Origin of the sequence: Acidisphaera sp. L21 (assembly GCF_009765685.1) — a bacterium.
Taxonomy (GTDB): Bacteria; Pseudomonadota; Alphaproteobacteria; order Acetobacterales; family Acetobacteraceae; genus LMUY01.
The window spans coordinates 1-84,938 of the sequence record NZ_LMUY01000007.1 but is presented as its reverse complement, the minus strand read 5'-3'; the positions used below and the strand labels follow the sequence as shown (position 1 = coordinate 84,938).

Below are 84,938 nucleotides of genomic sequence, written 5' to 3'. Positions count from 1 at the left end.
GATCTACACCGATGCGGAGCTGCTGTTTCAGGCGGTCCGGGCCACCGGCTCACGCGCCCGCTTCGTCGGCATCACCGGGACGAACGGCAAATCCACCACCACGGCGTTGATCGCACACATCCTCACTTTGGCTGGCCGCCCGGTGCAGGCTGGCGCCAATCTGGGACCGGCCGCGCTCGCACTGTGCCCGCTAGACCACAATGGGTTGTACGTTCTGGAAATGTCATCCTACATGTTGGAGCGAATCGCATCGTTGCGGTTCGATGCAGCCGTGATGCTGAACCTCAGCCCTGATCATTTGGAGCGCCACGGCGACATGGCCGGGTATGCCGACGCAAAACGGGCGATCTTCGATCGCCAGGCGTTTGGCGACCTGGCCGTGGTCGGCACGGACGATCCTGCCAGCCAGGCGATGGCGGCAGATCGTGGGGCCATTACCGTGTCTGGCGCGCATTCGGCCGATGTCTGGTGCGACAACGGCATCCTGCGCGACGCAGATGGACCAATCCTTAATATGGCTGAGGCAGTCGCGTTGCCTGGCAAGCACAACGGCCAGAACGCCGCCGCGGCGGCTGCCGTCGCCCTGTATCTGGGCGTGGACCGCGCGACATTGGCGCAGGGCATTCGCACCTTCCCCGGCCTGCCGCACCGGCAGGAACTGGTCGCCACAGTGGACGGCGTGCCGTACGTCAACGACAGCAAGGGCACCAATGCGGACGCGACCGCCTGCGCGCTGGCCTGCTACGACCGCATCGTCTGGATCGCCGGCGGCGTCAGCAAGTCCGGCGGAATCGCGGCCCTGGCCGAGTATTTCCCCCGCATCGCCCACACGCTGCTGATCGGGCGCGATGCCCCGATGCTCGCCGAGCAATTGGGCGACACCCCGCACGAGATCGTCGGGACGCTGGAGCAGGCGGTGCCTGCCGCCCGCGCCGCCGCCGCCCGAACCGGCGCCCAGGTGGTGCTGCTCTCGCCAGCCTGCGCCTCGTTCGACCAGTTCAGCGGCTTCCCCGCCCGCGGCGAACGCTTCGCCGAACTCGCCCGGGGGCTTGCCTGATGCCCGCATTGTCCCGCGCCGATACCTCCACGCTCGGCCGCTGGTGGTGGACGATCGACCGGCTGACGCTGCTGGCGATCGCGATCCTCATCGGCTTCGGCTACGTCATGATGCTGGCCGCCAGCCCGGCGGTGGCCGAGCGGATCCACGTCAGCCGCGACAGCTTCATCTTCAAGCAGGTGTTCTTCCTGATGGCCGCCGCAGGGGTGGTCATCGGCACGTCGCTCCTGTCGCCCAAGGGCGTGCGCCGCCTTGCCCTGGCCGGCTGCGTCATCGCCCTGGTGCTCACCGCGATGACGCTGGTGACCGGGGTCGAGATCAAGGGCGCCCGGCGCTGGATCGCGCTGCCCGGCCTGTCGCTGCAGCCGAGCGAATTCCTGAAGCCATGCTTCGCCGTGGTCGCCGCCTGGCTGCTGGCGGAGGGCAAGCGCACCCGCGGCTTCCCCGGCATGGCCATCGCCTTCGGCGTCTACGGCGTGATCCTGATGCTGCTGAAAAGCCAGCCCGATATCGGCATGTTGGCCGTGGTGACGGCGGTGTTCTTCGCCCAGCTCTTCGTGGGCGGGCTGAACCTGTTCTTCGTCGGTGTCGGCGTGGCGATGCTCGGCGCGTCCGGCGTGGGCGCCTACGCCTTCTTCCCGCACGTGCGTAGCCGCGTTAGCCGGTTCCTCGACCCCGCGGTCGGCGACTCCTACCAGGTCAACACCGCGCTTGAGGCCTTCGGAAACGGTGGCCTGCTCGGCCGCGGCCCCGGTGAGGGCCGTGTAAAGGACATCCTGCCCGACGCCCATGCCGACTTCGTCTTCGCCGTGATGGGGGAGGAGTTCGGCCTGGTAGTCTGCCTGCTCGTGCTGTGCATCTTCGCCTTCATCGTGATGCGCGGCCTGCTCCGCCTGCTGGCCGAGCATGATGAGTTCGTGATCCTCGCCTCCGCCGGGCTGGTGACCAGCTTCGGCCTGCAGGCCTTCGTGAACATGGCGAGCACGCTGCATCTGATCCCGACCAAGGGCATGACGCTGCCCTTCGTCAGCTACGGCGGATCGTCGGTGATCGCGATCGCGCTCGGCATGGGCATGCTGCTGGCGCTGACCCGGCGTCGCCACCACGGCGACGTGTCGTGAGGGGACCGGCAGTGAAGCCGATCGTCATCGCGGCGGGCGGCACTGGCGGCCATTTCTTCCCGGCCGAGGCGCTGGCAAGCGAGTTGGTCGACCGCGGCCATCGCGTGGCGCTGATGACCGACGCCCGCGCCGCCGCCAAGCTGCCCGAGAGCTGGCAGGGTCGTGAAGTCTACGTGTTGCGTGGCGCCGGCATTGCCGGTCGGGGCCTGCGCGGCGTGGTGGCCGTGGGTCGCCTGGCCGCCGGTGCGCTGCAGGCCCGATCCATCCTAAGCCGCATCGACGCCGCGGCGATCGTGGGCTTCGGCGGCTATCCCACCGTGGCGCCGGTGCTGGCGACGCGGCTGATGCGCAATGCCCCGCCGATCGTCCTGCACGAGCAGAATGCGGTGTTGGGCCGCGCCAACCGTATGCTGTCTCGCCGCGCCACGGTGCTGGCGCTGTCCGTCGCCAACACCGCCGGTATCCCGCAGGGTGTCGCCACGGTGGTGACCGGCAATCCGGTCCGTCCGGACTTCACCCGCGCCGTCGCCCAGCGCGCTGCCGATGGCGCGCTGCACATCCTCGTGCTGGGGGGATCGCTCGGCGCCCGCGTGTTCAGCGACGCCGTGCCATCCGCCCTTGCGTCGCTGTCCGCCGATCTGCGCGCCCGCTTGCGCGTGGTGCAGCAATGCCGTCCCGAAGACATCACGCGTGTAGGCAATTCCTACGCCGAATCAGGTATTTCCGCAGAGTTGTCCACTTTCTTCACCGACATACCCACACGCTTGTCCCAGGCCGATCTCGTCATCGCCCGCTCCGGCGCATCCACCGTGGCCGAGCTTGCAGTCGCCGGTCGCCCCGCGATCCTGGTGCCGCTGCCGGGTGCGATCGACGACCACCAGACCGCGAACGCCCAGGCATTGGCCCAGGCCGGCGCCGCGTGGGTCATCCCGCAATCCGGCATCGCCGCGCTGGGCGACCGCATCGCCACCCTGCTGGCCGATCCGGCCGCGCTGGCCGCTGCCGGGCAGGCGGCACGCAGCGTTGCCCAGCCGGATGCCGCATCCCGCCTGGCCGATCTCGTGCTCTCCCATGCGAGGGTCGCAGCATGAGGGCGCTCCCGCTCGGCATCGGCACGATCCATTTTGTGGGCATCGGCGGCATCGGCATGTCCGGCATCGCGGAGGTGCTGCATAACCTCGGCTACTCCGTGCAGGGCAGCGACATCGCCGACAGCGCCAACGTGAAGCGCCTGCGCGAGAGCGGCATTCCCGTCGCCGTCGGCCATGACGCGGCCAACGTGGGCGACGCTCAGGTCATCGTCACCTCCACCGCCGTCAAGCGCGACAACCCCGAAGTCGTGGCCGCTCGCGCCCGCCTCATCCCGGTCGTCCGCCGCGCCGAGATGCTTGCCGAACTGATGCGCCTGCGCTGGGCGATCGCCATCGGCGGCACCCACGGCAAGACCACCACCACCTCCATGGTCGCCTCGGTGCTGGAGGCCGCGCATCTGGACCCGACCGTCATCAACGGCGGCATCATCAACGCCTACGGCTCCAACACCCGCCTCGGTGCCGGCGACTGGATGGTGGTCGAGGCGGACGAGAGCGACGGCTCTTTCCTGCGCCTGCCCGCCACCATCGCCGTGGTCACCAACATGGACGCCGAACACCTGGACCATTGGGGCAGTGCCGAGGCGATGACCGCCGGCTACGACCAGTTCGTCGGCAACATTCCGTTTTACGGCTTCGCCGTGCTGTGCATCGACCACCCGGCGGTGCAGCAGATGATCCCCCGCCTGTCGGACCGCCGGGTCATCACCTACGGCTTCAGCCCCCAGGCCGACGTGCGGGCCGAGCGCGTGATTTCCGACCGGATGGGCGCCACGTTCGAGGTGATGGTCAATGACCGCGCCCATAACCGCTCCCGCCGCATGGGTCCGTTCCGCCTGCCCATGCTGGGGCAGCACAACGTCTCCAACTCGCTGGCCGCGATCGCCATCGGCGTCGAGATGGAGATCGACGAGGCGACGCTGAAGAGCGCCATCCTCGGCTTCAAGGGCGTCAAGCGCCGCTTCACCAAGACCGGCGAGTCCGGCGGCATCACCGTCATCGACGATTACGGCCACCACCCGGTGGAAATCATGGCCGTGCTGAAGGCCGCCCGCCAGGCCGGCGCCCGTGACGTGATCGCCATCGTCCAGCCCCACCGCTACACCCGCCTGCAATCCCTGTTCGCCGAGTTCTGCACCTGCATGAACGACGCCGGCACCGTCATCGTGGCCGACGTCTATGCGGCCGGCGAGGCGCCGATCCCCGGTGTCACCCGCGACGCCCTGGTGGACGGCCTGCGCGCCAATGGCCACCGCAGCGTCGTCCCACTACCGGGCCCGGAACACCTGGCCGAAATGATCCACGCCATCGCGAAATCCGGCGACATGGTCATCTGTCTCGGCGCCGGCAACATCACCGCCTGGGCGGCCGCCCTGCCGGACCAGTTGACCAAGCTGCAGGGTGGGACGCGGCGGTCGGCATGATGGCGCTTCCTACCACCCCGCATTTGCTGCAACGCCTGCCGTCCCTCGTGGGGCGCGTGCAGGCCAATGCGGCATTGGCGGCGTTCACCTGGTTCCGCGTCGGCGGTGCTGCGGAGGTGCTGGTGCGCCCCGCCGATGCCGACGATCTGGCGACCCTGCTGCAAGACCTGCCAATGGACGCGCCGCTGACGGTGATCGGCGCAGCCTCCAACCTGATCGTGCGTGACGGCGGCATCACCGGCGTCGTCGTGCGCCTGGCCCGCGGCTTTGGCGACGTGGTGACCGAACGCGACGGCGTGGTCGCCGGTGCCGCCGCGCTGGACGCAAACGTCGCCGAGCATGCGGCCGCCGCCGGATTGGCCGGGCTGGAATTTCTGTCTGGCATACCCGGCTCGGTCGGTGGTGCGGTGGCGATGAACGCAGGCGCCTACGGTGGCGATGTCGCCGGGTGCCTGGACTGGGTGGAAATCGTCACCTCCGCCGGCATCGCGCGCCTGGCCGCCCCGGCACTGCATTTCGCCTACCGCCATGCCAGCCTGCCGCCCGGCGCCGTCGTGGTGCGGGCGCGCTTCCACGCGCAACCCGGCGACCCCCGGATGATCGCGTCCCGCATGGCCGACATCCGCATCAGCCGCGAAGCGACGCAGCCCGTCCGCGCCCGCACCGGCGGTTCCACCTTCCGCAACCCGCCGGACATGAAGGCGTGGGAGCTGATCGACGCCTCCGGCTGCCGTGGCCTGCGTCGCGGTGGTGCGCAGGTGAGTGAGAAGCACTGCAACTTCCTGCTCAACACCGGCGGCGCCACCTCCGCCGACTTGGAGGGGCTGGGCGAAGAAGTCCGCCGTCGGGTCCACGCCGCCAGCGGTGTGACGCTGGAATGGGAGATCAAGCGCATCGGCATCCCGGCCGGCCGGCCGGAGGTCGTCGCATGAAGGAAGTCGCAGTCCTGTACGGCGGCATCTCCGCCGAACGCGAAGTCAGCCTCGCCACCGGCGGCCAGGTGATCGAAGCCTTGCGCGACGCCGGGTTCGACGTGCGCCCGATCGAGGTCGGGCCGGATTTGACCACGCTGATCACCGCGCTGACTCCGGCGCCGGACGTCGTGTTCAACGCGCTGCACGGCCGGTTCGGCGAAGATGGCTCGATCCAGGGCGTGCTGGACTGGTTAGGCATTCCCTATACGCACTCCGGCGTCCGCGCCTCTGCCATCGCGATGGACAAGCAGGCGGCCAAGGCGCTGTTCGTTGCCGCCGGGCTGCCGGTGGCGAAGGGCCGGGTGATGCCGGTCGCCGAACTGCTCGACGCCGACCCGATGCCGCTGCCCTACGTCATCAAGCCGGTGAACGAAGGCTCCTCGGTCGGGGTGGAGATCATGCGTCACGGCGGCAACCGCCGGGCCGAGATCGCGGCCGGCTGGCGCTTCGGCACCGAGGCATTGGTCGAGGAATACGTGCCCGGCCGTGAACTGACCGTGGGTGTGCTGGGCGACCGCGCATTGACCGTCACCGATATCACCCCGGCCGACGGATTCTACGATTACGAGGCGAAATACGCCGATGGCGGCAGCGTCCACGCACTGCCCGCCAAGGTGCATCCGACGATCTTCGCCCAGGCGATGGAAATTGCCCTGCGCGCGCATCAAGCACTGGGTTGCCGCGGCGCGACGCGGGCGGATATGCGTTACGACGACACGGCCGGGGAGCCTGGGCGTCTAGTGCTGTTGGAAGTGAACACGCAGCCCGGGCTGACCCAAACGTCTCTGTTGCCGGAGCAGGCGGCGTATCTCGGCATGTCCTTCCCCGCGCTATGCGCGTGGATGGTTGCGAACGCGGCGTGCCGGGTATGACCATCGCCACTCGCCCCACGCAGTGCCCAGCAACCATCGTGATGGTGGAGCACGCTGCATGCCGCGTGTAACCCGTCCGCGCCCCACGCCGGCACTGCCGCAACCGCGCGACGTCTCGCGCCGCCCATCCGGGCTGAAGCTGCTGCTGCGTCGTCAACGGCGGTATCTGCGCCCGGCGATATGGGGCATGGGCGGGTTCGCCCTGGTGATGTGCGCCCTGCTGCTGGTGCACTCCGCCCAACCCGGCGGCACTGTCGCCCGCTTGCGCGATGGCATGGCGTCCGCCGCCAACATGCGCGTGCAGAAGATCGTCATCGAAGGCCGCAGCAACACGCCGGAGGTGCTGTTGAACGCGGCATTGGGCGTGCACCTCGGCGACTCCATGCTCGGCTTCTCCATCAATGGCGCGCGCGAGCGGATCGAGACGCTGTCCTGGGTGGAAAGCGCCGCCGTGGAGCGCCGTCTGCCCGGCACGCTGGTGGTCAACCTGGTCGAGCGGCGGCCCTTCGCTATCTGGCAGAACCAGGGCAAGTTCGTGCTGATCGATCGCGACGGCCAGGTTGTCGCCAATGAGGACGTCGCCGCCTTCGGTGAACTGCCATTGGTCGTCGGCGCCGGCGCCCCGCAAGCCGCCACGACATTGTTGGAAGCGTTGGCCGCCCAGCCGGCATTGAAATCCCGCGTCGTGGCCGCCGTGCGCGTGGGTGAGCGCCGCTGGAACCTGCGGATGAAGAACGGCACCGACGTGCTGCTGCCCGAAGGCGCTGCCCCGCAGGCCCTGGCCAAATTGGCGGAACTGCAATCCAGCGAATCCCTGCTGGATCGGCCGCTCGCGGTCGTGGACATGCGCCTGCCAGACCGGCTGGTCGTCCGCCCGCAGCCCTCGGCGTCTGCCCCGAACCAGGGCCCCGCGACGGGCAAAAAGGCGTGAACGAGATGTCCCGCCGCCCGGTGTTGCCCCCTCCGATGCCGGCCGATCCGCCGCCCCGGGCCCGCGCCATGCGCGCCGGGCCGTTCGGCGTTCTGGACATCGGCACCAACAAGGTCGTCTGCCTCATCGGCCGGACGGAGGGTGATGGCTCCCTTCGCGTGCTCGGCATGGGCTGGCAGCGCGGCCGCGGCGTGCGCGGCGGCGGCATCACCGACCTCGAGGAAGCCGAGCGCGCCATCCGCGGCGCCGTGGCCCAGGCCGAGGATATGAGCGACCACCGCCTGCGCTCGGTCACCGTGAACCTCACCTGCGGCCAGCCGGAAAGCCGCCTGTTCAACGTGCAATGGCCCGTCGGCGGCCGCGCCGTGACCGAGGCCGATATCCGCCGCGTCGTGCAGGAAGGCCGCGCCCGCGCCATCACCGAGGGACGGGAGACGATCCACGCCCTCCCGCTCACCTTCAGCGTGGACGAGACGCCCGGCGTCGCCGACCCGCGCGGCCACCATTGCGAAACCTTGACCGCCCGCTTGCACGTCATCGACGCGCTCTCCATGGCGCTGCGCAACCTGGGCGCCACCGCCGCCCGCGCCGAACTCGACATCGCCGAACTCGTCTCCGCCCCGATGGCCGCCGGCATGTCCACCCTGGTGGAGGACGAGCGCGAACTGGGCGCCACCGTCATCGACATGGGCGCCGGCACCACCGGGATGGCGGTGTTTTCCGAGGGCCAGTTGTTGCACACCGCGCAGCTTCCTGTCGGCGGCCAGCACGTCACCAACGATATCGCCCGGTTGCTGTCGACCACCGTCACCGCAGCCGAGCGGATCAAGACGCTGAACGGATCCGCCCAAGGCAGCCCGGATGACGAGCGCGAGATGCTGACCGTGCCCATGGTAGGGGAGGACGACCATGCCCATGCGCGCTACCCCCGCTCGATGGTGGTGTCGATCATCAAGCCGCGTCTCGAAGAGACGTTCGAACTGGTTCGCGACCGACTGGAAGGGGCCGGGCTCGGCAATGCCGCCGGCACCCGCGTCGTGCTGACCGGCGGCGCCAGCCAATTGGTCGGCGCGCGGGAGATGGCGGCACGCATCTTGGGTCGCCAGGTCCGGCTCGGCCGCCCCGATATCCGCATCCTGCGCGGCCTGCCGGATTCGGCGACCGGGCCGGGTTTCGCCGTGTCTGCCGGGTTGCTGCTGTGGGCCTCCGGCGAGGGCCGCAGCCTCAGCGACCTCGACCTCGGCGCCGAAGAACGTCCGGCGGGCCTCGTCCGCCGCATCGTCAGCTTTTTGCGGGACCGGGTCTGATGATCCCCGGCCTGTTCCCTCACACCCCCATTAACGGAGGAAATTCATGACCCTCAATCTGACCGTCCCGCAGCAGTTGCACACCGATTTCACGCCCCGGATTACCGTGATCGGCGTTGGCGGCGGTGGCACCAACGCCGTCGACAACATGATCGCGCTCAACCTGCAGGGCGTGGATTTCGTCGTCGCCAACACCGACGCGCAGCAGTTGATGCACAGCCGGGCCGACCGTCGCATCCAGCTTGGGCCACATCTGACCCAGGGCCTGGGCGCCGGCGCCAAGCCGGAGATCGGCCGCGCCGCCGCCGAGGAAGCCAGCGAGGAGTTGGCCCGTCACCTCGAGGGCACCCACATGGTGTTCATCACCGCCGGCATGGGCGGCGGCACCGGCACCGGTGCAGCCCCCGTCATCGCCCGCATGGCGCGTGAGCGCGGCGTGCTGACTGTGGGCGTGGTGACCAAGCCCTTCACCTTCGAAGGCGGCCGCCGGGCCAAGTCGGCCGATGCCGGCATCGCCGAACTGCAGAGCTACGTCGACACGTTGATCGTGATCCCGAACCAGAACCTCTTCCGCCTGGCCAACGAGCGCACCGGCTGGAAGGAAGCGTTCAAGATGGCCGACCACGTCCTGTATATGGGCGTTCGCGGCGTGACCGACCTGATGATGGCGCCCGGCCTGGTGAACCTGGACTTCGCCGACATCCGCACCGTGATGGCGGAGATGGGCAAGGCCATGATGGGCACCGGCGAGGCCGAGGGCGAGAACCGCGCTATCCGCGCCGCCGAGGCCGCCATCAGCAACCCGCTGCTGGAAGACACCTCCATGTCCGGCGCCCGCGGCCTGCTGATCAACATCACCGGCGGCGAGGACATGACCCTGTTCGAGGTCGACCAGGCCGCCAACCGCATCCGCGAGGAAGTGGCCGACGACGCCAACATCATCTTCGGCTCCGCCGTGGACGAGAATCTGTCGGGCCGCGTGCGTGTGTCCGTGGTCGCCACCGGCATCGACACGGTGCAGGCGGTCGAGGCGCAGCGGCCCCGCCTGGTTGCAGTCGGCGGTGGTGGCGCCGCCGTCGCGGTCGCGCAGCCGATGCCGGCGGCGTCGACGGGTGGCATGCAGCCGGCCCACGCCATGCCGATCCCGTCCATGCAGCCGCAGGTCGCCATGCCGATGGCGCAGCCCAACACCGTCAGCCTGATGGGCGCACCCGCCGTGCCGCAACAGCAGCAGTACAGTCAGCCGGCCGCCGAGCCGGAAGTGATGCATGCCGCCCCGCAGGAGCAGCCTCGCCAACGGCCGGTCGCCGCCCCAGCGCCGGTTGCAGCTGCCGCGCCCGTGCAGGCCCAGCGTCCGTTCGTGCCGCCACGTGCCGGGTTGTTCACCGATGCGCCAACGGTGGTGGCCCAGCAGGCCCCGGTGCAAGCCGCGCCGCCCGCCCGCAACAGCCTGTTCGGGATCGTCACCGGTGCCATCCGCGGTCGCTCCGCCGCCCCGGCCCCTGCGCCGGAGCCGCAGCAGCGTTCGGAGCCATCACTGGCTAACCAGCCGGATGCCTCGGCCACGGTACGCCCGACACATACCGAGGAGATGGGTTTGGACATCCCCGCCTTCCTGCGTCGCCAATCGTCGTAACGCACTGCGAAAATTCGTTTGAAAACAGCGCGTTCCGTCGAAATACTCGGCAACAATGATTGACTTTGATATCCCGGGGGCAGGCCATAGTTTGCCCCCGGGCCGCTGACAAAAGCGCGCCCGCAGCGACCGATTTCGGCCATGATGGCCCCTGTGAGGCGATGCGTATGGATGGACTTCCCCCCGATTTCACGACGATCGCCCGCACCCGGCAGCGCACGCTTGCCGCAGCGATCGGTTGTGTTGGGGTGGGCCTGCATTCCGGCAAACGCGTGAAGCTGGAACTGCTACCGGCCGCAGCAGGCGCCGGCATCGTCTTCCGCCGCACCGATATCGGTCCCAACGGGATGGATATTCCCGCCCGTTTCGACAACGTCACCGACACCCGGCTGTGCACCATGCTGTCCCACCCGCACGCGCCGGATGTGCGCGTCGGCACCGTCGAACACGTGATGGCCGCGCTGGCCGCCTGCGGGATCGACAACGCCGTGGTGGCCGTCGATGGCGCCGAGGTCCCGGTGCTGGACGGTTCCTCCGCACCCTTCATCTTCCTGCTGGATTGCGCCGGCACCGTCGAACAGGACGCGCCGACCCGCGTGATCGAAATCCTCCGCCCCGTCCGCGTGTCGGATGGCGAGGCGTTCGTGGAACTGCGCCCCGTCGTGTCCGATGGGTTCGAGATGGCGGTGTCGATCGATTTCGCCGCCGGTGCGATCGGCCGCCAGGCGATGACGCTGCGGCTGACCGAAGAAAGCTTCCGTCGCGACCTGGCCGAGGCACGGACTTTCGCCATGGCCGCCGATATCGCCGGGCTGCAGGCCGCCGGGCTGGCGCTGGGCGGCAGCCTGAACAATGCCGTCGTGGTGGAGGGTGACCGGGTGCTGAACCCGGGCGGTCTCCGAATGGCCGACGAATTCGTGCGCCATAAGATGCTGGACGCCGTGGGCGACCTGGCCATGGCCGGCGCGCCGCTGAAGGCCCGGCTGGTGGCGCATCGCCCCGGGCATGCCTTGAACAACAAGGTCCTGCGCGCTCTGTTCGCCGATCGCTCCGCCTGGACGTGGGCCGATGCGCCCAGTTTTGCCGGCTGGGGCGCCGTTCCCATGGCCGCCGCCGCCGCCCCGGTTTAACCTCTGCGTCGACGACTGCAACACGGCGCTTCGCTTCCTGCCATCCCGCCGTTATAAGGCGCCGCAAGTCCTGGAACCCGGTGCCATGTTGCTAGCCAAACGACTCCTGCCCTGCGTCACGCTCGCCCTGCTGCTGGGCGGCTGCGAGACGCTGAAAAGCATCACGCCGTGGAATGGCGATTCCGACACCATCAACGCTGCGGAAAAAGCCAAGCTCAGCCCGGAAAACACCCCGGTCGACCAGCTGTACAGCAATGGCATCGATGCGCTGAACCAGAAGCGCTACACCCTGGCCGCAACCCAGTTCGACAACGTGGAGCAGTACTACCCGTACTCCACCTGGGCGGTGAACGCGCAGTTGATGCACGGGTATGCGGACTACCTGCAGAACCACTATTCCGATGCGATCGCGGTGCTGGACCGGTTCATCCAGTTGCACCCGACCAACCGGGACATCGCCTACGCCTATTACCTGCGCTCGCTGTCCTATTACGAGCAGATCGCCGACATTCAGCGCGACCAGAAGGGCACGCAGCTGGCAATGACGGCGCTGCAGGAGGTGGTGAACCGCTTCCCCGACTCCGCCTACGCCCGCGACGCCCGGCTGAAGATCGACCTCTGCCGCGACCATCTCGCCGGCAAGGAGATGGAGATCGGCCGCTATTACGAGCAGCAGCACCTGTACACCGCCGCCATCGGCCGCTTCCAGCGCGTGGTGGACGATTTCCAGACCACCAACCACGTGCCCGAGGCGCTGCACCGGCTGACCGAGATCTACCTGCTGCTGGGGTTGACCGACCAGGCGAAGAAGACCGCCGCCGTCCTGGGCCATAACTATCCGGGTAACCCCTGGTATGCCGACAGCTACCGCACGCTGGTGGCCGACGGCGAAGTGACGGACGACCGCCCCGCCTCCGCACGCCCCGGTTTCTTCCGGCGGACCGTCGGGTCGATCTTCTGAGGCGCAGCCGACTCGGCCTTGTGACGCGCAGCCGACCCGGCGCCCCGCCGTGCTGACGACCCTTTCCATCCGCGACGTGGTGCTGATCGAGCGCCTGGACCTGCAATTCGGCCCGGGGCTGACGGTGCTGACGGGTGAGACCGGGGCCGGCAAGTCCATCCTGCTGGATAGCCTCGGCCTGGCGTTGGGCGCCCGGGCCGAGCAGGGGCTGGTGCGCGACAGCGCCGACCAGGCCAGCGTCGCCGCCTGCTTCACGCTGGATTCCGGGCACGCCGCGCTCGCCCTGCTGGCGGAGCAAGGGGTCGAGCTGGAGGACGAAATCGTGCTGCGCCGGGTGGTGGGCAAGGACGGCCGGTCCCGCGCCACGGTGAACGACCAGCCCGTCAGCGTGGGGCTGCTGCGCCGGATCGGTGCGCTGCTGGTGGAGGTGCAGGGCCAACACGACCAGATGGGCCTGGCCGACCCGGCGGGCCATGCAGCCCTGTTGGACAGCTACACCGCCAAACCCGCCTTGCGCCGCGCCGTGTTCGACAGCTGGACCGCCTGGCGCACCACCCGCACCGCCCTGGACACCGCCCGCACCCAGATCGCGGAGGCGGCGCGGGAGGAGGAATGGCTGCGCCACGCCACTGACGAACTCGCAACGCTGGCGCCGGAGGAGGGGGAGGAAGACCGCCTCGCCACCGAACGGCAGCGCCTGCAACAGGGTGAACGCCGGGCGGAGGCAATTGCCGCGGCCGTGGCCGAAATCGCGCCGCGCGACCGCCGCAGCCCCGGCCCGGCCGCTGCCCTGCGCGCTGCCTCCCGCGCGCTGCAACGCCTGGGTGCCGCAGACCCGAACCCGGCAGCCCCCGCCTTGGCCGCACTGGACCGCGCGGAGGAGGCGCTGGCCGAGGCCGAATCCCTGCTCGGCCGCCTGGCGGACGAGGCGGATGCCGATCCGCGCCTGCTGGAACAGGCGGAGGAGCGGCTGTTCGCCCTGCGCGCCGCCGCCCGCAAGCACAACATCCCCGTGGTGGAGTTGCCAGCCTTTCTCGCCCGCCTGCGCGCCCGACTTGCGGCCCTGGACAGCGGCACGGCCGAAATCACGGCGCTGGAGGCGAAATCCGCCGCCGCCCGCACCGCCTTCACCGATGCCGCCACCGCGCTCAGCGCCAACCGCAAGCAGGGCGCCGACCGCCTGGCCCGCGCCGTGATGCGCGAATTACCTCCGTTGAAGCTGGACCGCGCCCGCTTCGTCGCCGACGTCGCCGCGCTCGACGAGGCGAAGTGGGGCCCGTCCGGCGCCGATGCCGTGCGGTTCCTGATCGCCACCAACCCCGGCCAGGCACCCGGCGCGCTGGACCGCGTGGCATCCGGCGGCGAGTTGTCGCGGCTGATGCTGGCGCTGAAGGTCGTGCTGTCCACCGGCTCGGCCGTACCGACACTGGTCTTCGACGAGGTGGATTCCGGCGTCGGTGGCGCTACCGCCGCGGCCGTCGGCGACCGCCTGGCCCGGGTCGCAGATGGCGTGCAGGTACTGGTCGTCACCCACTCCCCCCAGGTCGCAGCCCGCGGCGCCGCCCATCTGCGCGTCGCCAAGCAGGAGGCCGCCGGACAGGTTCGCACCCAGGTGAGCCCGCTGAACGGCCCCGCCCGGCGCGAGGAAATCGCCCGCATGCTGGCCGGCGAAACCGTAACCGAGGCGGCCCGCGCCGCCGCCGACAGCCTGCTGGGCGCGGCCTAGCCGCGCACTTTGCGGATTACCGTCACCGCATCCGGTGACGACCAATCCGCCGCGCCCTCCAACCAGCCAACCTCCTCCCCCTGTGGGTTGATCAGCAGGGTGGTCGGGATGCCGCGGACCTTCAGCGAATAGGCAAGGGCGTTCTTCGGGTCCAACAGCACCGGCAAATTGGCGATCTGGTGGTCGGCGTAGAACCGTCGCACCACCGCCGCCCCGCCGCGGTCGGAGGAGACCGGCAGCACCACCACGTCATCCCGCGCCACCAGCTTGGCCAGGTCGTCCAGCGCAGGCATCTCCCGCACGCACGGCACGCACCAGGTCGCCCACAAATTCAGCACCACCGTCTTGCCCGCGTAATCCGCCAGCGAGCGGGGGGCGCCGTCCGCATCGGTGAAGTGCAGGTCCAGCTTGCGGGGCGGCGACATCAGACGCAACGCCGTGATGCCCTGGATTTCTTGCGCCCGCGGTTTGCGGAGCGGGGTCGCCAACGCTAGGGTCCCCGCCGCCGCGGCGACCAGGCCGCGACGTGTCACATCGGTCATCAGGATAGGTCCTTGCCAGCAAATAGCGACCCGGAACGTCGGAACGTCACCGCCAATGCGCAATGGGGCGGTCGCTTCGCGGCAGGTCCGGCGGTCATCATGGGTGAGATCAACGCCTCGATCGGGTTCGATCGCAAGCTCTGGCGGCAAGATATTCGCGGCTCCCTCGCGCACGCCGCCATGCTGGCGCGCGCCGGCATCATCCAGCCGGAGGACGAGGCGGCGATCCGCGCCGGGCTGGAGCAGATCGGCGCGGAGATCGAGGCCGGGCGGTTCAGCTTCGACACCGACCTCGAAGACATCCACATGAACATCGAGGCGCGGCTGACCGACCGCATCGGCGAGGCCGGCAAGCGCCTGCACACCGGCCGCAGCCGCAACGACCAGGTGGCCACGGATTTTCGCCTCTGGGTGCGCGACGCGATGGACGGGCTGGATGTCCAAATGGCCGAACTGATGCGCGCGTTGGCCGATCGCGCCGCGCAGCACGCCGCCGACCCGATGCCCGGCTTCACCCATCTGCAGACCGCGCAGCCCGTCACCTTCGGTCACCACATGCTGGCCTATGTGGAAATGCTGGCACGGGATCGCGGCCGGTTCGCCGACGCCCGCCGCCGCCTCAACGAATGCCCGCTCGGCTCCGCCGCGCTGGCCGGCACGTCATTCCCGATCGACCGCCATGCCACCGCCACCGCACTGGGGTTCGACCGGCCGACCGCCAATTCGCTGGACGCGGTGTCGGACCGGGATTTCGCGCTGGAATTCCTGGCGGCCGCCGCCATCTGTGCCATTCACGTGTCGCGCCTGGCGGAGGAGATCGTGATCTGGTGCTCCGCCCCGTTCGGCTTCGTGCGGCTATCGGACGCCTTCACCACCGGCTCGTCCATCATGCCGCAAAAGCGCAACCCGGATGCCGCCGAACTGGCGCGGGCGAAGACCGGCCGCATCATGGGCGCGCTGGTCGCCCTGCTGACGGTGATGAAGGGCCTGCCGCTCGCCTACGCCAAGGACACGCAGGAGGACAAGGAGCCAGTGTTCGACGCCGCCGATGCCCTGGCCCTGAGCCTGGCCGCGATGGCCGGCATGGTGCGCGACCTGCAGCCCGATCTGGCCCGGCTGCGCGCCACCGCCGGCAGTGGCTTCGCCACCGCGACCGATCTGGCCGACTGGCTGGTGCGCGTGCTGCACCTGCCATTCCGCACCGCCCACCACGTCACCGGGCGCCTGGTCGCCAAGGCGGAGGCGAAGGGCGTCGACCTGTCGGGGCTGACCCTGGCGGACATGCAGGCGGAGGAGGCGGGCATCACCCAGGCAATCTTCGACGTGCTCACCGTCGACGCCTCCGTGGCGTCGCGCACCAGCTACGGCGGCACCGCCCCGGCCAACGTGGCCCGGGAAGCCGCCCGCTGGCAGGCAGCCCTCGTATGAGGGCGGCGTTGGTTCTACTAGCCCTGCTGGCGCTCGCCGGCTGCGGCAAGAAGGGCAACCCGGTGGCCCCCGGCCCGGCGGACCAGATCACCTATCCCCACAGCTACCCGAGCCTCTAGAATGGCCGCGCTCGCCCCGGTCCCCGACACGGCCGAACCCAGCTTCGCCGAGTTGCTGGCCGGCCGCCCATTCCTCAGCATGCACGCGCAGGATGGCCTGCTTCTGGAAGATGTGCCGCTCTCCGCCATCGCCGACGCGGTCGGCACGCCGTGCTGGGTCGTATCGGCCGGCACGCTGCGGGCCCGCCTGGCGGCGCTGCGGGCGGCTTTCGATCCGTTGCGCGCGCATGTGCATTACGCGGTGAAGGCGAACGACCACCTCGCCATCCTGCGCCTGATGGCCGCCGGTGGCGCCGGGGCGGACGTGGTCAGCGGCGGCGAGATGCAGCGGGCGCTGCTGGCGGGCATTCCACCGGACCGTATCGTGTTCTCCGGCGTCGGCAAGCAGCCGCCGGAATTGCTGCAAGCGGCGCAGGCCGGCATCGCCCAGATCAACGTCGAAAGCGCCGAGGAGCTGGAGGTGCTGTCCGCCGTCGCCTCCGCCGCCGGGCACAGCGTGGCGGTGGCGCTGCGGATCAACCCGGACGTGGATGCCGGCACGCACGCCAAGATCACCACCGGTCGCGCCGACAACAAGTTTGGCATCGGGCTGGATACCGCCGCCGCGCTGTACGCCCACGCCGCCAGCCTCCCCGGCGTGCGTCCCGTCGGCCTGGCGCTGCACATCGGCAGCCAGATCGGCACCACCGCACCCTACCGCGCCGCCTTCGCGCGGGTTGCCGACCTGGTCCGCACCCTGCGCGCCGCCGGGCAAACCGTCAGCCGCGTGGATTGCGGCGGCGGCCTCGGCATCAGCTACCGTGACGAAGTGGAGGGCTCGCCTGCCGCCTTCGCCGGTGCCGTCGGCGCCATGCTGGGCGGCATGGGGCTGGACCTGATGATCGAGCCGGGCCGCTGGCTTGCCGGCCCCGCCGGGCTTCTGCTGGCCAGCGTCGTGCTCACCAAAACCACCGCCGGCCGTCGCTTCACCGTGCTGGACGCGGCCATGAACGACCTGGTGCGCCCGGCCATGTACGACGCCTGGCACGGCATCGTCCCACTTGGCGCGGCCGACGCCGTCGCGGCCGTGTCCGACACCGACATCGTCGGCCCCGTGTGCGAGACCGGGGACACCTTTGCGCGAAGTCGGCTGCTCCCGCCGCTCGCCCCGCACGCAAGAGTGGCGATCCTCGATGCGGGTGCTTATGGTTCGGTCATGAGCTCCACCTACAACGCCCGCCCGCTGGCGGCCCAGGTGATGGTCGACGGTGATCGCTGGGCGGTGATTCGCCCCCGGCAGCCTCTCGAATCGCTATGGGCCAACGAAACGATCCCTGACTGGCTGGCCGCACGGTGAGGCGGCGCGACCTGCGTGCCCGGTTGGCCGGGCGGCGGGCGAGCGCGCGGCGTGTGCTGTGGTTTGAGCGTGTGTGGCCCGCATTGTGGCCAGCCTTTGGCGTGGTGGGCCTCTGGATCGCCATCTCGCTGTTCGATCTGCCGGCAATGCTGCCGATCTGGTGGCATCTCGGGCTGATCGCGATCGTCGTGCTGGCGCTGGCGGCCTTGGTATGGCGCGGTCTGCGCCCCTTGCACGCGCCGACGGAAACGGAGATCGACCGGCGGTTGGAGCGGTCGTCCGGCCTGCGCCATCGGCCATTGGTCGTCATCGACGACACCCCCGCCTTCGCCGACGAGGCAGGTGCCGCGTTGTGGCAGGCCCATATCGACCGTGCGACGGCGCAGGTCACCCGGCTGCGGGCCGGCTGGCCGCATCCCGGTATTCCCCAGGCCGACGTCCGCGCCACGCGCGCCGCGCTGGCGGTGGTGCTGGTGGCCGGGTTGGTGGTCGCCGGGCCAGAAATCCCGGGCCGGCTGGTGCGATCCATCTGGCCCGGCCTGCCACAGGGCACTCCCGTGCCGGCCCCCCAATTGCAGGCGTGGTTGACCCCGCCCTCCTACACCGGCCTGCCGCCCGTGTTTCTCCGCGCCGACACCGGCGCCGTCAGCGTTCCCGCCGGGTCCCACCTGACCGTGAGCCTGACCGGTGGTTCGGGCGAGCCGAGCATGAGCTTCGGCGACGAGGCCACCCCCTTCACCGCGCTGGACGCTGCGAGCTGGCAGGCGGAGCGGGACATCGGTAACTCCGGAATGCTGACGGTGCGGCGCCGCGGTGGCGATATCGGCCATTGGGACGTCACGGCGATCCCGGATGCGCCGCCCGTCATCGCCTGGACCGAGCCGCCCGGCGCCGCCCGCGGCCAGCGCCGGTTGCAGACGCGCTTGCCCTGGACTGCGAGCGACGATTACGGCGTTGCCTCCGTCGTGGCGGAGTTGCGGTTGAAGGATCGCCCGTCCGCCGACCCGGTGACCATCAACATCCCCCTGCCCGGCGGGTCGCCGAAGCAGGCGAAGGGTGCGCCCAGCCAGGACATGACGGCCAACCCCTGGGCCGGCCTACCGGTCGTCGCAACCCTGGTGGCAAAGGATGCGCCCGGCCACCGCGCCACCAGCAGCGCTGCCGGCTTCACCCTGCCGGAACGGCCCTTCAAGAACCCGCTGGCCCGCGCCGTGATCGAAATCCGCAAGCGCCTGAGCCTGGCGCCGGACGAGCACACCCAGGCGGCCTCTGACCTGGAGGCGCTGAGCGAGGCGCCCGAGGCGTTCGACAACAACACGACGATCTTCCTGGCGCTGAGCAGCACCTCCACCCTGTTGCAGCATAGCGGCGCACCCGAGACGATTACCGAGGCGCAGGCCCGCCTATGGGCGCTGGCGTTGCAGTTGGAGGACGATGCCGTCGCCCGTACGGCACAGGCAGTGCAGGTGGCCCGCGACGCCCTGCAGCGGAGCGTGCAGAAGGGCGACAAGACCGACATGGAGCGTAAGGCCGATGCGCTTCGCCGCGAGATCCAGCGGCATCTGCAGGCGCTCGCGGAAAAGGCCCGCAAGGACGGCACGCTGATGCCGTTCGACCCATCGCAGCGCACGCTGAACCAGCAAGACTTCGACAAGCTGACGCAGGAGATGAAGGACGCTGCCAAGGCCGGCCGCATGGACGAGGCGCAGCAGAAGCTGGATCAGCTCGAGAAGATGCTGGAGCAGTTGAAGCAGGCGGAGGCGAACCCCAGCGGCGACCGCCAGCAGGCCCGGCAGCAACGCCAGCGCGGCCAGCAGCAAATGGGCGCCGCGGAGGATATGATCGACCGCGAAGGCGCTATGAAGCAGCGTGCCCAGGCCCGCGAAGCCCCCGACAGCAAGCCTGCCAACGACCAGCAGGCCGCAGGCGACAAGCCACCCAGTGACAAGCCACCCGGTGACAAACCCGCCGACGACAAGGCCACCCGCGATACCGACGGTCGCCAGCAAAAGGCGCTGCGCCGTGCGCTCGGCCAGATGATGCAGAATTTCGGTGACCTCACGGGCAAGGTTCCAGATGCCCTGAGCGAGGCGGACATCGCCATGGATCAGGCGGGCCGGGCACTCGCGGCTGGCAAGGATGGCGAGGCGGGTGCCGCCCAGCAACGCGCCGCCGACGCGCTGAAGAAGGGCGAACAGCAAATGAGCCAGCAGATGGCGCAATCGCTGGGGATATCCATCATGCCGGGTGAAGGCGAAGGCCAGGGCGACGGTCCCGGCGACCAGATGAGCCAGGGCGACGGCCAGGATGACAATGACAATGGCAACGGTCCCGGCCAGCGCGACGCCGATGGCGGCACCAACGGCCAGACCGGTGACGACCCCGATGTGCCCCGCGACCCGCTGGGCCGGCCGACCCGCGACGGTACCTCCGGCCGGGCTGATGGCGGCGACGTGCACGTGCCCGACCAGATGGAGCAGGCCCGCACCCGCGAACTACAGACCGAACTCCGTCGCCGCGAGGGCGAGCGCACCAGGCCGCAAGGCGAGTTGGACTACATCGACCGCCTTCTGAAGTCCTACTAGACCCGGCGGCCTAAACCTTTGGCGCAGGCCGCCGGGTACGAGGCGTACGGCCGGGCCAGTCGGCGATGTGTTGCTCCAGCGGGCCGGACCGCTCCTCACTGATCGCGCGGTCGCGGACCGAGATCCCGGCGGTATGCACCGTCTCCGGATCACCGGATACCAGCGGATGCCACCAGGCCAGGCCACGCCCTTCCTCGATCCGGCGATAGGCGCAAGTCGGCGGCAGCCAGTCGATCTCGTCCAGCGCCTCGGGCGTCAGCGACACGCAATCCGGCACTTGTTCCTGCCGGCGGGGATAGTTGCTGCAGGCGCAGCTATGCAGGTCCAGCAGGCGGCAGGCGACGTTGGTGAAGGACAGCGCCTCCGTCACATCATCGCGCAATTTGTGCAGACAGCACCGGCCGCAGCCGTCGCACAGTGACTCCCACTCGTCCGTGGTCATCTGGTCCAGCCGCTTCGTCTTCCAGAACGGATCGTCCATCGGGTCAGTCAGCCTGTCGTTCGATCGAAACCATACCCGCCGTGGCCAACGTCGCGGGTCACGGCAGCGCGAGGCGCGGCAGCTTCATCAACGGGATCGCCCCGGCGGACAAGAGCCCGTCGCGAAATGCAAACGGTAGGTCCGCCTGCGGCACGCCATCGCCGCTGCTGTGCGACATCAGGCTCAGCAAGGTGCCGGCGACCCGTGCGTCGTTGCGGGTGATCGCCCCGGTGCGCGCCAGCGCATCCACCGCCTCGGTAAACCCGGTCATGCGTAATGTGCCATTACCGCTGGGTTGCAATCCCTGGTCCAGCGTGAACATCGCCGTCCCGTGCAGATCCAGCGGACCCCATCCCAACGCGAACTGGTTCACCACGATTTGCCCGCCAGCGTTCCGCCAGGCTGTCGCGGCAGCCGCCGGCTCGCGCGCATCCGGTAGGGGAACGGTGCTGCTCGCATGCAAATCCAGCGACCCGATGGTCAGCCCCAGCGGCATCGCGCGACCCGGCAGCGTCAGCGCCGACAGCGCCACCCGCAGATCCTGCGGCCCCACCTTCAGCCAAACGGAGTCGACTGCAATCGTGCCGGCCGGTACCGCGAATTGCAGCCGGCGCATCGTGGCCACGAAACCGCCCGCCTGGCCCGATTGGTTCAGCGGCACGGCCAGATCCAGCGTGTCCAGCGCCAGCGTCACCGGCGGCGCGTTGCCCAATTGGACGGATTGTGGGCCATCGAGGTCGATTGCGACCTCACTCGGGCGCCAGGGCACGTAGATCAGCCGGGCTTGCCCACCTTGCCAGGCGACGGCATTGGCTGCGCCCGGCGTGCCTGTCGCCACCGCGACGTTGGGGATGCGCAACTCGGCATGGAACGGCCATCCAGCCCGCGCCGGTTCACCGGCGGTCACGCGATAGCCGGCGGCAATCCGGTCCTGTTGCCAGGCCGTCGCCTCGCTCGCCAGCCGAGCGGTCAACCACCACCACCCGGCGGTATCGGCGATTGCCAACATGACGATGACCGCGACGGCGATGAGGCACAGACGGAGGGGACGGCTCATGCGGCCTTATAGGCGGGGTGGGGATGACCCCAAAATCACGGCTCATCCACAGCACCCGCAGGCCGCCGCCCTCCAGCGGCTTGCCGACTCGATCGGTTGAGCCCATCAGGCCGCGCCACCCACCGAAGAAAATCATAAATCAAGCCATTTCAGTAAGTTAAGGTAGAAAATCTTATTGCCGATTTATGAATTCATGACATCAGTGTTAAAGGGCCTCAACAAAAAACCCGTCGTTTGAGGGAGTTGCAGCGTCATCCTCGCACGGGTTCGAAGTCGCGTCCGTCAACCGTTCACAGACTTATCCACAGGGTTTGCCCGCACGATCGCCACCGGATGCCGCATGATGTGGGAAACACCCAACCAGGCGGCGATCAGCTTCACATACTCGCCAGCCAGCAGCCGTACCTTGCTGGACCGCTGCACCACCTGGGGCTGCACCGCCAGCGGATACAGCGTCACGCCTGGCATGGCCCGCCGCATTTCCAGCATCGCGCGCGGCATGTGGTAGCCAGCGGTGACGATAATGAGGGAGTGGAAGTCGTGCGCCTTGGCCCACTCCGCCGTCTCCTCCGCATTGCCCAGCGTGGTGGTGGCCACCTTGCCCAGCGTCACCACGGGGGCCAGCAGGGACGGATCCAGATCCACCCGGCGCGCGATGTCGTGCAGGCCGGAGCCGGGGGCCACGCCCGACACCAACAGCCGCTTCGCACGCCCGTCTTCCAGCAGATGCAGGGCGGTTTCCACCCGGTCCGCCCCGCCGGTCAGCGCCACGATGCCGTCGGCGATGGGCGGCGCGGCGAAACGCTCGTGCGAAATCGCAATGAAGGCGGCGAACCCGACGCCGAGCGCCACCACGAACACCGCCAGCAGGGCCGCCAGTCCGGTGGCGAGCCGGCGCATCATCACGGCAACCGCCGCAGCCAGCGATGCACCGTCACCCGCGCGGTCAGCCAGCCGATCGCGGCGGCTGCCAGTGGCAGGATCGGCAGCGAAATCCATAGCGGCATCGGCAGGGTAGGCAGCAGCGCGTCCGAGGGCAGTGTATCCAGGAATGGGGACGCCAGCGACGCCAGCGCCAGCAGCACCGGCAGTGCCGCCACGGCGCCCAGGCAACCGCCAGCCGCCGCCAGCAAGGTCGCCCGATTGGCAAACTGCCCGGCGATGAACGAATCGGTGGCGCCCAAGCCGTGCACGATGTCGATCGCATCCCGCCGGGCCGCCAACCCGGCGCGCACCGCAACCGCCACCACCGCGGCACCCACCCCGGCCACCAGCAGCAGCGCAGCAGCGGCGCAGGCCTGCAGGCTGCGCGCCAGCGTGGTCAGCCGCTGCAGCCATAGACCATGGCTTTCCATGAACGTGCCCGGCGCGACCTCGCTCAGCCGCCCCTGCAGTGTCGGATCCGGCTCCGTCGTGCCGGGCGACAGCCGCACGTCCAGCACGGCGGGCAGGGGCAGGGCGCTCGCCTGCGTCGCATTGCCCAGCCACGGCCGCAGCAGCTCCGCCAGCTCGGTGCTGGACAGCACGCGGACAGACGCTATGCCGGGCGAGCCGCGCAGCAGGGTGGTCACCCGGTCGAGCCGCGTGCCGCCGGCGGTATCGGTGCCGGGTTGCGGCACCTGGACCGTCAGGATGGCGGCCGCGCCCGTCTGCCAATGATGCGCGACGGAGGACGCGACCATCACCCCCGCCAGCGTCAGCGCGGCCAGGAATGTCATGGCGGCGACCAAGGCCGGCAGCAGCCGGTCCGACAAAGCGCGGCGCAGGCCCAGATCGTCGAACCGCGCCGGCCGCAGGAGGGAGCGCTTAGACATCGTTGATCAACTGCCCTTCCGCCAGGCGCAACGACCGGCCTGGATAGCGCTGCACCAGGCTTTCATTATGGGTGGCGACGATGACGGTGGTGCCCAGCCGGTTCATCTCACTGATCAATTGCATCAGCCGCGTGGCCTGGCGGTCGTCCAGGTTACCGGTGGGTTCGTCTGCCAGCAGCAGGCTCGGACGCCCGATCACGGCGCGGGCGATGGCGACGCGCTGCTGTTCCCCGCCGGATAGTTCGGCCGGGCGGGCGCTGGCGCGGCGTTGTAGCCCCACCCATCGCACCATCTCCTCCACGTCGGCATGGATTTGCCCCTCCGGCCGGCCAGCCAGGCGCAGCGGCAGCGCGACGTTGTCGAAGGCGGACAGATGCGGCATCAGCCGGAAATCCTGGAACACGACGCCGATCTGCCGGCGCAGGGGCGGCAGGTCGCGCCGGGTCGCGGCATTGATGTCCTGGCCCAAGATCGACAAATGCCCGACGCTGGGGCGGTTCGCGAGATACAGCAGCCGCAACAGGCTGGATTTCCCCGCGCCGGACGGCCCCAGCAGCCAGCGAAACCCGCCGCTGGGAATGGAAAAGCTGATGTCGCGCAACACCGGCTCGGCGCTGCCATACCGCAGGCCGACGCCTTCCAACCGGATCATCGACTCCGAGTCGCGTTGCGTCATGGCGCGTTGTGCCACTCAACGGCCTGCGCCGAAAATAAAACCCGCTGGAGCCGAACGAATGCTAGCGTGAGGGCACAGATTAACAACGGCGTGTTGCCAAGCCGGGCGCCGTTCCGCAGGATCGTCCCGTGCGAATCACCTGCCCCACCTGTGCCGCCGAATATAACGTCCCCGGTGAGATCGCCGCCGGTCGCAAGGTGAAATGCGCGAAGTGCGGGACCAAATGGGCCCCCGTCGAAGATGCGCCACCGGAAGAACCGCCGCCCTCGGAACCGGAACCCGAGCCGCAGCCGGAGCCGATGGCCGCCTTCGTTCCAATGGCGCCACCGCCGATGGAGACGCCAAAGCGGCAATGGGCGCTACCCGCGGCCTGGGCAGGCAGCTTCCTGGTGGTCGCCGTGGCATTGGTAGGCGCCGTATTGCTGCGCGGCCCGATCATGCAAAAATGGCCGCCGAGCGAGCGGGTCTACGCCGCGTTGCATCTGGCACCAGATTCTCCCGCTTCACCGCCCCCTTCTTCACCGAATATCCATGGCGATGTCGTGAAATAATTTGGCCGGCAGACTGCCGCCGGTGACGCCCTTCATCGGCCGATTATCGTCATTGCCCAGCCAGACCGCGATCACGTTCGGCCCGGACGCGCCGATGAACCAAGCGTCCCGGTAATCCTGCGTCGTGCCGGTCTTGCCGGCGATCACCCGCCCCGGGATCGCCGCTGCCCGGCCGCTGCCCCGGTTCACCACCGCGGCCAGCATGCGCACCATCATCCCCGCCTGCTCCAACCCCACCACCCGCGTTTGCGCCGGGTGCGGCAGCGCGTAGGGCCGCCCGGCCGAAATGGCCGATTGCAGCGCCGTCGGCGTAACGGCGTAGCCTCCGTTGAACAGCGTGGCGTAGGCTGCCGCCATCTCCAGCACGCCCACCTCGCCCGAGCCGAGCGCCAGCGTCGCATTGTCCGGCAGTTTGTCCGTGATCCCCAGCCGCTCCGCCACCGCCGCCACCACGCGCGGCCCACCCGCCTGCAGCAATAGCCGGACCGACACGGTGTTCAGCGACTGGGCCAGCGCCTCCTCCAGCGTCACGTCCCCACGATACCCAGGCTCGAAGTTGGAGGGACTGTAGCTGCCGATGCGCAGCGGCGCGTCCGAAACCGTGTCTTCCGGCGTCAGCCCCTTTTCCAGCGCGGCCAGCCAGACGAAAATCTTGAAGGACGAGCCAGGTTGCCGCCGGGCCAACACGGCACGGTTGAACGGGCTGGTGCGGAAGTCGCGGCCGCCCACCATGGCGCGCACCTCTCCGGTGCCGGCGTCCAGCACCACCACGGCACCTTGCCCGGCATTGGCAGCGACCCCGGGGCCGTTCAGCATCGCCGTCAGCCGGGTTTCCGCCGCAGCCTGGATGCGAGGTTCCAGCGTCGTGCGAACCGTGGCGTCCTCGTTTTCCGGCAGCAGATCCTGCGCCTGGTCCGACGCCCAGTCCGCGAACCAGGGCGCCGCGGTGCCGTTGATCGGCGGGAACACGATCTGTGCCGACGCGGCCTGCGCCTGCGCCGCGGTAATCGCGCCGGTCTCCGCCATCGCGGCCAACACCTCCCGCCCACGCGCCGCCGCCGCCGCCGGGTCCGCCCGGGGGTTCAGGCGGGAGGGCGCGCGTGGAATGCCGGCCAGCACCGCGCTCTGCCACAGGTTCAGCTTGCGCGCCGACACGCCGAAATACATCCGCGCCGCCGCGTCCACGCCCCACGTGCCGCTGCCCAGATAGACGCGATTCAGCCAGATTTCCAGGATCTCGCGCTTGCTGAAGCTGTGTTCCAGCCAAACCGTCAACATCAGCTCCTGCACCTTGCGCCGCAGGGTGCGGGCGTTGGTCAGGAACAGGTTCTTGGCCACTTGCTGCGTCAGGGTCGATCCGCCCTGGCGCAGATGCCCGCTGGTGATGTTCACCACCACCGCCCGCGCAACCCCCAGCACATCCACGCCGGGGTGGCTCCAGAACCGCCGGTCCTCGATCGCCACGGCGGCCTGCGGCAACCAGGGCGGCAGGTCCGACAGGCGCAGCGGATCGCCCACCACGTCGCCGAAGGTGGCGAACGGGTGGCCGCTGCGATCCTCCAGCGTCAGCCCGGGGCGGCGGGCGGAGTCCAATGCCGAATCGGGCCGGGGCAGGTCGCGGGCGAACCAGACCAGCACCACGCCCAGCACCAGCACCGCCCAGATCCCCAGGATCAGCAGCCAGCGCGCGATCCGCCAGCGCAGCCGCCGCCGGCGTTTCACAGGCGCAACTGGCCGCTGCCGCGTCGATTCGGCAGCCAGGGAGGCGCGCGCCATCCCGTCTAGCCGTGCTGTGCGGCGAAACGCGGCATGGCTAGTGGAAGCATTGCAGAAACGCAGTCGAAGGGTTGGCGATATCGCCGACCGCCGGGGCGCCGCGATCCGGCCCGGCGGAGGTTGCGGTGCGCGGCGTCACCCCTTGTTCCCACAGGAAGTCCATCAACGGGCCACCCTTCACCGCGAAATTCACGTTCTGCGGGATGTCCCCATCGGTCATCTCGGCAACCCGCGCGGCATTCAGCTTGGCCACCACGATACCGATGACGTTGCCCTGCGCGTCGAATAGCGGCCCGCCCGAATTCCCCGGCTGCACCGGCGCGCTGATCTGGAAGTTGGTCTGGTTATCCCGCAGCCCGCTCAGCGCACTGATCGCCCCCGTCGTCAGCGTCGGCCCGGCCGACAACAGCCCCGCCAGCGGGAAGCCGAAGGTAATGACCGTCTCGCCCAACTTCACTTCCGGCATGGTGCGAAAGGTCAGCGGCGGTCCGAAGGCGGGCGTTACGCTCAGCAGCGCCAGGTCCCGCTGCGGGTCGCTGGCCAGCACGCGGGCGGTCTCCTCCGTCCCCCTGGCATTACGCGCCACCATGCGGCGGCAGCCATCCACCACGTGCCGATTCGTCAGCAGCCGCCCCTCGGCCGCCACGAAGCTGGTGCCGGTCGAGTCGGGATGCGGCGGGATGACCGCTTCACCGGGTTGCAACGGCGGCGGCTTGCCCTTCGGAACGGCGGAAACCGGGGCGCCGGCGGCAAGCGGCGGCTGCTTGGCGGCGGGCGCCAGCGCCAGCACCCCGAGCAACAGGCCCAGCCGGGCACAGACATCCACCTGGTCACGCACGCCCAGACGATGGGGGTGCGCCGGCCCGTCGTCAACGACGGACCCTTGCCTTGGCCCCATGCCAGCCCGCAGGATCGCACGACACACGAGGAGTGTTGCATGAAGGGCCTATTCCTGGACGCAAGCGACGAGCTGGCGGACGTCTTCGACCGGATGGTGCAGCCGGAAGATCCGCCGGTCACCGTCAACCAACACGACATCGTCCCGGCGGAGGCCTTGCCGAGCCTGCTGGACGGCTACGATTTCCTGATCGACGACCACACCTTCCTGCCGACCGAGGCAATGCGGCAGTGCCCGACGATCAAGCACGTGATCTTCCTCGGCACCGGCGCGCGGTCCTACATGAACCCCGACGAACTGGCCGAGTTGGGGATCACCGTCCACATCATCAAAGGCTACGGTGACGTCGCGGTCGCCGAGCACACCGTGGCGCTGATCTGGGCCGCCGCCCGCGGCGTTGCCGCGATGGACCGGGAGATGCGGCAAGGCAACTGGCTGCGCACCGAGGGCGTGCAACTGCACAAGAAGACGCTGGGCCTGCTGGGCTTCGGCGGCATCGCCGGGGAGGTCGCCCGAATCATGGGCGGCGCCGGCATGCGCGTCATCGCCTGGAACCGCAGCAAGAAGGAGGCGCCCGGCGTGGAGTTCGTCGGCCTGGACCAATTGCTGGCCGAAAGCGACGTGCTGTCGATCCACCTGCTGCTGGCCGACGAGACCCGCGGCTTCCTCGGCGCCGACCGCCTGGCGCAGCTGCGACCCTCCACCATCCTGGTCAACACCGCCCGCGGCGCCATCGTGGACGAGACGGCGCTGATCGACGCCCTGCGCGCCGGCCACTTGGCCCACGCCGCGCTGGACGTGTTCGACGAGGAACCGCTGCCCGCCAAGCACCCCTTCACCGAACTGGCGAATGTGACGCTGACCGCCCACAGCGCCTTCCGCACCCCAGAGGCGAGCGACACGTTGATCCGCCGTTCGCTGGATATCGCCAAACGGATCGCTGCGGGCTAAAACCCGCGCGGGCGCCCGCCTGGCGGAATGGTAGACGCGGCGGACTTAAAATCCGCGGCTGTAAAAGGCGTGCCGGTTCGAGTCCGGCGGCGGGCACCATCGAGAACGCTGTAGACTTCAACGAAGACAGGCCTACGTCGGAGAACCCTGGGGTCGACGGGTCGGTTGCTACTCCGCTACAATTTACGCATGAGATTCGCTAGCGCCGCCTCCGAATGGCCATAACCTTCATCCCGGCTGCCGCGACGGCCGACCCAGACGCCGCCAACGATCAGGACACCTTGCGGGCTGAACTGTCCGAGGCATTGGCGGACGCCGCCAGGTGGCGGCGAAAATATGAGATGCTGGTGCAAAGCGTGGTCGAGGTCGGCGAAGGGCTCATGGACATCCGGATGGCGATCGGCGACGGATCGCTGCCAAACTAAGCCACAGTCACCGCCACTCAACGTCCCTCGGGTCGCTGCCTCGGTCACATCCCACGGTGATGGCACCATACCCTTGCCCGCCGGATAGGTTCTCCATCCCAGTATACACTACGATTTCGGAATGATCTGAGTCTTGCGGCGAGCGCTATTCAGTTCAAACACGAAACGACAATCGACACGAGAATAAGAACAGAGGTCAAATTCGCGGCGGCAAATCTCCGCCCTGCAAAGCTGCATATTGAAAAATACGCAATCTATACTTGGAAGCAGAAAATATAACCTGCCGGTGGTCGTCTATTTTCGGCGGAATTCTGGATTTTGCACCGGTATATAAGTGACGTGCTGCGTGCTGGAAGCCGGCAGGATGGCTGCCAATACGCGCCCCGAAAGTGGTCAACGAGATTTTTTGCCCACAACTGCATTTTTAACGAGACATTGCCGGTCGAATCAAAATAATTAACGTAACGTAAACATCCGACCACGCCCTCGGTCATGGGATCGGTCCAATGCCATACCAGCAGCTTCACGCCGAGATCCTGTCAAATACTCTTCCGTCCGGTGCAATCCGAAATCGCCGCGGAGTGCGACTGCGAACCGTGGTGAGCGTTGCATTGGCAACGGCGGGACTGGGTTTGGGCCTTGGCTCGATGCTGACGATGGCCGCGTTGACGAACGTCGAAGCTGCCAATCGCACCGTTCAAACCAGCACCGCCGCGCCGGTCGACATGCCGCCACTCCCGAATTTTCCGGTCCGTGGCGTCAGCAGCGGAAGGCGCCCCCATCCGTATCCCGCCGGAGCTTTCGCACTCAGCACCGCGGTTCACCCATACGCCCGGGCGAATGAATCGTGGCGGTAGGGTTGCGTCGCAGGCTTGCGGAACGCCGATAGGCTATTGCAAACTGGAGGTAAGTGCCCGCCGGCGCCTTGGCATGGCGTAGTTCGTGTCGATCGCGGAATCGGGCGTCTACGACCTGAACGCGTTCGCCGCCCCGGCTGGGTCCATCTCCTGGCTGGGTACATCCCTAGGCTGGGTCCAGCCCCGACCGCGTCAGCGCTGTGCCGCCAGGGGACTTGACGAACCAGGGGACTTACCGAACCAGGGCGCTTAACGAAGTCGTTATAGTTTTGCGTACTAATCGCCGCGCAGCTCGCCTAATCCGAACGGACCAGGATTGCTAACGTCATGAACGATGAATGGACGGCACGTCTTCAACTTGGAATTTCGCAGATCCGGGAAACTGAGGCTCGGCGAACAGTCCTGGTCAAACGTCGCGTCGAGGTACTCTGGAAAACCTGCTTCAACGTCTTGGCCGACCTGATCACCGAAGCCAATAAAACGCTTCGTAGCTCCAACCTCACGCTGAGTCTGCGGCGCAGCGAATACTCCGCACTATCGGCGTGGGTCGACGTCGACATGTGTGTTCTCGACAAGTCCGGTGCCCCTGGTGAAGTGCTCTACTTTTTCCACCTGCAGACTTCGGCCAGCAATCATGCAGTTTGTGAGCCGGAAGGCTACAATTTCCCGTTGCTGGACTTGGACCGGCTGAGCGTCTCGGCCGTCGAGGAAATGCTGTACGAATTCACCATGTCCTGCGTGAAGGGGCGCTTCGAGAACCCGCGATATAGCTGCAGCGAGGCCAGCGAGGCGGACTTACAGTACGCAACGTCATAATCGACGGCCCACATAGCGGGGCTGGTGGCGTCGGTCCGCACCGTTGTCGACCAGCCGGTTACCGGATCTTTACCGCCCCGCCCCACACTCCGGCGCATGGCAATCTTCGCTGCGATACAATCAGTTCCAGCCGTGTTCGTCGTCGGTCTCGCGGCCTCGCTGCCGGTCGTGGCGGTCGTGGCTATCATATTCACCGTCCTCAGTGTCCTACCCAGCTGCAACGCCGGTCGCCCGTGGTGGCGCAAGCCGGATCTGGCGACCGACATCGGCTACCTCGTGGTGATGCCTGGGCTGATGTACTACGCCCGCATCGCGCTGCTCATGGTCGGAATGCTGGTTCTATACGGCGTCACCAGTCAGGATGCGGCCTGGGCCTTGTTGGAGCACGGCTGCGGCCCGCTTTCCGCCTTGCCGTTCGCGGCGCAGGTGGCGATCTATCTCGTCGCCTCCGAAATCTGGCTCTACGCCACGCATCGCTGGCTGCACGATTTACGGCTTTGGCGGTTTCACGCCGTGCACCATTCGTCCGAGCATCTGGAGTGGCTTGGCTCGTTCCGCGTTCACCCCGTGGATTTCATGCTCCATTTCCTGATGGGGGACAGCCTGCTGCTGCTGCTGGGCATTTCACCGGGCGTGCTGGTGTGGCTGGTGCCGTTCTCCATCGGTATGTCCACCCTCACGCACGCCAACCTCAACTGGGATTTCGGCCCGTTCCGCACCGTGCTGGCAAGCCCGGTGTTTCACCGTTGGCACCACACCGGCGTCGATCGTGGCGGCGAGCGTAATTTCGCCAGCACCTTCCCCATCATCGACGTGATCTTCGGCACGTACTACATGCCCAAGGGTGAATTGCCGAGCGACTACGGCGTCACCGAGCGGGATGTGCCCTACGATTTCGGCGGCCAGTTGATGCACCCGTTTCGCGCGCAGGCCTCGTCCCCCGCCGCCATCCCGGCCCACGACACCGGGGACTGATAGCGCCCCCACTGCCGCTCTGCTAAGCGAGGCGCGGCCGGCTGCAACACCGCCGGGTCGTGGCAAAGGGGGTAAAGCCGGTCGTGACACTCGGGTTGAACCCGGCGCTGCAAGACCTGCTGGCCATTGCCGCCCAGCAAAACGCCACCGGGCAACTGGATGCGGCGGCCGCCAGCTACAGCCGCGCCTTATCCATGGCACCCGGCAACGCGGAAATCGCGAATAACCTCGGCGTCGCCCTGTGGGGGTTGGACCGGCTGGACGACGCCACCGCCGCCTTCTGCCGCGCCATCCATCTGCATCCGGACTTTGCCGAGGCGCACAACAACCTGGGCACCGCGCTCCGTGATTCCGGCCTGCCGGACGAGGCGCGACGCTGCTTCGAAACCGCGGTGGAGATCCGGCCGGACTACGCCCAGGCCCATGGCAACCTCGGCATGGCCATGCTTGCGGAGGGCGATTACCCGGCCGGATGGGCCGAGTATGAGTGGCGCTGGCGCATCCCCGCCGTCGGCGACCCGGGGCTGCGGTTCGGCCGCCCGCGTTGGCGGGGCGAAGACATGCCGGGCCGGCGGCTACTGATCCATGCCGAACAGGGGCTGGGCGACACGCTGCAATTCTGTCGGCTCGGCACGGCGGCGGCGGCGCGTGGGCTGGCGGTATCCCTGGTGGTCCCGCAACCGCTGGTGCGACTGCTGCAGGGGCTAGAGGGGGTGACCGTCGCAGGCCCCGAAGACCCCCTGCCGCATTTCGACCTGATCTGCCCGATGATGAGCCTGCCGCTTGCCCTTGGTCTGACGCTCGACACGATCCCCAGCCCGGTGCCGTATCTATGGGCGGATGACGGCGTGGCCGCGACCTGGGCGGCGCGGCTGCACTCGATCGCCGGCCCGAAGCTGCGCGTTGGCGTGGCTTGGTCCGGCAATGCCCGCCTGGCCGCCGATCGCCGCCGGTCCGTCGCCCCGGCCCTGCTGGCGCGGTTGGCGGATATCGAAGACGTGCAGTTCATCAGCCTGCAAAAGGGCGGCGCGTCCGCCCCGGCGGAGATGAACGTGATCGACTGGATGCACCTGGTGGGCGATTTTGCCGACACCGCGGCGCTGGTCGCCAATCTGGATCTGGTGATCGCCGTCGACTCCGCCGTCGCGCATTTAGCCGCGTCCCTGGGCAAACCAATATGGCTGTTGGACCGGCTGGACAGTTGCTGGCGATGGCTGGCGGGCCGCCGGGACAGCCCATGGTATCCCACCCTGCGCATCTACCGCCAATCCCGCGCCGGCGTTTGGGACGACGTCTTGGATGCGGTCACCTACGATCTTTATCAGCTGGCAGTCCCCGTCATGCGGGCGCTTCGGCACCGGGCATAAGCCGTTTCGACTGTGATGTGCCGAAGTGTCACTGTGACCTTTGAGGCACAGAGAGCCAATTGACGCCGCCGCGACCCTCTATTACGTGAGAATGCGTCGCAGTAACCGCTATACGCCGCATTGGACGATGAACTTGGAGCGAGACATGGCTCAGCCCTTGCGGCGTAGCTCGATAGCGGCAGTGGTCGGGTGCTTTGCAGCCTGCCTTCCGGCGATCGCATTCGCGCAGGCCGGGCCCGCACCGCAGACCATTCCTGGCGCCTCGACGCAGCAGAACCCCACGCCGGGCCATGCCGCAAGCACGGCGGAACAGACGTCCCCGGGGGAGCCGGGATTCACGACCCAACTTTTCGCATCGTCCCGTAGCAACCTGCTCGGCGATATGTGGGGCATCCGAACCAAGCTCGGCAATATCGGCATCTCCCTTGGCCTATCGGAAACCAGCGAGTTGTTCGGTAACGCCACTGGCGGCGTGCATCGCGGTGCCGATTATGACGGGCTGACGTTCATGAGCCTGGGGCTGGACACCGGAAAGGCGTTCGGCTGGGAAGGCGGAATCTTCAATGTCAGCGCGTTCCAGATCCACGGCCGCAACCTGGCGACGGACAATCTCTACAGCCTGCAAACCAACAGCGGGATCGAGGCGCAGCGGGCCACGCGGTTGTGGGAGATGTGGTACCAGCAATCGTTCCTCGGCGGCAAAGTCGACGTGAAGATCGGCCAGCAGAGCCTGGACCAGGAGTTCATTGGCAGCTCCTATTCCGGCCTGTTCATCAACACGATGATGGGCTGGCCGCTCATCCCGTCCGTGGACCTGTATGCCGGTGGGCCGGCCTATCCGCTGGCCTCGCTGGGGGTGCGGTTTCGCGCCCAGCCGCTCTCCAACCTCACCGTCCTGGCCGGCGTGTTCGACGACAACCCGCCGGGCGGACCGTTCAATGATGATTCGCAGGTGCGGGGCGGCGCGCAGTCCGGCACCGCCTTCCACACTGGCACCGGTGCGCTCGCGATCGCGGAGGTGCAGTACGCCATCAACCAGCCGGCAGTTGGCCAAATGGATTACGGCACTGGCGGCGGTGGTTTGCCCGGCGTCTACAAGCTGGGCGCCTGGTACGATAGCGGCCGCTTCCCCGACCAGCGTTTCGGCACCGACGGCCTGTCGCTGGCCGATCCGAACAGCAACGGCGTCACCCGGATGCGCAAGAACAATTGGAGCATCTACGGCGTGTTCGACCAGATGGTCTGGCGGCCCGATCCGGACGAGGCCCAGGCGATTGGCGTGTTCGCGCGTCTGATGGGCGCGCCGGGTGACCGCAACATCGCCGAATTCAGCATCAACACCGGCGTGGTGCTGAAGGCGCCGCTCCCCGGCCGCGACGATGACAGCCTTGGCCTCGGCTACGGCCTGGCGAAGGTCAGCAGCCGCGCCATCGGCCTGGATAACGACACCGCCAACTTCAACGGCGGCCTGTACCCGATCCGCAGCAGCGAAAGCTTTATCGAGCTGACGTACCAGGCCCAGCTCGCCCCATGGCTGTCGGTTCAGCCGGACTTTCAATACGTCTGGACGCCCGGCGGCGGCATCCAGAACCCGAACAATCCCGCCAAGCGCGTCGGCAACGAAGCGATCTTCGGCGTGCGCACCAACATCGTATTTTGACCGGATCGGAGCGCCGCCTCATGCGCCACGCAATGCGTAGCCTGGCCGTCGGTTTGTCGTTGCTGGCCTTCTCCGCCACCGCGGCCGAGCCCGGGTTTCTGGAGACGGTGAAGCGCCACACTTTGCTGACCCAGACCGTGCCGGAGAACGGCGACCAGAACCCCTACGCCGTCGTCGTGGCCCCGGTCTCGGCCGGCAAGGTCCAGAAGGACGACGTGCTGGTCACCAACTTCAACAACAGCGGCAATCTGCAGGGCCTCGGCACGACGATCGTCGACTACAACCCGGCCACGAAGCGGCTGAGCCTGTTCGCCAGCATCCCGCGCCACCTGCCGGCCTGTCCGGGCGGCATCGGGCTGACCACGGCGATGACCATGCTGCAATCCGGCTGGGTGATCGTCGGCAGCCTGCCCAGCCAGGACGGCACCACGGCGACCAAGGGCAACGGCTGCCTGCTGATCCTGGATGCCCAGGGCAACGTGGCTGGCAGCTTGGCTGGCCCCTCCATCAACGGCCCCTGGGGCAACATGGCCGTGGTCGACCATGGCAGCACGGCGACATTGTTCGTCAGCAACACCGGGTTCGGCGTAGAAGCGCCCGGACAACCCGTGGTCAACAAGGCGACGGTGTTGCGGATCGAGCTGGCCATTCCGGCCGGGCAACCCCCGCGCATGACCGGGCAGACCGTGATCGCCGACGGCCTTGGCCAGCGCGCCGACAAGGACGTGTTCGTCGTCGGACCAACCGGCCTGGCGCTCGGCGCCAACGGCACGCTGTATGCCTCGGACGCCATCGGCAACCGCATCATCGCCATCGACAATGCCACGACCCGCACCAACAGCGTGGGCACCGGGCGGGAGGTGACGAGCGCGGGCTTCCTGAAGCGCCCCCTGGCCTTGGCGACCGCACCCAACGGACATCTGTTGGCGGTAAACGGGTTGAACGGCCAGGTGGTCGAGATCGATCCGGCGGACGGCCACCAGCTGTATGCCCAATGGATCGACCCCAACAAGGCGCAATCCCCACCCGGTGCGGGTGACCTATTCGGCATCGCCATGACCAGTGATGGCACGGGCTTCTATTACGTCGAGGACGAGATCAACTCGCTGGTTCTGGCGCATTAGGGGCAAGTAGATGGCTGGCTGTCCGTTCGCATCACGTCGCGGGTTTCTGGGGGCGGCCACCGGGTTTGTGGCCGCACTTGGCACCGCGCGCGCAGCGGACACGGCGCCGGCCAACGGCGTCAACCCCGCCGGCCAGGCGGTCGGGCGGCGTCTGCAGGAGCCATTTTTCGCCCCGCACCAGGGTGGCATCGTCACCGCCCGGCAGAACCACACCTATTTCGCCACCTTCGACTTGGTGACGGACAAGCCCAGTGACCTCGTGACCCTGTTGCGGAATTGGACGGCGGTGGCAGCCCGCCTGTCCCGTGGCGAGGACGCAGCGGCGCCAGCCGCGACCCAGGACGCGCCCGGCACCGACACGGGTGAAACCGCCGGGCTGGATGCGGCGCGGCTGACCATCACCTTCGGCTTTGGCCCCGGCATGTTCGAGCATGAGGGGAAAGATCGCTACGGCCTGAAGGCGAAGCGGCCGGAGGCGCTGGTCGACCTGCCAAAATTCAACGGCGACCAATTGGAAGATGCCCGCACCGGCGGTGATCTGTCGGTCCAGGCCTGCGCCGACGATCCCCAGGTGGCATTCCACGCCGTGCGCCAGATGGCGCGGCTGGCCAAGGGCGTCGCCGTTCTGCGCTGGACCCAGACCGGCTTCACCCCCAACGCCGCGGCCGAGGACACGCCCCGCAACCTGATGGGCTTTCGTGACGGCACCCAAAACCCCGTTGCCCGGCGCCCGACCGAAACGGCTGGGGGCACCACGACCACGAACCCGGCCAGCCTGGAAGATGTCGTCTGGGTCGGGGACGAAGGCCCGGCTTGGATGCGCAACGGCAGCTACATGGTCGTCCGCCGCATCCGCATGGCGTTGGAGCATTGGGACGATACCGACGTGTCGTTCCAGGAAGAAACCATCGGCCGGCACAAGGCATCCGGGGCGCCGATCGGCGGCAAGAGCGAGTTCGACCCGATCGACCTCGATGCCATGGATGCGGACGGCAACCCGCTGATCGCGCAAACCGCGCATGTGCGCCTGGCTGCCGCCGCCAGCAATGACGGCGCGCAATTACTCCGCCGGGCGTTCTCCTACAATGACGGCACCAACATCACGGCGGAGCGGTGGCCGCCCTGGCGCCAGGGGCTGGAATACGACGCCGGGCTGCTGTTCATCTGCTACCAGCGCGACCCACGCGCCAGCTTCATCAAGATGTTCGAAACGATGTCCAAGCTGGACATGCTGAACCAGTACACCACCCACACCGGCAGCGGCCTGTTCGCCATCCCACCCGGCGCCGAACCGGGCGGATTCATCGGGCAGGGGCTGTTCTAGCTCGCGGACAGGAACAGCGGCAGCGTCAACGCCGCGATCAGCGCCAGTTCCGGCGCATCCGCCTCGCTGAACCGATCGGTGCCGGCGGAGATGCTGAGGCTGGCGATGCATTTGCCGCTGACCATTACCGGCACGTTCACCATGCCACCGACGCCCAGGCTCTTGATCAGTTCGTGGTCGAAGAAGGTGCGTTCGATGTCGGCGGCGGTGTGGCAGATATACAATTCGCCCTCATCCAACGTCTTCTTGCCCCAATGCGTGTCCTTCTTCTGCTTTCGCCCACCGACCGGGTAGGCGGTGGTATTGCTGGAATAAAGCCGCTCCACCTCGGACGTTGCGGCCAGATGGTTCAACGCGGTGAATAGCTTGCGGTCGTACAACCGGTCGACCAGCGCATCGATCGCGGCCCAGGCGGCGGTGCGGTCAGGGGCGGCGGTCAGGGTCATCACGTGGATGATGTCGTCGCGGGTGATCTCGGCCATGGCGTAGGCTCCTTCAGGTTCGGCGTAGAATGGGATGGTCCGGTGGTTCGGGCACCAGCCCCCGCGTGCGGAAGCGCAGCACCACCAGCAGGGCGGCAGTGACCAGGAATTGCTGCAGGGCGGCGGCCTGCACCGCGCCCAGCCAGGGAATGTAGGGCGTGATGAAGCGTGTGCCCTCGAGGAAGATCACCACCACCAGCCCGCCCAGCACGGCCCCCCGATTATTGCCAACGCCGCCCGACAGCAGCGCCATCTTGATATACAGCGTCAGCAACGGAACGAAGATGTCCGGCACCACGAACGAGGTGTAATGCGCGTACAACGCCCCGGCCAGCCCCAGCGCCGTGCAGCCGATCGCGAAGGCCAGCACCTTGAACGCCAGCACCGGCTTGCCCGCCACCGCCGCCACCTGCTCGTCATCGCGAATGGCCCGCAGCACCCGGCCGAATGGCGAGTAGCTGAGCCGTTGCGCGAGCAGGTAGGCGATCAGCACGATCACCACCACCAGCGCCAAATAGGCCAGGTTGAACTCCGACGGGGTCAGTACGCTGCGCCACGGGCCGGGAATGCCGGAAATCCCGTCCGTCCCGTTCGTCAACCAGGTTTCGTTGCTGGCGGTGGTGCGCAACGATTCGGCAAAACCCAGCGTCACGATGGCCAGGTAGTCGCCACGCAACCGCGCCGTGATCAGCGCCACCAGCGCGCCCGCCACCCCACCGGCAACGGCCCCCGCCACCATCCCGACGCCGATGGCCACGCCTAATTTCGTGGTCAGCAACGCCGAGGTATACGCACCCACCGCGAAGAACCCGACCAGGCCCAAATTGACCAACCCGGCCATGCCCCAGATCACGTTCAGCCCGATCGCCATCAGCGCGTACAGCCCGGCGGTCACACCCAGGGCGACGAGGTAATTTTCCATCCTAGTACGCCCGCTGGCCCAGCAGGCCGGACGGCCGCAGGATCAGCACCAGCAGGATTGCCAGAAACCCGACGACGCTGCGGTAATTCGGCGTCAGCACCAGCAGGCACAATTCTTCCCCCACGCCGATCGTCAGCGCCCCCAGCACCGCGCCGGGTATGCTGCCCAGCCCACCCACCACGGCGGCGGCGAAGACCGACAGCATCACGCGAAACCCTGTCAGCGGGTCGATCGTGGTGTCCAGCCCGATCAGCATGCCGCCAACACCGGCCAGGCCCATCCCGACGAAGGAGACGATGCGTGCCACCCGCACCGCATCGACACCCTTGATGCGCGCCAGTGCCGGGTTGTCGGCCACCGCGCGCATCGCCTTGCCAGCGCGGGTGAAGGCCAGGAAGGCGAACACCGCGGCCATCACCACCAGCGAGATCGCCATGTTCTCCACCTGCTGCGGGCCGAGATGCAGCCCGGCGAAGCGCCAATCCCGTGTGATCGGCAGATCGTACCCACGCAGATCATTGCCAAAAATCATGCGCAGCAGGTTTTCCAGCGCAATGGTCAGCGCGATCGACCCGATGGCCGTGGTCGCGAACCCGGCGGCGCGGAACGGTCGCAGCACAAACTCGTCCGTCGCCACGCCCACCAACCCCGCCGCCAGAAACGCCAGCCCCAGCGACGGTATGATGGACCAGCCTAAGACCACATTGGCGATCCAGCCGGCGAACGCGCCCACCGTCGCATGGGATGCGAGCGCGAAGTTCGGGAACCGCAACACCGCGTAGATCGCCGTCAGGCCGATGGCCGGGACTGCCAGGATGGTGCCCGCCATCAGCCCATTGATCACCAACTGGGCGACATCTTTCAGCAATCAGACGACCTTCAGGAAAGTCAGCGCGCCGTTCTTCACCACCAAGTAGCGGAACTTGCAGTCCTGGATGTCGCCGATATCGGTGAAGTCGCAGGGCCCGCTGGCGCCCTCGTAATTCACCTCGCCACCCTTCGCCAAAATCGTCAACCCATCCACCGCGCTATACACTTTCGTGCCAGCACCCTGGGAAACGGAGCGCACCGTATCCCGGATCGCCGTGCCCGTTGCGGCCTTCGCCTTGGCGATCGACAGCGCCACCAGGCTCATCCAATCCACCGCCTGCGTCTCATACGAATCCGGGTCCTTGATCCCCAGCAGTTTGGCCGCGTTGGCATAGGCCGGCGAATCGATGTCCGCCGACGGTTGCACGGTATACGTTCCCTCCGTCACTTCCTTCGGCAGCGATTCCACCGCCTTGCTCGTCAGCGCGTAGGATTGCGTGAAGCGCGGGCCATCATACCCTGCGCGATACAAATCGCGCAGCAGCACGCTTACATCCGGGGTATAGCCGTTCAGATAGACCATGTCCGGCGAGCCACGCAGGATCTGATCCACCTCCGAACGGTAGCTGGTCTTGTTCGGCTCGTAGATCAGCCCGCCGGTCAACGACGAGCCATTCTTCGCCAACACGTCCTTCACCCGTTCCTGCGTCGGCTGCGCGAAGGGCGCCTGGATCGACAACAGCCCGACCTTCTTCGCCCCCGTGCTGGCGATGAACTCGGCGTGCTTGGCGCCTTGCAGATAGTTGTTCGGCTGCGTCCGGATCAGATAGCCCTGGTGCGGTAGCTTGGTGATCGTGTCCGCACCTGACGTCGTGGTCAGGAACGTCTTGCTCTCCCAGCACACCGGCGCCACTGCGGACGTCACGGCGGAGGCCCAGGTGCCCATGATCACCGGCACCTTGTCCACGTCCACCAGCTTGCGCGCCGCCCGCACCGCGGCTTCCGGGTTGGTCTGGTCGTCCTCGATCACGAAGGTGATCTTGCGGCCCAGCAAGCCGCCCGCATCGTTCACCTGCGCCGCAACCGCCTGGATCGCCTTCATCATGCGTGGCCCGTCATAACCGCCAGCGCCCGTCAGCGGCGTCAGAATCCCCAGCGTCAAAGGCACGCCCTGCGCGCGGGCAATATAGGGCGCGGCTAAGGCGGCGGCGCTCCCCGCCAGAACGCTACGCCGGGTCAGGCGAAATTGGGCTGTGCTCATCTCGTTCGGTCCCCTGTTGCGCGAACTATCCACCAAGGAAGATCCGCTTGATATCCGGGTCGGCGGCCAATTCGCTGGCGATCCCGGTGGCGCCGGTTCGCCCGTCCACCAGCACGTAGGCGCGATCGGAAATCGCCAGTGCCTCGTTCGCATTCTGCTCCACCAGGGCGATCGACAATCCGCCCTTGTTGATCGCCTGGATCTGGTCGAACAATTCCTGCGCCGCCTTGGGCGACAACCCGGCGGACGGTTCGTCCAGCAACAGCAGCACCGGCGCCACCATCAGCGCCATGCCCATCGCCAGCAACTGCCGCTCCCCACCCGACAGGGTGCGCGCCGCCTGCCGCCGCTTGCGCCCCAGCACGGGGAAGCGCTGCATCGCGTCTTCCATCCGGCGCGGGATTTGCTTCGGGTCGACATAGCCGCCCATCTCCAAATTCTCCCGCACCGTCATGGTGGGAAACACATTGTGCTCCTGCGGCACATAGGCGATGCCAAGCCGTGCCAGATCCGGTGGAGCCATCCCCGTCACCACCCGGTCCTGCAACATGATCGACCCGGCGGACGGCGTCAGCAGCCCGGCGATGGATTTCAGCAGCGTGGATTTACCCGCACCATTCGGCCCGATGATGCAAACGATCTCCCCCGGCTGCACCGCAAAATCCAAGCCCTTCAGGATCTGGTCCGCAGCGGAATACCCGGCGACGATGCCCGACACGGTCAGGAGGCCCAACGCGCACCGCCCATATACGCATCCTGCACCGTCACATCGGCCGCGACCTCGTCAAACGTGCCCTCGGTCAGCCGGCGGCCCTCCGCCATGACGATGACGTGGTCGCAGAGCCGGGCGATCATGTCCATCTGATGCTCGATCAGCAGCAGGGTGATGCCGTCGGCCACGATCTCCTGCAGCCGTTCGCCAATTTCGCGGCACAGCGTCGGGTTTACGCCAGCGAGCGGTTCGTCCAGCAGGATCAGCTTTGGCTCGGTCATCAGCGCGCGGCCGATCTCCAGCAGCTTCTTTTGGCCGCCGGACAACGCCGCCGCCGGATTGTCGATCACTGCGCCCAGCCGCAGGCGGGTCGCGATTGCCTCTGCACGCGCCATCAACTCGGATTCGCGTGCCAACATCCGCCTGGTGCGTAGCAGGGCCGTAAACACGCCCTCGCCGGGTTGCGCCGCGCCATACAGCAGCAGGTTCTCCCGCACCGTCAGCCGCGGACAGCCGCGGGCGATCTGGAATGTTCGGACAAGCCCGGCGCGGGTGATGCGGTCGGCACGCCACCCGGTGATGTCCTGCCCGTCGAACACGATGCGCCCGGTATTCGGCGGCACCACGCCGGACAGGCAGTTGAACAGGGTGGTTTTGCCCGCACCATTTGGCCCGATCAGCCCGGTAATGGCGCCGGGCGTCACGTCCAGCGTCACACCATTCAGCGCATGCACGCCGTAGAATTGGCGGGTGACGTCGCGAACTTCCAGCAATGCCATACCGCGCCTCCCGCATTCTTTCGAAAGCGGTCGGACTAAGCAGCATCCATGCCAGCCCCGTCCAGAGGGGACGAGCTAGTAACGCATCGACCCGCCGGAGCTGCTCTGCGAGTTCTGCGGTGCGTAGACGAAGCCTGGCGGCAGCCGCTGCGCCGGTTCGCCCGCCGGCTCGACCGGCGCAATCACGCCGGGGCCGCGTAGCAGGTCGCATTTCCAGCGCCACCCGGCGGAGTGCCCGGTCAGTTGCCCACCGCGGTCATACCCGCAGGCGCAGCCACCTTCACTCACCTGGCCGTCCAGCGCCTCGTTGCAGCGGGGCAGCATGGGTTGCGTGGCCGCGGCGAAGGCGGTCAGGCAAAGTGCGGCAACGATGGCTACCACGCGGGTCATGCCCGCAACTCTGCGCCGGGATGGTTAAGCGCCCGTAAACGCCTCAGCCGCCCAAAAAGCGGCGCGTCCATGCCTCGTAATCCGCCCCTCCCGTCACCTCCCGCATCAGCGCCGCCGGGGCCACGCCGCCGATCGCACTCGGCGCCGTGCCGTCCCGCAGCGCCTTCAGCGTGGCATGGATGGCCTGGACCGAGGCGGCGAACGGCTGGTGCCCCTGCAGGCTGATCCGCACCCGGGACGCGGCGAGCTTGGCCTTGTCGCCCAACGCGGGCGGGGCGCTGCCCAGGATGATCGGTAGCGTGGTGGCGGCTGCCAGCGCCTGCAATTGGCTGGTCTCTGTAATCCCGGTGAAGAACAGCGCATCCGGCCCCAGCGCGGCGTAGGCCCTGGCCCGCGCGATGGCGTCGTCCATCCCGCTGATGGCGACGGCGCTGGTGCGTGCCACGATCGCCAACGCCGGGTCATCCCGTGCCGCCAGCGCCGCGGCGATTTTGCCGGCGCCCTCCTCGATCGACAACAGGGTCGGCTTCGGAGTGGCAAATGGGGTGGGAAGGTCGGTATCCTCGATCGTCAGCGCCGCAATGCCGGCAGTCTCCAACTCCTGCACCGTGCGCATCACGTTCAGCGCGTTGCCGTAGCCGTGGTCCGCATCCACCAGCACGGGCAGCGGCGCGGCGCGGCAGATCCGGCGTGCTTGCTCCGCGAACTCGGTCAGCGTCAGCACCACGATATCCGGCGCCCCCAGCACCGCCAGCGACGCGACGGACCCGGCGAACATCGCCAACTCGAACCCCAGCGACCCAGCGATGCGGGCAGAAATCGCGTCGTGTACCGACCCCGGGTGGATGCAGACATCCCCGGCTAGAATGTCGCGAAACCGCAGGCGCATCCGGTGGGCCGTATTCGCTGACATGACGCTCATCCATCCCGTTTGGCCGCAGTATGGCTGGGGCAGGGCAGCAGCGAAAGGTTGACCCCCTGCCGTTTTGCACGGCGACGGCGCATAAGGGCCGCCGAGTATGTCGCGATGATGGAAGGTGCCCGATATGGCTGCGTTCGACCCTAAGACCACGGCGCTGGTGCTGATCGATCTGCAGAATGGCATCGTGGGGATGCCCCTGGCACCCCGCTCCGGCCCGGATGTGCTCGCAGCCGGTCAGGGCCTGGCCGAGCGGTTCCGCAAGGCCTGTGCGCCCGTGGTGCTGGTCAACGTCGCCTGGGCGTCCGATTTCGCCGACGCGCCGAAGGGTGAGGTGGACCAGGCGAACCCACGGCCCGAAGGCGGCCTGCCCGCAGAATGGAGCGCCCTGGTCGAAGGCCTGGCCCAACCCGGCGACATTCTGGTGCAGAAGCGCAATTGGGGCGCGTTCTACGGCACCGATCTGGACCTGCATCTACGCCGCCGCGGCATCCGCACGATCGTGATCGGTGGCATCGCCACCAATTTCGGCGTCGAGTCCACGGTGCGTAATGCGTGGGAGCTGGGGTACAGCGTGGTGGTGGTGGAGGATGCCTGCGCCACGACGACGGCGGAGCTGCATGGCGTCGCAATCAAGCTGATCTTTCCACGCATCGCGAAGGTTGCGGTGGCTGATGATATCGAATTCGCCAAAACCTAAGGACAAACCGCGCCGCACTCGACATCATTCAACCCGAATTCGCGACCAGGAGAATGTGCGGTGTCAGGTAAAAATTGGGACAGAGTGCCAATCGATGCACAGAGCATCGACGCGCCACTGTCACAAGCCGCTGTGTTTCTCGTCATCACCGTCGCCAACGACCCATCCACCCTGGCGCAGGTCTGTACCGTGCTGGGTGGGCTGGACGACCTCGTCAAGACGGTCGGCTGTCTTGCATCGCTGGAATCGGCCGTAATCTCTAGGATCGTCTGCAACCCGGCAGCCGGCCGAGGGAAGTCCATTCCTTCGCGACGATCAGCGGGGCGGTGCACACGGCGCCGTCGACCCCGGGCGACGTCGTCTTTCACATCCGGTCCGAACGCCCCGATCTCTGCTTCGAGTTACCTGCACGATCTCGACGCATGGGGCCGTGTTTCGACCCCCGTGCAAGAAGAAATCATCGGCCGCACGAAGATCGACAATGTCGAAATCAATGACGATGCTGCCCCACGAAAGTCGCACAAATCATTGGCCACCATCGTCGATCCCGACGGCAACGAGTACGACATCCTGCGCGACGACATGCCGTTCGGCCGGCCGGGGCATCGGGAGTTCGGCACCTATTTCATCGGCTATTCGCGCTATCTCTGGGTTATCGAGAAGATGCTGCAACGCATGTATATCGGCGAGCCGGCAGCATCATATGATCGACTGCTCGATTTCTCGAAACCGCAAACCGGCACGACATTCTTCGCCCCCGCCCGACCAGCGCTACAAAGCCTGGTTCAGGCCGCCTCGTCCGGTTGAGCCGCTTTCCCAAAACGGCTGACGGCGTGATCGATGAAGCTGCGCAAAATCTGCGTAGGCGGACGCGTCGCGGCAAACAGGATGTGCAGCGGGCGCGTAGGCGTCTCATAATCGGGCAAAACCTGAACCAATCGCCCGGCCGCAAGATCATCGGCGAGGATGATTTTAGCCTGTAGCACGATGCCTTGTCCTGCGAGCGCCGCTGCCTGCAGCACACGCGCGTCGTTCACCTGAAACCGGCTGCGCACCTGAACCTCGTGAACCTCTCCGTCCTTGACGAATCGCCAATCGGAGAGCGATTGGCCTGAGGCGAAGACAAAGCCCAGGCAGTCATGTGCGAGCAGGTCGGCAGGAACCAACGGTGTCCCGCGGGCAGCAAGATAGCCCGGCGTGGCGCAGGCGATCAGCCGGTAAGGCGTCAGCGCGCGGGCGATGAGTTGTGAATCCTTCAACGCCCCAAGGCGGATCACGGCATCATAACCCTCGCCGACGACATCGACATAGCGATCGGTCAGATCGAGCGCGACCTCCACCTGCGGATAGGCCTGCAGGTAGCAAGCCACGAGAGGCGCCAGGGCGATGCTGCCGAAGGTCACGGGCGCACTGATCCGCAAACGGCCTCGCGGTGTGGTGCTCAGTTCGCGGGCCGTGGCCTCCGCCGCGTCCGCCTCCGCCAGCACGACCCGGCAGCGCTCGTAAAACATCTGCCCGATGGCGGTCAGGCTCTGGCGCCGGGTCGAACGTTGAAGGAGCTGTGCGCCGACGCGCTCTTCAAGAAAGCTCACGTGCTTGCCGACCATTTGGGACGACAAGCCGAGTGCGGTCGCCGTGGCCGTGAAGGAGCCGAGATCAGCCGCCTTCACGAAGACGGCCATACTGCTGAGGCGATCCATCATTCCAAACCAAGGGTTTCAGATGATCCAATATCACATCCCTTAATCATCGGGCCGCATCCAATTATCGTTCGATCCCTGGCATAGGCCAGAGGGAGACCAGAATGCGCTTTTTCACCGTGACGATGTCCCACCCGGACGGGGAGGGGTGGAACCGGCACCTAACCGCCCACGTGGACTATCTGAAGCAACTGGTCGCAGCGGGCAGCTTGCGGGCATCCGGGCGCCTCGTCGGCACCCCGCTTCGCTCTGGCTTTCTAATTTTCACCGTACCCGATCGCGCCACGGTAGAGGCGCTGGTCGCAGCGGACCCGTTCGCGACCGAAGGACTTATCGAGACATTGACCATCACCGAGTGGGACCCGCTCTTTGGTGCCTTCGCGGCGGAGTCGTCCGGCAACCTGCCCGGACTCGTAGCCTCGTCCGGAGCCTGAGAGATGAGTGAATTCTACGAACTCGCGACGCTTGCCCTCCCGCTTCTCTCCGTGGCGGAGGGGGCGAAAGCCGCGCAGGACTGGGTCTCGGCGCCCCGGGCCGTTGGCACCCTGTTGGGATGCTGGCGTACGGAGATCGGCCCGCTCGGCCGCATTCTCATCCTACGCGGCTTCGATGATGCCGATGCCCTGCAGCAGGAGCGCAGGCGAGCGCTGTTGAGCGCCAATCCGTTCAACGCCGGGCAATTGGTCACGGCGCTGGAGATGGATAGCTACGTGCGCTTTCCCTTTCTGCCGCCGGCGCAGCCCGGCGCGCGTGGACCCGTCTACGAAGTCCGCACCTACAAGCTGAAGCCAGGCGGCCTGGCGCCGACGCTCGCCGGCTGGGACGCTGCCATCGCGCCGGCGGGCGACTACACGGCGCATTTGGTCATCAACATGTATGCGCTCGACGGACCGCCGCGGATCACCCACATCTGGGGCTTCGACAGCCTGGCGCAGCGCGCATCACTGCGCTCTGCCGCCTATTCTGCCGGCGTCTGGCCGCCAAAGGATGGCCCCGAAAACATCCTCGAGGCGACATCCACGATCGCGCTGCCGCAGAGCGGGTCGCCGCTACGCTAGAACTCCTCCCACCCATCCGCATCCGCCGCTGGGGCACGCTTAGCGGCGCTTCGGCCAGTCGTCTTCATCACCACTGCCTTGGCCGGGCGAGCCGGGCGCTGCATCGGCGCGACATTGGCGAGCGGCTCGGCAGTGCCAAGGTGGAAGCGTCGGGTCAGTTGCACCAACCCCTCTGTCTCCTGCGCCAACGAGTGGCTGGCGGCGGTGCTTTCTTCCACCATGGCGGCGTTCTGCTGAGTCACCTGGTCCATCTGGTTGATGGCGGTGTTCACCTGCGCCAGGCCGCTTGCCTGTTCATGCGCACTGGCAGCGATCTCCGTCACGACACCGTCGATCTCGCCCACCTGGCTCACGATCCGCGACAGGGAGCGGCCGGTTTCGCCCACCAGTTCCACGCCACGATCCACCTGCTGCGACGACGTCGAGATCAGCGCCTTGATCTCCTTCGCCGACTCCGCACTGCGCTGCGCCAGCGCGCGCACCTCGCTGGCAACCACCGCAAAGCCACGCCCGGCATCGCCCGCCCGGGCCGCTTCCACGCCGGCGTTCAGCGCCAGCAGATTGGTCTGGAACGCGATTTCGTCGATCACGCCGATGATCTGGCTGATCTGCTTGGCGGAGGTTTCGATCGCGCTCATCGCGGTCACCGCGTCCCGCACGACCTTGCCGGAATGCTCGGCATCGGCCTTGGCCGTGGACACGACGCTGCGCGCCTTCTCCGCCCCCTCGGCGGTCTTGCGCACCGTGGCGGTAATCTCGTCCAGTGCGGCGGCGGTCTCTTCCAGGCTGGCGGCCTGTTGCTCCGTCCGGCGGGATAGGTCGTCGGCAGCCTGGGTGATCTCGCTGGTGCCGGAGCGGATGGTGGTGGTGTTCTCGACGATGACGCCCATGGCCGACTGCAATTGCGTCGTCGCGGCGTTGAAGTCGGCGCGCAATTGCTCGTATTCCGCGGCGAATGCGTCCGGCAGGCGCACCGTCAGGTCACCCTCCGACAACTGGGACAGGCCGCTGGCGATGGCGTCCACGACGGACTTTTGCGACGCGGCGGCGGTCTCGCGCTCCGCTTCGTGCTGGACGCGCTGGGCCTCGGCTGCGTGGCGGTGGCTGGCGGCTTCGGCCTCGATCTGGGTCTTCTGGATCGCGGCGTCCTTGAACACCTGGACGGTGCCGGCCATGGCGCGCGTTTCGGCCAGCGAGCCGCCGGTCGGCACGGCGCACTCCATGTTGCCAGCCGCCAGTTCGCGCATGGCCGTCGATAGTGCCCGGGTTGGGCGCGTGATGGACCGGATGGCGATGGTCGCGACCCCCACCAGCAACACCAGCAGGCCCAGCGCCACGCCGCCCAACACGATGGCGGATTGGCGAAATTCGGCGGCCAAATCATCCATGTACATGCCGGTGCCGATCACCCAATTCCACGGCTGGTAGAACCGGTAGACGCCCAGCTTCAGTTGCGGCTTCGTCTCGCCAGATTTCGGAAACTGATACTCCACCATTCCGACGCCGTCGCGGATGGCGCGTGGCAGCACGTCCGGGATCCAGGCGAACCCGTTGGAATCGACGACCTTGGAGAAATCGGCGCCCACCAGCTTCGCGTTCGGATGGCCAACGATCAGGCCCTTGGAATCCAGCAGGAAGAAATAGTCGCCCTTGCCGTGGATCATCGCGACGACCTGCGCTGCGGCGCGGGTCTTCGCAGCCTCCTCCGTCATCGCGCCGGAGGCGACGAGCGCGCGATCGGTGTCGATCAGCCGGGCCAGCGCCTCGCTGGAATCCGTCAACTCGTTGATCCGCTGGCTGCGCATCGCCTGCCATTGCGACTGCAATCCGAAGCCCACCAGCACGAGCAGGCCAACCCCGAATAGCGCGGTCAGCGCGTAGAGCCGGACGGAAAGGCGAGAAAATACGGAAGCGCGCATGATACCCCGGAGTGTCATCCCGGATACAGTTTGCCGGCGAAATATGAAGAGACCGTTGAACGGTGAATCGCTGGTCGGCCACCGTTAACCTTCGCGTCGCCCTGGACACCCGGCGCCAGCGCGAGTAGGCGCTTCCGTCCATTGCTGGAGGGACCCCAATGTTCCGCTTGGACGGAAAGACCGCGCTGATCACCGGCGCATCCGGTGGCATCGGCGCTGCCATCGCCCGCAGCCTGCACGCCCAGGGCGCCCGCGTCGCCCTGTCCGGCACGCGCGCCGATGCGCTGGAGGCCCTGGCGGCCGAGTTGGGTGACAACGCCCATGTCTGCCCCGCCGATCTGCGCGACCCAGCGGCCCCCGATGCGCTGGTCGCCGCGGCCGAGCAGGCGGCCGGCCCGTTGGACATTCTGGTGAACAACGCCGGCTTCACCCGCGATATGCTGGCCCTTCGCATGAAGGACGATGATTGGCAGGCCGTGCTGGACGTGGACCTGACGGCGCCGTTCCGGCTGACCCGGGCCGCGCTGAAGGGCATGGTCCGCCGCCGCGCCGGCCGGATCATCGCCATCGCCAGCATCGTCGGCACCACGGGCAATCCCGGCCAGGCGAACTACGCCGCCGCGAAGGCCGGGCTACTGGGCATGTCGAAATCGCTGGCGCAGGAAGTCGGGTCCCGCGGGATCACTGTCAACGTCGTATCCCCCGGCTTCATCCAGACCGCGATGACCGACAAGCTGAACGACGACCAGAAGAAGCGGCTGACCGACTCGATCCCGCTGGGCCGCATGGGCCAGCCGATGGATGTGGCGGCGGCCGTCGCCTATTTGGCGTCGGAGGAGGCAGGCTGGGTCACCGGCGCCACGCTCCACGTCAATGGCGGCATGGCGATGGTGTAGGGCGCGACGAAGGCGGACGGCGCGGGGCGAACCACCTCCGCCAGGGCGGCGGCGACCTGGTCCACCACCCCGGTCCAGTCGCCGGGGCGGGCCTGGCGGAACAGCCGCATGCCAGCGTACCAGGGCGAGTCGGTGCGATCGAGCATCCACCGCCAGTCCGGCGCATAGGGCAGCATCACCCACACCGGGATGCCCAGCGCGCCCGCCATATGCGCCACCGCGGTGTCGACGGTGACGATCAGATCCATCGAGGCAATGGCGGAAGCGGTCTCCTTCCAATCGGTCAGGTGCTCGGTCACATCGGCCACGCCGGGCAGGGACGCCACCTCGGACGCGGACGCGCCGACCTGCAGGCTGATGAGCGATCCTTGCGCCGCATCCAGAATGGGGCCGAGCGCCGCAATCGGCATCGACCGGTTGGCGTCATTCGAGTGCAGCGGGTTGCCAGCCCAAACCAGCCCGACGCGCAGGCCGACGGGCAGTAGCCTGTTCCAATGCGCAGCGCGCGCCGGGTCGGCCTGCAGATAGGCGGTCGGGGCGGGCACATCGGCCAGCGTGGTGCGGAACAGGCGCGGCAGGCTCATCTGGTCGACCCACAGATCGTGGTCCGGCCGCTCGCCCCGGGTGCAGGCAATGGCCACGCCCGGCATCGCCTGCAGCAGCAGCACCAGCGAGCCGGCGCATTCGACCATCACCGTGGCGCCACGTGCGGCCAGCATCGGGAAGTAACGCGCGAATTGTATCGTGTCGCCCAGGCCCTGTTCAGCCAGCACCAGGATCGTCCGGCCATCCAGCGGACCACCATCCCATTGCAGACCCGGCGGGTTGGTGAAGCTGTCGGGGAAGCGCCGCTTACGCCACTCGTATTTCTCCCACCCGGCTGCCATGTCGCCGGATAGCAGCAGGGCGACGCCCTGGTTCCAATGGGCCGCAGCGAAATCCGGCTGCAGATCGATGGCGGCTTGGGCGCAGGCAACCGCCTCGGCCAAACGGTGGGTTTCGGCCAGCAGGTGGCCCAGGCTCGCATGCGCCTCCGCCAAATCCGGCTTGATCGCGATCGCATTGCGGATATGGCGTTCGGCCAGGTCGCGCTTGCCCAGATCGGAGTGGGCGTTGCCCAGGTTCAGGTGGGTTTCGGCATCCAGCGGGCTGCCCCGCAGGGCGATGGTGAAGGCATCCACCGCCTCCGCCGGCCGGCCCAGCGCGTTCAGCGCGGTGCCGCGCAGCGTGTGCACGGCGGCCAAGCCGTGATCCCCAACCAACGGCGCCAGAGTGTCTAGCGCATCGAACGGCTCGCCGGCCGCCATCTGCGCCCGGGCCAACGCAACCCGCCCATCGCGATGCGTCGGGCGCAGCGCCAGCCCGCGCGCCAGGAAACTGGTGGCCTCTGCCGCGCGCCCATCGGCCAGCATGCATTGGCCCAGCAGAAACAGCGCGTTCGGCTGGTCGGGCTCGGCCGCGAGCACGTCGCAAAGGATGGTTTCCGCCTCGACATAGCGCCCGGCGCGACTATGAGTGATGGCCAGCAGCAATGCTTCGATAGGGTCCGGCATGCCGGCAGTCTGCGCCCGCCCTGTTAACCAGACGTGAAGCTGCCGGCACCGCGCCAAACCGTCACCCGCCCGGCGCCGTGCGCCCGTTCGGCCAGCAATTCGCCCAGGACCACAGCCTCATCCCGCGCGCTTTCCGCGACAATCAGCGCGCCCGGCGCGATCCAGCCAGCCTTCGCCAGCGCCGCCACCGCGCGCGGCAGCAAATCCCCACCATAGGGCGGGTCCAGAAACACCAGGTCGCAGGGTTGCCCGGCCGGCGGTGTCAGCACATCGGTCGCTAGCACCCGCGCCATCGCCCCCCGGCACAAGGCGATATTGGCGCGCAACGCCTCCAGCGACGCCCGGTCCCGCTCCATGAACACGGCGGAGGCAGCGCCACGGGACAATGCCTCCAGCCCCAGCGCACCCGTGCCGGCAAAGGCGTCCAGCACCACCATCCCGTCCAGCCGCCCACCCCAGGGCGCATGCAGCAGCATGTCGAACAATGCCTGCCGCAGTCGCTCCGCCGTGGGGCGAGTGCCCTGGCCAGCCGGCGCCTGCAAAATCCGGCCGCGCCACGTGCCGGCGATAATTCTCAGACGCGTCCCCCCTCAGCCCCGATCCCGCGGTTTCGCCTTCGCGACGTCCGGCACCTGCTCCCGCAGCACCTTGCCCGTCACCTCATCCACCTCGCCCCGCGCCAGATTCCCAAGTTGGAACGGCCCGTAAGCCACCCGGATCAGCCGCGTCACCTGCAGCCCCAGATGCATCATCACCCGGCGCACCTCCCGATTGCGCCCCTCGTTCAGGCTCACGCTCAGCCACGTGTTACTGAGCGCCCGGGAATCCACCGCCGCTTCGATCGGGCCATACTTCACGCCCTCCACCGTCAACCCGTTGACCAGCCCGGCCAGCGAGCGTTCCGGCACGACCCCATGCACCCGCACCCGGTAGCGCCGAGTCCAGCCATTGGACGGTAGCTCCAACTGCCGGGCCAACCCGCCATCATTGGTCAGCAACAGCAGCCCCTCGCTGTTCAGATCCAGCCGGCCGATGCTCACCACGCGGGGCAGGTGCTCGGGCAGACGCTCGAACACGGTCGGGCGGCCTTCCGGGTCCCGGTGCGTGGTCATCAGCCCCTCGGGCTTGTGGTAGCGCCACAGCCGCACGCGATCGGGCGCGTCCACCACCCGGCTGTTCACCTGCACGATGTCGCCGGGGCTGATGAAGGTCGCCGGGTGGGTGACCGGGGCGCCGTTCAGCCTCACCCGGCCCTCGGTCAGCAGCTTCTCCGCATCGCGGCGGCTCGCGACGCCAGCGCGGGCCAGCCATTTCGCGATCCGCTCCCCCCGCTCCGGGGTTTCCGGGGCCGTTGCATCGGACCCGGCGGCGTCGTCCGGCTCGTCGCTCACGACGCGGCGGCGATGAAGGCGGTGAAGATCCGACTATCGCCCGGGTCGATCAGGAATTCCGGATGCCACTGTAGCCCCAGGCAGAAACGGTAGCGTGCATCCTCCACGCCCTCCACCACGCCATCCGGCGCCACCGCATTCACCACGGCATGCGGCCCGGGGGTGGCAACAGCCTGGTGGTGGGCGGAGTTCACCTGCATCGTGTCGCTCCCGACGATGCGGTGCAGCAGCGTGCCCGGCGTGACCGCCACGGCGTGCCCCGGCTCGTTGCGCGGGTTTGGCTGCTCGTGCGCCAGCGCGTCGGTGATGCTGTCCGGGATGTGCTGGATCAGCGTGCCACCCAGTGCCACCGCCAGAAGCTGCTGGCCGCCGCAAATGCCCAGCACCGGCATATCCCGCGCCAACGCGCCCTGCACCAGCGCCAACTCGGCAGCGGTGCGACGGTCCTTCAACGTCACGGTGGGGTGCACGTCCGTTGCCCCATACAGCGCCGGCGACACGTCGAACGCACCCCCCGTCACCACCAGCCCATCCAGCCGGTCCAGCATCGCGGCTGCCAACGCCGGGTCATGCGGCAGGGCCACTGGCAGGCCGCCAGCGGCGGCGATGGCGTCGGTGTAGTTCGCGCGCAGCGCATACCACGGAAAGCGCGACCAGCCGCCGGGCTGCTCCGCATCCAATGTCACGCCAATGAGAGGTCGATTCATGCCCGTCCCTAGACCCGGCGGCCCCATGTGGGCAAGACGAACCCGATGGATGCCATGGCGATCGCACTGCAAGAGGCCCATTCGGCCGCCGCCCGCGGCGAAGTGCCCGTTGGCGCCGCTCTGGTGGCGCCAGACGGCACTCTCATTGCCCGCGCCGGCAACCAGGTGGAGGCAACGCACGACGCCAGCGCCCACGCCGAACTGCTGGTCATGCGAGCCGCCGCCCGATACCTCGGTTCCCCCCGCCTGCTCGGCTGCACCCTGGCGGTCACGCTGGAGCCATGCCCGATGTGCGCCGCCGCTGCGGTCCATTTCCGCGTCGCCCGCGTCATCTTTGGCGCCTACGACCCAAAGGGCGGCGGGGTCGAGCACGGCCCCCGCATCTTCGACCAGCCCGGCTGCCTTCACCGCCCCGCCATCATCGGTGGCGTACACGAAACCGAGGCCGCCGCGTTGCTACGAAGCTTCTTCGCCGGCCTCCGATAGTTTCTATTCCGACTGATACTGGATCCTACGCTCCGCTTGGTGGATCGCTGCAGCTTCCTCCTCGACGGTCCGGCTGTCGCCAGTCGGCTCCATGTCATAAACCGGGTCCGGCCCCTTCTTCACGCCCGGCGTGACGCGCGGATGGTCCAGCACGACCTGCGCTGCCGCAGCATCCGCCTCGTCCACCCACACCATCACCAGATGCTCGCCCCGCTGCAGGCGGGACGCGATCGCGTGGCTGCTTGAGTTGCTGACGCCCAGCTTCGTCACCATCCCGACGACCGCCCCGATCAGGGCGCCGATCACCGCGAACACCAGGCAGGGCAGCACCCACCCCGTGGCCACCAACGGTTCGGTAAACGGAATCGTGATCGAGCCGACCCCATCCAGCGCCCCGATGCCGGCGCCGATTGCGGCGCCCAGCGTCCCACCGGTCAACGCCGGGCTCTGCGCCGTGTCGGTCGCCACGCCCTGCGGCAGGCGCGCATCCGTCTCGCTCTCGATCAGCGCGATATTACCGGACGAAATTCCTGCGGCCGTGAGGTCCGCAACCACCTCTACCGCCTCGGCGTAGGTGGGGTAGAAGTGGTTGATCGTACGCTGCACCATCGTAACGCTCGTCCCTCAGATTTGTCGGTGAGTGCCCAAGCGCTGTACGCTGGCACTCGTTCCCATATATTAAGGAGATCTCCGTGCCCGTCCACAATCGCATTGCCGATTTCGCCGCGGACATGACGGCGTGGCGGCGCGACATCCATACCCACCCCGAATTGGCCTTCGGCGAACACCGCACCAGCGACCTGGTGGCGGAGCGGCTGGCGTCCTGGGGGATCGAGGTCACGCGCGGCATCGCCGGCACCGGATTGGTCGGCACCCTGCGCAACGGTAGCTCCCCCCGCGCCATCGGCATCCGTGCCGATATGGACGCGCTGCCCATGCCGGAAGCGAACGAGTTCGAATACCGCTCCCAAAACCCGAACGTCATGCACGCCTGCGGCCATGACGGCCACACCACCATGCTGCTGGGCGCGGCACGCTATTTGGCCGAAACCAAGAACTTCGACGGCACCGTCCACTTCATCTTCCAGCCTGCCGAGGAAAACGGCGGCGGTGGCGAGGTTATGGTCAAGGAAGGCCTGTTCGACCGCTTCCCCTGCGACATGGTGTTCGGCGCCCATAACGACACTTCCATCCCGCTCGGCCAGATGACCGCCGTGCCCGGCGCAGTCTGCGCCAACACCGACGATTTCTACATCCGCGTGAAGGGCAGGGGCGGCCACGCAGCCCGCCCTCACCGCGCCATCGACCCGGTGGTGATCGGCGCGCAAATCGTGCTCGGCCTGCAAACCCTAGTCGCTGGCAAGGTCGACCCGCTGGACAGCGCCGTGCTGTCGACGTGCCAATTCCACGCCGGCACCGCCACCAACGTCATCCCCGACGAAGCCACGCTCAGCGGCACCCTGCGCACCCTGAAGGCCGAAACCCGCAACGAGATGGAGCGGCTGATGCGCGAACTCGTCATCGGCACCGCCGCCGCCAACGGCGCCGAGGCCGAGTTCACCTTCGAACGCGGCTACCCCTCCGTCATCAACGACCCGGCGGCGGTCGAACGTGCCGCCAAGGCCGGCGCCAAGCTCCTGGGCGCGGACAAGGTCATCCACGAGCGCCTGCCCGGCATGGGTGGCGAGGACTTCGCCTACATGGCCGAGAAAGTCCCCGGCTGTTTCGTCCGCATCGGCCAGGCCGACGGCGAGAAGGGCACCAAGCCGGTCCATACCGTGCATTACGACTTCAACGACGACATCCTCCCCATCGGCGCCTCCCTGTGGGCAACGCTGGTGGAACAGGAATTGGCCCGCGCATGATCCCCATCGGCACCGGCCAAACCGGGAAGCGCACCGAACGCGACTCCATGGGCGCTATCGAAGTCCCAGCCGAGCATTATTGGGGCGCCCAGACCCAGCGCAGCCTGCAGCATTTCTCGATCGGCAATGACATCATGCCGATCGGGATTCCCCACGCCTACGGCTACGTGAAAAAAGCTGCCGCCCTAGTCAACCTTGCCGCCGGCCGCATGCCAGCCGAAAAAGCCCAAGCCATCTGCGCTGCGGCGGACGAGGTGACCGAAGGCAAGCTGGATGCCGAATTCCCGCTCTTCGTCTGGCAAACCGGCAGCGGAACCCAGTCCAACATGAACGCCAACGAGGTGATGGCCAACCGCGCCACCCAACTCCTCGGCATCGAGATCGGCGGCAAGGGCCGGGTTCACCCGAACGACGACCTGAACATGGGCCAGTCCTCCAACGACACCTTCCCGACCGCCATGCACGTCGCCGCCATCCTCGAACTCGAGGGCAAACTCCTCCCCTCGCTCCGCGCCCTGCACGCCGCCATCGCCGCCAAATCCGCCGAATGGGCCGACGTGGTCAAAATCGGCCGCACCCATTTGCAGGACGCCGTCCCGCTGACGGTCGGCCAGGAATGGGGCGGCTGGGCCGCGCAACTCGAATTCGCCATCAAGGGCGTCGAACATTCCCGGAATGCCCTCTACGAACTCGCCGCCGGCGGCACGGCCGTCGGCACCGGGCTCAATGCCCCGCCGGGCTTCGCCGAGGGCATCGCTGCCGAGATCGCGAGGCTCACCGGCCACCCCTTCATCACCGCCGCCAACAAGTTCATGTCCCTCGGCGGCCTGGACGCCATGGTCGCCGCGATGGCCGCCCTGCGCGGTGTCGCCGTGGTGTTGCTCAAGGTCGCCAACGACGTTCGCTGGCTCGGGTCGGGCCCGCGCTGCGGCCTTGGCGAACTGGTGCTGCCGGAAAACGAACCCGGCTCCTCCATCATGCCCGGCAAGGTGAATCCTACCCAATGCGAGGCCATGGTCATGATCTGCACCCAGGTGATTGGGGAGGACGCGGCCGTCGCCTTCGCCGGCGCCCAGGGCCAGCTCCAGCTCAACGTCATGCGCCCGATCGTAATCAACAACTTCCTGCACAGCGCGCGCATCCTGGCCGACGGCGCCGGCACCTTCCGCCGCTACACGATCGAGGGCACGGCGCTGAACCGCGCCCGCATCGCCGAACTGCTAGACCGCTCGCTCATGCTGGTCACCGCCCTGGCCCCCACGGTCGGCTACGACAAAGCCGCCCACATCGCGCACGAGGCCCACGTCCACGGCACCACCCTGCGCGAGGCAGCCTTGGCATCCGGCGCTATCGACGCAGAAACCTTCGACCGGGTGGTGGACGCGCGCGCAATGGTATGACGCCAAACCGTGAGCAACCATAGAGATCCAAACAATACGTCCGAATCCTATGGTCGCCCCACGAGTCTATTCAAAAGCCAAACTTTTATAGATCTCTCAGCTAACAGTTAGCCAATTTTCTTGCGGCGCTGGACGGCTACCAGTCCAAACAGGCCAGAGCCAAGAATTGCAAGCGAAACGGGCTCGGGAACGAAGGTGATGGATCCCGAAACCGTGCCGCCGAGTCCGCCGCCCGCTGGGCCACCTGGAACATACTCGCCCAGTATCGACGCGCCGTCAGCCGGTGTGAAATCAACGATGTCACCAGCCGGAAACCCAGATGGATGCATCGCCCCATCGGAATACAGCATCCCCGTAATGGCGCCAGTCGTGAAATCAACTGTCAGATTTGTGACGGATACATCCTGAACAACAGCCCCGTAGCCATTGATTGTGCCAGTGGTCGATCCGTATGTCGCACTATTCGTTGCAGCACTATAGGTCGGATTCGTGCCCGACAAAGTAAAGCTGTAGTTTGCAAGATCTCCCCCAGCCAACTGGGGCAAATCAGAAGACGCAGAATAGGTTGAAAATGCACCGTTAATTGTAATAACTTGTGTTGGAACCGGAAAAGGCAAGCTTTCTGCCGCGGTTCCAGTGAAGGTCGTGTTCAGTGTGGTTGCAAGCGCGGGGCCAACCCCGACCAGGCCGCTCATCAATCCCGCGGCTACAAGCGTTTTAAATCCGTGCATGGTCACTTCCTGTGTTCAACTGGACACACCAGTGCAATTAGCGTGCCAAATTTCATCGGGAGAATAGTTTTTTGGCATCATCAGCCCAGTGTGCCGAAATCGGATAATACTTCGCGAATTTAGCCCGGAAAAAGACAGATAATCTATCTTCGGCGATGTGAGGCAGGGTCGATAAATTTCGACGTTTCGCTAGTGTAAATTCCTCCGACGCCCGCGACATCGCACAAAGCGCATATCGTTCTAAGCCGCCGCAGGATATTACGGAGTCGGAAAAGAGCCATTCGCCGTCATGCCCGATCGGGTAATCCCGCCTTCACCACCGCCCCACCGGCAGCCTCTTCCCCCCGAACCGAATATCGAATGCGACCGTCACTCTCTCCCCCGGCCCTTCGAACGGCCGAGTGCCATGCCAAAGATAACTCGGGAACAGCACCAGCCGCCCCGGCACCGCGCGCACCAGCCGCCGCTTCGGCGCCGCACGTAACGGCACCTCAAACCCAGGCCGCCCGATTTCCAAACACCCGGCATCCTCCGCCCCCGCGAACGGCGGCACCGCCACGTAGAACACCCCGCTCAAGCAGCCACCCGGGTGAATATGCGGCACGTGGTAGCCGGAGGCCCGCAGCACGATCGACCAGCTGTGATAATGCAACTGCGCCGGCATGGCGGCGAAAAATGGATGCGCATCATCCACCGGCCGCTTCGCCAAATAGCGACCGATCGCCGCATCTAGCGCGCCGCGCAATTGCCGTATGCTGTCCACCGGCTCGGCGAACAGTTCGTTGCTCGTTTGCGTTCCACCCCGGACGCTCTGGCCGCGCGGCGCATACTCCCGGTGGCGCAACCCGATCAGGTCCGCGGCCAAAACCCCCAGCGCCCCCGCATCGATGTCGAGGTCGATCACCGTTACAAGCTCATCCGGATCGCTCAGCCGCTGCGCCTCTTCCGCCAACCCCGCCATTTGCAGCGCCAGGGTGCGATACGCGATCGCACCCTGATCGAACCGGTCGTGCCGCAGCACAGCGTCGCAAGCCGCCAACGCCGCTGCCGGGTCACCCGATTTCAGCGCCACCAGCGCTAGCCCAAGCTGCGGCTCCGTCCGGTCCCGCGCCAGCACCGCCGCCGCGCGATACGACACCGCGGCCCCGGCCCAATCCCGCCGCCGATGCGCCGCATCGCCCAACGCGCAATGCGCCTCGCCCAGCCCGGGATCCCGCACCAGCGCCTGGCGCAACGCGTCCTCCGCCTGCCGCTGCTGTCCGGCGACGCCAAGCACGCGCGCCAACTCCAGCCAGCAGCCGCCATCCGCCGGATGTGTCGCACAAAGCTGCCGTCGCACCGCCACGGCCTCGTCCACCCGACCCAGATCCAGCAGCAACTTGGTCAGGTTGTCGCTCCCCTCCGGATGGCAGGGCTCGGTCTCCAAGACACGGCGGAACCACGCCTCCGCCTCGTCGTCCCGGCCAAGGCTGCGCAGGGCAGTGCCAAGATTGTTCATCGCCTGCGTCGCCTGCGGGGCCTCGCGAAGGATCGCCTGGTATTCCATCGTCGCGGCCGCCACGTCCCCGCTCTCCTGCAGCACGCAGGCCAGGTTGATGCGCGCGTTCATCAACGCCGGGCCGGCTGCCAGCGCCTGGCGATACAACGCCGCCGCCGCCGCCAAATCCCCCGCCTGCTGCGCGATGACCCCTGCATTCAACGCCGAGGCCGCATCCGACGGGTCCATCGCCAGCGCGCGCGCATAGGCCACCGCCGCCTCCGCCCCGCGCCCGGTGTCCTGCAGCACCTGGCCCAATGCCCGTTCGGCAAAGCCCTGCTGCAACAGCGGCGCAGCCGTGGAGAACGCCGCCACCGCCTCGCCGAGCCGCCCGGCCTCGCGTTCCACCACGCCCAGATTGAACCACAGGCTGCCCGACACCGGGTCCAGCGCCAGGCCCTCGCGAAAACTCGCCGCGGCCCCGGCCAGGTCGCCGCGGTGTTGCTGGATCAGCCCGTGATGCTCCAGCACCACGCCGCTGCGGTGCCCGCGCGCCAACGCCCGCCCGACCCGCTGCGCCGCGAGTTCGACCCGGCCCTGCTGAAACGCCAGCATCCCCGCCATGTGCAGCGTCGGCCCATGCGACGGCTCGCGCGCCAGCAGGCCGTCATAGGCCAATTCCGCCTCTTCAATCCGCCCCATGCGATGCAGCGCCACGGCTGCCAAGAACGAGGTATCGACCGTGGCAAGATGGGCGGAAAGATCTGTCATCATTGCTTCACACGATGTCCCGACGGCCGTCCCGTCCTATCCCAGCCTCGTTGACGCCGGGTAAATAGGATCTAAACGAGGCCCCTACGACCGCACGAGGCTTGATGACCTTCAGCTTCCTCCACGCCGCAGACCTCCACCTCGACTCCCCCCTGCGCGGGCTGGATCCGGAGGCGCCGACCGACAGAATCCGCGGCGCCACCCGTAAGGCGCTGATCAACCTCGTCGAACTGGCCAAGGCGGAGCAGGTGAGCTTCGTCCTTCTCGCCGGTGACCTGTATGACGGCGATTGGAAGGACTGGCGCACCGGCCACTTCCTCGTCTCCCGACTGGCCGAGTTGAAGCGCGCTGGAATCCCCGTCATCGCCATCAGCGGTAATCACGACGCCGAGGCGGTGCTCACGCAGAAGCTGCCATTCCCCGGCACCATGCTGCCCGCCCAGAGGCCCGGCACCACCATCCCGATCCCCGGCGTCGCCGTGCACGGCCAAAGCTTCGCCACCCGCGCCGTGCGGGACCGCCTGGCGCTCGCCTATCCGCGCCCCCTGGCGGACCATTTCAACATCGGCCTGCTGCACACCGCCTGCGGCTCGACCGAGCATGACGACTACGCCCCCTGCACCGAGGCCGAACTGCGCGAGAAAGGCTACGATTACTGGGCGCTCGGCCACGTGCACCAGCGCGCCGAGCTATCGCGTGACCCCTGGATCGTCTTCCCTGGCAATTTACAGGGCCGCCACATCCGCGAGGAGGGCAGCAAGGGCGCCAGCCTGGTCCGCGTGGCCGACAACCGGGTACAATCCGTCACCCATCACGGCCTGGACGTCCTGCGATGGCGCCAACTGCAGGTGGACATCACCGGCGCCGCCGACCTGCAGGCGGTGCTCGGCCGCGCCGCCCTGCTGCTGGACGCCGCCGTGATGGAGGCGGAGGGCCGGCTGCTGGTCGTCCGCATGACGCTGGCGGGTGCCAGCAACGCCCACGCCGAATTGGCCAGCAACCCGCAGCGAACCCTGGCAACGATCCGCGCCGCCGCCACCGACGTCGCGGCCCCGGACGCCCTGTGGATCGAGGACGTCCGCGTTCGCTCCACCCCGCCGCAGGACCAGGCCACGTTGCGCCCGCAATCCGGCGTGGTCGGCACCCTGGTCGACGCCCTGGCCGAAACCCCCACCCTCGATCCGGACCTCGCCGCGTTCATCGCCGACCTGGCCAAGCGGATGGACCTGACCCTGTTGGATAAGGACCATCCCATCCGCGCCCTGGCCGCAGGCAACATGCCGGATGCGCTCACCGCCCGCGCCCAGGCGCTGCTGCGGGCCGAATTGTTGCGAGGCTAACCATGCGCCTCCACCGCCTGCTGATCGAGAAATACGGCAACCTGGAACGCGCCGAGCTTTCGTTCGACCCGGCGCCAGGCCGCATCAACCTGCTGCTGGCCCCAAACGGCGCCGGCAAATCCGTCCTGCGCCAGGCCTTCCACGACCTGCTCTTCGGCATCCCCCTGCAATCCGACATGAAGTTCCGGTTCGACTATCCGGGCATGCATCTCTGCGCCGACGCCGTGTCGCAGGACGGGGCGGAGTTCACCTTCGGCTGGCAACGCAAGGCCGGCCGCATCTTCCCCAACGCCGGCACCGATCCGGCGGCCTCCCGCTGGCTGGCCGAACTCACCGCCGCCGTCACCCCGCGCCAGGTCGAAATGCTGTTCGCCCTGGACACCGACCGCCTGCGCGCCGGCGGGAAGGAGCTTGCCACCGGCGACGGCACCCTCGGCAGCGCCCTGCTGTCTGGCACCGGCGAACTCGCCTCCGCCCGCACGCTGCGCCGCGCCCTGGACACCCGCCGCGCCGCCATTTGGGAGCGCAGCAAAAGCTCCCGCCCGCTAAACGCCGCCCTCGCGCGACTGGCGGGCGTAGGCAAGCAACAACGCGACGCGCTGCGCACCCCGAAGATGCTGGGCACCCTGCAAGCCGAAATCCACGAAACCCAAACCCGCAAATCCGCCGCCGGGGCAGAACTAGAAGCCGCCCAGGCCCAACTCAGCCGCCTGAACCGCATCGAACTGACCCGAGGCCCCGTCGCCGAATTGCTGGCCGCGACCGCCTGGCTCACCGCCCACCCCAACGCCCCAACCCTCCCGGATGGCTTCGCCGACCAACTCGCCCGGGCTCGCCACGAGGCCAGTCTCGCCGCCACCCGCCTGGACGCCGCGCGCGAGCAACGCCGCGCCGCCGAGGCTCGTGCCGCCCAATCCCCCCGTGACCCGGCGGCCGATGCAGCCGACCCCGCCCTGTCCAAACTATCCGGCGCCTTAGGCGACGCCGACACCAAGCGCCGCGACAGTGCCGCGCTGGTCACCAAACGGGCCGAAGCCTTGGTGGACGTCGCCGCGGCCCTCCGCGACATCGGCAGCACGATCCCGCCGGACCAGGCCGGGTCTGTCATCCCCACGCTGCCAGCCATGTCGGCTGCGCGCGAGCAGATCAACCACCACACCGCCGCCGCAACGACGTTGAAGCTGGCCCAAGCCCGCCTGGAAAAGGCCGACGCCGCCCTGGCGTTGCTGGCCGCCGAAGGCGAAGCCGCCCCCGTCCTCGCCCAGGACGAACTGGACGCGCTACTCGCCGAAATTCGCCGCGACCGCGACCCGCTCGCCCACGCCGCCGAACTCGCCCAGGCCGCGCGCGAGGCCGCGGCGTCCGAACGCGCCTGCGTCGCCAAACTCCCCTTCTGGGGCGGCGATCCTGCCGGGCTCGCCGCCATGACCCCCGCGACCGAGCCCGCCTACGAACGCCTTGCCACCGCGCTGGCTGGCACGCAGGACCAACTGAACAAAGCCACCGCCGACCGCGACCGCCTGCAAGCCCAGCGCACTCAGTGGGAGGCCTCGCTTGCAAGCCTGCGCCAGCAGCCCCTCCCGGACGCCGCCGCCCTCGCCACCGCCCGCGCCGAGCGGGACCGTGGCTGGTCCCTCATCTACGCCCGTGCCTTCGCCGGTCGCCCCGACGAAGCCGCCGAGCGCCTCTACGCCGGCGACCAGGCGCTTCCCCTGATGTTCGAGCGCCACCTGCGCGCCGCCGACGCCATCGCCGACGCCCGCATCGACGAATTGGCCCGGGTGGAGCAGGCCGCCCGCCTGACCGCCGACATCACCGCATCCGAGCCCGCATGGGCCCTGGCCAACACCGCAATCGGCAGCGCCACCCAGCAGCACGCCGCAGCCGCGCAACGATGGACCGAACTCTGCGCGCCCCTGCGCCTGGCCGCCGACGCGACATTGCGCGAAGTCTTCGCCCTGCTTGCCGCCCGCGCCGAATCGATCGAGGCCCGGCGCGTGAGCGAACTCGCCACCGGCGCGCGGGATGCGGTCATCGCCCAACACGCGGCCTGGGCCGATCGCCTGTCCCATCTATGCGGCACGCCCGGCAGCCTCGCCGCCCTGCTTCCCCTGGCCGACGCCAAGGTGCAAGCCGCCCGCCTCGCGCAAAAGGCCGAACTCGCCCGCGACGCCAGGCGCACCCAGTCCGAGGCGGAGCGTCGTGCCGCCACCATCGAACTTGCCTCCGCGCAGGACCGCTTGGCCGCCTGGCAGCAAGGCTGGGACGCAACCCTCTTGCAACTCGGCCGCCCTCCCGTCGAAACGCCGGAAGTCACGGGGCGCGTGCTGGCCCGCCTCGGCGAGATGGATCAGCAGCATCGTGCCGGCGCCGGGCTCCAATTGCGCATCGACGACATGCGCGCCGACATCGCCGCCTTCGCCAACATGGTGGCCGCCCTGGCCGCCGACCTCGCGATCCCACCCGGCAGCGACCCGTTCGCCACGGCCGAACTCCTCATCACCCGGCGTGACACCGCCCGCAGCCTCGCCAGCGCCGCCAAGGAAGCCGAACGCGCCCAGACCGATGCCGCGACTCTGCTGGAAGCTGCCACCCAGAAGGACCGCGACACCGCCGCAATCCTGGCCGCCGTGCTCGCCGGCTGCGGCGCGCCCGACGTCGCCACCGCGGAGCACCGCATCGAAGCCGCCCGCGAGCGCAGCCGCCAGGACGCGATCCGCACCGCCGCCACCAGCCGGCTCGCTGCGATCGGCGGCGGCGCCTCACTCGACCAGTTGGCCGCGGAATTGGCCGCACTCCCGACCGACCAGTTCGATGCCGAGCGCCGGGTCGCCGAGGCCGCGCTCACCCGCGCCCGCACGCAGGAGCAGGAGGCCGCGATCGCCCTCTCTACCCTGGAACGCCAATACGACGCCGACGCCGCCGCCACTGGCGCCAGCGAGGCCGCCGAGAGCGAGGCCGCCATCGCCGCCGAGGCCGGTCGCCTGCTTGACGAATACCTTCTGCTGCGCGTCGCCTCCGGCATGCTCGGCCGCGCCCTGGACCGCGTGGAGGAGAGTGCCGGCCCTACCGGCGTGCAGCGCATCGCCGCCGCGTTCGAGGCCATCACCGGCGGCACCTGGACCATCCGCGCCAGCGAGAACGCCCGCGGCGAAACCACGTTGCAGGCCGTGGAGCGAGCCGCCAACGAGTTGCCAAAACAGATCGATCAGCTTTCCGAGGGCACGCGCGACCAACTCTATCTGGCGCTGCGCCTGGTCGCCATCGAATCACACGTCGCCGCTGCTCCGCCTTTGCCCTTCATCGCCGACGACATCCTGCAAACCTTCGACGACACCCGCGCCCACGCCGCCATGCAGGCCCTGGTCGGGCTCAGCCAGCACGTCCAGGTGATCGTCCTCACCCACCACCCGCATCTGCTCGAAATCGCCAAGACGCTGCCAGTCCACGCCCAAACCCTCTAATAATGTCGCACCGCTGTGACGATGACGAAGGGGGACACGGGCTATGAATGAGGAAGAGATCCGCGGGCTTCTCAATCGCCACTGGGCCGCCTCCGATGCGGATGATTTCGAGGGGGAGCACGAGATATACCTGGAGGATGCCGTGCTGGAATATCCCCAGTCGGGCGAGCGCATCCGCGGGCGGCGAAACATCCAGATGTCGCGCACCGCACAGCCCAACCGCAAACGCTTCGACGTGCGACGGATCACCGGCGCCGGCAGCCTGTGGATCACCGAATACGTCCTGACCTATGACGGGCGGCCATCTTACACGGTCAGCATCATGGAGTTCGCGGGCGACAAGGTAGCGCGCGAAACCCAATATTTCGGCGACCCGTTCAGTCCTGGCTCGTCCCGCGCCGAATGGGTCGAGCGAATGGCGTGAGATCGGACCGTCCGCTATCCCGCGCGGAACTGCCGATCGATACCGCCGCTCTCGCCCGCTTCCTCATGGGCAAGATCGTGATGCGGGCGCTGCCCGAAGGCCTCGTCAGCGGCCGGATTGTCGAGACGGAAGCCTACATCATCGGCGACGCCGCCGGGCACGCCTATCGAGGCATCACGCCACGGACCCGTTCGCTCTTTCTCGAGCCTGGGCACGCCTATGTTTATCTCGCCTATGGCATCTCATCCATGCTGAACGTGTCGAGCGAGCTGCCAGGCGTCGGAGCCGGAATCCTGATCCGCGCGCTCGAGCCGCTCGACGGCATCCCGATCATGCGGCGCAACCGTGGGATCGAGCGCTTGCGCGACCTGGCCCGCGGACCGGGTCGCCTCGCCGCAGCGTTGCGGATCGATCGTGGGCTCGACGGCCTCGATCTTTGCCGCGAGGGTCCGCTGTGGCTCGCACAGGATAGTACTGGACCAGGCGAAATCGCTGAAAGCATCCGGATCGGCTTATCGCGCGATGCGGATCGCCCATTGCGGTTTTATAGTCCCGGCAACCCCTTCGTCAGCGGCCCAACGTCGCTCAATGCGGGTTGATTGCGTCATACAGCTGACGCTACCCGAACGCCCCCACATCATGCGTAATCGCCGCCCCAATCTCTCGCACCGTGCCAAACAACCGCCGTATCGGCTCGAAAATCGCCGCATGCTCCCGCTCATACGACTGCGCCGTCCGTCGTCCCACCGGCTCGGCATAGTCGCGCGCAGCGGCCGGGTGCGGCGTGGTGGGAAAGATCTCCGCCAACAGCGCCAAACAGGCCGGGATATCCAGCCGGATCAGCCGATCCTCCATCCCCTGTCGCGTCACCCCATGCCGCGGCGAAAACTCCGGGATCTCCGTCCCAAGCAGCCAGATCCGCTGGATCGCCGCGATGCGCAGCGCGTGCAGCAGCACCGATTGCGTGCCCATCCGCGGCGCATCCGGCCAGGTGTCCAGCAGCGCCAGGTAGTCCAACTGAATCCGCCGGCTCATCGCCGTCACCGGTTGCCATAGGCCCAGCCTATCCAGCGCCCGCGCCACGCTCATCAACGCCGCCGCCTGGCCCGGCGCCCCGGCATGCGGCACCCGGTCCAGCCACGCCCCCGGGTCCACCAGCCCCACCACCGCGCGCAGCACATCCAAATCCGAATGCGCCAGCGCATGCGCCGCGAAATCCAAGGCCCGGCGGAACCGCGGACTTCCCTCCATCAGCGGCGCGAAATCCTCCCGATGCCGTGCCGCCGCCGCGCCCAAGCCCTGCAGCGTATTCGCGCACCACCCCAATTGCTGCAAAATCGCGTTGTTTGGGATCGCTCGCAGTTCCCGCGGATGCCGAATCATCGCCGGGCCGCCGCTATCGGATTGCCGGGCACTTGGCCGCGACCCGGTGGCATCCAGCAACGCCGGCCCGAACGTGCCCAGCAGCGCCGCGTATCCCGGGTCCTCCACCAGCTCCCGCATCCCGCTGCCGATGGTGGCGAAGAAATCGGCCGCAAAATCCGGCTCGGTATAGATCGGGTCCTGCCCGCCGATCATGGTGGCGTAAACATGCTCCGCACACCGCGCGATCGTGGCACTCGCCAGGGCAGGGGTGCCGAACAGCAGATACCCGTCGCCGCCCTGGAACGCACTTTCCTCCCGCGTCGCAATCCCGGCCGCCGCAAACGTCATCCGGCTGCGTGTCGGCGAAATATACTTCAGCCGGTCTGCCAACGAGCCGGGATGCGCCCCGCGCCCGATGCTCTCCCCATGGGTGTCGAACAACACCACTTCCACATCGGTCAGCCCGTGCTTCACCAGCAACTCGGCCGCCTTCAGCCGCAACCGCTCGATCAGGTACGACGCCGCCAGCTGCCCCACATACCGGCCGCTATCCGAATACCCGAACTGCAGGCACATCCGCCCAGTCGCCCGCAGATAATCGCACCAATGCGGCGAGCGTAGCGCCTCCGCGATCACCCGCGCCCCGTCTTCCAGCGCCTCCGCCGTTTCGAAAAGCGGGCTTATCTCGACATGCTTCTCCACCCCGAACAGCCGCGCCAGCCACAGCGCCGTCAGCAGCGTGTAGCCGCTCTCCGTCTCCGCGATCAGGAACCGCACCGGCGCGGTGCCGTCCACGTGCTTGGCGATCTGCGTCACCGTCATCATCAGCCGCGCGGCGGATGATTGTTCGGCCATCAACGCCCCGAAATCCACCGGCTCCGGCTGCACTTTGTCCAACGCCTCGCCCATCGCAGCCAGCAGCACCCGGCGCCGGCTCGCATCTGCCGGCGGTTCCGCCAGCCCCAGCCGCACTCGCGCCGCATTGTGCAATTGCGCCGCGTTCAGCCGCACATGCGTGTGTGCCAGCGACAGCCCATGGCTCGCCAACCCGGCGCGCGCCACCATCAGCGCCATCGGGTCCGGGGCCGCTGCAATCGCCTCGTCCAGCAACTGCAGCACAGGCGCCGCCGTCACCAATGCCGCGTCCCGGCCACGCACCAGCGCCGCGGCGAAGGCGGCGACAGCATCCGGCTCCTGCGCCGCCGGGCAGGCCGCGATCTGCGCGTCTACCGCTACCAGAGCCTCGTCCAGCCTCGTGCCCGCCGCGCCGCCGCCGACTTGCTCCCGCACGCGCGCCAATTGGTGCCGCTTCATCACCAGCCGCAGCCGCAGCGTGTCCCACCAGCCGATATCGGTGCGCCCATCCGTGTCGTAGCCAACCCACGTCGCCAGGATCACCGGCCTCGGCACCACCGCCCGCCAGCGATCCGGCCATGCCGCCTGCGCCGCCCCCAGGATCGCCCGGCTCAGCCCGTCGATCGCATCGCGTCCGTGCACGATGGCGACCAGCGCCTGGTCGAACTCCTCCACCAACGTCGGCTTGGACGGCCGATGCGACTCGAACCGCGCCGCCTCCCCACCACTGGCGGCAGCGGCCAGCGCCGCCCATTGCGGACGCGGCAGGGAGAACGTCGGGTGCGCCGTGAACACCGCCGCAAACCGCGTCCGCTCCACCGCGGCACGGAAGGTGCGAAACGGCACCGGGCTATCCGCCGGGTCCGGCCGCACCAGCCGGGCGGCAACCGCCTCCATCGCCGCCTGCGACCCCTCCAACCCGCCCAGATACCCGCGGATCCGGATCGCCCGTGCGTCGAACGCCTCGTCCCGTAACTGGCGCACCACGGCGTCCAGCATGTCCAGCGACAACGCCCCGGAATCCATCTGCCGGATGATCGCCTGCGCCACCGACAGCACCGGGCTGCCAAACGGGTCGGTGGCGCTGCGATGCCGCGCCTCCTGCACCAGCGCAAGCAGGTCACGCACGACCGGGTCCGGGCTTAGCTCGCTGCTGGCGTTGGGGTCGGTCATGCAATGAGTGTGCGGTGCAGCGCCCGGGCCTGCAAGCACGCCGCGCCTCGATGTGCTAACCACTCATGCATGACTGTCGTCGACCCCGACCGGCTTGCCCGGCGCTCCCTCGCCCGGCACCGTGCCTTCGCCACCGGGCTGCTTGTCCTCATGGCCGCACTCACCCTCGGCAGCTACGCGATGCCGCCGGGTTGGGGCACCGACCTCCTCCAGGCCGCCGCCAAGGCCGGCCTGGTGGGCGGCATTGCCGACTGGTTCGCCATCACCGCCCTGTTCCGCCACCCGCTGGGCCTGCCGATCCCCCACACCGCCATCATCCCCGCCCAGAAGGAGCGCCTGGGCCGCGCCCTCGGCCGCTTCGTCTCCACCCACGTCTTCACCGAGGCGGAGCTGCGCCGCACCCTCGGCCGCATCGACATCCCCGGCATCCTTCACCGCTTCTTCGCCGACCCGAAGGCCTCCCGCCCGGCCGCCGAGGCGCTCGCCGGCATGCTGCCCCGCCTGCTCGCCACGGTGGAGGACGGCCGCGCCCGCCGCCTCATCGCCCGCCTGGTGCCCCGCATCCTCGGTGGCCGCGGCGCCAGCGCCGTCGTGGCCCGCGCCCTGCACGGCCTGCTGGACGGCGGCCGCCACCAGGACGTGCTCACCTTCATCCTCGCCCAGTTCCGCCTGCTGCTCACCGCGAAGGAGGAGCAACTCCGCACCGTCATCGCCGAGCGGGTGCGCGAGCAGGGTGGCCGCATCGTTGGCTGGGCGCTGGGCGCGCAGGTCGCCCGCCGCGTCCTCACCACCCTCAACGGCGAACTGGACAAGATCGGCCCCGACGGCTCCGACCTCCGCGACGCCTTCGACACCTGGATGCGGGCCGAAATCGCTCGCATGGAATCCGATCCGGAGCGCGCGGCGGAGGTCGGCCGCGCCATCCGCCAGGTCGTGGCGCACGAGACGGTGCAGGCCTGGATCTGGGACATTTGGGCCCGCATGCGCCTCGCGCTGGAGGCAGACGCGGCCAAACCCGGCGGCCACACCGTCGCCTTCATCGAAAGCGCCCTGGCCAATCTCGGCACCCTGCTGGAGTCCGACCGCGGCGTGCGCACCCGCCTCCAAAGCGCCGCCGAGGTGATCGTGATGAGCGTGCTCCCCTCCGCCCAGGCCTCGCTGTCCGGCTTCATCGCCGACGCGGTGGGCAATTGGGACACCGCCACCCTGGTCGACCGGATCGAGCTTCGGGTCGGCAAGGACCTGCAATTCGTCCGCGTCAACGGCACCGTCGTCGGCTTCCTGGTCGGCGGCGCGCTGTATGCGGTGCTGAAGGCCGTCTTCGGGGTGGTCAGTTTCTAACCGGCGACTACATTATGCCTGGCGAGGAGTGCACGCATGCGGCTTTCCGTTTTGGACCAGTCCACCATCGTTTCCGGCCAAACCCCGGCCGACGCCATCCAGGAAAGCATCGCCCTGGCCCGGCATTGCGAGGCGCTGGGCTATGACCGGTATTGGTGCGCCGAACACCATGCCTCCGCCAGCCAAGCCGGCACCGCGCCCGAAATCCTCATGGCCGCCATCGCCGCCACCACTAGCCGCATCCGCGTCGGCAGCGCCGGCATCATGCTGCCCCACTACGCCACCCTCAAAGTGGCGGAGCAGTTTCGCGTCCTCGAAGCCATTGCCCCCGGCCGTATCGACATCGGCCTTGGCCGTGCCCCCGGCAGTGATGGCCGCACCGCCTACGCGCTCAACCCCAACGCCGCCCAGGCCGCCGACAAATTTCCCGCCCAGGTCCGCGACCTGCTCGCCTGGCTGGCCGGTGAGAAACTGCTGGAGGGACACCCCTTCCGCGACATCCCCGCCCAGCCGCAGGGTCCGACCACGCCAGAAATGTGGATCCTTGGCTCATCCGATTACGGCGCCCAGGTCGCAGCCCATTTCGGGCTGCCCTACTGCTTCGCTTATTTCTTCGGCGACGGGCAAGGCGCCGCCGAGGCGATGCACCTGTATCACGACACCTACCGCCCCAGCGCCCGCCACCCCGAGCCGCACGCAGCCCTCGCCGTTTGGGCCGTGGCTGCCGACACGCAGGAGCAGGCCGAGCGCCTCTTCGCCTCCCGCGCCCTATGGCGGCTCGGCCGCGACCGCGGCGTCTACGCCGCCCTGCCAACGGTGGAAGACGCCGCCGCCTACCAATACACCGACCGCGAGGCCGCCCGCATCGCGCAGATCCGCGCCCAGGCGATGGTCGGTACCGCCCCCGTCGTGTTGGCGCAGATCGAGGCGATGGCAAAGGAATACGGCGCGGCCGAAATGGCGGTCATCACCACCATCGCCGACAAGGAAGCCCGCCGCCGCTCCTACACCCTGCTGGCGGAGGCGGCGCGACTACGGCCGGCGTGCGACGTATCGCTCGCCGCCGAATGAGGCGCGGCGCCGCGCCTGCCAGATCTTGAACCGGATCGTCAGCACGGCGACCAACACCGCCACGATCACGACCGGAATCAGCGCCAGGGCGATCCACAACGCGAAGGCCGCAAAGGCCAGCGCCCCCGCCGCAACCGCGATGAGGATGGCGCCGGCGATGATACGGGGCGCGATCGGCGCGCGGGCAGGCGTGGCGAAGCGGCCATCCGGCGTCATGTCGATCTGTAGGCGAGGGTCATATGCCATGATCCAAACCTGGAGCGCATCCGCGCCGGGTTCAAGCCACGATCCAGTGGGCGGGCCCGGACGATGAGGTTAAATGTGCGACAGGAGCGGACGATGATGCGACATGTGCTGGCCCTACCGATCGCGATCGTCCTCTCGGCCCTGAGCTTCCCCACCCACGCGCAAGCCCCAACTGGCGCAGCCCCCACCGGCCAGGCCGGCCTCTCCGGCAGCGTGCCCGAAGGCGTGGTCCGCGCCACCCTGCCCAATGGCATGCAGATCGTGGTGGTGCCCGACCACTTGGCCCCCGTCGTCTCCACGGCGCTCAACTACATGGCCGGCTCCAACGACGCCCCACCCGGCTTCCCCGGCACCGCCCACGCGCTGGAGCACATGATGTTCCGCGGCGCCGACGGCCTGGACCGCGACCAACTGGCCGAACTCGGCGCCCTCCTCGGCGGCGCCTACAACGCCAACACCAGCGAGACGGTGACCCAGTACACCTACACCGTCACCGCCCGCGACCTCGGCGTCGCCCTGCGCAGCGAGGCCCTCCGCATGCGCGGCCTCACCCTGGCCAAGGACGATTGGGACCGCGAGCGCGGCGCGATCGAGCAGGAGGTCTCGCGCGATCTGTCCAGCCCGTTCTACAACTACGCCGCCCAGGCCCGCGCCATCCTGTTCGCCGGCACCCCCTACGAGAACGACGCGCTCGGCAGCCGCCCGACCTTCGACAAGACCGACACGGCCATGCTGCGGACCTTCTATGAGCGCTGGTACGCCCCCAACAACGCCATCCTGGTCATCGCCGGCGACGTCGACCCGCCCAAGGCCTTGGCTGAGGCAACTGCCATTTTCGGCGACATTCCCCGCCGCGATATTCCGGCTCATCCCGGCTTCACCCTCAACCCGGTGCAGCCGCAAACGCTGGAACTGCCGACCAACTTCCCATTCGGCCTGGTGACGCTCGCCTTCCGCATGCCCGGCCTCCGCGCACAGGACTTCGCCGCCGCCGACATCCTCGGTGACGTGCTCGGCAGCCAGCGCGCCGCGCTGTACGGCCTGGTCCCGGACGGCAAGGCCCTGCTGGCCCAGTTCAGCTTCCAGGCCAAGCCCGATGTCGGCCTCGGCCTCGCCGTCGCAGCCTTCCCCACTGGCGGTGACCCGGCGCCGCTGCTCGCCGACCTGCACCGCGTGCTCGCCGACGCTGCCGAAAACGGCGTCTCCCCCGAACTGGTGGAGGCCTCCAAGCGCCAGGAACTCGCCCAACTCGCCTTCGAGAACGACAGCATCAGCGGCCTGGCTCGCATTTGGTCCCGCGCGCTCACCTCTCAGGGCGCCAACTCACCCGAAGACATTGCGAAAGCCTACGCCGCCGTCACATTGGCCGACGTGAACCGGCTGGCGAAGGCGCTGCTCGACCCGAGCCAGATGATCACGGGGATCCTGACGCCGGATACCAAGGGCCGTCCCCCCACCTCCGGCGGCTTCGGCGGCGCTGAGTCCTTCGCCAACCCGCCCGACCACCCGGTCACACTCCCTGCCTGGGCCGCGGCCGCGATGGCCAAGTTGCCGGACCCGTATCCCGTCGCCTCCCCGGTGGTGACCATCTTGCCCAACGGCCTGCGCCTCATCGTGCAGCCAGAGCACGTCAGCCACACCATTTCCGTCTACGGCCAGGTCCGCGGCGAAGAGTCGCTGCAGCAACCCGCCGGGCAGGACGGCATCGCCCAATTGCTCGGCCGCCTGTTCAACGACGGCACCGAAACCCACGACCGCCTCGCCTTCCGTAAGGCAATCGACGATATCGGCGCGGTGGAAAGCGCCGGTGCCAGCTTCTCCCTCAAGGTCCTCACGCCGCAATTCGAACCCGGCATGAAGCTGTTGGCCGAAAACCAACTGCACCCGGCCTTCCCCGCGGACGCCTTCGCCATCAGCCGCCGCCAATTGGCACAGAACCTGACGGGCCTGCTGGGCTCGCCGAGCTATCTGTATCAGCGCGCCATCCGCAAATCCCTCGTGCCCGACGGCGACCCCTCGCTCCGCCAGCCCACCCCCGACGGCGTGGCCGCGCTCAGCCCGGCCGAGCTACGGGCCTACTACGACGCCACCATCCGCCCAGACCTCACCACCATCGTCGTCATCGGCGACGTAACGCCGGAGGACGCGCTGCGCGTCGTCACGGCGAATTTCGGCGACTGGAAATCGGCCGGCAAAACCCCTGTCGTCGATTTGCCGCCCGTGGCGCCGAACAAGCTGTCGAGCAGCCGGGTCGCAGACCCAAGCAGCCTGCAGGACCGGGTGGCGCTCTCCCAAACCCTGTTGCTGCCGGTGTTCAACCTGGATCGCTACAAGCTGGAACTGGGCAACCTGATCTTAGGCAGCGGCTTCTCGTCCCGCCTGCTGCAGGATCTGCGGGTCAAGACCGGCTACGTCTACAGCGCCAGTTCCGCCCTGCATTGGGACCGCACCCGATCCTTCTACACCATCAGCTTCGGCGCCGACGCCGCCAACGTGGAGAAGGCGAGGGTGCTGGTGCTGCGCGACCTGACGGACATGCAGACCACCGATGTGACGGACGCCGAGTTGAACCGCGCGAAGGCGCAGATCCTCCGCGAACTGCCGATGCAGCGCGCCAGCGTCGGCTCCATCGCGGCGCTGTATCTACGCCGGGTCGATTTGGGGCTGGAGCTGAACACCGACGCCATTGCCGCCCAGCACTACCGCGACATCACTGCCGACGACATCCGCCAGGTCTTCGCTGCCTGGATCCGCCCGGACGCGCTGGCCGAGGTGGTGCAGGGGCCGCCGTTGCCAAACTAGGATCCCGATATCGGGGCGGGTTACCGGGCGTCGAAGGTTCTCCGGGCCTGCTCCACCTCATCCAGGTTTTCCGACGCCCAAACCCACACACCGCAGAATGCCGCCCCAAGGGTCAAGCCCAGCCCCGTCAGCCGGTATTCGACCTTCGGCGGCACGACGGGATGCACTGTGCGCACCAGTAACCCGTCCCGTTCCATGTGGCGCAGGGTCTGCGTCAGCATCTTCTGGCTAACGCCGCTCACCATCTCGCTCAGCCGCGTAAACCGCAACTCGCCGTGTTCGGTCAGGACTTCCAGGACCAGCATCGTCCACTTGTCGGCAACTCGCCCGATCAACTCGTGCACCAGCGCACCGATCCGGGGATCGAGATCGGGCGGGGGCGTGGCGATCGCATAACGCCGCGCTTTCTTGATCTCTTCCGCCGTGAAGTGCGCAAGGCCGTTCATCCAACACTCTCCTTTTGGTAAGTATAGAACATTTTCGTGCCTACTTCCATTTCGAGAGTGTCGACAACATTATTGGGAGGCTAGCGCAATTCCCCTGCGCAAGGAGCCGCCATGAAGCTGGAACACAGAACGATCTTGATCACCGGTGGCACAAGCGGCATCGGCCGCGAACTGGCACGCGAGATGCTGAAGCGCGGCAACGTCGTCATCGTCACCGGCCGCGACCAAGGGCGACTGGACGAGGTCGGTCGGGAATTGCCGGGCATCCATACGATCCAGAGCGACGCGGCGGACCCAAGCGCCATCGAGGCATTGCACAAGGACGTGCTCGCGCGCTTCCCCGGGCTCGACACGCTCATCAACAATGCCGGGATCATGCGCAACCTGACGCTCGGCAACAGCGGCCTTCTGGATGTGACGCGCGAGATCACGATCAACTTCAGCGGTCCGGTGCAGATGGTCCAGCGCTTCCTGCCGCACCTCCTGACGCGGCCTGGCGCGTTGATCGTCAACGTGTCGTCCGGCCTGGCCTTTCTGCCGTTTCCCTCGGCCCCGATCTATTGCGCCACCAAGGCGGCCATTCACTCCTTCACGCAGTCGCTTCGCGTGCAACTGGAAGGCTCCGGCGTGACCGTGGTCGAGTTGGCGCCGCCGGGCACGGAAACACCGTTGTTCCGGGCCGAATTCGAGCGGGAGATGAAGAACGAAAAGGCGATGGACCCGAAGCTACTCGCGCAACGCGCCATTTCCGGCATCGAGGCAGGCAAGCTCGAAATCCGGCCCGGTGTCGCCAATGTGCTGAAGATCATGAGCCGGGTCGCGCCAAGCTTCATGCTCAAGCAGATGACGAAATTATCGAGGCGTACTTAGGCGGCCCATAAGCGGTCAACACTCGATCGCGTTCACCGCCAGCCCGCCCTCGGATGTCTCCTTGTACTTCGACAGCATATCCCGCCCGGTATCCCGCATCGTCCGGATCACCTGATCCAAACTCACGAAATGCGCCCCATCCCCGTGCATCGCCAACCGCGCCGCATTGATCGCCTTGACCGAGGCCAACGCATTACGCTCGATGCACGGGATCTGCACCAGCCCGCCGATCGGGTCGCAGGTCAGCCCCAGATTATGCTCCAGCGCGATCTCCGCCGCGTTCTCCACCTGGGCGTTGCTGGCGCCAAGCGCCGAGGCCAGCCCAGCCGCCGCCATCGCCGAAGCCGACCCGACTTCCCCCTGGCACCCGACTTCCGCACCGGAGATCGACGCATTGCGCTTGATCAGCGACCCAACCGCCGCGGCCGCCAGAAAGAATGTCTCGATCCCCGCATCCGAGGCACCCGGCACGAACAGATCGTAATAATGCAGCACCGCCGGAATAATGCCCACCGCCCCATTGGTCGGCGCCGTCACCACCCGGCCACCCGCCGCATTCTCCTCGTTCACCGCCAGGGCATAGAGGTTCACCCAATCCATGCCCATGAACACATCCTGCTCGTTCATGCCCTGCCGCTCCCGCAGCCGCGCGTGCAGCCCCGGTGCCCGGCGCCGCACATGCAGGCCACCCGGCAACTCCCCAGTCTGCCGCAGCCCCCGCTCCACGCAGGCCTGCATCACCGTCCAGATATGCGTTATCCCCGCCGAAATTGCCGCGTCGGAGCGGGTGGCGCGTTCGTTCTCCCGCTGCAGTTCCGCAAGACTCAGCCCCGCCCGCTCCGCCATCGCCAGCAATTCGGCCGAAGTCGTAAACGGGTGCGGCACCGGCCGCGCATCATCCGCGCCAGCATCCTCCTCCCCATCCGTCACGATGAAGCCGCCACCGACCGAGTAATACGTCCGGCTGAACACGCCCTCTGCCCCAGTGACAGTGCAGCGCAAGGCGTTCGGATGTCGGGGCAGCATCTCCCGCTTGCGGAACACGATGCCGCTGGCCGGATCGAACGCGACGCTCCGCCCGCCGGGCAAGCATAGCATCTTGCTGGCCGCGACCTCCGCCACCAGCGCTGCCACCTGGTCCGGATCTACCGTGGCCGGCCGCAATCCCAGCAGTCCCAGCACGATGGCGGTATCGGTGGCGTGTCCCTTGCCCGTCAGCGCCAGGGAGCCGAACAGATCGACGACCAAGTCCTGCACCACCATCCCCACCGGAATCTCGCCCACGAACCGGGCGGCGGCCAGCATCGGCCCGACCGTGTGCGAACTGGACGGCCCGATCCCGACGCGGAACAGATCGAACAGGCCGGTCCATGGCAGCGTGTCTTGTGGCATGGCGCCACCTCACCCGATTGGGACAGGGCTACACAAGGCGAGAATCGGAACATTCCGGCGGCGGCTGCGTAACGCCCTGTTACAATCACTGGAGGCGACGTGACATGCCGGCTAAATTCATCGTGTTGGCCGCCGCCGGGTTGGCCCTCGCCAGCCCCGCCATGGCCCAAGCCCCGAACCCATCCCAGATGCTGAAGGGGCTGCTATCCGGCAACCAAGGCCAGGACCAGGCCGTCCGCGACGCGTTCGAGCGCGGCTATCAGCGCGGCCGCCAGGACCAGGAAGTGGCCGACCGTGACCGTAACCCGCGCGGTGGTGGCGGTGGCTACGACCAGCGGCCCTATCCGCAGCAGCAGCCAGTCCCCTACGGCCGCTAACTACATCCCCAGCGCGCGGCGATACAGGTCCAGCAGCGTCTCCTGCTCCTCAACATCCGCCGGCTCCTGCTTGCGGATGCTGATGATCTGCCGGATCACCTTGACCTCGAACCCGGCGCTCTTGGCTTCGGAGTAGATGTCCTTGATATCGTTGGAGAGCGCCTTCTTCTCCTCCTCCAGCCGTTCGATCCGGTCGATCAGGCTGCGTAGCCGGTCGGCCGCGATCCCGCCCACCTCGGGGTTGGGATCGTCCTCTTGGCGCTTGCGGCTGGAAGCGGCCTCGTCGGCGGTGTCGAACGGAGTGTCGGACATGAACCCTCACGGTGTTACGGTCGCGCCAGGTCGGCGGCGGCGAAGGCGGCGGGGTAGCCGCCGAGGGCCGCCGGGTCAACGGGGCTGGAGTCACGGCCGGGGTGCTGTAACATGCACGCCACGCCCCGCGAGGAGAGTCGCCGCATGTCCGCCATCGATGAGATCCGCCGCTATCACGACGACCTGACGGCCTTCCGCCAGGACCTGCATGCCCACCCCGAATTGGGGCTGGAGGAGCATCGGACGGCGGACCTCGTGGCGGCCAAGCTCGAATCCTACGGCATCGAGGTGCACCGCAACGTCGGCAAGACCGGTGTCGTCGGCGTCCTACGCGCTGGCAACGGCCAGGCCCGAATCGGCCTGCGCGCCGACATGGACGCCCTCCCCATCATCGAGGCCACTGGCGTCCCCTACGCCAGCGGCACCCCCGGCGTGATGCACGCCTGCGGCCATGACGGCCACACCACCATGCTGCTCGGCGCCGCCCGCTACCTGGCGGAGAAGAAAGACTTCAACGGCACCGTCCACTTCATCTTCCAGCCCGGCGAGGAAGGCATCGGCGGCGCGCTGGCCATGCTCGACGACAAATTGTTCGAGCGTTTCCCCTGCGACCAGGTCTTCGGCATGCACAACCGCCCCGGCATGCCGGTCGGCGAATTCGCCATCTGCCCCGGCCCGGCGATGGCCGGCGGCGCCTTCTTCGACATCCATATCGAGGGTAAGGGCTCCCACGGGGCCCACCCCGAACAGAGCATCGACCCAGTGCTGATCGCCTGCCACATCGGCGCTGCCCTGCAATCCGTCGTCTCCCGCAACATCGCCCCGACGGAAACCGCGGTGGTCAGCGTCACCAAGATCCATAGCGGCGACGCCTTCAACGTGGTTCCGCAATCCGCCACGCTGGCCGGTACCGCCCGCGCCTTCAAGAAGGACGTGATGGCCAAGATCGAGGAGCGGATGCGTGCCCTGGTCGAGGGCATCGCCGCCGCATTCGGCGCCACGGCCACCCTGGATTTCCGCCTGATCTTCGCCCCGCTGGACAACCAGCCGCTCGAAACCCAGCTCTACGCCGATGCAGCGGCCGACCTGGTGGGTGAATCCCTGGTGGATCGCACCAAGGGCCCGACCATGGGCTCCGAAGACTTCGCCTTCATGATGGAGAAGGTCCCCGGCGCCTACATCCTGGTCGGCAATGGCGAGGGCGCGGCCCCTCACCACCCGAAATACAACTTCAACGACGAGGCCATCCCGTTCGGCGCCGGCCTCTATGCCCGCCTGGTCGAACGCGTGTTGCCCAAAGGCGTCTAGCAGGGCAGGGGGCCGCCATCATGCACCGCAGAGCCATCCTGGCCGGGCTGGCCGCAGGCGGCATTGCCGCGACCGCCCGCGCCCAACCCGCAACCGATCCCCGCGCCCTGGCGGAGCGGTTTGCGGCGACCCTGTCGGCGCATGATATGGCGGCCTTCGCCGACCTCTTTGCCGAGGACTACCGCAACCACCAGGCCAGCGCCGCCGCCCCACCCCCGCCCCCCGGCGGCAAAACCATGAAGCAGGGCTCGGTCGATTTCTTCGCCGCCCGCCTGGCCGGCCTCCCCGACCTCACCGTCACCATCGAGGCGTTGGTCGCCACCAACGACCAGGTAGCCGCCAGCTTCGTCTACACCGGCACCCACCAGGGCGTGTATTTCGGCGTCCAGCCCACCGGCCGCAAACTCCGCTTCACCTCCTGCGACATCTTCACCGTTCGCGACGGCAAACTTGCAGAGCATTGGGGCATGGGCGACATCGCCGGCGTTCTGGCACAGTTGAAGGCGTAAGTTTCAGCCTGTTATCCAGTCCCTCCTGGCAACGAGCCCCGCGAACCAGATCGAGAACCCGCCGACTGCGACAATGAACAGCGGAAACGGCAGCACCCTTCCTAGTCCTTTATGCGCGATGAGGTCGGTTGCCACAAAGGCGTAGCCAAACACCACGATGATCGCGACAAGCGAGATACAGAAGAGCACTGACGCCCGCCTGTCGCACAGCAGCAGCGCCAGGCCGCCAAGCAACCCGCCGAACGTCCCTATGGCATAGACCCAACCCCGGTGTGGATGAACGGGCAATGCCCCCCACCGCCAGATTGCAGGTCGTCACCGCCACCGCGAAGGCCCGGCTTGCCAGGTTATGCGCCACCACCGACCAGGTCATGCCAGTGCTCCGCCAAGCGTGCGTTGAAACAGGGCAATCGCCCAGGCCATGCACTGCAGGAACAATGCCGGGTCATAGCGCGGCCCCTCGTCGCGCAGGAAGGCGTGGGCCGCGTTCACCTCGTACCATTCATAGATCGCGCCCACCGCCTCCAACCGCTCCCGGATCGCCTGGCGGCCGGGGAAGGGGACGTGCGGATCCTGCCGTCCCCACACGAACAGCGTCTCCGCCTTCAACTCCCCCATCCGCGCCAGGCTGTCATCATGCTTGCCCTCGCCCAGCGAGCCGGAATGAATGTCTGTCGCATAGAAACACGCAGCTGCCGACACGCCTGGGTTCAGTGCCGCCCGATACGCCAGACACCCGCCCAAACACACGCCCATCGTCGCCAGCGTCCCGGTACACGCCGCATGACCCTGCAAAAACGCCAACCCGGCCCGCGCATCCGCATCATACGCCGCTACCGGCTTGGTGAATTTCAGCGCGTTGCCGCGGTCCGTCCCGGGCTGGTCGTATAGCAGCACCGTGCCCGGCGCCTCGTACTCGTGATAAACCTCCGGCACCGCCACCACATAGCCCTGGCCCGCCACCATCGCCGCCAACCGGCGGATCGGCGGCGTCACCTGATAGATCTCCGAAAACAGCAGCACGCCGGGAAAGCGACCCGGCACGGCAGGCCGGAACAGGTGCAGCCGCATCGTGCCATCGGCACCCGGCACGGCGATATCGGCCGTTTCGTCACTACGGATGATCATCGCCCATTCCCCGAAACCCATCCCGCCGGGCAACGCCCTGCGCACCCACGCGTTAATATGCCGTCTCGCATGCAAGGAGAAGGCGTATGCCCACGCAGCAAGCTGTCCAGCGGCGAACGGTTCGACCCACCGCCCTGATACTCGTCGCGGCTCTCGCGATCGCCAGCCCGGCGCTCGCCCAGCCCGCGAAGCCGGCGCCTGACAGCAGCGGCCCGCAAACCATCGTGCCCGCGCCACGCCCCAATGGCCAGGCCGACACACCCGGCGGCAGCGCTCGCAACGGCATCATCCAACCGCCGCCCACCACCGGCTCGATGCCGGTTGTGCAACCTCCAGCGCATGGTGCGATGCCGGTCATCCACCCGCCCGGCGCCAGCGGCAACGCCGCGAACGTCCAGGCGAAGTAACCAATGACGCTCCACGCCCAAATCCCCACCTCGCCCGACCTGCCACCGCCGATGCCGCCGCCAGGCATGCCCCCGATCGGCCCCGACCTGCCAGACGCGCCGATCTACGACCCGCCCGGCCCCGACCAGCCACCGGACAGCGACATCCCACCCGCTGGTGACCCACCGCCGGACGAGCCCCCGCCGACACGTTTCTAGCCGCCCCCGACGGCGTTCATCAGCCTGGCTGATCAATCGGTCAGCGATTTGCGCTGGACCAACTGGGGCCGGCGCGGCTCCCTGCCTGCAACCGCACGGCGAAGCCCGGGCGCAAGGCAGGCAGGGAAACCATCCAAGTGACGGCACGGATCATCAATTCCGCAGGCAGGCTCGACCGGATCCCGGTTGGCAGCTTCCATTGGCGCCTGTTCACGCTGGTCGGCGCCGGCATGTTCTTCGATGGGCTGGACTCCTACATTGCCGCCGGCGTGCTAGGCGCGATGACCAAATCCGGCTTCTCCGACCTGGCGCACAACGCGCACTTCATCTCCGCTACCTTCGTTGGCATGACCATCGGCGCCTTCGTTGCCGGCATCATGGGCGACCGCCTCGGCCGCCGCACCGCCTACCAGGTGAACCTTGCGATCTTCGGCGTCGCCTCCATCGCCGGCGCGTTTGCCCCGGATATCGACTGGCTTACCGCCGCCCGCCTCGTGATGGGCATCGGCATCGGCGCCGAAGTCGTCTGCGGCTACGTCATGATCGGGGAGTTCATGCCTCCAACCACCCGCGGCCGTTGGGCTGGCGGGCTGGCCATCATCACCAACTCCGCCCTGTTTGTCGCCAACGTGCTGGGGGTGTTTATCATCCCGGCCTTCGGCTGGCGCTGGATGTTCGGCATCGTCGGCATTGGCTCGCTCGCCATCTGGCTGCTGCGCCGCCGCTTGCCGGAATCCCCCCGGTGGCTGGAAAGCAAGGGCCGCTTCGACGAAGCCGAAGCCGCGCTGGTCGCCATCGAAACCGAGGCATCTCGCAAGGCTGCCCTGCCGGAGGCGGTCTACAGCGTCACCCCCGTCATCCCGCACCAGCCCATGGGCGCACTGTTCACCGGCCAGTTGCTGGGCCGCACCATCGTGGGCAGCATGCTCATCATCGGCGTCAGCATCGCGCTGTATGGCTTCGTGGGCTGGCTGCCGACCTTCTTCGTCAAGCAGGGCCTCGGCATCGGCTCCTCCCTGGCATTCACCGCGGCGATGTCGTTCGGCAGCCCGCTGGGCAACGCCGTCTCGATGTGGTTGGCCGAGCGGTTCGGCCGCAAGCCGAGCCTGATCGTCTGTACCCTGGCTGCCGCTATCCTGGGCATCATCTACCCCTTCGCCGAATCGGCGACCCAGGTCGTGGTGGTCGGCTTCGCGCTCACCTTCTTCATGGGCGTGATGATCGGCGCCGGCTGGGCGCTATACGTGCCGGAGCTTTTCCCGACCGAACTCCGCATGCGCGGCGCTGCCGTCTGCAACACCGCCGGCCGCATCGTCTCGATCTTCATGCCCTACGCGGTGGTGGCGCTGTTCACCGCCTACGGCGTTTCCGGCGTGGTGTTCACCCTGTCCGGCTTCCTGTTCGTGACGGCGCTACTGATCGCAGTGCTCGGCATCGAGACCCGCAACCGCACGCTGGAGCAACTGCGCCCCACCGACGGCGCCCCCGCCGGCATCCCCGTCGGCCGTCAGGCCTGATGCAGGATCGGTTCCAACAAACGCGCCTCCAGCAGCCGCGTCAGCTCGGCCGCGATGGGGGAGAGTGGGCGCCCATACTGGGTGATGATCCCCACCTCCCGCGTCAGCATCGGGCTGGTGATCGGCAGCGTGGTGATGCCGTGGCCCAGCGGGCTCGGCACGGCGATGCCGGGCACGATGGCCACGCCCAACCCGGCGCCCACCAACCCCATCACGGTCAGGATCTGCTGCGCCTCATACCGCACGGCCAGCACCACGCCGGCCTGCTGCGCGGCCGGTTCGATCATCGGGCGCAACCCGCCCATCAGGATGATCGGCTGGCTGGACAGCGCGGCGAGGCTCACCCCATCCCGCGCCTTGATGGTGCCGGTGCGAAACACCGCGCAGATCGGGTCGGTCATCACCGGGCGAAACGACAATCCGTTCAGGGCTGTGGGCGTCGGGCCGATGCCGAAATCCACGTCCTGCATCCGCACGCTTTCCACGATCCCCGTCAGCGGCAATTCCCGCAGCCTGGCACTCACGCCCGGGTAGGCAGCCTGGAACTCCGCCATCACGCCGGGCAATCGGCTGCCCGCAACGCTCGGGGCACACGCGATGGCCACCCGGCCGCGATGCGACGCCGCCAGCCCGTTCGCCTGCCGCAGACCGGCCATCAGTTCGGTCATCCCCGCTCGCACATGGCTCAGCAACTGCTCGCCCTCCAGCGTCAGCCGCACCTGGCGGGTGGTGCGGGTGAACAATTGCAGGCCCAATTGCGCCTCCAATTGCTGGATCTGCATGCTCACGGCGGATTGGGTGCGCCCGATCGTCTCCGCGGCCCGGCGGAAGCTGGCATGCTCCGCGACCTCGATGAAGGTCTGCAGCAAATTCAAATTGATGTTCACAAGGGGACTATTCTGCCCATGCGCGTCATCGGCAAGCGGGTGGTCGCATGACCGCCCGCGCCCATCGCTCCGAACTCGCCGTTCCCGGCATCCAGCAGCGCTTCCTGGCCAAGGCCACCGCCAGCCCGGCGGACGTGATCTTCCTGGATCTGGAGGACGCCGTCGCCGCCTCCGCCAAGGAAACCGCCCGTGGCATGGTAATCGAGGCGCTGAACACCCTGGACTGGGGCCGCCGCACCATGGCCGTCCGCGTCAACGCCCTCGGCACGCTCTGGGCACTCCGCGACATCGTCGACATCGCCCGCGCCTGTCCCCGGCTCGACCTCATTCTGCTGCCCAAGGCGGAAAGCGCTTTCGACGTCCAATTCGTCGCCGAACTCCTCGCCAGCGTCGAGCGTGAAACCGGCCGCGAGCGTCCCATCGGGATCGAAGTTCTCCTGGAATCCGCCAAAGGCATCTCCCGCGCCGACGAAATCGCTGCCGCCCATCCGCGGCTGGAGGCGATGGTCTTCGGCGTCGGTGACTACAGCGCCGACCTGCGCACCCCCGACACCGTGTTCGGCCGCCCCAACCCCGACTACACCGTGCTCACCGACGCGGACGCTGCCGGTCAGCGCCATCTGCACTACAACGACCAGTGGCACTACGCCCTCGCCCGCGTCGTCAACGCCTGCCGCGCCAACAACCTGCGTCCGATCGATGGCCCCTACACCGACTACAAGGACCCGGACGGCTTCCACTCCAGTGCCCTACGCGCCCGCAGCATGGGGTTCGAAGGCAAATGGGCGATCCACCCCACCCAGGTCGAACCCGCCAACGCCGTCTTCTCCCCCACGCCCGCCCAGGTCACCTGGGCCCGGGAAGTCGTAAGCGCCCTGGACGCCGCCGCCGCGTCCGGCCAGGGCGCCGTCGGTGTCGGCGGCGTGCTGGTGGACCTCGCCCACGTCCGCCGCGCCCGTGAAGTCTTGACCCGCGCCGCCCTGATCGAGGGCGTACAAGGAACCAATCCATGACCGAACCAGCCTCCAAGCCGCAGGGCGTGCAGCCGCTGACCGGCGTGCGCGTGCTCGACATCGCGACCTTCCTGGCCGGCCCGTTCTGCGGCACCATCATGGGCGATTTCGGCGCCGACGTGATCAAGGTCGAGCATCCGAAGGCCGGCGATCCCCTGCGCGGCTTCGGCACCCCCACCGACTGCGGCGATACCTTCGCCTGGCTCAGCGAGGCGCGGAACAAGCGGTGCATGACGCTGGACCTGCGCGCGCCCGACGGTGCTGCGATCTTCCGTCGCATGGTCGCCGAGGCGGACGTGCTGATCGAAAACTTCCGTCCCGGCACCATGGAGAAATGGGGCTTCAACTGGGAATCCCTGCGGGAGATCAATCCGCGCCTGGTGATGCTGCGCATCAGCGCCTACGGCCAAACCGGGCCGCTACGTGGCAAACCCGGCTTCGCCCGCATCGCCCACGGCTTCAGCGGTTTGTCGTATTTGGCCGGCGAACCCGGCCGCCCGCCCGTCGTGCCCGGCAGCACCTCGCTCGCCGACTACATGTCCGGCGTATGGGGCTGCGTCGGCGTCATGATG

At 67.9% G+C, this 84,938-nt stretch carries 82 protein-coding genes and 1 tRNA gene; 50 read left to right on the top strand and 33 right to left on the bottom strand.

From position 1 onward, the window contains the following. The 12 genes from murD to recN all read left to right on the top strand — a co-directional run. Positions 1 to 1,057 (top strand): UDP-N-acetylmuramoyl-L-alanine--D-glutamate ligase (murD, locus tag GSQ76_RS01215; RefSeq protein WP_158742087.1); only part of this gene is annotated, 1,057 nt, incomplete at its 5' end. Then, positions 1,057 to 2,178 carry an FtsW/RodA/SpoVE family cell cycle protein gene (locus GSQ76_RS01210; RefSeq protein ID WP_158742086.1) on the top strand — a complete coding sequence of 374 codons (1,122 nt, stop codon included), beginning with the start codon at positions 1,057 to 1,059 and terminating at the stop codon, positions 2,176 to 2,178. The genes murD and GSQ76_RS01210, both read left to right, overlap by 1 nt. Next, positions 2,175 to 3,269 carry an undecaprenyldiphospho-muramoylpentapeptide beta-N-acetylglucosaminyltransferase gene (murG, locus tag GSQ76_RS01205; protein WP_158742085.1) on the top strand — a complete coding sequence of 365 codons (1,095 nt, stop codon included), beginning with the start codon at positions 2,175 to 2,177 and terminating at the stop codon, positions 3,267 to 3,269. The genes GSQ76_RS01210 and murG overlap by 4 nt, the downstream gene beginning before the upstream one ends. Next, complete coding sequence (murC, locus tag GSQ76_RS01200; protein WP_158742084.1) at positions 3,266 to 4,693, top strand: UDP-N-acetylmuramate--L-alanine ligase; 1,428 nt, start codon at positions 3,266 to 3,268, stop codon at positions 4,691 to 4,693. The genes murG and murC overlap by 4 nt, the downstream gene beginning before the upstream one ends. Then, positions 4,690 to 5,625 (top strand): UDP-N-acetylmuramate dehydrogenase, encoded by a 936-nt coding sequence (murB, locus tag GSQ76_RS01195; RefSeq protein WP_158742083.1) that lies wholly within the window; start codon positions 4,690 to 4,692, stop codon positions 5,623 to 5,625. Before murC ends, murB begins: the two co-directional genes overlap by 4 nt. Further along, complete coding sequence (locus tag GSQ76_RS01190) at positions 5,622 to 6,539, top strand: D-alanine--D-alanine ligase (RefSeq protein ID WP_158742082.1); 918 nt, start codon at positions 5,622 to 5,624, stop codon at positions 6,537 to 6,539. Before murB ends, GSQ76_RS01190 begins: the two co-directional genes overlap by 4 nt. A gap of 58 nt (positions 6,540 to 6,597) precedes the next feature. Further along, complete coding sequence (locus GSQ76_RS01185) at positions 6,598 to 7,470, top strand: cell division protein FtsQ/DivIB (RefSeq protein ID WP_158742081.1); 873 nt, start codon at positions 6,598 to 6,600, stop codon at positions 7,468 to 7,470. Then, positions 7,467 to 8,777: a cell division protein FtsA gene (gene ftsA / locus GSQ76_RS01180; protein WP_408836149.1), complete on the top strand. Its 1,311-nt coding sequence runs from the start codon at positions 7,467 to 7,469 to the stop codon at positions 8,775 to 8,777. Before GSQ76_RS01185 ends, ftsA begins: the two co-directional genes overlap by 4 nt. Before the next feature lie 46 nt (positions 8,778 to 8,823). Next, complete coding sequence (ftsZ, locus tag GSQ76_RS01175; protein WP_158742079.1) at positions 8,824 to 10,413, top strand: cell division protein FtsZ; 1,590 nt, start codon at positions 8,824 to 8,826, stop codon at positions 10,411 to 10,413. A 167-nt stretch (positions 10,414 to 10,580) separates the two neighbouring features. Continuing rightward, positions 10,581 to 11,543 (top strand): UDP-3-O-acyl-N-acetylglucosamine deacetylase, encoded by a 963-nt coding sequence (lpxC, locus tag GSQ76_RS01170; protein ID WP_254070173.1) that lies wholly within the window; start codon positions 10,581 to 10,583, stop codon positions 11,541 to 11,543. Positions 11,544 to 11,628: 85 nt separating this feature from the next. Continuing rightward, positions 11,629 to 12,504, top strand: coding sequence for an outer membrane protein assembly factor BamD (locus tag GSQ76_RS01165; RefSeq protein ID WP_158742077.1), 876 nt, complete (start codon positions 11,629 to 11,631; stop codon positions 12,502 to 12,504). Positions 12,505 to 12,553: 49 nt separating this feature from the next. After that, complete coding sequence (gene recN / locus GSQ76_RS01160) at positions 12,554 to 14,230, top strand: DNA repair protein RecN (protein ID WP_158742076.1); 1,677 nt, start codon at positions 12,554 to 12,556, stop codon at positions 14,228 to 14,230. Here the strand turns inward: recN and GSQ76_RS01155 are convergent. After that, positions 14,227 to 14,772 (bottom strand): TlpA disulfide reductase family protein, encoded by a 546-nt coding sequence (locus tag GSQ76_RS01155; RefSeq protein ID WP_254070172.1) that lies wholly within the window; start codon positions 14,770 to 14,772, stop codon positions 14,227 to 14,229. The two genes, recN and GSQ76_RS01155, sit on opposite strands and share 4 nt — an antisense overlap. Positions 14,773 to 14,784: 12 nt before the next feature. On the opposite strand from GSQ76_RS01155, the gene argH reads away from it, so the two are divergent. The 4 genes from argH to GSQ76_RS01140 are packed head-to-tail and all read left to right on the top strand — an operon-like array spanning position 14,785 to position 20,240. Further along, positions 14,785 to 16,200 carry an argininosuccinate lyase gene (argH, locus tag GSQ76_RS01150; RefSeq protein ID WP_254070171.1) on the top strand — a complete coding sequence of 472 codons (1,416 nt, stop codon included), beginning with the start codon at positions 14,785 to 14,787 and terminating at the stop codon, positions 16,198 to 16,200. Next, the gene (locus GSQ76_RS32310) at positions 16,197 to 16,319 is read left to right on the top strand and encodes a hypothetical protein (protein WP_256366949.1); all 123 of its coding nucleotides are present in this window, start codon (positions 16,197 to 16,199) and stop codon (positions 16,317 to 16,319) included. The genes argH and GSQ76_RS32310 overlap by 4 nt, the downstream gene beginning before the upstream one ends. Before the next feature lies 1 nt (position 16,320). Then, positions 16,321 to 17,655: a diaminopimelate decarboxylase gene (gene lysA, locus GSQ76_RS01145; protein WP_158742075.1), complete on the top strand. Its 1,335-nt coding sequence runs from the start codon at positions 16,321 to 16,323 to the stop codon at positions 17,653 to 17,655. Then, positions 17,652 to 20,240, top strand: coding sequence for a DUF4175 domain-containing protein (locus GSQ76_RS01140; protein ID WP_158742074.1), 2,589 nt, complete (start codon positions 17,652 to 17,654; stop codon positions 20,238 to 20,240). The genes lysA and GSQ76_RS01140 overlap by 4 nt, the downstream gene beginning before the upstream one ends. A gap of 10 nt (positions 20,241 to 20,250) precedes the next feature. Here the strand turns inward: GSQ76_RS01140 and GSQ76_RS01135 are convergent, their stop codons facing one another. The 5 genes from GSQ76_RS01135 to ftsE all read right to left on the bottom strand — a co-directional run bounded on the left by GSQ76_RS01135 (position 20,251) and on the right by ftsE (position 24,244). After that, positions 20,251 to 20,721, bottom strand: coding sequence for a YcgN family cysteine cluster protein (locus GSQ76_RS01135; protein WP_158742073.1), 471 nt, complete (start codon positions 20,719 to 20,721; stop codon positions 20,251 to 20,253). Between the two features lie 58 nt (positions 20,722 to 20,779). Further along, complete coding sequence (locus tag GSQ76_RS01130) at positions 20,780 to 21,778, bottom strand: DUF2125 domain-containing protein (protein ID WP_158742072.1); 999 nt, start codon at positions 21,776 to 21,778, stop codon at positions 20,780 to 20,782. Between the two features lie 282 nt (positions 21,779 to 22,060). Further along, a complete protein-coding gene (locus GSQ76_RS01125) occupies positions 22,061 to 22,681 on the bottom strand; it encodes a YdcF family protein (protein WP_254070170.1) in 621 nt (206 codons plus the stop codon). Beyond that, complete coding sequence (locus tag GSQ76_RS01120; RefSeq protein ID WP_158742071.1) at positions 22,681 to 23,592, bottom strand: ABC transporter permease; 912 nt, start codon at positions 23,590 to 23,592, stop codon at positions 22,681 to 22,683. The genes GSQ76_RS01125 and GSQ76_RS01120 overlap by 1 nt, the downstream gene beginning before the upstream one ends. Beyond that, on the bottom strand, positions 23,585 to 24,244 hold the full coding sequence (gene ftsE / locus GSQ76_RS01115; RefSeq protein ID WP_158742142.1) for a cell division ATP-binding protein FtsE: 660 nt from the start codon (positions 24,242 to 24,244) through the stop codon (positions 23,585 to 23,587). The genes GSQ76_RS01120 and ftsE overlap by 8 nt, the downstream gene beginning before the upstream one ends. 152 nt (positions 24,245 to 24,396) lie before the next feature. Between ftsE and GSQ76_RS01110 the strand changes: the two genes are divergently transcribed. Then, a complete protein-coding gene (locus GSQ76_RS01110) occupies positions 24,397 to 24,819 on the top strand; it encodes a zinc-ribbon domain-containing protein (RefSeq protein ID WP_158742070.1) in 423 nt (140 codons plus the stop codon). Here GSQ76_RS01110 and GSQ76_RS01105 read toward each other — a convergent pair. Further along, on the bottom strand, positions 24,787 to 26,595 hold the full coding sequence (locus GSQ76_RS01105) for a transglycosylase domain-containing protein (RefSeq protein WP_158742069.1): 1,809 nt from the start codon (positions 26,593 to 26,595) through the stop codon (positions 24,787 to 24,789). The genes GSQ76_RS01110 and GSQ76_RS01105 overlap by 33 nt on opposite strands. A gap of 37 nt (positions 26,596 to 26,632) precedes the next feature. Further along, positions 26,633 to 27,433 (bottom strand): S1C family serine protease, encoded by an 801-nt coding sequence (locus GSQ76_RS01100; protein WP_158742068.1) that lies wholly within the window; start codon positions 27,431 to 27,433, stop codon positions 26,633 to 26,635. Between the two features lie 99 nt (positions 27,434 to 27,532). Between GSQ76_RS01100 and GSQ76_RS01095 the strand changes: the two genes are divergently transcribed. The 9 genes from GSQ76_RS01095 to efeB all read left to right on the top strand — a co-directional run bounded on the left by GSQ76_RS01095 (position 27,533) and on the right by efeB (position 36,992). Next, positions 27,533 to 28,444: an NAD(P)-dependent oxidoreductase gene (locus GSQ76_RS01095; protein ID WP_158742067.1), complete on the top strand. Its 912-nt coding sequence runs from the start codon at positions 27,533 to 27,535 to the stop codon at positions 28,442 to 28,444. A gap of 13 nt (positions 28,445 to 28,457) precedes the next feature. Beyond that, a tRNA-Leu gene (locus GSQ76_RS01090) sits at positions 28,458 to 28,543 on the top strand. A 116-nt stretch (positions 28,544 to 28,659) separates the two neighbouring features. Further along, the gene (locus tag GSQ76_RS01085; RefSeq protein ID WP_158742066.1) at positions 28,660 to 28,869 is read left to right on the top strand and encodes a hypothetical protein; all 210 of its coding nucleotides are present in this window, start codon (positions 28,660 to 28,662) and stop codon (positions 28,867 to 28,869) included. Positions 28,870 to 30,053: 1,184 nt separating this feature from the next. After that, a complete protein-coding gene (locus tag GSQ76_RS01080; RefSeq protein ID WP_158742065.1) occupies positions 30,054 to 30,542 on the top strand; it encodes a hypothetical protein in 489 nt (162 codons plus the stop codon). A 132-nt stretch (positions 30,543 to 30,674) separates the two neighbouring features. Next, entirely contained in the window at positions 30,675 to 31,517 is an 843-nt protein-coding gene (locus GSQ76_RS01075) for a sterol desaturase family protein (RefSeq protein ID WP_158742064.1), read from the top strand. A gap of 83 nt (positions 31,518 to 31,600) precedes the next feature. Next, on the top strand, positions 31,601 to 32,884 hold the full coding sequence (locus GSQ76_RS01070; RefSeq protein ID WP_158742063.1) for a tetratricopeptide repeat protein: 1,284 nt from the start codon (positions 31,601 to 31,603) through the stop codon (positions 32,882 to 32,884). 145 nt (positions 32,885 to 33,029) lie between these two features. Next, a complete protein-coding gene (locus GSQ76_RS01065) occupies positions 33,030 to 34,544 on the top strand; it encodes a carbohydrate porin (RefSeq protein WP_158742062.1) in 1,515 nt (504 codons plus the stop codon). A gap of 20 nt (positions 34,545 to 34,564) precedes the next feature. Then, a complete protein-coding gene (locus tag GSQ76_RS01060; protein WP_158742061.1) occupies positions 34,565 to 35,668 on the top strand; it encodes a hypothetical protein in 1,104 nt (367 codons plus the stop codon). A 10-nt stretch (positions 35,669 to 35,678) separates the two neighbouring features. Continuing rightward, positions 35,679 to 36,992, top strand: coding sequence for an iron uptake transporter deferrochelatase/peroxidase subunit (gene efeB, locus GSQ76_RS01055; protein ID WP_158742060.1), 1,314 nt, complete (start codon positions 35,679 to 35,681; stop codon positions 36,990 to 36,992). Here the strand turns inward: efeB and GSQ76_RS01050 are convergent. The 8 genes from GSQ76_RS01050 to GSQ76_RS01015 form a co-directional block, all read right to left on the bottom strand. Further along, complete coding sequence (locus GSQ76_RS01050) at positions 36,989 to 37,474, bottom strand: hypothetical protein (protein WP_158742059.1); 486 nt, start codon at positions 37,472 to 37,474, stop codon at positions 36,989 to 36,991. The genes efeB and GSQ76_RS01050 overlap by 4 nt on opposite strands. A 13-nt stretch (positions 37,475 to 37,487) precedes the next feature. Further along, a complete protein-coding gene (locus GSQ76_RS01045) occupies positions 37,488 to 38,396 on the bottom strand; it encodes a branched-chain amino acid ABC transporter permease (protein WP_158742058.1) in 909 nt (302 codons plus the stop codon). A gap of 1 nt (position 38,397) precedes the next feature. Continuing rightward, a complete protein-coding gene (locus GSQ76_RS01040) occupies positions 38,398 to 39,264 on the bottom strand; it encodes a branched-chain amino acid ABC transporter permease (RefSeq protein ID WP_254070169.1) in 867 nt (288 codons plus the stop codon). After that, positions 39,265 to 40,467, bottom strand: coding sequence for an ABC transporter substrate-binding protein (locus GSQ76_RS01035; protein WP_158742057.1), 1,203 nt, complete (start codon positions 40,465 to 40,467; stop codon positions 39,265 to 39,267). A gap of 25 nt (positions 40,468 to 40,492) precedes the next feature. After that, on the bottom strand, positions 40,493 to 41,200 hold the full coding sequence (locus tag GSQ76_RS01030; RefSeq protein WP_158742056.1) for an ABC transporter ATP-binding protein: 708 nt from the start codon (positions 41,198 to 41,200) through the stop codon (positions 40,493 to 40,495). Beyond that, positions 41,188 to 41,958 (bottom strand): ABC transporter ATP-binding protein, encoded by a 771-nt coding sequence (locus GSQ76_RS01025; RefSeq protein ID WP_158742055.1) that lies wholly within the window; start codon positions 41,956 to 41,958, stop codon positions 41,188 to 41,190. The genes GSQ76_RS01030 and GSQ76_RS01025 overlap by 13 nt, the downstream gene beginning before the upstream one ends. Before the next feature lie 75 nt (positions 41,959 to 42,033). Next, positions 42,034 to 42,348, bottom strand: coding sequence for a hypothetical protein (locus GSQ76_RS01020; protein ID WP_158742054.1), 315 nt, complete (start codon positions 42,346 to 42,348; stop codon positions 42,034 to 42,036). A 43-nt stretch (positions 42,349 to 42,391) separates the two neighbouring features. Further along, the gene (locus GSQ76_RS01015; RefSeq protein WP_216850842.1) at positions 42,392 to 43,261 is read right to left on the bottom strand and encodes an oxaloacetate decarboxylase; all 870 of its coding nucleotides are present in this window, start codon (positions 43,259 to 43,261) and stop codon (positions 42,392 to 42,394) included. Between the two features lie 133 nt (positions 43,262 to 43,394). On the opposite strand from GSQ76_RS01015, the gene GSQ76_RS01010 reads away from it, so the two are divergent. Then, positions 43,395 to 43,967, top strand: coding sequence for a hydrolase (locus GSQ76_RS01010; RefSeq protein WP_158742053.1), 573 nt, complete (start codon positions 43,395 to 43,397; stop codon positions 43,965 to 43,967). A gap of 387 nt (positions 43,968 to 44,354) precedes the next feature. Next, on the top strand, positions 44,355 to 44,774 hold the full coding sequence (locus GSQ76_RS32530) for a Dyp-type peroxidase (RefSeq protein WP_408836151.1): 420 nt from the start codon (positions 44,355 to 44,357) through the stop codon (positions 44,772 to 44,774). Here the strand turns inward: GSQ76_RS32530 and GSQ76_RS01000 are convergent. Further along, the gene (locus GSQ76_RS01000) at positions 44,753 to 45,649 is read right to left on the bottom strand and encodes a LysR family transcriptional regulator (RefSeq protein ID WP_254070168.1); all 897 of its coding nucleotides are present in this window, start codon (positions 45,647 to 45,649) and stop codon (positions 44,753 to 44,755) included. The two genes, GSQ76_RS32530 and GSQ76_RS01000, sit on opposite strands and share 22 nt — an antisense overlap. Before the next feature lie 122 nt (positions 45,650 to 45,771). Between GSQ76_RS01000 and GSQ76_RS00995 the strand changes: the two genes are divergently transcribed. Both GSQ76_RS00995 and GSQ76_RS00990 read left to right on the top strand, forming a co-directional pair. Continuing rightward, complete coding sequence (locus GSQ76_RS00995) at positions 45,772 to 46,101, top strand: YciI family protein (protein ID WP_158742052.1); 330 nt, start codon at positions 45,772 to 45,774, stop codon at positions 46,099 to 46,101. Positions 46,102 to 46,104: 3 nt separating this feature from the next. Next, positions 46,105 to 46,725, top strand: a complete 621-nt coding sequence (locus GSQ76_RS00990; RefSeq protein WP_158742051.1) for an NIPSNAP family protein — start codon at positions 46,105 to 46,107, stop codon at positions 46,723 to 46,725. On the opposite strand, the gene GSQ76_RS00985 is transcribed toward GSQ76_RS00990, so the two are convergent. Continuing rightward, positions 46,722 to 48,644: a methyl-accepting chemotaxis protein gene (locus GSQ76_RS00985; RefSeq protein WP_158742050.1), complete on the bottom strand. Its 1,923-nt coding sequence runs from the start codon at positions 48,642 to 48,644 to the stop codon at positions 46,722 to 46,724. The two genes, GSQ76_RS00990 and GSQ76_RS00985, sit on opposite strands and share 4 nt — an antisense overlap. 158 nt (positions 48,645 to 48,802) lie before the next feature. Here GSQ76_RS00985 and fabG point away from each other — a divergent pair, with 158 nt between their 5' ends. After that, the gene (gene fabG / locus GSQ76_RS00980) at positions 48,803 to 49,540 is read left to right on the top strand and encodes a 3-oxoacyl-[acyl-carrier-protein] reductase (protein WP_158742049.1); all 738 of its coding nucleotides are present in this window, start codon (positions 48,803 to 48,805) and stop codon (positions 49,538 to 49,540) included. On the opposite strand, the gene GSQ76_RS00975 is transcribed toward fabG, so the two are convergent. Genes GSQ76_RS00975 through GSQ76_RS00960 form a run of 4 tightly spaced genes read right to left on the bottom strand, consistent with a single transcriptional unit; the run spans position 49,465 to position 53,191 of the window. Further along, positions 49,465 to 51,093, bottom strand: a complete 1,629-nt coding sequence (locus GSQ76_RS00975) for a tetratricopeptide repeat protein (protein WP_158742048.1) — start codon at positions 51,091 to 51,093, stop codon at positions 49,465 to 49,467. The genes fabG and GSQ76_RS00975 overlap by 76 nt on opposite strands. A 23-nt stretch (positions 51,094 to 51,116) precedes the next feature. After that, positions 51,117 to 51,671 (bottom strand): 16S rRNA (guanine(966)-N(2))-methyltransferase RsmD, encoded by a 555-nt coding sequence (gene rsmD, locus GSQ76_RS00970; protein ID WP_158742138.1) that lies wholly within the window; start codon positions 51,669 to 51,671, stop codon positions 51,117 to 51,119. Between the two features lie 12 nt (positions 51,672 to 51,683). After that, positions 51,684 to 52,484 carry a pseudouridine synthase gene (locus tag GSQ76_RS00965; protein ID WP_158742047.1) on the bottom strand — a complete coding sequence of 267 codons (801 nt, stop codon included), beginning with the start codon at positions 52,482 to 52,484 and terminating at the stop codon, positions 51,684 to 51,686. Next, entirely contained in the window at positions 52,481 to 53,191 is a 711-nt protein-coding gene (locus tag GSQ76_RS00960) for a gamma-glutamyl-gamma-aminobutyrate hydrolase family protein (RefSeq protein WP_158742046.1), read from the bottom strand. Before GSQ76_RS00960 ends, GSQ76_RS00965 begins: the two co-directional genes overlap by 4 nt. Positions 53,192 to 53,236: 45 nt before the next feature. Here GSQ76_RS00960 and GSQ76_RS00955 point away from each other — a divergent pair, with 45 nt between their 5' ends. Further along, positions 53,237 to 53,677, top strand: a complete 441-nt coding sequence (locus GSQ76_RS00955; protein WP_158742137.1) for a nucleoside deaminase — start codon at positions 53,237 to 53,239, stop codon at positions 53,675 to 53,677. A 3-nt stretch (positions 53,678 to 53,680) separates the two neighbouring features. Here the strand turns inward: GSQ76_RS00955 and GSQ76_RS00950 are convergent, their stop codons facing one another. Further along, positions 53,681 to 54,286 (bottom strand): hypothetical protein, encoded by a 606-nt coding sequence (locus tag GSQ76_RS00950; protein ID WP_158742045.1) that lies wholly within the window; start codon positions 54,284 to 54,286, stop codon positions 53,681 to 53,683. Positions 54,287 to 54,369: 83 nt separating this feature from the next. On the opposite strand from GSQ76_RS00950, the gene GSQ76_RS00945 reads away from it, so the two are divergent. Both GSQ76_RS00945 and fumC read left to right on the top strand, forming a co-directional pair. Next, positions 54,370 to 55,542 carry a M20 aminoacylase family protein gene (locus tag GSQ76_RS00945; protein ID WP_158742044.1) on the top strand — a complete coding sequence of 391 codons (1,173 nt, stop codon included), beginning with the start codon at positions 54,370 to 54,372 and terminating at the stop codon, positions 55,540 to 55,542. Next, positions 55,539 to 56,942 (top strand): class II fumarate hydratase, encoded by a 1,404-nt coding sequence (gene fumC / locus GSQ76_RS00940; RefSeq protein ID WP_158742043.1) that lies wholly within the window; start codon positions 55,539 to 55,541, stop codon positions 56,940 to 56,942. The genes GSQ76_RS00945 and fumC overlap by 4 nt, the downstream gene beginning before the upstream one ends. Before the next feature lie 107 nt (positions 56,943 to 57,049). Here fumC and GSQ76_RS00935 read toward each other — a convergent pair whose 3' ends face one another. Next, positions 57,050 to 57,673 carry a PEP-CTERM sorting domain-containing protein gene (locus GSQ76_RS00935; RefSeq protein ID WP_158742042.1) on the bottom strand — a complete coding sequence of 208 codons (624 nt, stop codon included), beginning with the start codon at positions 57,671 to 57,673 and terminating at the stop codon, positions 57,050 to 57,052. Between the two features lie 313 nt (positions 57,674 to 57,986). Next, positions 57,987 to 59,921 carry a tetratricopeptide repeat protein gene (locus GSQ76_RS00930; protein WP_216850840.1) on the bottom strand — a complete coding sequence of 645 codons (1,935 nt, stop codon included), beginning with the start codon at positions 59,919 to 59,921 and terminating at the stop codon, positions 57,987 to 57,989. A 104-nt stretch (positions 59,922 to 60,025) separates the two neighbouring features. Here GSQ76_RS00930 and GSQ76_RS00925 point away from each other — a divergent pair, with 104 nt between their 5' ends. The 4 genes from GSQ76_RS00925 to GSQ76_RS00910 are packed head-to-tail and all read left to right on the top strand — an operon-like array spanning position 60,026 to position 65,748. Further along, positions 60,026 to 61,261: a DNA repair exonuclease gene (locus GSQ76_RS00925; protein ID WP_158742040.1), complete on the top strand. Its 1,236-nt coding sequence runs from the start codon at positions 60,026 to 60,028 to the stop codon at positions 61,259 to 61,261. A gap of 2 nt (positions 61,262 to 61,263) precedes the next feature. After that, the gene (locus GSQ76_RS00920; protein WP_158742039.1) at positions 61,264 to 64,725 is read left to right on the top strand and encodes an AAA family ATPase; all 3,462 of its coding nucleotides are present in this window, start codon (positions 61,264 to 61,266) and stop codon (positions 64,723 to 64,725) included. Positions 64,726 to 64,768: 43 nt separating this feature from the next. Then, complete coding sequence (locus GSQ76_RS00915; protein ID WP_158742038.1) at positions 64,769 to 65,149, top strand: nuclear transport factor 2 family protein; 381 nt, start codon at positions 64,769 to 64,771, stop codon at positions 65,147 to 65,149. Then, a complete protein-coding gene (locus tag GSQ76_RS00910; RefSeq protein ID WP_174247269.1) occupies positions 65,128 to 65,748 on the top strand; it encodes a DNA-3-methyladenine glycosylase in 621 nt (206 codons plus the stop codon). Before GSQ76_RS00915 ends, GSQ76_RS00910 begins: the two co-directional genes overlap by 22 nt. A 19-nt stretch (positions 65,749 to 65,767) precedes the next feature. On the opposite strand, the gene GSQ76_RS00905 is transcribed toward GSQ76_RS00910, so the two are convergent. Further along, positions 65,768 to 68,542, bottom strand: a complete 2,775-nt coding sequence (locus tag GSQ76_RS00905; RefSeq protein ID WP_158742036.1) for a phosphoenolpyruvate carboxylase — start codon at positions 68,540 to 68,542, stop codon at positions 65,768 to 65,770. 69 nt (positions 68,543 to 68,611) lie between these two features. Here GSQ76_RS00905 and GSQ76_RS00900 point away from each other — a divergent pair, with 69 nt between their 5' ends. Together GSQ76_RS00900 and GSQ76_RS00895 are read left to right on the top strand one after the other, a co-directional pair. After that, positions 68,612 to 69,883: a DUF445 domain-containing protein gene (locus tag GSQ76_RS00900; RefSeq protein WP_158742035.1), complete on the top strand. Its 1,272-nt coding sequence runs from the start codon at positions 68,612 to 68,614 to the stop codon at positions 69,881 to 69,883. Positions 69,884 to 69,919: 36 nt separating this feature from the next. Next, positions 69,920 to 70,954 carry an LLM class flavin-dependent oxidoreductase gene (locus GSQ76_RS00895; protein ID WP_158742034.1) on the top strand — a complete coding sequence of 345 codons (1,035 nt, stop codon included), beginning with the start codon at positions 69,920 to 69,922 and terminating at the stop codon, positions 70,952 to 70,954. On the opposite strand, the gene GSQ76_RS00890 is transcribed toward GSQ76_RS00895, so the two are convergent. Further along, positions 70,916 to 71,200 carry a hypothetical protein gene (locus GSQ76_RS00890; RefSeq protein ID WP_158742033.1) on the bottom strand — a complete coding sequence of 95 codons (285 nt, stop codon included), beginning with the start codon at positions 71,198 to 71,200 and terminating at the stop codon, positions 70,916 to 70,918. The two genes, GSQ76_RS00895 and GSQ76_RS00890, sit on opposite strands and share 39 nt — an antisense overlap. A gap of 93 nt (positions 71,201 to 71,293) precedes the next feature. Between GSQ76_RS00890 and GSQ76_RS00885 the strand changes: the two genes are divergently transcribed. Next, a complete protein-coding gene (locus tag GSQ76_RS00885) occupies positions 71,294 to 74,002 on the top strand; it encodes a pitrilysin family protein (protein WP_254070166.1) in 2,709 nt (902 codons plus the stop codon). Between the two features lie 20 nt (positions 74,003 to 74,022). Here the strand turns inward: GSQ76_RS00885 and GSQ76_RS00880 are convergent, their stop codons facing one another. Then, on the bottom strand, positions 74,023 to 74,448 hold the full coding sequence (locus GSQ76_RS00880; protein ID WP_158742032.1) for a helix-turn-helix domain-containing protein: 426 nt from the start codon (positions 74,446 to 74,448) through the stop codon (positions 74,023 to 74,025). 111 nt (positions 74,449 to 74,559) lie between these two features. Between GSQ76_RS00880 and GSQ76_RS00875 the strand changes: the two genes are divergently transcribed. Next, a complete protein-coding gene (locus GSQ76_RS00875; RefSeq protein ID WP_158742031.1) occupies positions 74,560 to 75,318 on the top strand; it encodes an SDR family oxidoreductase in 759 nt (252 codons plus the stop codon). 15 nt (positions 75,319 to 75,333) lie between these two features. Here GSQ76_RS00875 and GSQ76_RS00870 read toward each other — a convergent pair whose 3' ends face one another. Further along, entirely contained in the window at positions 75,334 to 76,710 is a 1,377-nt protein-coding gene (locus tag GSQ76_RS00870; RefSeq protein ID WP_158742030.1) for an L-serine ammonia-lyase, read from the bottom strand. A gap of 104 nt (positions 76,711 to 76,814) precedes the next feature. On the opposite strand from GSQ76_RS00870, the gene GSQ76_RS00865 reads away from it, so the two are divergent. After that, on the top strand, positions 76,815 to 77,087 hold the full coding sequence (locus GSQ76_RS00865; RefSeq protein WP_158742029.1) for a hypothetical protein: 273 nt from the start codon (positions 76,815 to 76,817) through the stop codon (positions 77,085 to 77,087). Here GSQ76_RS00865 and GSQ76_RS00860 read toward each other — a convergent pair whose 3' ends face one another. Next, positions 77,088 to 77,399 (bottom strand): DUF2312 domain-containing protein, encoded by a 312-nt coding sequence (locus tag GSQ76_RS00860; protein ID WP_158742028.1) that lies wholly within the window; start codon positions 77,397 to 77,399, stop codon positions 77,088 to 77,090. Positions 77,400 to 77,543: 144 nt separating this feature from the next. On the opposite strand from GSQ76_RS00860, the gene GSQ76_RS00855 reads away from it, so the two are divergent. Together GSQ76_RS00855 and GSQ76_RS00850 are read left to right on the top strand one after the other, a co-directional pair. Further along, positions 77,544 to 78,707 carry a M20 aminoacylase family protein gene (locus tag GSQ76_RS00855; RefSeq protein WP_158742027.1) on the top strand — a complete coding sequence of 388 codons (1,164 nt, stop codon included), beginning with the start codon at positions 77,544 to 77,546 and terminating at the stop codon, positions 78,705 to 78,707. 20 nt (positions 78,708 to 78,727) lie between these two features. After that, complete coding sequence (locus GSQ76_RS00850; RefSeq protein ID WP_158742026.1) at positions 78,728 to 79,216, top strand: ester cyclase; 489 nt, start codon at positions 78,728 to 78,730, stop codon at positions 79,214 to 79,216. A 3-nt stretch (positions 79,217 to 79,219) separates the two neighbouring features. Here the strand turns inward: GSQ76_RS00850 and GSQ76_RS00845 are convergent, their stop codons facing one another. After that, a complete protein-coding gene (locus tag GSQ76_RS00845; protein WP_158742025.1) occupies positions 79,220 to 79,450 on the bottom strand; it encodes a hypothetical protein in 231 nt (76 codons plus the stop codon). A 135-nt stretch (positions 79,451 to 79,585) separates the two neighbouring features. Next, a complete protein-coding gene (locus tag GSQ76_RS00840; RefSeq protein WP_158742024.1) occupies positions 79,586 to 80,344 on the bottom strand; it encodes a dienelactone hydrolase family protein in 759 nt (252 codons plus the stop codon). 86 nt (positions 80,345 to 80,430) lie between these two features. Here GSQ76_RS00840 and GSQ76_RS00835 point away from each other — a divergent pair, with 86 nt between their 5' ends. The 3 genes from GSQ76_RS00835 to GSQ76_RS00825 all read left to right on the top strand — a co-directional run bounded on the left by GSQ76_RS00835 (position 80,431) and on the right by GSQ76_RS00825 (position 82,466). Continuing rightward, positions 80,431 to 80,751, top strand: a complete 321-nt coding sequence (locus GSQ76_RS00835; RefSeq protein ID WP_158742023.1) for a hypothetical protein — start codon at positions 80,431 to 80,433, stop codon at positions 80,749 to 80,751. 3 nt (positions 80,752 to 80,754) lie between these two features. Next, positions 80,755 to 80,949 carry a hypothetical protein gene (locus tag GSQ76_RS00830; RefSeq protein WP_158742022.1) on the top strand — a complete coding sequence of 65 codons (195 nt, stop codon included), beginning with the start codon at positions 80,755 to 80,757 and terminating at the stop codon, positions 80,947 to 80,949. A 137-nt stretch (positions 80,950 to 81,086) separates the two neighbouring features. Beyond that, on the top strand, positions 81,087 to 82,466 hold the full coding sequence (locus GSQ76_RS00825; protein WP_158742021.1) for an MFS transporter: 1,380 nt from the start codon (positions 81,087 to 81,089) through the stop codon (positions 82,464 to 82,466). Here the strand turns inward: GSQ76_RS00825 and GSQ76_RS00820 are convergent. Continuing rightward, positions 82,457 to 83,353, bottom strand: coding sequence for a LysR family transcriptional regulator (locus GSQ76_RS00820; protein WP_158742020.1), 897 nt, complete (start codon positions 83,351 to 83,353; stop codon positions 82,457 to 82,459). The genes GSQ76_RS00825 and GSQ76_RS00820 overlap by 10 nt on opposite strands. A gap of 47 nt (positions 83,354 to 83,400) precedes the next feature. Here GSQ76_RS00820 and GSQ76_RS00815 point away from each other — a divergent pair, with 47 nt between their 5' ends. Both GSQ76_RS00815 and GSQ76_RS00810 read left to right on the top strand, forming a co-directional pair. Continuing rightward, positions 83,401 to 84,366: a CoA ester lyase gene (locus GSQ76_RS00815; RefSeq protein ID WP_158742019.1), complete on the top strand. Its 966-nt coding sequence runs from the start codon at positions 83,401 to 83,403 to the stop codon at positions 84,364 to 84,366. After that, positions 84,363 to 84,938 (top strand): CaiB/BaiF CoA-transferase family protein (locus GSQ76_RS00810; protein ID WP_174247268.1); only part of this gene is annotated, 576 nt, incomplete at its 3' end. The genes GSQ76_RS00815 and GSQ76_RS00810, both read left to right, overlap by 4 nt.

Bases quoted from the DNA above. Each gene is read 5' to 3' on its own strand.
- GSQ76_RS01210 (WP_158742086.1), top strand. From the start codon at position 1,057: ATGCCCGCATTGTCCCGCGCCGATACCTCCACGCTCGGCCGCTGGTGG.
- murC (WP_158742084.1), top strand. From the start codon at position 3,266: ATGAGGGCGCTCCCGCTCGGCATCGGCACGATCCATTTTGTGGGCATC.
- murB (WP_158742083.1), top strand. From the start codon at position 4,690: ATGATGGCGCTTCCTACCACCCCGCATTTGCTGCAACGCCTGCCGTCC.
- GSQ76_RS01190 (WP_158742082.1), top strand. From the start codon at position 5,622: ATGAAGGAAGTCGCAGTCCTGTACGGCGGCATCTCCGCCGAACGCGAA.
- GSQ76_RS01185 (WP_158742081.1), top strand. From the start codon at position 6,598: ATGCCGCGTGTAACCCGTCCGCGCCCCACGCCGGCACTGCCGCAACCG.
- ftsZ (WP_158742079.1), top strand. From the start codon at position 8,824: ATGACCCTCAATCTGACCGTCCCGCAGCAGTTGCACACCGATTTCACG.
- lpxC (WP_254070173.1), top strand. From the start codon at position 10,581: ATGGATGGACTTCCCCCCGATTTCACGACGATCGCCCGCACCCGGCAG.
- GSQ76_RS01165 (WP_158742077.1), top strand. From the start codon at position 11,629: ATGTTGCTAGCCAAACGACTCCTGCCCTGCGTCACGCTCGCCCTGCTG.
- GSQ76_RS01155 (WP_254070172.1), bottom strand. From the start codon at position 14,772: ATGACCGATGTGACACGTCGCGGCCTGGTCGCCGCGGCGGCGGGGACC.
- GSQ76_RS32310 (WP_256366949.1), top strand. From the start codon at position 16,197: ATGAGGGCGGCGTTGGTTCTACTAGCCCTGCTGGCGCTCGCCGGCTGC.
- lysA (WP_158742075.1), top strand. From the start codon at position 16,321: ATGGCCGCGCTCGCCCCGGTCCCCGACACGGCCGAACCCAGCTTCGCC.
- GSQ76_RS01135 (WP_158742073.1), bottom strand. From the start codon at position 20,721: ATGGACGATCCGTTCTGGAAGACGAAGCGGCTGGACCAGATGACCACG.
- GSQ76_RS01130 (WP_158742072.1), bottom strand. From the start codon at position 21,778: ATGAGCCGTCCCCTCCGTCTGTGCCTCATCGCCGTCGCGGTCATCGTC.
- GSQ76_RS01125 (WP_254070170.1), bottom strand. From the start codon at position 22,681: ATGATGCGCCGGCTCGCCACCGGACTGGCGGCCCTGCTGGCGGTGTTC.
- GSQ76_RS01120 (WP_158742071.1), bottom strand. From the start codon at position 23,592: ATGTCTAAGCGCTCCCTCCTGCGGCCGGCGCGGTTCGACGATCTGGGC.
- ftsE (WP_158742142.1), bottom strand. From the start codon at position 24,244: ATGATCCGGTTGGAAGGCGTCGGCCTGCGGTATGGCAGCGCCGAGCCG.
- GSQ76_RS01105 (WP_158742069.1), bottom strand. From the start codon at position 26,595: ATGGCGCGCGCCTCCCTGGCTGCCGAATCGACGCGGCAGCGGCCAGTT.
- GSQ76_RS01095 (WP_158742067.1), top strand. From the start codon at position 27,533: ATGAAGGGCCTATTCCTGGACGCAAGCGACGAGCTGGCGGACGTCTTC.
- GSQ76_RS01085 (WP_158742066.1), top strand. From the start codon at position 28,660: ATGGCCATAACCTTCATCCCGGCTGCCGCGACGGCCGACCCAGACGCC.
- GSQ76_RS01080 (WP_158742065.1), top strand. From the start codon at position 30,054: ATGAACGATGAATGGACGGCACGTCTTCAACTTGGAATTTCGCAGATC.
- GSQ76_RS01065 (WP_158742062.1), top strand. From the start codon at position 33,030: ATGGCTCAGCCCTTGCGGCGTAGCTCGATAGCGGCAGTGGTCGGGTGC.
- GSQ76_RS01060 (WP_158742061.1), top strand. From the start codon at position 34,565: ATGCGCCACGCAATGCGTAGCCTGGCCGTCGGTTTGTCGTTGCTGGCC.
- efeB (WP_158742060.1), top strand. From the start codon at position 35,679: ATGGCTGGCTGTCCGTTCGCATCACGTCGCGGGTTTCTGGGGGCGGCC.
- GSQ76_RS01050 (WP_158742059.1), bottom strand. From the start codon at position 37,474: ATGGCCGAGATCACCCGCGACGACATCATCCACGTGATGACCCTGACC.
- GSQ76_RS01045 (WP_158742058.1), bottom strand. From the start codon at position 38,396: ATGGAAAATTACCTCGTCGCCCTGGGTGTGACCGCCGGGCTGTACGCG.
- GSQ76_RS01035 (WP_158742057.1), bottom strand. From the start codon at position 40,467: ATGAGCACAGCCCAATTTCGCCTGACCCGGCGTAGCGTTCTGGCGGGG.
- GSQ76_RS01025 (WP_158742055.1), bottom strand. From the start codon at position 41,958: ATGGCATTGCTGGAAGTTCGCGACGTCACCCGCCAATTCTACGGCGTG.
- GSQ76_RS01020 (WP_158742054.1), bottom strand. From the start codon at position 42,348: ATGACCCGCGTGGTAGCCATCGTTGCCGCACTTTGCCTGACCGCCTTC.
- GSQ76_RS01015 (WP_216850842.1), bottom strand. From the start codon at position 43,261: ATGTCAGCGAATACGGCCCACCGGATGCGCCTGCGGTTTCGCGACATT.
- GSQ76_RS01010 (WP_158742053.1), top strand. From the start codon at position 43,395: ATGGCTGCGTTCGACCCTAAGACCACGGCGCTGGTGCTGATCGATCTG.
- GSQ76_RS01000 (WP_254070168.1), bottom strand. From the start codon at position 45,649: ATGGCCGTCTTCGTGAAGGCGGCTGATCTCGGCTCCTTCACGGCCACG.
- GSQ76_RS00995 (WP_158742052.1), top strand. From the start codon at position 45,772: ATGCGCTTTTTCACCGTGACGATGTCCCACCCGGACGGGGAGGGGTGG.
- GSQ76_RS00990 (WP_158742051.1), top strand. From the start codon at position 46,105: ATGAGTGAATTCTACGAACTCGCGACGCTTGCCCTCCCGCTTCTCTCC.
- GSQ76_RS00985 (WP_158742050.1), bottom strand. From the start codon at position 48,644: ATGCGCGCTTCCGTATTTTCTCGCCTTTCCGTCCGGCTCTACGCGCTG.
- fabG (WP_158742049.1), top strand. From the start codon at position 48,803: ATGTTCCGCTTGGACGGAAAGACCGCGCTGATCACCGGCGCATCCGGT.
- GSQ76_RS00975 (WP_158742048.1), bottom strand. From the start codon at position 51,093: ATGCCGGACCCTATCGAAGCATTGCTGCTGGCCATCACTCATAGTCGC.
- GSQ76_RS00960 (WP_158742046.1), bottom strand. From the start codon at position 53,191: ATGAATCGACCTCTCATTGGCGTGACATTGGATGCGGAGCAGCCCGGC.
- GSQ76_RS00955 (WP_158742137.1), top strand. From the start codon at position 53,237: ATGGATGCCATGGCGATCGCACTGCAAGAGGCCCATTCGGCCGCCGCC.
- GSQ76_RS00950 (WP_158742045.1), bottom strand. From the start codon at position 54,286: ATGGTGCAGCGTACGATCAACCACTTCTACCCCACCTACGCCGAGGCG.
- fumC (WP_158742043.1), top strand. From the start codon at position 55,539: ATGATCCCCATCGGCACCGGCCAAACCGGGAAGCGCACCGAACGCGAC.
- GSQ76_RS00935 (WP_158742042.1), bottom strand. From the start codon at position 57,673: ATGCACGGATTTAAAACGCTTGTAGCCGCGGGATTGATGAGCGGCCTG.
- GSQ76_RS00930 (WP_216850840.1), bottom strand. From the start codon at position 59,921: ATGACAGATCTTTCCGCCCATCTTGCCACGGTCGATACCTCGTTCTTG.
- GSQ76_RS00925 (WP_158742040.1), top strand. From the start codon at position 60,026: ATGACCTTCAGCTTCCTCCACGCCGCAGACCTCCACCTCGACTCCCCC.
- GSQ76_RS00920 (WP_158742039.1), top strand. From the start codon at position 61,264: ATGCGCCTCCACCGCCTGCTGATCGAGAAATACGGCAACCTGGAACGC.
- GSQ76_RS00915 (WP_158742038.1), top strand. From the start codon at position 64,769: ATGAATGAGGAAGAGATCCGCGGGCTTCTCAATCGCCACTGGGCCGCC.
- GSQ76_RS00910 (WP_174247269.1), top strand. From the start codon at position 65,128: ATGGGTCGAGCGAATGGCGTGAGATCGGACCGTCCGCTATCCCGCGCG.
- GSQ76_RS00905 (WP_158742036.1), bottom strand. From the start codon at position 68,542: ATGACCGACCCCAACGCCAGCAGCGAGCTAAGCCCGGACCCGGTCGTG.
- GSQ76_RS00900 (WP_158742035.1), top strand. From the start codon at position 68,612: ATGACTGTCGTCGACCCCGACCGGCTTGCCCGGCGCTCCCTCGCCCGG.
- GSQ76_RS00895 (WP_158742034.1), top strand. From the start codon at position 69,920: ATGCGGCTTTCCGTTTTGGACCAGTCCACCATCGTTTCCGGCCAAACC.
- GSQ76_RS00890 (WP_158742033.1), bottom strand. From the start codon at position 71,200: ATGGCATATGACCCTCGCCTACAGATCGACATGACGCCGGATGGCCGC.
- GSQ76_RS00885 (WP_254070166.1), top strand. From the start codon at position 71,294: ATGATGCGACATGTGCTGGCCCTACCGATCGCGATCGTCCTCTCGGCC.
- GSQ76_RS00880 (WP_158742032.1), bottom strand. From the start codon at position 74,448: ATGAACGGCCTTGCGCACTTCACGGCGGAAGAGATCAAGAAAGCGCGG.
- GSQ76_RS00875 (WP_158742031.1), top strand. From the start codon at position 74,560: ATGAAGCTGGAACACAGAACGATCTTGATCACCGGTGGCACAAGCGGC.
- GSQ76_RS00870 (WP_158742030.1), bottom strand. From the start codon at position 76,710: ATGCCACAAGACACGCTGCCATGGACCGGCCTGTTCGATCTGTTCCGC.
- GSQ76_RS00865 (WP_158742029.1), top strand. From the start codon at position 76,815: ATGCCGGCTAAATTCATCGTGTTGGCCGCCGCCGGGTTGGCCCTCGCC.
- GSQ76_RS00860 (WP_158742028.1), bottom strand. From the start codon at position 77,399: ATGTCCGACACTCCGTTCGACACCGCCGACGAGGCCGCTTCCAGCCGC.
- GSQ76_RS00855 (WP_158742027.1), top strand. From the start codon at position 77,544: ATGTCCGCCATCGATGAGATCCGCCGCTATCACGACGACCTGACGGCC.
- GSQ76_RS00850 (WP_158742026.1), top strand. From the start codon at position 78,728: ATGCACCGCAGAGCCATCCTGGCCGGGCTGGCCGCAGGCGGCATTGCC.
- GSQ76_RS00840 (WP_158742024.1), bottom strand. From the start codon at position 80,344: ATGATCATCCGTAGTGACGAAACGGCCGATATCGCCGTGCCGGGTGCC.
- GSQ76_RS00835 (WP_158742023.1), top strand. From the start codon at position 80,431: ATGCCCACGCAGCAAGCTGTCCAGCGGCGAACGGTTCGACCCACCGCC.
- GSQ76_RS00830 (WP_158742022.1), top strand. From the start codon at position 80,755: ATGACGCTCCACGCCCAAATCCCCACCTCGCCCGACCTGCCACCGCCG.
- GSQ76_RS00815 (WP_158742019.1), top strand. From the start codon at position 83,401: ATGACCGCCCGCGCCCATCGCTCCGAACTCGCCGTTCCCGGCATCCAG.